We start from the raw sequence: 109,636 nt of genomic DNA, 5'->3' as shown, positions 1-109,636 counted from the left end.
CCCTGGCGGGTGACGCTGGTCGATACGGGACCGGACTCCATGACCGGCGGCCGCTTGAAGCGTGTCGCCGGCTATCTCGGCGAGACCTTCTGCCTGACCTATGGCGACGGCGTCGCCGATGTCGATATCCGCGCGCTCACCGAATTCCATTTGCGTCACGGCCGCGAAGCGACGGTGACGAGCGTCGTGCCGCCGGGGCGCTATGGTGCGCTCGCCACCGAAGCCGGGCAGGTCATGAGCTTTACCGAGAAACCGGCTGGCGACAACGGCCGTATCAATGGCGGCTTTTTCGTTCTCAATCGCTCCGTGCTCGACCGCATCGCGGGAGATCACGTCCCCTTCGAAAGCGCGCCGCTCGAGGGCCTGGCGCGCGACGGGCAGCTGATGGCTTTCCCGCATGAAGGTTTCTGGCGCCCGATGGACACGCTGCGCGACAAGACCCAGCTCGAAGAGCTCTGGCAGCAGAACCGCGCGCCCTGGAAAGTCTGGGCATGAGCCGTCTCCCTGATCCGGGATTCTGGGCGGGAAAGCGCGTCCTGCTGACCGGCCATACGGGCTTCAAGGGAAGCTGGGCGGGTGTGTGGCTCCAGGAGATGGGCGCGCATGTGACCGGCTATGCACTTCCGCCCGCCTCTCGGCCGTCGCTCCACGACCTGTTGCATCCGAACGGAGCACCGGGCGGTCAATTCGGCGACATTCGCGACGGTGAAGCGCTCGCGACGATCGCACGCAAGAGCGAGCCGGAGATCGTCCTGCACATGGCGGCGCAGCCGCTGGTCCGCGAAAGCTATGCGGAGCCTGCTGAGACTTTCGACGTCAATGTCATGGGCACGGTCCGGCTGCTCGAAGCGGTCCGTGCGGCGCCTTCCGTGAAGGCCGTCCTCGTCGTGACGACCGACAAGGTCTATCGCAACGACGAGAGCGGGCGGCATTTCCGGGAGAGCGATACGCTTGGCGGGCATGACCCCTATTCGGGCTCCAAGGCAGCCTGCGAGCTTGCCGTCGCAACCTGGCGCAGCGCCTACCTTAAGGAGCGCCGCATTCGTGTCGCCACGGCACGAGGCGGCAATGTGATCGGCGGCGGCGACTTTTCCGACGACCGGCTCGTGCCGGACGTCGTGCGCGCCGCCCTTTCCGGCTCGCGGCTCAATATTCGCAGCCCGCTCGCGACGCGTCCCTGGCAGCACGTGCTTGATTGTCTCAACGGCTATTTTCTCTTTGCCGAGGCACTCTACAAGGGCGAAAGCGATGTCGATGCGCTGAATTTCGGCCCCTCGCCATCCGAGCCGGCGATCCCCGTGCGCGACGTGGCGAACGCCGTGCAGGCCGCGATGGGGCTCGACCCCGAATGGGACGACGTCTCGGCGCTCGAGCAACCGCGCGAGATGCAGACGCTCGGCCTCGATCCGGCCCTCGCCGGCGAGAGCCTCGCATGGCGCCCGCGCCTCGCCCAGAAGCAGGCGATCGAGTGGACCGCGCGCTGGTACGACGGCTGGCGCCGCGGCGAAGCTGCGCGTCAACTCACGCTCGACCAGATAGAAGCATTCACGAAAGGCCTTTGATCCACGATGTCCCACTCCTGCCGCTTCTGCTCGACCCCGCTCGAAACCGTCGTGGCCGACCTCGGGGCGACACCCTGGTCCAACTCGTTTCTCGAGCCTACCGAGGAGGCGATCGCCCGGGAGAAGGCTTTTCCGCTGAAGGTGATGGTCTGTTCCGAATGCCTGCTCGTCCAGACGACCGAGACGGTCCCGGCCGACGAAATCTTCAACGCCGACTACCACTATCTCTCGTCATTCTCGACGAGCTGGCTCGACCATGCGCGCCGTTATTCAGAGGCGATGACCGAACGCTTCGCTCTCGACGGCAGCTCGCAGGTGGTGGAAGTCGCGTCGAACGACGGCTACCTGCTGCAATATTTCGCGGCCAAGCAAATTCCCGTGCTCGGCGTCGAGCCGGCGGCCAATGCTGCGAGGATCGCCGAAGGCCGCAACGTGCCGACCCTTGTCGCCTTCTTCGGCCGCGACACGGCCAACGCGCTCGTCGCCCGCGGCATCCGCGCCGATCTCACCGCCGCCAACAATGTTCTCGCCCATGTGCCGGATATCGCGGATTTCGTCAGCGGCTTTGCGATCCTCCTGAAGCCGGACGGCGTCGCTACCTTCGAGTTTCCGCACCTCCTGCGGTTGATCGAAGGCATCCAATTCGACACGATCTATCACGAGCACTATTCCTACCTCTCGCTCGCGGCCGTCGAACGTATCTTCGCCGCTTGCGGGCTGAAGGTCTTCGATGTCGAGGAACTGCCGACCCATGGAGGCTCGCTGCGCGTCTACGCCCAGGCGGTGTCCGGAAACAGACCGGCGACCGCGAAGCTCGCCGAAGTGCGGGCCGAGGAGGAAAGCGCCGGACTCACGCAGATGCCCACCTACGCCGCCTTGGGGAGGCGCATCGCCGCGGTCTGCGATGGATTCCGCGCGTTTCTCGCGCAGGCCAGAAGCGAAAACAAGCGCGTAGCGGCCTACGGCGCTGCAGCAAAGGGCAACACCTTCCTGAACGTCTGCGGGGTCACCGCGTCGGATATCGACTTCATCGTCGACCGCAACGATCTGAAGCAGGGCAAGCTCTCGCCCGGCAGCCACATTCCGATCTACGATCCCGCCAGGATCGAGGCCGAAAAACCCGACTATATCGTCATCCTGCCCTGGAACCTGACCGACGAGATCGTCGCCGCCCACGCCTATATCCGCTCCTGGGGCGGCCGCTTCGTCGTCGCCATTCCGGAAGTGCGGGTGATCTAGTCTAAAGCCTGTCGAGATTCATTTTGAGTTTATGACGGCTGCCGCGAGATGGATAGTGGCGTTGATGCTCTGGTCGGTTTTGTCGGCGCGCATGGCGATGCGCTTGAATTCATTGAGTACCGATCGTGCGCCACTGCATGTGTCCATTGATCGTAGCCGATCAATGGACACATGCAGCAGCTCAAAGTGCTACAGCGACCTTTGCGCGTCTCATAAGACGCGCGGCGCTGTAGGAAACGTATCGGAGGACTGCAACCTCTCCTCCCCTCATCCCTGTGCTCGTCACAGGGATGAGAGCAGCGCCGCGTCTGCGCGCGGGAAGCGTTCTTTCAGCCCAAGGACTTGGTCTGGCTGGATTCCTGTGACGAGCACAGGAATGAGGAAATCAAACAAACCGCCGCGGGTATTCGATCTCAACGGACTTAGGAAAGTGAGTGCGGTTTTCCGCCCGCATCCCGCTCTAACCTCTTGAATCGATCACGATGACTTAGGTCGATCCTAGATCAGAAGCGGACCTGTCAAAGCCTCTTCAGGAAGCCATCCGGCGCAACGGTCACCATCAACTTGTTCTGAACCGACCGGTCGATCTCGAACTCAGGATGCGATTTCAGATACTCATGCACTGCGGTCTTCGGATTGTCGCCCACGTCCCAGGGGCGGTCGTCGAAGAATCCCGCGGGCATGTCTTCGACCAGAGTGTCGAAGACCACGCAATAGCAGCCGGCCGTCACCATCGGCGCATAGGCTTCGAGTTCGGCGAGCACATGCGCATGGGTATGCATGGAATCGAGGCATACCATGACGCGGCTGTAGCCGACCGACGCCTGACGCACCTGCGCGACGATGTCCGGATCGATGGACGATCCCTCGAACATCTGGATGCGGCTCGCCATCGGATGGCTCTCGATCGCCGCGCGGTTGTGGGCGCGAATGTCGATGTCGATGCCGATGACCTTGCGCTTGGACCGGCCGGGGTCGAATGAAACGCCCGCCTCGATCGCATCGCACATGTCGAGCATGGCGAGCAGCGAGGCGCTCATGATCACCGAGCCTCCATGCGCGATCCCGGTCTCGATCACCAGATCGGGCCGCGTCGCCCAGATCAGTTCCTGCATGGCCAGGATATCCTGCGGATACTGAATGATCGGGCGCCCCAGCCAATCGAAATTATAGACGTAACGCTTCGCCATAGAAGCTTCGCGCCACTGGTTCGACAGCGCCTGGAAATCGCCGTCACGGCCGTAGCCGTCGATCGCGGCCGCCCGCTCGGTGCGGAATTGTTCGATAGGGTCCATGTCAGATCCTGCTTCTTCTGAAGGGCCGCGGGTGGCAACCGGTATCCGGCTCTCCCTCGCCCAGGATTTCTGCGATGCGCTCTAGCACAGGTGCTGCAGCAAAAGCGAACTCGTCCTTCGACCTGTCGACGGAGATCGATGCGAATGAACCTGTCGGCGCACCGTCGTCCACAGCTACGGAGCATTTCGTCCGGGATTGGATGGCTGCGCACCACTCGGCGTGGCTCGTCTGACGGCCGCTTGCGACGTTGTAGACGGAATTGCGGCCCTCCTGCGCGATCCGCAAGAGGAGGCCCACGGCATCATCGATCCAGATATAGTCCTTGCTCGAATCGAGCGCGGTTTGGAGCTGGATATGGCCGCTGCCCGCCTCGCGGCACAGCGCGCCGAGGAACGTGTCCGACTTCGCCTCGTCAGGCCCGACGACGTTCGACAAGCGCGCGATCCGCACCTTCTCGCGGCCGGAGGCGAGGCAGATCGCTTCCCCCGTCAACTTGGAGAGATTGTAGAGATCCGAAGGATCGAGAGGCGAGACCGACAGCCGAGCTTCCTCGCGCGTATCCTCGCTGCCGGCATAGACTCGAGTGGACGAGAGATAGAGAAATGACGAAAACGCATTCTCACGCAGGAGCTTCGCTGCGAGCGAGACATGCGCTTCGATCGTGTCGAATGGCCGAGTGCGGAAATCGGCCGTAAGGCCGATGGCATAGATGACATGGCCGAGGTCCTCGCCGGAGGCCGGCATGTCGGCGCGGGAGGAAACACGCACCTCGGCACCCCGTTCGCGCAATCGGCGGACGAGATTGCGCCCAATGAAACCGGAACCGCCGAAAACCGTGAACATCACGATCGCACCCCCAGGCGCCTCAGCGGATTGCCGCCGCAGACGGTGTAGGCTTCGACCTCGCCGCGCACGATGGATCCGGCGGCGATGACACAGCCTTTGCGCAACAGGGCGCCGTCGAGGATCACCGAATTCGCCCCTATCCAGACATCCTCCTCGACGACGATGCCGCCGCGGCTCGGCAGGAAGCCCTGTTCCCGGATCAGGCGATCCCGGTCGCCATAGGCGTGATTGACCGGAGCGAAGGTACAATTGGCCGCGATCAAGACATTGTCGGCGATGCTTATGCCGTTGCCGGTATAGAAGACGCAGCCGCTGTTGACATAACAGAAGCGGCCGATCGTGAGGTCGCCGGTGCCGCCCGCCGGTTTGATCTTGACGAAGCTGTCGATGACCGATGCTTCTCCGACGACGATCCGTGTGCCCCGCACGGAACCCTCGATATCGCAGAGGGGGCTGATCTTAGCCGAGGGATGCACCTCGATCATGATGACTCCGATATTTCGAGAGCGGGATGAGGAAAGTGTGTGCGGTTTTCCGCCCGCATCCCGCTCCAGCCTTTGCGCATCTGATGAGACGCTCGGCGCGATAGAGGGCTGTCTCGGTTTCCTCTTTTCCAGTTAGCGCTTGCCGCGTCAACGCCGGATCGTGCAAGAAGCAACGGTCGGGAACGCTGTATCGAGGAATTCATGTCGCGCTTCAATCGTCTCTCCACGTCTCTCGCCGGCCTCACGGTCTTCGAGCGCAAGCAAACCGGCGACGAACGCGGCTTTTTCTCACGCTTCTTCTGCCGGGACGAATTGCGCGATTTCGGCGCTGACGGAACGATCGCGCAGATCAACCACACCCTGACGCGAGCGAAGGGCACGATCCGTGGCATGCACTTCCAGCGGCAGCCCCATGACGAGGCGAAGTTCGTCTCGTGCCTGGCCGGCACCGTATTCGATGTCGCCGTCGACATCAGGCCGGATTCGCCCACTTATCTGCAATGGCACGGTGAAAACCTGAGCGCGGAGAATGCCCGCTCGATGATGATCCCCGGCGGGTTTGCCCATGGCTTTCAGACGCTGAGCGAGAATTGCGAACTCGTCTACCTGCATGACAAGCCCTATGCGCCCGAAGCGGAAGGCGGGCTCAATCCGCTCGACCCGCACCTCGCCATTTCCTGGCCGCTCGAAGTGGCGCAGATGTCGGAGCGCGACCGTGCCTTTGCCTTCATCTCCGCTTGAGGCGGCACTTCACCCGAAGGCGAGGGAGTCGTCGACGATGATGACCGGCCGCCCGCGAGAACAGGCTTCGACGCGCGCCTCGACGCGATAGACCGTTTTCAGCATGTCGGCGGTGACGACGGCATGGGTCGGGCCGCTGGCCACGACCGATCCCCCGCTGATCACGATCGTATCCTCGCAATAGCGCAGCGCGTGGTTCAGGTCGTGCAGGGCGATCAGCACCGCCATGCCGGATTGAGCGGCGAGCTGCTTCATGAAGCCGAGCACCTCGATCTGGCGGAAGAGATCGAGCGCCGAGGTCGGTTCGTCCATCAGCAGGACCTCGGGCTTGCGCACCAGCGCCTGCGCGATGGAGACGAGCTGGCGCTGTCCTCCGGAAAGTTCACCAAGGCCGCGAAAGGCGAGATCCTCGATCTTGAGCGCCGCAAGCACGCGGTCGATTTCCGCCAGTTCGCCGTCCTTGACCTTCCAGCCCGAACCCTGTTTGGCGGAAAGCAGCACCGACTCGTAGACCGTCAGGACGGCATTGGCGCCGGTATCCTGCGGCATGTAGCAGATTGCTTCCGCGCCATTGGCCGTATCGGAAAGATGGACGAGGCCCGGACCGGCGGCAAGGCCGGCGATCCGCTTGAACAGCGTCGACTTCCCGGCCGCGTTCGGACCGATGACGGCGGTGAGTTGCCCGCCCCTCAATGTGCCTGTGTTGATGTCGGAAAGGACCACACGCCGGCCATAGGTGGCGCCGACATCCTTGAGGGCGAGGCTTACCATGCGCGCTTCCTGTTGGTGAAAATCAGCACGAAGAAGAAGGGTACGCCGACGAGCGCGGTGATGATGCCGATCGGCAGCACCGCTCCGGGAATGATCATCTTGCTGACCACCGACGTTACGGAGAGCAGCAGCGCGCCGCAAAGGACGGAGGCCGGCAGGAAGAACCGCTGGTCTTCGCCGACGAGCATGCGGGCGATATGCGGTCCGACGAGACCGACGAAACCGATCGTTCCGACGAAGGACACCGGGATGGCCGCGAGCAGGCTGACCGTCAGCATCGTTTCGAGCCTGAGGCGGCGGACATTGATGCCGAAGCTCGCCGCCTTGTCGTCGCCGAGCCGGAGCGCCGTCAGCGCCCAGGCGCGGCGTGCGAAGACCGGCACCGCGACGAGCAGTACGGCGGCCGTGACCCAGACCTTCGGCCATGTCGCTTTGGTGAGACTGCCCATCGTCCAGAACACGACCGCCGCAAGCGCCTGTTCTGAAGCAAGATATTCGAGCAGCGACAGCGCCGCGTTGAAGGTGAAGACGAGTGCGATGCCCAGAAGGACGATCGTTTCGACGGTGACCCCGCGCATGGTGGAGGCGAAATGGATGAAGAGCGCCGCTATCATAGCCATCAGGAAGGCATTGAGCGGCACCATGTACTGAACGGCGACCGGGAAGACGGCAACGCCCGCGACGAGGCCGAGCGCCGCGCCAAAGCCGGCCGCGGCCGAGATGCCCAGCGTGAACGGACTTGCCAGCGGATTGGCCAGGATCGTCTGCATCTGCGCGCCGGCGAGAGAGAGCGAGGCGCCGACCGTCACGGCCATCAGCGCGATGGGCATGCGTATGTCCCAGATCACGACGCGAAGCTGATCGGTTACCGTTTCGGCATGAAACAGGGCCGTCAGAACGTCCGAAAGGGAATAATTGGCCGGCCCGAGCGCCATGTCGACGGCGACGGAGATGAACAGGGCGGCGACGAGTCCCGACAGCATGAAGAGCCGGCGAAAGACGAGAGCGCGGTACCGACCACGCCCTTCGATGCCTGCGGTCTCCTCGGCGATAGCGGCCATCATTTCTCTCCGTCGGTGAGCGACACGAAATAGCCCGGCCGATAGGCAACCGGAAGGAATTTCTCGTGGAATTCGCGGAAGGTCCGGTCCGGATCGATATCCGCAAAAAGGTCCGGATGGAACCATTTGGCGAATTGCTGGATCGGCACGAACTCATAGGGCGCGCCATAGAACTGGTGCCAGGCGGCATAGACCCTGCCAACCCTCACCGCTTCGAGGTTCGCAAAAGCCGGCCGCTGCATCAGGCCCTTCAGCCGCTCCCGTGCCGCCGCTGGATCGGCGCCGCGTCCGACGCTCACGAACTGGTTCAGGTCCGACTCGGCCGACCAGTTGCTGCCGGTGACGATCACATGCTCGGGATTCGCGACGACGAGCTGCTCGGGATTGAGATCGCCGAACGTGGTCGTGAATACGTCGGATCCGATATTGTGACCGCCGGCCTTTTCGACCATCTCGCCGAAATTCGCCGGGCCGAAGGTCCGACAGCATGCCGTCTCGCCCGTTATTCCGGGCGAGCGCTCGATGAAGACCGTGGGGCGGTCGACCGCTCCGGCTTTGGCCAGCCGCTCGCTCACGACAGCGATCTGGGCGCGCCGGTACTCGATGAACTCGTCCGCCCGTGTCTCCGCGCCGAAGAGCTGGCCAAGAATCCGGATGGATTTCTCACTGTTCTTCGACGGGTCCACCCGGAAGTCGAGATAGACCACGGCTATGCCCGCGGCTGCCGCCTTTTCGATGAAGCCCGACTCTTCGACTGCTTCTTCGGCTTCGAGATTGAGCGTCAGCACATCGGGCTTCAGCGCGATTGCCGCCTCCAGGCTGAAATCACCGCTCGGGATGTAACCGAAACGCGGCAGCTTTTCGATCTCCGGAAAGCGCTCGAGGTAACCCGCATACGAGTCCGGATCCTTCTTGATCAGGTCGTCGCGCCAGCCGACGATCGTATCGAAGACGGATTCGCGCTTCAGTGGCGCCGCGATGTGAATCTGGCGCGCCTCTCCCAGCAATATCCGTTTTGCCGGGAGATCGAGTTCGATCTTTCGTCCGGTAACGTCGGTGATTTCCGCCGCGGTCACCGGCGCCGCGGCAATTGCGACGGCGGCAAGCGCAAGAAGAGCCTTCCTCAGTATCGGCATCGGAACCTCGCGAACGGGAAATCGGAAGGCTGACGTCTTCCGAACTTGGAGCCTTACTTCAGGGAGACGAAGTAGCCGCTCTTGTAGGGCAATGGCAGGAAGCGCTCGTGCAGTTCCTTGAACGTCGCCTCCGGATCGAGATCCTTGAACAGATCCGGATGCAGCCACTTCGCTATCTGCTGTATGGCCACGAACTGGTAGGGGTTGTTGTAGAACTGATGCCAGATGGCATGGACATTGCCGTCCTTGACCGCCTTCACACCGGTGAAGGCAGGACGCGTGGTGAGGGCTTCGAGCTTGCGCTGCGCCTCCTTCTCGTCAGCGCCGTAGCCGACACCGACCCAGGCACCGCCAGGAACGTAACCCTCCCAGTTGCCGCCCGTGATGATGATCTGGTCGGGGTTGGACGCGATGACCTGCTCCGGATTGACGGTGCCGAAGGTGCCGGGAATGATGTCCTTCGCCATGTTCACGCCGCCTGCGAGCTCGACCATCTTGCCGAAGTTCTCGTTGCCGAACGACATGCAGCAGTCATCCGAATAGCCCCCGGCGCGCTCCATGAACACGAGCGGCTTCTTCGGATCGGCCTTTGCGAGGGTATCGGTCACCTTGGCGATGCTGTCGGCACGGAATTTGATGAATTCCTCGGCCTTTGCCTCCTCGCCGAACAGCTTGCCGATAAGGCGCATGCTCGGTTCGGTGTTCTCCATCGGCTTTTCGCGGAAATCGACATAGACGAGCGGAATGCCGACTTTTTGGAGCTTCTCGATGTAGCCCGCTTCCTCCGTCGCCGTCTTGGCATCGATATTCATCAGCATGACGTCCGGCTTCAGCGCCACCGCCTGCTCAACGTCGAAGGTGCCGTCCTTCATGCCGCCGAAGGTCGGCAGCTTGGCAATCTCGGGATACTTCTCGAGAAAGGCGGCGTATGTCTCGGGGTCCGCCTTGGTGAGGTCGTCGCGCCAGCCGACGACCCGCTTGAACGGCTCGTCCTTGTCGAGAGCGCCGACAAAGTAGATCTGGCGCCCCTCTCCGAGGATCACATGCTCGACCGGCACATTGACTTCGACCTCGCGACCGGTGACATCGGTTACCTTGATGGCGTCGGCGAACGCGGCGCTCGAAACAAGCGTGCAGAAACCCGCGGCGGCAGCGGCCACCATGTTGAAAACCTTCATCGTTCCCTGCTCCTTCGAAATTCGGTGCCTTCTAATATTTCATGACTTTACCAGTCAACATATATCTTTTAGAACGCTTCCAAACAGACGACACCGGGACTGAAAATGAGCGACGTTGCAACGCGGCCCAATTATGATCTTCGCGATGAAATCAAAGCCTATTGGTCGCAACGTGCGGCCACTTTCGATCTCTCTCCCGGCCACGAGATTTTTTCCGAGGAGGAACGCGCCGCCTGGCATCGGCTCGTCCTGCGCCATCTCGGCGAGGGAGCCGGTCGCTCGGCGCTCGATCTTGCGAGCGGGACCGGAGTGGTCTCGCACCTTCTCGACGATCTCGGCTTCCGGGTGGCGGGTATAGACTGGGCCGAGCCGATGCTGGAACGCGCGCGGCAAAAAGCGAAGAGCCGCGGTCGCGATATTTCCTTCCGCATTGGCGACGCGGAAAATACCATGGAGCCGGACGACCACTATGACGTCGTCGTGAACCGGCATCTCGTTTGGACGCTGGTGGACCCGGCCGCAGCCTTCAGGGAATGGCTTCGCGTCCTCAAGCCCGGCGGCAGGCTTCTCGTCGTCGACGGCGATTTCGTCAACTCGACCCGGCTCGAGCGGTTCTTTTCGTCGCTGAACGCCTGGGGGCAGCGTGTCGGCCTACTCGGGCCCGAGGCTCCATCACAGCCGCGCGAGATGCTGGAAACGCATCGAAGCATTCTTGCCCGCGTCCACTTCTCGCAAGGAGCGCGCGCCGAGGCCGTCGTCGAATTGTTGCGGGCGGCCGGTTTCGCCGACATCACGGTCGATACCGATCTCGGAGAGATACACCGGATGCAGGCAAAGAACTGGAATCTGTTCAAGGGCCTTGCGCGCAGAAGCCAGCATCGCTTTGCGATCCGCGCAAGCAAACCCCTGGCCTGATGCCGGCCTACTGAAAGGCTGCGCGCGGCGGCGGGCCAATTCAGCACTCTTGAGCTTCGACGTGTCGGTGCTCTATCTCTCCGGGAAGCTGCACTGCCATCGTGGTTCAGCAGCTGGTGCCGACCCCACGTGAGTGGAGTTGCAATTGGATAGGCCCGTACGATGTCGACAGATCTCAATCTCAATCTCCTGCGATCGTTTTTCATGATCGCCGAAGAGCGAAGCCTCACGCGGGCAGCGGCCCGGCTGAACATGAGCCAGCCATCGGTCAGTCAGGCGCTGCAACGACTGGAGGAGCAGTTGGCCTGTCAGCTCGTCCTCCGCGGCAGTCGGAAGTTCGAGCTGACGGCCCGAGGGCAGAAAATCTACGAGGAATGCGGTGAGATCTTCCGTGCCGTCGAGCGGATTGGCCAGCTCACGCAGGAAAGAACCGCCGAGGAGTTCGGCGAGGTGCGCATCCAGATCATCTCGAACCTCGAGTCCCCGCTCATAAACGAAGCGTTGCGTCTCTACCATCAGCGCTATCCCTCCGTAACCTGGGTGATGGAGGTCCAGAACAGCCAGGACACGGTCAAGCGGATCCAGATGGAGAAATGCGGAATAGGATTATGTCTCCTGTCGCGCCCCGTCTTCAGCCTGAATTGTCAGTTGCTGTTTCGCGAAGAATTCAGCGTCTATTGCGGCGCTGAGCATCCCCTCTTCGGCCGTAAGGAGGTGGAGAAGAGGGAATTGCGGCAGGAATCCTTTGTTTCCTTTACCTGCGCCACCGAAGGCATGGGTCTCGAGCCGATGGCGGTCCTCAGCCAAAGCCTCGGTCTCGGCGAACGGATCAGCGGGCAAAGCCCAAATCTCGAGGAGGTGAGACGCATGATCGTCGCCGGCCTCGGGATCGGAATTCTCCCGTTGACGGCCGTTCACGACGAAGTCGCGAGCGGACTTCTCTGGCCGCTCGAAATCAAGGGTTATCCGCTCGGCGCGGACGTGTTTTTGGTGACGCACCCGGAAGGTGACTATTCCCGCGCCGAGCAACATTTCATCGACCTGATGCAGGAGCTACGTTCGCTCTACCCGGAAATGCACTGAGAACGTCCCGGCGGAAAGCCGGTACGCAATCTTCCTGGAAGTGCTCCGATCGATCAGCGGTCGGCGCGCGCCACGACGGCGTGCAACAGGACATTGAGGCCCGGCGCAAGATCGTCGCGGTCGCAGTCTTCCTCGTTGTTGTGGGTGATGCCGCCCTTGCAGGGCGTGAAGATCATTGCCGTCGGGCAATGTCGCGCGAGGAAATAGGCATCGTGGCCGGCCTGGGACTGGATGTCACGCCAGTCGTAGCCCATCCGGACCGCTTCCGCCCGGATACCATCCACCATCGCGTGATCGAAGATGTCCCCGCCCCAAAACCACTCGTCCTCTATCACCGCGTCGCAGCCGGCGCGGGCGGCGCTTTCGAAGACGGCACGGCGCATCTTTTCACCCATGACGCGCGCGGTCGCCGCATCGGGATGGCGAACGTCGCAGATCGCTTGGGCCGTGTCGGAGAGGATGCCCGGTTTGTTCGGCCACGCCGCCAGCCGGGCGCCTGTCGCCTTGCCGTCGCCGACGGCAAAGTCCCAGCCGATGTCGTCCACGGCAGTGAGCCAGCGTGCGCCCGCGATCAGCGCATTGCGGCGCAGGTCCATCGGAGTCGGGCCGGTATGCGCCGTCTTTCCCGTAAAGCGCACCCTCATCCCGTAGCTCGGATATCCGCCCGTCACCACTCCGATATCGCGTTGCTCGAGGTCGAGGATCGGCCCCTGCTCGATATGCAACTCGTAATAGGCATCGATCTCACCGGCACGACAGGGCTTGTTTCCGTTGTAACCGATGCGCTCGAGCTCGGCGCCAAAACGCGCTCCGTCGTCGGAGACGAGCTCTTTGACCCAGTCCCCGTCATAGGCCCCGACGAAGCAGCCGGATGCGACCATGGGCGGCGAGAAGCGCGCTCCCTCCTCATTCGTCCAGTTGACGATGACGATCGGACGGCGGGTGACGTGACCGACGTCGTTCAGCGTACGGATCACCTCTAGTCCGGAAAGAACGCCGGCAATCCCATCGAAGCGACCACCGTTGATCTGGGTATCGAGATGGCTGCCGATCAGCACCGGCGGCAGCGACGGGTCGCTTCCTTCGCGCCGCCCGAAGATGTTGCCGAGTTCATCGATCTCGACGCTCAGCCCCGCATCACGACACCAGTTGACGAACAGGTCGCGCATTCTGCGATCATCGTCCGTCAGCGTGAGGCGGGCGAGACCGCCCGGCCGCCCCTGGCCGATTTCGGCGGAAGTCTCGATGGTCGACCAGAAGCGATCGATGTTGGCACGGGTGTTCGATGCGAACGACATGGTTCACCTTTCAAATGCAATTGCGGACGAAGCGGCTCACATTCCGAGCGACATCAGTGTCATCAGCCCCGGGAAGAGAATGAGGAGGAACATGATGAGCGCCATGACGCCGATGAACGGCAGCAGGTAGCGGAAGGACGCCGACATCGGAATGCCACCGGTGCGGCACGCGGCCATCAGGTCGATGCCGAGTGGCGGTGTGTTGGCGCCGATCGCCAGGTTGATGGTCAGCAGTACGCCGAAATAGACCGGGTCGATCTCGAAGACCCGCAGCACCGGCAGGAAAACGGGCGCAAGGATGAGAATGATGGCGATCGATTCCATGAAAGTGCCAAGGACCAGGACCGCGACCATCATCAGTATGAGAGCGACCGTGGCGCTCTCGGTCGCGCCGGTGATGGCATTGACGACGAGCTGCGGAACCTGCTCGACCGTCAGGATCCAGCCGAAGACTGAGGCGGCCGCGATGACGATGAGGATGGAACCGGTCATTTCCGTCGTGTCGCGCAAGAGGCCGAAGACCTTGGCGAACGTCAGCTGGCGATAGACGAAAGCCCCGACGAGCAGCGCATAGGCGACGCCGATGCCCGCTGCCTCCGTCGGCGTGAAGATGCCGAAGCGGATGCCGCCGACGATGATGACCGGCGCGAGCAGGGCAAGCACGGATTCGCGCAGAGCGGTGCCCAGCCGAGTCCAGCTGAACGGTTCCCCGCCCTTCCAACCGTTTTTGCGGGAAATCCACCACGCGACGACCATCAGCCCGAGACCGAGCAGAATACCTGGACCGATCGAGTGGATGAAAAGTTGCCCGATCGACGTTCCGGTCGCCGTTCCGTAGACGATCAGGACAATAGACGGCGGAATGACCGTGCCAAGCGAACCGGCGCAGCCGAGACCTGCGGCGGAGAAGCCCGGATCGTAGCCGCGCTCCTTCATGGCCGGCAGCAGCATGGAACCGATCGCCACCACGTCAGCGACACCCGATCCCGAGAGCGAGCCGAACATCATGCAGGCGGCAATCATCACGATGGCGAGACCACCCGTCCGCTGTCCCACGACAGCCGCGCAGAGATTGACGATCCTCGGGGCGAGCCCCCCATGCACCATCAGCAAACCGGCGAGCAGGAAAAGCGGGATTGCAAGCAGCGTGAAGCTGTCGATCCCCGCGACCATGCGTTGCGCGACCACCATCAGCGGCAAGACATCGCCGACCAGCAGATAAGCGACCGAGGAAAGCGCAAGCGCAATCGCGATCGGTGCATCGATCAGGAGCAAAAGAATGAAGACCGCAAAGAGGACGAGAAGGGCAAGGCTCATTTGCGCAGTTCCGCGGCAACGAGGGCAACGAAGGCGATGGCGCCGGTGACCGGCAGCGCGAGATAGACGAGCCCGGCGGGCCAGCTCAGGACCGTGGTTTCATGCGACCATGTCAGCACCGTTATCTTCCATCCGGACCAGATGACGACGACCAGGAACAGGAGGGATGCCAGACGCGCGAGTACGGCCAGGAAGGAACGGAACCGGCCGGGCGCAACGAGCAGATCCGTCAGGCCGGCGCAAAGATGCGTGTTGCGGACGAAGGCGGAAACCGCACCGATGAACGTCACCCAAACCAAGAGAAGACGCGGGATCTCCTCCGACCAGCGTGGTGTGAAGGAAAGGGCATAACGGCAAATGACGACGTAGACGATGATGGCGGTGAAGGTGGCGATGGCCAGGCCGCCCGCCGCGCGGGCTACGTTGTCTATGGCATTGGAAATCCGCGGGCGCGGTGTCGATGCGTCTTGCATGGAAGCCTCGCTGGTGTGGACGGACGGACATGGCCCGGCGATGGGAAACGTCCTGCCCGCAACCGGCGGTCAGGACGACCGCATCACTTGCGGTAGCTGTCCATGACTTCAAGCAGCTCGGGACCGAAGACGTCCTTCTCGCTCTCCCAGATCGGCTTCAGGGCGTCGACGAAGGCAGCCTTGTTCACCTCGTTGAACTGCATGCCTTTCGATTTCAGCTTCTCGATCAGCGCGACCTCGTTATCGGCAACCATCTGGCGCTGAGCGTTGCCCCACTTGACGGCCGCTTCCTTCACGATGGCCTGATCCTCCGGGGAAACCTGCGCCCAGGTCATGCTCGACACCGTCAGGCATGCGGCGCCCCAGATGTGGCCGGTCATCGAAACGTATTTCTGTACTTCGTAGAACGACGAGGCATCGATGATCGAGAGCGGATTTTCCTGGGCGTCGAACACGCCCTGCTGCAGGGCCGAGTATAGCTCGCCGAAGGCCAGCGGCGCCGGCTGCGCGCCGAGACGTTCGAACGTCGCCAGCCGAACCTTGTCCGGGGTTACGCGGATCTTGATGCCGGCGAGATCGGCCGGCTTGACGATCGGATGCTTGTTGTTGGTGATGTTGCGGAAGCCGTTTTCCCACCAGGCGAGAACCTCGATGCCTTTCGGCCGAAGCAGATCGGCAAGCGCTGTGCCGAGCTTGCCGTCGAGCGCGGCAAAAGCCTGTTCGCGACTGGTCCAGGCATAGGGCATTTCGATGATGCCGAACTTCGGTTCGACGAACTGGAAGGAGCCGCTGCCGATCAGGCCGCCCTGGATGGTGCCGATCTGCATGCCCTCGATGACTTCCTTCTCCGTGCCGAGTTGGCCGGAGGGGAAGATCTCGATCTTGACGCGGCCTTCCGTCTTCTCCGAGACCTCCTTGGCGAAGTCCGTCGAGGCCTTGTGCCAGCTATGGGTGTCGGCAAGCACGTGGCCGAGACGGATCGTTGTTTCGGCCATGGCAGCCGTATGAGCGGAAAGTCCGACGATGCCAGCGATCACGGTGGCGGCAAGACCGCGGGAAATTTTCGAAATGCCCAGTTTCATAGCGCCCTCATTTGTTGCGTTTATTCTGGGCATATTAGGCGGGCATGATGCCCGCAACGCAAATAGCCGGACTCAATGACAAACATTGAGTCCGCTTATGGGAGTGGCTGCGATTTCCTGTGAGAAAAGATCGCATCACTCCACGGTGGCGATACATTCGATCTCGATATCGAAATGCGTCCAAGGCTTGATCGCCACACAACTGCGGGCCGGAAAGCCGCCGGGAAAATACGCGCGATAGACCGCATTCATCTCCGCCGCCAAATCGTTATCGGTGATAAAGACGAGCGATTTGAAGACATTGTCGAGCGAGGAGCCAGCATGGCGGAGGGTGAACGAGAGCGCGTCCATGCAGGCGCGCGTCTGGATGGTCATGTCTCCCCTGACGATCTCGCCTGTGTTCAGGTCGATCGGCGGCATCCCGCACGTATAGAGAAGACCGCCGACGCGGGTCAACGCGGAGGTCGGCGCGCCCAGTCTTCGGATTGCTTCGGAAATCACAGGGATTTCAATGATTTCGTGCTTCATATCGCCTGACCCTTTTATCGGCGCAGATCGTACCGGTTGTGTGGGAGATACCGTTTGCGCCACGTTTCGAGCAATGTATAGCCGTAGCGTATATTGCGTTCCAAGCCCCTGCATCTTGTTCCGCATGCCCCGGAGGGAGCCACAAAGCTGCCGCCTAATGGTCAGCAAATTGCCCCGTCGTCGCCGCACCGAGCACTTCCGGGGCGTACATGCTCCACGAGTCGCTTGCGTCGTTTCGACGGCGGAGCGAACGATCAAGGCGGTATTGCTGCCGATCAAGTCATGCACGTCATGGAGGACAGAACATGATTACTCGCTATACACTCGTTGCATCGCTGACCGTTGCAGCCTCCAGCTTAATGCTTCTCAGCCCGGCTTCGGCGCTGGAAATCGCGCAGGCGCAACAGGCGCAGCCGACACAGACCCAACCCGACGCCGGCGGCACAGGCGCCCCGATCAGCGATCAGAAGATCGAGGCCTTTGCAGTGGCCTATCTTCAGGTCGACAAGGTAAGGCAGGAGTACTCCACGAAAATCGGGGCTACCAGCGACGAGGCCGCGAAGGCGAAGCTGCAGAACGAAGCCAGTCAGGAAATGGTCAAAGCCGTAGAGACCGCGCCGAACATGTCGGTGGAGGAATATACGACGATCCTCAAGGCTGCGCAGAGTGATCCAGCGCTTGCCCAGAAGGTTCAGGAAAAGCTCCAGACGTCCACGCCGCAGCAGCCGCAGCAGCAGTAAGCACGGCTTCGACACTTTGAGCAGCTCCGAGAAGATCGCGTGGCGATTTTCTGTCCGGAGTTGCGCATTTCAAAGACTTAGATCGTTTCACCATGCGTGAAACGATCCGAGCTCTTCAGCTGACGAGCCAGAACAGTGCCGCGGCTATCAGAACGAACAGTCCAACAGCGGCTAGGAAACGCAGCGTGCCGGCGTTCGTATTGTCGCCGAGCACCCGATTCCAGTATTCGCCGCCAGTGGCGTCGTTCGCTTCGGCGCCCGCTTCGGTCGGCGTATTCGTAAGCGTCATCGCGACCTTTCCGTCGCCTCCACTAAGATTGCGCGGATGCGGCTGTGGCGGGTCGGGGCGCGCCCGATCCACCTCGCCGAGATACGGCGCACCGCTTCCTGCATCGCCGGCATCGGCGACGTGATCGTCGGGCTCCGCGGCACCGCCGGGAGCGAGACCAGTCCGGATCGGCATGCTTTCCTGTTTCCCTGCCATAGTTGGCCTCCCTTGTGTAAAATGAGAAAGGGGGCGCCATCGCGCCCCCATCCGTGCCCAACCGCCGGATCGTTCAGCCGCTTCGGTTGGACTGGTTGTGGGATCCACCGGGTTCGGTCACGCCCTTCAGGCCGGTGCCGGCCATTTGCGGCTGTTCACGGGCCGCGTCGGCAAGCGAAACGATCCCGACCAGCTGCTTGTCATGGTTCACCACGGGCAGCCGTCGAACCTGGATGTCGCCCATGTTGCGCGCGACATCGTCCACCTCATCGTCGTCGAAGCAGTATTTCACGTCCGTGGTCATGATGTCGGCCACCCGTGCCTGCGGGTCCATACCATCGGCAACGCCGCGCACGACGATGTCTCTGTCCGTTATCATGCCGATCAGGCGGTCATCGTCTCCGACCGGCATGAAGCCGATATCGTTTTCCGCCATCTGCCGCGCAACAGCCGTTATGGTGTCGTTAGGGCTTGCGAGATGAACGTCTCTTGTCATGATCTCCGATACACGCATTTGTTTTCTCCTTCACGTTTCATCGGCACGGTTTCATCGGCAGCCCGGGAAGGCTCGAGCCGCCGTTACGGCCGCTCAGCGCCCGCCGTCAGGGCGGGCCGCCGGATTTCCTTCGGGCGAAGCGGGCGCCCCAGCCCCCGCCGCGGTCTGCTTTTCGCGCCGCCTGCTGCCGTTGGCCTGGCCCCCGCTCTCCGGCGCGGGGCCGTCTCTCTGCGTTTCCGGTCCCTGAGTTTCCGGTCCCTGCGTTTCCGGTCCCTGCGTTTCAGATCCCTGCATTTCTCTGGCGGCCTGCTCCCAGTGGCGCTGATGCTGCCCGTCCGGCCGGCCCTCCTGCTCCCAGATCGCATAGGCTCTGCGCCTGATGAGCTCTTCGCGTTCGCTGTCCGTGTCCCTTCGCTCGTCCATGTCCCTTACCTCGCCGCTGGACTTCGTTGATGGCGAGTTTCAAACGGCGCGACCGTCCATTTGTTCCGCCCGCGGCGCCATCCGCGCGGGACCTTCAAATGTGCTTTGGCGGCTCCGGATTTTCGTCCGGATTAGGGACCGGAATTTCATCCGGAAGGCGGTCCGGATCGGGCTCCTCGATCGGCGGCTCGGGATACCAGGGCGGCAAGTCCGGCGGCGGCGGCTCCGGTACTGGCTCCGGCTGACGCGGGTTCGGCATTTTCGTCTCCCTTGGGCATGCGGGGGCGACACCCCTCTTTCGGGGACAATCCCGACCGTGCGCGATTGTTCCGCCGGCGGCGCAGCGAACGGGGGCGAAGCGCGGAACCCTTTGGGGCGATCGTGGGTTTGACCCAACATCAGCAAGAGCAAAAGCCAGGAGAGAGCCCATGCCCAGACATCCGGACTATGGCAGATACGATCCCTACGGCCGTCGCGATTGGGCCCGCCGCGACTGGGAGAACGAGCGCCAGCGCGACCCTTACAACTATGGATCCGAGCGCCGCGGTCGGGCGCGCAGCCGCTTTGACGAAGATGTCGAGCCGCGTGGCGCCGACTACGAGAACTCGATGAACTGGCCGACCGGGAGCTACCGCGGCGGCGAACGCGAACGCTGGAGCGACGACGACTACGATCGTAGGGGCCGCGAGCGCTATTTCAGGGATTATCACGGCCCCGGTTATGGCTATCGCGGCGAGGGCCGTTACCGCGGCTACGGAGGTTACGGCGAAACGCGCGATTATCGCCACGACCGCGATTTTCTCGACCGCGCCAGCGACGAGGTCGCTTCCTGGTTCGGTGATGAAGATGCCGAACGCAGGCGGGAGATGGACCGGCACCGCGGCAAGGGCCCGAAAGGCTACAGGCGCACCGACGGCCGCATCCAGGAAGATGTCAGCGACCGCCTGAGTGACGACGGCGCTCTCGACGCCTCCAACATCGAAGTGAGCGTGTCGAACGGCGAAGTACAGCTCAATGGTTCGGTGAGCTCCAAATGGGCGAAGCGCCGCGCCGAGGACTGTGCAGAGAATGTATCTGGAGTCACGAATGTGCAAAACAACCTGCGCATCGAGACGGCGGATACCGGCACTATTCAGCAGAACCCGAACCTCACTGATCTTAGTTGAGGCGATTGCGGGCGTGCGAGCTGTTTGATCGCCTCGTCCCTGTGCTCGTCACAGGGATGAGGCGGAGAGATTTCAGTCCTCGGAAAAGTTTCCTGCAGCGCCGCGCGTTTATGAGACGCGCAAAAGTCCCAGTATCACTTTGAGCTGCTGCATGTTTTTGTTGTTCGGCTACGATCAATAGCGCACGGTCGGCACCAAGAATCTCAACAGCCCTTAGTTGGAAGCGCGTCGCTGCTCCGCGGCAGATCTTGCCTGCCGCGCCCTCGAGTGCGCCGAGCGCCGAAGAAAACTCAGCAAGCGTTGTTCCTCCACACGCAGTTCGCTGTCCGAGCGCCCGCGCGCCTGAAGCTGTCGCGCGGAGATCGAGGCCGACTTGTCGGCGAGAGCGAGCACATCCGGATGAATGTAGCTGCTCCGGCTGATGGCGGGCGTGTTGTGAAGAACGGACGCAGCCGCTTCGCTCATCTGTTTGATCGTCGGCCACTCGCCCTGTTCGATCGAGGTGCGAGCGGCCGTGAAAGCCGCGAGAGTGCCGCCCCAGGTCCGGAATGTTTTTGCCGAAACCGCTGTTCCGGCCACCTCTGAAAGGTACCGGTTGAGCCGGCCGGAATCGACCGGCCGCAGGGCGTCGTTTTCATCCTTCCAGACGAAAAGCTGCCTGCCCGGCAGATCCGCGATCTCCTCGAGCAACCGCTGCAATTTGGGGCGGCGCAGCAGCCGCTGGACGCGCTTGCCGCCCTTGCCGATGAATTTCAGCTCTATGAAGCCGTCGCCCAGCCTGAGATGCCGCTTCAAAAGCGTCGTGGCACCATAGCTCCCATTGGCCTGCACGTAAGCCTGGTTGCCGGTGCGCAGATGGGCTTCGTCCAGCAGGGCGACCAGCGCGGCGAGCACGGTTTGCATGTTTTCCACGTCACCCTGCATGTGGCGCCGTATCGTGCGGCGTATCCTGGGCAACGCCTTGCCGAATTCCACCAGTTGCGCGAATTTGTCGGCGCTCCTGAGAGCCTGCCACGCGCTGTGATAGCGGTACTGTTTTCGTCCGCGTGCATCGTAGCCCGTGGCCTGCAGATGCCCCCGTTCTTCGAGGCAGATCCAGACGTCTTCATAGGCAGGCGGCAGGCCCAGCGCCGCTATGCGGCTTTTTATCGACGGATCGGTAACGATCGAGCCGTCCGGCATTCGGTAGACAAACCCCTTGCCACGCCTTTGCCGCCGGATGCCCGGCTCGCTGTCGCTGACATAGACGAGCCCGGTTTCCTCGGGCACGAGACCGGCCGCCGCCACGTTCCGCGGACCATTCGCGATCACGCAAGGCGGAGGTTCGAGCACGTCGACCATCGTTGCTCTAACCATTGCCTCCCTCCTGCGGGACGAAGGCGACAACGCTCTGCGCCGGGATAGTGTCGCGATCCGCGCTGGCGCACGTGCCGAACGGTTCTTCGGCTGCCGTGTCGAGCACGCGTAGCCAGCGCCTGCTTCCGTTTCCGCGGGGAAGGGCTATCTCGCAATCACCGCCTGCATTGAGCACGAGGACGATCTCGCCGGCCGGCGAAGCTTCGCCCTGCCCGACGCGGCATATATAGGCGCAAATCAGGCGGAGCTCGGCGTCGTGCCAGGCGCCCTCGTCCATGGGACTGCCATCCGCCTTGTACCAGGCGATTTCGACCCGTCCATTCTCGTCGGGCTCTCCATCGAGGAATCGCTCCTGCCGCAAGACAGGATGGTCCTTGCGGAAGGCGAGGAGCTTGCGGCAGAAATCCACGAAGCCATCCTCCGCTCCGCTCCAATCGAGCCAGCCGATCTCGTTATCCTGGCAATAGGCGTTGTTGTTGCCCTGCTGGCTGTTTCCCAACTCGTCGCCGCCGAGCACCATCGGCACGCCCTGGCTGATCATCAGGGTGGCGAGCATGGCCGCCCGCCGCCGTTTGCGCGCCTTGATGATCTCCCCGTTGTCGGTCGGGCCCTCGGCGCCCATGTTGTCGGAATGATTGTCGGAGTGACCGTCCCGGTTCTCCTCGCCGTTCGCCTCGTTGTGCTTTTCGCCGTAGGAGACCGTGTCCATCAGGGTGAAGCCGTCATGGGCACTCACCAGGTTGATCGACGAGGTCGCTGCACGGTCCGAGTGCCTGAACTGCACGGGCGAACCGAGAATGCGCTCGGCAAGCACCGGAACCATGCCGCCGTCTCCCTTCCAGAAGCGCCGGACGTCGTCGCGGAACCGGTCGTTCCATTCGCGGAACGGCGGTGGGAAGCCGCCGAGCTGATAGCCGCCCTCGCCGACGTCCCAGGGTTCGGCGATCAGCTTCACACCCGCCAGGATAGGATCCTGCCGGATCGCGTCGAAGAAGCCGCCCTCGCGATCGAACTCCATGTATTCGCGGCCGAGCGTGCTTGCGAGATCGAAGCGGAAGCCGTCGATATGCATCACTCCCACCCAGTAACGCAGGCTGTCGAGGACCATGCGCAGCACCAGGGGATGGGCAACGTTGAGCGTGTTGCCGGTACCGGTCGTGTCGTAGGTGTGGCGCGGCTCGTCCGGCGACTGACGGTAATAGCTGAAATTGTCGAGCCCGCGGAAGCTCAAGGTCGGGCCGCGTTCCGAGCCCTCGGCCGTATGGTTGTAGACGACATCCATCAGAACCTCGATGCCGACGGAATGAAACCGCTTCACCATCGTCTTGAATTCTGTAAAGCGGTCGCCCTTGAGATAGCGCTCGTGCGGAGCGAAGAATCCGAGCGTCTGATATCCCCAATAGTTTCTGAGATTCCGCTCCACCAGGTAACGGTCGTCGAGGAAATATTGCACCGGCATCAATTCGATCGCCGAAACGCCGAGCTTCGTCAGGTGCTCGATGATCGGATCGCTCGCCATGCCCAGGAACGTGCCACGCAGCTCGTCCGGCACGCCGGGATGCGTCATGGTCATGCCGCGGACATGCGTCTCGTAGATGATCGTTTCCGTCCAGGGACGGCGGATCGCTTCTTCGCCCGCCCAGTCGAAAGTCGGGTCCTGAACGACGCCCTTCACCATGAAGGGGGCGCTGTCGCGCTCGTCGAAGGAAAGATCGCCCTCGGGGCTGCCGATCGTGTATCCGAAGAGCGCATCGTCCCAGATGAGCTCACCCGCGACCAGCTTGGCGTAGGGATCGAGCAGCAGCTTGTTCGGATTGAAGCGGTGACCATTGTGCGGATCGTAAGGTCCGTGGGCGCGGTAGCCGTAGAGGGTGCCGGGACCGATACCCTCGATGTAACCGGACCAGATGTCGCCCTCGCGCTTCGGCAGCGGCATGCGCGCCGTTTCCTCGCGCCCGTCCGGGGAAAACAGGCAGAGCTCGATCTTCTCCGCATGCGCCGAGAAAACCGCAAAATGGGTCCCTTGCCCGGTGTATTCTGCACCGAGTTCAGGTTTTATGAAATCGAGTTCGGAAAAAGTCAGGTTCATTCAGTCGCGCCCTCTACCGCCTTGCCCGGCAGCTTTGATGCAACGCAACGGGCAGGCATTTGTTCCTGTTCCCGGACGAGTGCCGGGGGAACTTTCCCCGCCCTTGGCCAGTTCCTCGCCTTTCATCTCGAGGGACATATCGATGCCGGCGAGTTCGACACGTGCACATTTCAGAAACAGCTGGGGCGCGAATTTCATCGACGGCGACACATGCCGGTTTCGTTTGTGGGCACCCGACGAGCGGGACGTCGATCTGGTTCTCGGCGGGGCCGCGCATAAGATGCAGTCACTCGATGGCGGCTGGTTCGAAATCACGCTGGAGGCGAAGGCGGGGGAGCGCTATTGCTTCCGCCTTGCCGACGGCACCGAGGTCGCCGATCCCGCCTCCTCGGCACAGGAGCGGGAAGCTTCCGGTAGGTCGATCGTCGTCGATCACGCCGCCTATGAATGGCAGGCTTCCTCCTGGCGCGGCAGGCCCTGGGAGGAGACGGTCATTTCGGAGTTGCATGTCGGCTGCTTCACGCCGGAGGGCACCTTCCGCGCTGCAATCGAGCGCTTGCCGCATCTGGCCGGGGCCGGAATCACCGCGATCGAGATCATGCCCGTCGCGCAATTCCCCGGTGTGCGGGGCTGGGGTTACGACGGCGTGCTGCACTATGCTCCGCATAATGCCTACGGCAAGCCGGATGACCTGAAGGCGCTCGTGGATGCGGCCCATTCGCTCGGTCTGACGGTCCTGCTCGATGTCGTTTACAACCACTTCGGGCCGGAGGGAAATTACCTTTCCCGCTATGCGAGCCGCTTCTTCAATAAGGATCGCCCGACACCGTGGGGAGCGTCGATCGCCTTCGAGGAGGAAGCGGTCCGGCGCTACTTCATCGAGAACGCGCTCTACTGGCTCGGCGAATTCCGTTTCGACGGATTGCGTCTCGATGCGACCGAACAGATCCGCGATACGACCCGGCCGCATTTTCTCCTCGCGCTGGAGCACGAGGTTCGGGAAACGTTCGCCGAGCGCCAGATCCACCTGGTGCTGGAAGACGCTCACCGCCGAAGAAGCCTTCTGCAGCGCGACGCGAGCGGCACGCGCATGCTCTTCGATGCGGGATGGAACGACGATCTTCACAATGCTCTCCACGTCGTGGCGACCGGCGAAACCAAGGGCCACTATCGCCCCTTCGCCGACGAGCCCTGGGGCAAGATCCGCAGCGCGTTGGCCGATGGCTTCGCCGTGCCGGCAAAGGATGACAATTTCTCTCCTGAGGGGAGCCGAGCCCGCGTGCCGCCGCAAGGCCGCGTAAATTTCCTGCAGAACCACGACCAGATCGGCAACCGCGCCTTCGGCGAACGTCTCGCCTCGCTCCTCCAGGAGGACAGGCTGCGCGTTTTGGCGGCGATGCACATGCTGACGCCGCAAATCCCTCTCCTGTTCATGGGTGAAGAATACGGCGAGACGCAGCCCTTCTGTTTCTTCGCCGACTACCAGGGGGAAATAGCCGAGGCTATCCGGCTGGGACGCCGGGACGAAGCCGAAAATTTCGGCGGCCTTCCAGAGGGCAAGACGATGGATGATCTGCCCGATCCGCTTGACCCGGCCGTCTTTGCCGGCTCAAAGCTGCGTTGGAGCCGCGCGACAAGCCCTGCCGGCGAGCGATATCTTGCCTATATGCGCGACCTCGCCGGGATAAGGCAGCGGCACATCGTGCCGCTGATCGCCGGCACCGCCGTACCGGATTGCCGTGCATACGAGACCAAGGACGGCATCATCGCCGTCGACTGGCAGTTCGGGGAGGCTTGCCTGGAACTGCGCGTCAATCTTTTGCAGGAGACACAGGCCGTTCCCGCAATACGCGGTCAGCCGATCTTCACGAGCGACACGTCCGGGGGCGAGACCGTCGACGGCAGCGAGTTGGCCGGTCCAGGCATCGCCGTCGCCATTGCGCGGTGACACGCCATCGGCAGACAGGGGAACATGCCTTGAGCCTCACGGTTAGACGCCGCGGCGAGTATAAAGGGGAGCGCCTCGAGGAACGATGCCGAAACAGCCTGCGAAGCTTGGACCGGCCCTTGCCGGCGAACACGCCGAGGCAAAGACGATTGCCTCTCTGCGGCGGCAGGCGGAGGGTTGCGAGCGCTGCGACCTCTACAAGAACGCCACCCAACTGGTCTTCGGCGAGGGCCCGGTCGACGCCCGTGTCGTGCTCGTCGGCGAACAGCCCGGCGACCGCGAGGACCTTGCCGGGCGCCCCTTCGTCGGACCCGCCGGGCGCGTCCTGGACGAATGCCTGCACGAAGCCGGCATCGATCGGTCGGAGTGCTATCTCACCAATGCCGTCAAACACTTCAAATTCGAACAGCGCGGCAAGCGCCGGCTGCATTCGCGGCCGAATGCCGGTGAGATTCAGGCCTGCGCCTGGTGGCTCGGCGCCGAACTCGATGAGCTCCGCCCCGAAATCGTCGTCGCGCTCGGGGCCACGGCGCTGATGTCCCTGCTCGGGCGAAGCGTGGGTGTCACCAGAAACCGCGGCGAGCTTCTGACGGCGCCCGGGGGCTTCTCCGTTCTCGTGACCATCCACCCCTCTTATCTTCTGAGAATCCGAGGCAGATCCGACCCCGAAGCGGAACGCGCCCGGTTTGTCGACGATCTCGCCAAGGTCAAGGCTCGCACCGGTTGACGGTCAGGACTGCCGGTCGAGTTCCGGATAGTGGCGGAAGACGCCGGATTCGTTGAAGGCGAGCCGCCGCTCCGAGGCCAGATAGCTCAGAATTCTCGGGCGTGCACGAACGGCATCATGCAAGGCGACCAGTCCGGGAATGTTTGCCTCATAGGCATCCATCGCCTTGGGAAAGGCATAGCGGAGGCCTTCGATCACCTGGAAAAGCGAAAGATCGACGTAGCTCAACCGGTCCGAGACCATATGGCTCGGCCCCTTGGGGTTCTGTGTGAGCACGCGTTCGAAATAGCCGAGATACTTCGGCAGGCGCTCGGAGAGGAAATCGGCCGACCGCCTTAGCGCTTCGGGCTTTTGGTCCTCGAAATAGAGAGACAGGGCGATCGGATGATGCGTGTCGTGAATCTCCGCGACGAAGTCGGTGATCGTCAGCTGCAGACCATTGGTGAGGGTTCGAAGTCCCTCGTCCTCGGCAACAAGCCCGAGCCTCGGCCCGAGATAAAAAAGGATGTTGGCGACGTGGCTTATGACGAGGTCGCCATCGACGAGGAACGGGGGAGCGAAGGGAGCGGCGGCCTCACCGGGCTCCTTCATAAGCTTCAGCATTTCATTCGTGCCGTCCGGCTGGCGGGCAATGTCGACGTAATCCGCGCCGGCCTCCTCCAGCGCGAGGCGCACGAATTCACCGCGGCCGGGAATGCCGTCCCAGTAATAGAGCTTGTATGGCATGAAAGGTCCCCTTCTTTGCCAGCATTCATCTTTGTTCGCGGCCGGAGTCTTTTCTGAGCACGATTGAAGGAAACATACAGCCGCGCCATTCGTTCCGGTTCGGCAGGGAACGGAACATCCCTGCGCCGAGGAGAAAACCAATGAAAATCGAAGAGCTCATGTTCGCCGAAAGCGGCGGCGTACCGAACAACCCGCGCCTGCCGGTCCTGGTCTATCGTCAAGCGGTCGACGTTACCGAAAATGGAGCCGCACGGATAGAGGAACGCTTCCGGGCCAATGGTTGGCGCGGCCTGTGGCGCAACGGCGTCTTTGCCCATCACCATTACCATTGCGGTGCGCACGAGGTTCTCGGAATCGCGGAAGGCCGGGCACGGCTGCTGATCGGAGGGCCGGAGGGACAGGAGGTCGAGGTCGCAGCCGGCGACGTCATCCTCCTCCCGGCGGGTACGGGCCACCGCCGGAACGAGGCTAGCGTGGATTTCCTGGTCGTCGGCGGCTATCCGCCCGGTCAGGATGCCGAGATCCAGAGCGGCGCCGCGACCGCGGATGACCGCAAGGCAATCGCCTCGGTGCCGCTGCCGAGCCTGGACCCCATTCTCGGCGCAGAAGGACCTGCGGTCACCGTGTGGCAGTCCGCCATGAATGCGGGGCGCGGTCTCGGCGAAGCACAGGGCCACTGATCACTCGCCGCAGTCGTCAGCGCAGCCAGACCGGGAGATCGGCGGCGGTGCGGCAGCCCGCTGCCCGCTCTTTCAATCCCAGTTTTTCCCAGGCGAATTTCTGGGCAGCGATCTGTGCCATTTCCTTGGTCTCGTAGATGTCCGGCAGGACGTATGCCTTACGGCCACACGACAGGAGCGCCCTGTGGCTCAGCAGATCGTAGTGAAGCTCGAGGTATTCTTCGGAATGCATGGAACCCTCCCAGGTGGCGATAAGGAAAACGGCAGCCGTCGCGGGAAGTTCCATGCTGCCCGCCGATTGCTGCGACGGTCTGCGCCGCCGACGGAACATAGACGTCGCTTTCGAGTTGATGACGCTTACGGGAGTTCAGTCATGAGCACGAACAAACATGGAGAACCGCGCCCGGGGGCTGATGCGCGCCCGCTCGACCCACCGAGCGTCGACGAGCCGATCGACGCATGGGGGCGAGATCGGAAGAGCGCGCCGGGGGTCGGGAACCAACTCGACGAACTACGCGAGCGCATCGCCCGGCTACAATCCGAAATCGACGCCATCGCGACCGAGACCCACACGGCCGTAGGCACGGTGCCCGGAGGCGACAGGCTCGAAACAGCAAAAGACGTGGTTGCCGAAAAGCGCGACGAGATCAAGCGACTGACCGCGCGTCTCGAAGAGATCGAGCAGACACTTGGCGGTAACGCCTAGTTTGCCGGACCTAAAACACGGTCATCCATACGCCGCGCCAGAAGAGCGAATCCGGGTCATCAAGGCGCTCGCATTCGTCGGTCGAAGGCTTCCGGATTTTTGCAGGCGCCAGCTCGATGCCGGTAAGAGGAGGCACAGGGCGCCCTTCGCGCTCTGTCGCGGGTTCCGGTTTCTTGATCGTAAGCATCGCGAGATCCTTTCCGCCGTAAAGGCATTCCGGCCTCAAGTGCTCCTTCCGCTTCCTCTTCCGAGGTCCGACTTCGGCTCAGTCCCGGTTAATGAATTTACAGAAGCGGCTGGGTTGTCCGTCGTCAGTCATGTCCTGATGGAGGAAGGCCAGATTCTCGTCGTCGAAGATCTTGAAGAATTCGTCCCAGGAAATCTTCTCCAGCGTGTCTTCCGGTTTGCCGAAATCAACGCGAAGCAGACCACCACCGCCTTCGGTCGCGCCCTTCACGCGCGCCGGCTGCCCCTTGCGGGCTTCTATCCAATTGCGGATCGTGTCGTGGTCGATCGTAGTCATCGCAGCGGTCATCGGAAACTCCATCAACTGGCATGCCGGCGGCGCCTCCGTATCCGAAGCGCCATCCTCAGCGGCAGCGAAAGCGGTGTGCGCTCAACGCGCCCCAGCTGTGTAAATCGATCGCTGCGCTTATTGTTCCGCCTCAGCGCCGTGCGCGGTCGCTTGGCTCCGCGGCGGTTGCCTCGTCGTCGTGCGGTTCCCAGCCGAATATGCTGCGCCCGCCGAAACGCGCGGAGTCCCTGAATTCGCCCGCGACGATCTCCTTGAGGTCGGGACCGGTGACGTAGCGCTCCAGCCGGCGCGATTGCTCGTCGAGCCGCTTCAGAGCCGCAAGCTCTTCTTCGCGCCCGAGGCGGCCCTTGCTGACCGCGGACTTCATGATCCTGATCGTCTCGTCGTAGACTTTCAACGGCACGGGGAACGGATGGCGGTCCTTGCCGCCATGGGCGAGCGAAAAGCGGGCAGGGTCCGAGAACCTGCAAGGCGTCCCGTGGACCACCTCCGCGACCATCGCCAGCGCCTTGACCGTCCGCGCGCCCACGCCCGGCACCAGCAGCAGGTCCTTGAAATCCGCCGGACCACGGTCGGCGGCGGCGGCGAAGTTGCCGTGAAGGCGCCGGAGATTGACATCGCTTTCGCGTACATCGTGATGGGCAGGCATGAAGAGATGCGGCAGCATCGGCTGTGCCGGCGAGGCCACAGGAACCCCAGGAGACTCGATCCGGGCGACCTCGCGCAAGAGCCCGTCGGGCCCGAATGACTGGAGGAGATCGAGCTGCGCAGTCCTCGATGCGGCGGCGCGGCGGTCGGCCAGATTGACGATCTCGCCCTGTTCTCTGCCTTCGATCGCGCTATGCGGCGCGTCGACGAAGCTTGTCAGGCCCTCCGAGAGCCAGTGATAGCGCCTCGCCTGCCGGCGGTCGCCGTTCATGCCCTGCTGGACGACCACCCACCTGGCATCGTCCGTGACGACGAAACCGTGCAGGTAGAGATCGAAGCCGTCCTGAACGGCCGCACTGTCGACCTTGGCGACGAGGCGGCTCGCTTCTGCCAATGCGCCGCCATCGAAACCGACACGATCGCCGATCGATATGAGTTCGCCCGGCGTCTTGCGGGAGTGCTGGCCGCGGCCGCCGCAGACATGGATGCCCAACTCGCCGGCAAGCGGGGTAAGACCGCGTTTCAACGCACCGATGACGCTCGTGGTGATACCGGAGGAATGCCAGTCCATGCCCATGACGGCACCGAAGGACTGGAACCAGAACGGATGCGCAAGCCGCCTAAGAAACTCGTCGCGTCCATAGTGATGAACCACCGCTTCGGTGACCAGCGCGCCGAGGCGCGTCATACGGTCGCCGAGCCATCGCGGCACGCGGCCGCCATGCAGCGGGAGATCCGCATTGCCTGCTCTTTGAGCCATAGTGTTTCCGTTCTGCGTCCCGACCGACAGGGCGCGTCGCCATCAGGCGCCGCGCCGATCCACTTAACATAGTGGAAATTGGAGCACGAAGCGAAAAACGCAGGCACGAGGACGCGCCGCGCACGATGACAACCTTGAGAACGAGTGCGAACCCAAGCCGTCGGAGGACGACGCCGCGGATCGAAGGCAATCCGCCAGCCGGAGGCGATGGGAGCACCGCAGTGCGAGCGGTTAAGCCTTCGCACTGCGGCCCGCCTCCTCCGGCGGCCGCCTTCGATCACGACCCTCGATATGCCGTCGCCTGCCCTAGCCGACAAACATCTGGCGCAACCGAGCAAACAGGCCTGGCTGTTTCTCGACAAGCATTGCGCGGATGTGGCGGGCGGCCGTCGATGCGCTGACCGTCGCGCCGAAATGGCAATAGCAGATGACCTTATGTAATTGCTCGTCGCTCAGCTCGAAAAACCGCCTGGCTTCGCCGTAGCTGTCGTTCTCCATCCCGGCGGTCCGGAAGACCGGATCCTCGAAGGCGACGGAGATCGGCGAACCGTCGCCGCGCATGGCCGCGCGGACTCTCGCCGGCTGATACTCTGTCTCGTGCAGCGTCGAAAGGCGTCTGTGAGGATCACGTTCCAGGAGTTCCGCCCAACGCTCAAGGCGCTCCTTGCGCGATAACGTCCGTCGCGGCAGGTCCTGCTTGACCTCGGCGACGCCCTGTAACTGCTCGATTGCTTGGTGCTTCATTGCGACCTCCTACTCTTACGATAGTTGGTCCCCCAATTTCCACCTCGTAGGCCTTATCAGCGTGACTCCAACCGGTCGGGAAGTCCAATCACGAAAATAGATCATGCCAAATTTGGCGCATGGCGTCGCACGCGGCGGCGCTCGTCACCCCTTGACGGCGCCGGACGTCAGCCCCGCGACGATCTTGCGCTGGAAGATCAGGACGAGAACGAGCAGCGGCAGCGTCACCGTGACCGACGCGGCCATGATCTGGCCGAACGGATATTCATAGCGGCTGCTACCCGTCAGAAGGCCGATCGCGACCGGAACCGTCCGGTTCTCGTCGGTCAGGATGAAGGTGAGCGCGAAGAGGAATTCGTTCCATGCGAGGATGAACGACAGCAGACCGGTGCTGGCAATCGCAGGCCCCATCAGAGGCAGCAGCACATGGGTGAGAATGCGCAGGCGCGAACAGCCGTCGATGAGCGCCGCCTCCTCCAATTCGTTCGGCAGGTCTCGGATGAAGCTCGTCAGGATCCATGTCGTAAAGGGCAAAGTGAGAATGAGATAGGAAACGATCAGGGCCGACGGCCGGTTGTAGAGCCCGAGCCATCCGATCACCTCGAACATTCCCGAAAGCACCACCACTTGCGGGAAGACCGAGATCATGAGAACGGCGATCAGAACGATGCGGCCCGGAGGAAAATGCAGGCGGCCGAGCGCGTAAGCTGCAAGAATGCCGATGACGAGGGAGATCGCCGTGCTGACAAGCGCGACCACGCCGGAATTGACGAGCGCGCCCATGAATACCGGATTGTCGAACAATTGCCTGTAGTTGCTGAAATCGAGCGCCGGCAGCAGAGTGAACTGGTAAAGCGCCTGCCCCGTCTTGGTCGAGGAGACGATCGCCCAGTAGTAGGGAAACAGCATGTAGACGAGGACGGCCGCCACGCCGGCATAGAGTCCGGCCGTCTTGACGCGGCGCAAGGTCCGGTACGTCGCGTTCGAATAGCGTCTCGTCGTGGCTGCGCTCACCGTCATCGATACCCCCTCAGCCCGTCGCCCGATCGAGGCGCAAAAGCCCGACGATGACGATGGCGATCAGCCCGATGATCATGAACACCCAGGTGGAAGCAGCGGCTCCAAGGCCGAGGTCCTGAAAGCTGATGAGCTGGTCGCGCGCATAGATCGACATCGTCATCGTGTTCTCGTTGTTGGCCGCAAGCACGTAGCTCAGATCGAACATGCGGAGCGCGTCGAGCGCGCGGAAGAGTATCGCGACGCCGATCGCCGGCGTCGCGAGCGGCAAGGTTATGGACCAGAAGCGTTTCCAGTGCGGCACGCCGGAAACGTCCGCTGCCTCGTAGATTTCCTCGGGGATCAGTTGCAGGCCGGCGAGAATGAGGAGCACCATGAAGGGCGTCGTCACCCAGACGTCGATGAAGATCACCGTCCCGAGGATCAGCGAAGGATCGGCTGTCCAGGCGACGCCCTTTTCGACGAGTCCCAACGCGACCAGGAACTTGTTGATCAGGCCGAACTGATCGTTGAGCATCCATTCCCAGATCCGGGCCGAGACGACCATCGGCATCGCCCAGGGAATGAGGATCGCCGCCCGCACGATGCCGCGGCCGGGAAAAGCGCGGTGAAGGAGCAAGGCGATCGCAAGTCCGAGAAGCGTCTCCGACCCGACGGATACCAGCGTGAAGACGAGCGTGTTCCTGACCGCGCCCCAGAACACCGGGTCTTCTGCAACTTCCACGAAATTCTCGAAACCCACGAATCCGTAATCCGAAGGGGCATCGAGATAAGCGTCGGTGAAGGAGAAAAAAATGCTGCGGGCGAGCGGCCATATCGCCACCGCCACCAGCGTCAGCAGCAACGGGAGCAGGAATATCCATGCGGTGCGGCGTTGCTGCCGCTCCATCCGGCGGGCGGCGTTCACGACGAGGCTCCAAGGGCCAATGGAACGCTCGCGCGGTGATCGATGCGCCGGCCATCCTCTCCGAAGAGATAGAGACTTTCCGGTTGCCAGCTCAGTCCGACGGGGTCGCCGGGGGCGACTTGCGGTGGACTTCCCGTCGAACGAACCGTCCAGACCAGCGTCTCGGTGAGCCGCACATAGCAGACATATTCATAGCCGAGGTCCTCGATCCGCTCGAAGGTTCCGCGGATCGCGCCTTTCGTGTCGGCACCGACAAGCTTCAAAGCCTCCGGCCGCAAGCCGATTTCCGCAGGCCTTCCTTCGGCCGCGAGATATTCCGCGGCGTAGGCGAAGCCGCCTGCCCCCCTCAGAACCGTAGCGGCGGGGCCGGTCGCTTCGAGCGGGGCGAAATTCATTCTCGGGCTGCCGAGGAAGCCGGCAACGAAGCGATTTTCCGGCCGGTCGTAAAGCTCGCGCGGCCGCCCCACCTGCTCGATCTGCCCGTGGTTTAGAATGACGATCCGGTCGGCGAGCGTCATCGCTTCCGTCTGGTCGTGGGTGACATAGATCATCGTCGTCTTGACGTCGGCGTGCAGCTTGGCGATCTCGAAGCGCATTTCCATGCGCAGGTCCGCGTCGAGATTGGAAAGCGGCTCGTCGAAGAGGAAGACTTCCGGTTGGCCGACCAGCGCCCGGCCGATCGCCACGCGTTGCCGCTGACCGCCGGAAAGCTGGCGCGGCCGACGCTCGAGCAGGTGACCGATCTTCAGCATGTCCGCGACCCTGGCGACACGGCGACGGATTTCATCCTTGCCGAGCCGCGCCGTTTCCAACGCAAAGCCGATGTTTCGCGCCACATTCATATGCGGGTAGAGCGCGTATGATTGGAAGACGAAGGCCAGTCCACGTTTGGACGCCGGCACGTCCGTCACTTGGTCGCCGCCGATAAACACGTCGCCGCCGGAAACCGGCACGAGCCCGGCGATCAGTCGCAGAAGCGTCGACTTCCCGCAACCGGATGGGCCGACGAAGACGACGAACTCCCCGTCCTCGATCTCGAGATCGATGGAGCGGATCACGTCATAGGTGCCGAAGGTCTTGCTGACGTTCTTCAGGGAGACCGAAGCCATTCCATTTCCCTTCCAGGCCTTTCGCGGCAGCGCGTGGAACGCAGCCGGTTTCGATGAGGCGCCCCCGGCCGGGCCGAGGGCGAGCTCTCGTCATTTCGCCTTCACGTCGCGCTCGAGGCGGCGCTCGAGGTCGGCGAGTTCCTTGGCGACATCGTCCTTGCCGGAGATGATGTCGTGTACGGCCCGGTAGAAGGTGCGGGAAACGCGGTTATAGTTCTTGCCTGTCGCAGCCGACGGACGTGCGACCGATTCCTCGAAGGCGGTCTTTGCCATGCCCAGGAAGGGGATCTTAGCCAGCACATCGGCGTCCTCGTAGAGCGCCTCGACGGTCGGATTGTAGCCGCCTTCGATCGCACGCATCTTCTGGTCTTCCGCGCCGACCATATAGCGCAGCAGCTCCGCGGCAAGCTCCGGCTTCTTGGAATATTTGGAGACGCCGAGATAGGCCGTGCCGAGCGCGCCGCTCGACTTCTGCCCTTCCGCACCGACGGGAAGCGCGCTCACTCCGACCTTGCCGACGAGCTTGCCACCCTCGGCCTGCGACGTTCCCCAAACATAGGGCCAGTTGCGGTGGAAGACGGCATTACCGCTCTCGAAGAGGGCACGTGAGTTTTCCTCGTCATAGTTCAAGACCCCCTCGGGCGAGATCGTACCGATCCAGCCGCGGGCACGGGTGAGCGCAGCCTCCGTCTGCGGATTGTTGATCGTCACCTCGCCGTCGTCGGAAAGAATGGTGCCGCCGCCGGCGGAAGCGATCCACTCCAGAGCATCGCATGTCAGGCCCTCATAGCTCCTGCCCTGCCAGGAATAGCCCCAGATGTCCGGGCTGCCGGCCTTGCGCTCCGCGTCCTGGATCTCCTTGGCTGTCGCCGTCAGCTCATCCCAGGTCTTCGGCGGCTGCTTGCCGTATTTCTCCAGAAGGTCCTTGCGGTAGAACATGAGGCCCGTATCGATATAGAAGGGCATCGACAGGAGCTTGCCGTCGAGGCGCGCCGCATCCGCGGCAGAGGCGAAATGCGCCTTCACCTCGTTCTCGGGTACGAGAGAGGTCAGATCGAGGAGATGATCCTTGAACATGCCGAGCCAGATGACGTCGATATAGAGGACGTCCATGTCGGACGACTGGGCCGCGAACAATTGCTGATAGATCGGAATGGCGTCGTCGAGATTCTGCGGCATCCGGTTGAGCTTCACCTCGTGCCCGGTGTCTTTCGTCCATTTCTGGACGGCCTTCTCGCAAAGTTCGTAATCGGTCGCCGAACAGAACATCGACACGGTGTCCGCCTTTGCCGGAAAGGCCGATGCGACGGCAAAAACGGTCATGCCTGCGAGTGTTTTCAACATATGCTTCATGTTCGTTCCCTCATTTGTTCGCTTGTGAACGCAAGCTATATCGCGGCCTCCCGCCGCCGATATTTCGTCAGATCCTCTTTGAAAGGCAGGTTGCGGCCGCCATATCCCGTCACGGCCAGCGAGCCGCAGATCACGCCGAGCTCGATCGCGCCGCCGATGTCGGGCTCGGTCAGGAGCCCGTGAACGAAGCCGGCGTTGAAACTGTCGCCTGCGCCCGTCGTATCGAAAACCTCGACGGCAAGCGCCGGCACGCGGGTCGTCCGGCCCTTGGAGGAAGCGATCGCTCCGTCCGCTCCGCACTTGATCACGACGGTCGGGCAGAAGCGGGCGATCGACGACAGCGCACGCTGCACGTCCTCCTCGCCCGTCAGCGCCTTCGCTTCCGATGCGTTCGGCAGAAAGACGTCGATCAGTCCCAGCATGTCCTCCATTCCGGGCGTCGAGAGCCGATAGTCGACATGCTGGCAGTCCGAACAGACGGTGATCCCGAGTTCGCGCGCGGCCTCGATCAGCCGCCGTCTTTCATTGTCGAGCGAAAACCCCTGCAGAAGCAGTATGCGCGGCCTGATCCGCGCCAGATCCTCCGGCGTCGGCAACGGGTCCGGCTCTTCGGCATAGCTGATGAAGCCGCGGTCATGCGCGAAAGAAAAGGCTGCACTCACGCGGCGCAGCGGCCTGTCGATATGGATGAAGAGGTGATCGTCGATATTCTCGCGGCGTGCTTCCTCGAGGATCATGCGGCTGAAGATATCGTTGCCGAACTGGCACCACCACCCGGCACTCGTTCCAAGCCGCGCGAATGCCAGCGCCGTCGAATAGGCGGCACCCGGCACCCACTCGAATTCCTCCGCCCAGAGATCGGCGCTGATCTTCGGCACCTCCGGGAGGCCACGGAAGATCAGGTCGAAGTAGTATTCTCCGACCACCATGACGTCATTGCGCGAACCGGGGCCGGCGCCGATCACGACCATTCCCCTGCGAACTCGGCGTGTGCCGCCAGATACTCATCGACGAGAGGCACGGCGCGCGAATAGGAAAGCACAAGGGGGTGAGCCATGAGCGCCTGGACCGCAAGATCGCGGCTGCGTTCCCTGATTGCCCGCACGGCCAGCCGTTCGTAGCGCTTCACATTGTGGACGAGCTGTGACTGCGCTTCCGGCATCGCACCGATCTTCAGCGGCCGGATACCTTCCCCGTCGACCACGCAGCTCACCTCGACGACATCGTCGTCCCGCAAGCCTTCGATGGCGCCTTCGTTGCGCACGTTGAGGCCGGTATAGCAGGGTTTGCCGGTCTCAAGCGCATCGACCAGATTGAGCGCGACGCCGGCATAGCCCTCGCCCTCCTCTCCCGTCTCCGCGGCGGCAAGGCCTTCGACCAGCCGGTCGGCCTCTTCCATGCTGGGGGCGTCCGTCAGCGCATAATGCATATAGGTGGCGTTGCGGCGCCGCTCGTAAGCGTAATAGGCGGCGAGCGCCGCATCGGCGCCGGTATTCAGATCCATCGCGCTAAGCCGCGTGATCAGCGCTGCGTTCAGGTCCTTGACCTCCTCGCCGCGCGTGCGTGCATCGGCCTTGAGCGCCTCGACCGCCTTCTCCGCATAATAGTAGTAGTAGAGATATTCGTTGATCCAGTTGCGCTGGCTTCTGATGAGACTCGCATCGAACATGCGCTGCGAGGTGGAGCGAAGAAAGCCGTCGTCATCGAGCAGCGGCTGAAGGACTTCCTTGCCGTCAATCGTCGCGCGCCTGGTAAAGGACAGATGGTTGAGCCCATAGACCTCGCAGCGCACGTCGTTCTGCTGCACCTTGTGCCAGTGCGCCAGCGCCTCCTGCGCACCGTTCGCCCCGTCACAGATGCCGACGGTACGATGATAGCCCTCGTTCTGCAGCGCCTGAGTCACGAGCCCCGCCGGATTGGTGAAGTTGAACAGCCACGCATCGGGACTGACCTTCTTCAGGATCTCGGCATATTTCAGAATGACCGGAATGCTGCGGAGGGCCATGGCGAACCCGCCGGGACCGGTGGTTTCCTGACCAAGCACCCCGTGGGCCAGGGCGATGCGCTCGTCCTTGATACGCCCATCCTCGTTGCCGGGGCGAACCGTCGTCACCACATAGGCCGCGCCGTCGAGCGCGCGTTCTGCGTCGGCCGCCATGGTGATCCGGACCGGGGACTGCATACGCCGCGCCAGTTCCTGGCTTATACGCCCGAAAAGCTCGAGTTTGCGCTCGTTGATATCCTGCAGGCAGATCTCGGTCAGGCCGCTTCTCTCCGCGCGCCTCAGCGCCGAACCGACAAAAAGGGGTGCCCGGACTCCGCCGCCGCCGATCAAGGTCAGTTTCATTCTTTACTCCGCCGTTCCGATCGTGGTATCGCTACTGGATATAACCAGTTATGTCAATTCGGACGGAAGCCGTTTTCCCGGTTTCCACTGCCGATCGCCGGACTAGTCAGCGGCGCCTGCCGGCGATCCGAAAAGGCGCTTGGTACTTGTCTTCGGTCCGGACAGGTGCAATGCAAAAGAACATCCGGAAACCGGCGGCTGAAACAAGAGAGCATGGCACGACAAGCGAACCTACCGGACGAAAGCCCCATCGATCGCAACCATCCGGATGCGCTTTACGCGCAGCTTCGAAATCTTCTGAAAGGCATGATCGAGCGGCGCGAGCTGTCGGTGAACGATAAGCTCCCTTCCGAGCGGGAGCTGGTGGCCGCCTACGGCGTCAGCCGCATCACCGTGCGCCAGGCGATCAAGGAACTCGAAAATCTCGGCTACCTGCAGACGCGGCCCGGAAAGGGCATCTACGTCACAGCGCCCGCGCCGTTTTACGAACTGGAAGTCGTTCGCAGCTTCACCCAGACGGCCCATGCAAACAATCGCAAGCCCGGCATGCGGCTCCTCAGGGCAGAGATCGTCGGGGCCGATCCGGAGGTCGCAAGACCGCTTTCGCTGCCGACCGGCGCCGAAGTGGTCTTTCTCGAGAGGCTGCGCCTTCTCGACGATTTACCGGTGGTCGTGCAGCGGGACTGGTTCTCCGCCTCGCTCGCGCCCGGCATTCTCGACATCGACTGGACGGTCGAGAACAGGTCGCTTTACGGCGAATTCGAGAACCGCTACGGCATCGTCCCGACGCGCGGACAATCGACCTTGAGCGCGCGGCTTGCATCCGACCTGGAGGCGTCCCTGCTCCAACTCGAGCGGCCGGCGGCCGTCCTGACGCTCGATCAGATCGCCTATGACAATCACAACCGTACCGTCAATATCAGCGCGGCAGCCTATCATCCGACGCGCTATCCGCTTTCGCTGAGGCAGTCGCACCGGCGCTTCTAGCCAGAGCACTTCCGGGAAACGTCCAATACCGCCCGGCGCCGGTCTCAATCTTCCCGGAAGGCATGCCGCATCTGGTCGGTAAGGGGCTTGGTCAGATAGGAGATCACCGTCCGGTCGGCGATCTTGATGAACACCTCGGCCGGCATGCCCGGATAGAGCGAAAGGCCCTTCAGCTTGGCGAGGCTCTCCGCTTTCGGCCGGATGCGCAGCGGGTAGTAGCTGGCGCCGGTGCGCTCGTCCGTGACAAGATCAGGAGCGACGGTCACGACTTCGGCTTCGACCTCCGGCGTAGTGCGCTGGTTGAAGGCGCTGAAGCGGATTTCAACCGGCTGGCCGACACGGATCTGGTCGATGTCGTGGGTCGCTACCTTCGCCTCGACCGTCAGGTCCTCGGCCTCGGGCACGACAAGCATCAGCGTTTCGCCCGGATTGACGACGCCGTTGACGGTATGGATCGCCAGTTGGTAAATGCGCCCGGGAAGCGGCGCGGTGATATCGAGGCGGCGCAGCTGGTCGGTCGCGGCGGTGCGGCGCTCCTCATATTCGGCGATCTTCGCCTCGACGTCCGTCAGTTCCTTCGATATCTCGCTGCGCCGGTCCTCGTCCAGCTGCAGGATCTGCAGGTCGATCTCGCTCGACTTGCCGCGGGCCTGGGCCCGGGCGGCAATATGCCTGCCGCGCCCACCCTCCAGCTCCGCCCGCTGGCGCTTCAGCGTCGTTACCCGCTGCATAGGCACGAGCCCCTGGCCGAAAAGCGAATCGACTCCGGTCAGCTCCTCCGCAATCAGCTTCAGCGCCTCCTCGATCGCGTTCAGCTGCACAGTGAGCCCCTCGACCTCATCGGCGAGCTGCGCCTTTCGCGATTCGAGCTGTCCCTTCATGCCGGAAAGCGCCGACCGGCGGCTGTCAAAGAGCCGCTGTTCGCCCTCTATGAGCTTCGCCGCCGCCGTGCCGGGGATGAACTCGGCAAGATCCTCCTCGATTTCGAAGGATGCGGCGCCGATCCGCTCCGCCTGCAGCCGGGCGCGTCGGGCGTAGAACTGCGCCAGGGTGCTCTCGATGATCGCCAGATTGGCACGCACGGTGGTACCGTCCAGGCGGATCAGCACCTGGCCCGCTTCGACCCGATCGCCTTCCTTGACCAGGAGTTCGCCGACGATGCCACCGGTCAGATGCTGGACTTTCTTGACGTTATCGTCGACGATCACGACGCCGCCGGCAACGATGGCGCTCGAAAGCTCCGTCGTCGCGGCCCAGCCGCCGACACCGGCAACGAGCGCAAGCGCAAGGACCGAGACGCCGATCAAATGGCGGGAGAGCGACCGGCGTGCAGTCGGCCTCTGCTGCTGGATCCAGCCCTTCATTGCTTCGCCTCCTGCCCTTCTGTAACGACTTTCAGGGCATTCTGTCGCTCCACCTGTTGCGGGCGAAGCACCTGGCCGAGAACCTGCTCCTTCGGCCCGAAGGCCTGCATGCGACCCTCGTTCATCATCAGCACGAGATCGACACTTGCAAGCGCGCTCGGCCGATGGGCGACGACGATGACGATGCCGCCGCGGCTGCGCACGCTCATGATCGCTTCGCTGAGCGCCTGCTCGCCCTCCGCATCGAGGTTGGAATTCGGCTCGTCGAGAACGACGAGGAAGGGATCGCCGTAAAGGGCCCTCGCCAGAGCCACCCGTTGACGCTGGCCGGCCGAAAGCGTCATGCCGCCATCGCCGATCTCGGTGTCATAGCCGTTCGGCAGGCGCAGGATCAGATCGTTGACACGCGCCGCCTTCGCGGCGGCGACGATCGCCTCCGATGTCGCGTCTTCCGCAAAGCGGCAGATGTTCTGCGCGATCGTCCCGGCGAACAGTTCCACGTCCTGCGGCAGGTATCCGACATGTTTGCCGAGCGCGTCGCTGTCCCACTGGTCGAGCGCCGCGCCGTCGAGCCGAACGGAACCGCGATAGGCGGGCCAGATTCCGAGGATGGCGCGCGCCAAAGACGATTTTCCCGAGGCGCTCGGGCCGATCACGCCGACGGCGCCGCCGGCACGGACGGTGAAGTTCACATCCGAGACGATGAGGCGCTGTGCCGCGGGCGGACCGCTTGCCAGCCCCTCGACCGTGAGGCGTTCGCGCGGGTCCGGAAGCTGGAGCGGCGCGTCGGCCTCCGGCAGGGCTTTGAGCAATTCCTTGAGACGCTGCCAGCTCTGACGTGCCGCGACAAGACCGCGCCAGTTGCCGATCGCAAGTTCCACGGGCGCAAGAGCCCGGGCCGTCAGGATCGAGCCGGCGATAATGATGCCGGGCGAAGCTTCGCCGCGGATCACCAGAACGGCGCCGGCCGCCAGAACGCCGGATTGCAGCGCCATGCGGAAGACCTTCGACAACGCGCCATAGCCGTTGCCGATGTCGGACGTACGCCGGTTCTCGTCGCGGAATTCCGTATTGCGGCGCTCCCACAGCCCGGTGAGCCGCGCGGACATGCCCATGGCATGCACCACTTCGGCATTGCGCTGGGAGGCCTGAGCGAAGGCGTTGCGCAGCCCTCCGGCTTCGGACGCTTTCTTGGCAGGCGCCTGCGTGCCGCGGTTGGTGAGATAGGTGAGCAACGTCAGGATCAACCCGCCGATGATCGCGATCAACCCGATGACCGGGTGAAAAAGAAAGCAAATCGCGATGTAGAAAGGCAGCCAGGGCAGGTCGAAGAGCGCGGCCGGACCGACGCCCGACAGGAAAGACCGGACCTGATCGAAGTCGCGCAGCGCCTGGAGGCCGTCTCCCTGCATTCTGAGCTTCAACGGCGCCTTCACGATTGCGCGGTAAATGCGTCCATTCAGGCTCTCGTCGAGGGCGCCGGCGATGCGCACCAGCATCCGCCCGCGGATGAGCTCGAAGGCTCCCTGAAAGGCATAAAGCAACAGCGCGAGGAGAGAGAGGGCAATCAACGACGGAATGCTGCGGCTCGGCAGGATCCGGTCGTAGACTTCGAGCATGAAGAACGAACCGGTGAGATAGAGAAGATTGACGAGCGCGCTGGCGATGCCGACGCCGATAAAGGCCGCCCGGCAATCGCGAAGTGCCGCGGCTGGATCGGCATTCCTGCCCTTGGATGTAGCCATGAACTCAGGCACCGGCTGATATCTCGCTATCGGGTTTCAGGTGCATGCGGCTCCTTTTCTCTTCATCCGCCGCCGAACACCGGAGACCGGCCATCCGCATCGACGCTTTTTTGTCCCGTTGTCTGGATCGTGCCGGCTCATACTTCCAAAGCTCGCAAGGAAGAGTTGTTCCCGAAAATATAATGATGTACGCCAAACTTGCTTAATTGACTACCGGTCACTGCGAATGCGCTTGCCGCCGGCATTCGCGCCATCACTCCATCGAAGCTGCGGCCTCGGCCAGAGGGGCGGACACGGTCGGAGGGATAGGCTCGGCCGTCGCTGCCAGAGAGCTTCCCTCGATGCTGCCGCCCCTTCCCCATGTCGCGGCAAGGCTCATCAGTTCCTCCATTTCCCGCCGGAGGCGATGCCATGCGAGAATCTCGTCCGCGTGCGTCTCATTGGTGCGCGGATCATAGAAGCGGCCTATCTCGTCGCCGGCGCTCCTGCGGGCGGCCTCGAGCCGCCCCTTCAAGGCGCCCGCCTCCTCCTTCAGCGAAAAATACCGGCGCATTACCGCAATCAGGGCAAGATCGTTCGGACTGGCGTTCACAAGCATTCCTCCGCGCAATTTCTTCAGCCCGACGGCGCGCAGGGACTCGCGGCCGGCAGGGCCGGCCCCAATTGCCCAAGACTTTGGCACTTTTCCGGCAAGGCAGGAGAAAATGCGGCGCACGAAAAAGAACGACCCGGCGGAATATCCGCCGGGTCGTTCCTCATCCTGATGAGACCTTTCGGCCGGATGGAATCCAATGACCCGCGCTTGGCTCAGGCCTCGAGGCGTCTGCGCCCGCGCGTGTCGCCCTCGACCTGCTCCATTTCCCGCCTGTTGTGCCGGATCGAAGACCAGAGCGAAAGACCGATGAGGCCCGCCCCGCCGAGGCCGGTAATGACTTCGGGAATGTGGATCAGCGTCTGGAAGTACATGACCACGGAAAGGATCAGGATAGCGTAGAAGGCGCCGTGCTCCAGGTAACGGTATTCACTGAGCGTGCCCTTCTCGACCAGCATGATCGTCATGGAGCGGACATACATCGCCCCGATGCCGAGCCCGATGGCGATGATGAAAAGGTTCTGGGTCAAAGCGAAAGCGCCGATCACTCCGTCGAAGGAGAAGCTGGCGTCGAGCACTTCCAGATAAAGGAAAGCCCCGAAGCCCCCCTTCGCCGCAGCGCTCATCGTCTGCTGCGAGGCGTCGAGCAGACCGCCGACCACCTCGACGGCCAGGAAGGTGAGGAGGCCGTAAACGCAGGCATGAACGAAGACCACGGCTTCTTCCGCTTCGAGCAGCCTCGAAAAGCCGAGTATGAGCGCCAGCACGAAGGCAATTTCGACGCCTTTGATGGTCGCAAAGCGTGCCATCCGGCTCTCCAGCCATGCAATCCAGTGAACGTCCTTCTCATGATCGAAGAAATAGGTGAGACCGACCATCATCAGGAACGTACCGCCGAATGCGGCGATCGGCAGATGCGCCTCGTGCATGATCCGGGAATATTCCTCGGGCCGGGCCGCTGCGAGAATTACGGCATCGATCGGACCGATACCCGCGGCGATGACCACGATCAGCAGCGGAAAGACGATGCGCATCCCGAAAACGGCGATGAGGATGCCCCAGGTCAGGAAGCGTTGCTGCCAGACGGGGGTCATGTCCTTGAGCTTGTTGGCATTGACGATGGCGTTGTCGAAGGACAACGAGATTTCCAGGACGGCGAGCACGGTGCAGATAAAGAACACCGTCATCATTCCGCCGATGGTGCCGGTCGACTGCCAGCCGAGCCATCCGCCAAGCAGAAGCCCGGCAGCCGTAACGATGAACGCCCATTTGAAATAACCGAGGGCGGTTGTCTGTGTGCTGGATCCGGTCATGGGCGAACCTCCCCTCCACGCGCTGTGGAAGCGTGGGCGAAAGGGAGATTTCCAGAGACAAAAAAACGCACAGCCGTATGGGCACATGCGTGAGGCATGAGATCAGTTTTCATGGTAGCTATATCCGCCGGCGTGACTTGCTGGCGGTACCGACATCACGAGAGCGCCGTAAACTCTCGCCAGAGGGGCCCGGCACCAATGTTCATCCCGCATTCCGATGTCCAAGAGCGGGACGTCTCTTACTTAGCAATGCCGCGCCTTGCGTCAAGGGGCAGGCGCGTGCTCGCAGCGGAACCAAAAGCCCGTTTCCCAAGTTTCATTTCCAACCGGCAACAACCCCGCGAGGCTAGCGTCATGCATTGTTTCTGGTGGGATAAGAGTGTCGAATTGGAACTCGGAACCGAGGGCAAATATCGCGACGTGAAAAGCACGCGCGAGGCCGTAGAATGCCTGTTGCAGCGATGGCCGCGTCGGGATGGACCGGCGCTGGCCGCAGCCAAGCGCGTATGCCTCCAGGCTCTGGATGGCAAGGTAAAGACCGAAAGGGCCCGCAGGGCCTTTATAAAGGCAGCGGAAGAGGCACATATTTCGATCCGCAGCCATTAGACCAGGACAATTTAGATTCCAACGCGTCGAAAGACGCGGTCGATCGAGTTTCGGAGTGGGACGCGGGAGGCGCCGTGCTGGCGGCCTTCGGATTGGGCGAGGAAGAACGATGTACGAGATTCCATGGAGCAAGCCCGTCAATATCAACATGCTCGACGGCAGGTGCCGCACGGTTGTCGGCCCGCTCGACGCGATGCACTGCCTGCAAAGCGAATGGCCGGTGCGGGACGGCGCCTATTATGGCTGCGCCATCCGTGCATGCAATGCGGCGCTCAAGCGCAGAAAGAGACCGGAAGATGCGCGGGCTGCCTTCATCGCCGCTTTGCGGGAGGCCTTTCTGACGGTCGTGCCGCTGCAGGAGGAAGGTCATGGACCCCGGCCCTTGGAATGAATGCGTCCCCGTGCGGATGCCCGATGATCCGCAGATCCACATGGTGTCGAACACCCGACAGGCGGTCGAATTGCTGACGAAGCAGTGGCCGGTCAGCCACGGCCAGGCTTACCAGGCGGCAATCGACATCTGCATGGCGGTGCTCGAACGCGAATCCCCCGCTTATGTCGCGCGGGCGGCCTTCGTCGCCGCCGCGAAAGAGGCGCAGGTCAATATCGTAAGCTGACCGATACATGCGCGGGAGGACACCGCATGCGGCTTCCCGCGCGCACCCCCGATTCCACGTGCCTACGAAGCGTTGCGCGCCTGACGGAGCTTGGCGTCGGGTGGGAACTCTTCGCCTGCTCGCGTGTTGATCAGCGGATCAACAAACGTGGGATATCCGATGCCAAAGGCCAATGGTTTCAGCAGGTTTGCAAGTGCGGTGGCGGAGTATTCCGGGCGCCCCGCCGTCTTTGTCCTCGCCCTTGTATTGATAGCCGTATGGGCCCTCACAGGCCCGATCTTCGGTTTTTCCCAGACGTGGCAACTCGTCGTCAATACCGGCACGACGATTGTCACCTTCCTGATGGTCTTCGTCCTTCAGAACACGCAGAACCGGGACGGCCGGGCGCTTCAGACGAAGCTCGACGAGCTCATTCTGACCAGCTCGGCTGAGAACAGTTACGTAGGCATTGAGAGGCTCGACGAGAAAGAGCTGAAACGCCTGGGCGAGATACTCCAGCAGCACGCTCACGACGAAGACGATCATACGCTTCGGGAAAAGGTCGCGAATGTTCTCAGCCGGCGGCCGCCGGCCCGGAGCTAGGCGTCGGAACCAAAACACACCGCATCCGTTTGCCTGACGAATGGCGGGCGACCGCAAAACCCAATGCGGCATGGAAGCGCCGCAGCGAACGAGGAGGTGCCGTATGCATCTTGTAGGTACACAAGTGATCCCCGAACAGGGCGGGAAAGCCGGCTTCACGGTCGAATTCGTCGGCGACGGCGGTGAGATCGTTTCGGTCTCGATGCGCAACGACGCGGCCGCAAACCTCAACCGGCTCAACGCCATCGAAAAGGCGCAAGCCGTCATGCGTGAGCTCGCGTCCGCCGATTGCAGCGCGATCGAGGAGTCCCAGGAAACCTCGAAAATCCACCGTAGCGCACGTGGCGCGAAAGACACGGATGAAATGGAAAGGCAGCTCGACGAGGGCCTTGAGGACACATTCCCCGCCAGCGATCCGGTATCCGTTACGGTTTCCACGATCCCGACCGACCGCGCGAAGAACGGCCAGCCATGAACCAATCCTCGCCCGTCGCCTTGATCACCGGTGCCGGGTCCGGCATCGGCCGAGCCACCGCGTTTGCGCTTGCCGCAGACGGCGTGAAGGTCGGAGCGCTGGGACGCACACGCATGGAGGTGGAGGAAGTCGCCGATGAGATCGTCGGTTCCGGCGGCCAGGCGATCGCGCTGGAGGCGGATATCTCCGACGAGCTGCAGATGCGCAACGCAGTCAGAGATCTTGTGCTCAAGTTCGGTCATCTGGACATCGTCGTCGCCAATGCCGGCATCAACGGCGTCTGGGCGCCGATCGATGACCTGAAGCCTTTCGAATGGGACGAGACGATCGCCGTCAACCTGCGCGGCACGTTCCTCACCCTGCATTTGACGGTTCCCTACCTGAAACAGCGCGGGGGCGGCGCCATCGTGGTCGTTTCGTCGATCAATGGCACCCGGACCTTCACGACACCGGGTGCCACGGCCTACACCGCCACGAAGGCGGCGCAGGTCGCGATCGTTCAGCAATTGGCGCTGGAGCTCGGCAAGCACCGCATCCGGGTCAACGCGGTTTGCCCCGGCGAGATCGAGACGAACATCAACGACAACACCAAGCTGCGCCACGAAGCGGAAACGGCAATTCCCGTCGAATGGCCGGAGGGGCAGGTGCCTATCACCGACGGGCAACCGGGGCGCAGCGAAGACGTGGCGGAGCTTATCCGTTTCCTCGTCTCCGAGCGTGCGCGCCACGTGACCGGAAGCCCCGTCTGGATCGACGGCGGCCAGGGCCTGCTGCGATAGTCCCTCCCCTCATCACAGATCATGATCGACAAGAATGCGTTCCGCGCTCGATCGCCGGCAGTCTTTCCTGGTCTTGCCTGAGATACGTTCCCCTCGCGACACTTCGACACGCAAAGCCGCACAGGAAAGGGCCCCGCCCGGGGCGGCGGGGCCCACTATTTTGTTCGTTATTATTGAGGAGCGCGTGGATCCGTAGGGGCTTTGCGGAGAGGGAACTTGATTCCACGCGGTCCGACTATCAAACCGTGCAGCGATGCGTTTGTTCCCTTCGCACCGGATAATGTTGTCGCTTCCGGGTTTTCCCGGACGATACCGCCAGAGGGCAAGCGATGGCGGGCGAATGAATCGTTAACCATCTAGCCGATAGACGTGGCTGGTGATGAACGTAGGGTGATTCGATGGCAGCTGAGTTTGGTGAACGAGCCATGGTCCGGGGCGGCGAAGTGGTCGCGTTTCCTTTGGCGGCACGCGCAGGCGATGTCGACCGCTGCGCACGCGAACTCGACCGGATACACGGGCCCGCTGCCGTCGACTACTGGAAGAGCGAGTGCCGAAAGCTCGCCGAGCAGCTTTCGGCACTCGGTCTACGCGAGGACGATATCCGAAACGAGGTCCTCGCGTTCCAGGCGGAAGTCCAGATCGCTATCGCCGAACGCTATCAGGAGCCTGCGGCCCGGAACCGCTCCGACAGCCGCCCATGATGCCTCGATCTTTGTAACGCCGGATAAATCACCCGGTCCAGCTATGTACGCTGAACTGCGCTTCCTCGGCGGCCTTTATGAAGGCGGCACGTGCGACATCGGGCTCGTCATCGCCGTCGATCACGCGCTCGCATGCTGCGAAGGCCTCGCGCTTTGCGTCTCCGTCGGCAACCGGCCAGTGATTTTTGAGGCAAAGAAAAGCGTCGCGGGTGCTCTGTACCCGTAGGACGCGGTTCTCACCGGCCTCCAGAATCACCGCCTCGCTCCAGAGGCGATCCTGCGTCAGCATGTCGACATTCCTTCAAGTTGGTTATCGACGGGCGCGGGCCGGTTGATTCCCTCGAGAACGAGACCGCCGAGTTCCGGATTGACCCGGCTGATGTCCGCAAGAGCCACGATGCCGGCCGCGTGTCGCTTCCCATTGACGACGACGAGGCGCCGGATGCGCAGGTCGTGCATCTTCTGGGCGGCAAGCAGGAGGCTGTCGTCCTCCTCGCAGGATTCGGCAGCGACTGTCATGAACTCGAACACGGCCGTCGAACTGGACAGCCCCTGCGCGACGACGGAGGTGACGATATCTCGATCGGTGACGATCCCGAGGATCGTTCCGACACCCGGCGTTTCCACCGGCACCGCGCCAACCCCTGTCTCGGCCATGAGCCGGGCGACGGACTGCGCCGTATCGGTGGGAGAAACGGTGAAAACCTGCCGAGACATTACGTCCCGAACACGGACCATCTTGTCCTCATGGCCGGCCATCGATGAGACTCCTCCCATTGATCGAGGCCGGAATTGCCACTTCATCTGCCGTCGACTTCTTTGGAGTGAGGTCGACACGGTAAGGGCCAATGACCTGAGGTTGCCAGGTATTCCGCCCCGATTTCTTCGGATTTGGATTTTCAGGCGGCCGGGCAAAGTTCGGACGCTTCTGTTTCAGTCGAACGCGCACGATACGCTCCCTTCTCTTGCGTGGACATGCGGGGGGCTGAAAACGCAGCCTTTTGATTAACGCACGAAGGTAGAAGGGGTTCCGGTCTAATTGCCCCGGCAGGCGTGTCAAGGCGGCTCAGGGTCCAGATCCGTCCGGTCCCTCGCATCCTGCAGCATGGAAGCGATTTCCGTCGTCATCGCGTTCTGCCTGGCAAAGGCTTCCGAGGGTACGACGCCGGGATCTTCCTCATGATCCTGAACGATCGGGACCTCTTCCAGGGCGCGGTTGACTTCCGCCCAGACGTCCTTGTGGCGGTAAAGCGCGGATAGGACGGCAACAAGGATTTCTCTGTGCGCCGCCAGGCGAAACTCGATGCTTTGATTTTCCATGTATTGCCCTCAGGGGCTTGCGTGGCGGCGCATGCCGCCACGCTCGTAATTCAGGGACAGGAGCCGCACCAAGCAGACTTGCGCATGCATGCTGCGCACATCCAGCGCCGCGTCTCCGTCAGACGCGCAATGCTACTCCAAGACTTCCACGACCGTGTGCGTCTTCGGATTTACCACGACGCGCTTTTCGTTGACGATCGCATAGGCAAAATCGGGCTGGTCCGGGATCGTGTGGATCTCCACCGTTTCCGGAATCGGTTGCCCGACGACAATCTCGCCTTCATAGGTGATAGAAGGCGTCTTCTGCTCCATCACATAGGTTCTTACTTCGCCGGGCAGGACGACTGTCGTCTGCGCGACGGCCGATGAACCGATCAAAAGCAGTGCAGCAGTCATAGATGCAAATCTCTTCATGGCGTTCTCCTTCCACTCAACTGGATGTCCCTAGACCACTCAAACTGGTGATGTCGCTTTTGGTTCCCGTGTCGAGCGGCGGAGATCTCTCCCGGTGTAGGCCGCGCGATCAGATGCCGCATTGAGCCCGTCCGGGAAATATCCCCCGGCTCTCAGGAACCAAAGGGCCGGAAAGGCATTTCCCAACGTCACCTAGAGAAATCTTCATAGGCAGAAGGGCAATATTCGACATGCCTGCTATCGGCGGTCACGCATCGCAACAATCACCGCTGCTTGAGGAGCAAGTCGTCGATCTGATTCCCGCTCTGCGGGCGTTCGCTCGAACGTTCACGTCAGCGTCGTTCGAGGCCGACGACCTCGTTCAGGAGACATTGTTCCGGGCGTTGAGAAGCATCGAGCAGTTCGAGCCCGGTACGAGCCTCAAGTCCTGGCTGTTTACGATCATGCGAAATGCATTTCGTACGCAGTACAAGATCCGCACGCGGGAAAGCCCGGGGAGCACCAATTGCGCCGAATTGCCGATTCCAACCGCGCCGTCGCAGGAGTGGTCCGTGCTCAACGGCGAGCTGCGTAGCGCGCTTGGGGCTCTTTCACCCGAGCACCGCGAAGTCCTCGTGCTCGTTGCCGGGTTCGGAATGAGCTATAAGGAAGCCGCTGACATATGCGACTGCGCGATCGGTACGATCAAGAGCCGGCTCAGCCGGGCACGTGACGAACTGACGGCGCAAATGCACGGCAATCCGCTGAACTGACTGAGCGGACGAGCGGCTCCACGAGAGCAAACCGGCTTTCGGTCAGCGCTTGCGCTCGTCAAGGGCTTTTTGCAACTCCCGCGCCAGTTCGAGAAGTCGCTCCGGGACTGCTTCCTTGCGCATCTTCTGGACGAGCGACGCAATCCGCTCATCAACGGCTTTTTCCGCGTCCGCATCCGCGGAAACCCTGCTATCGTCCATTCGCCCGTCCTTAACCACGACCCGGATCCTGCTACAGAATATTGTTCCCGCTTGGCGCTGTACATCATCAAAACGGCGGGCGTGAAAGGGCTACAGCCATGGTGAGCTGAAACATTCTTCCGACCGTGAGGGCAAACCGGGACTTTTATACCTCGGCCCGAATACCGTTTACCGGCGCGTTCCGCAAGCGCAATGCGCTTTCAGCATGCGCGGTTACTTGTCCGAGACGTGTTCCTTCTTTCCCTTGCGCTTGGTCGAGGCCATTTCCTCGAGTTCCTTCTCGGTCATGGACTCTTCCATGCCCCTGGAGGCGCCCTTGAGTTCGCTCTTCTTCTTTTCGCCTCGTTTGGCGGCAAGGGCCGCGCCGGCAGCCTTCTGCTGCGCCTTCGACTTTGCAGGCATGGCTCCTTTCTCCTTTCGGTGCATGGCACTCATCGCAATGCACGGAGTTCGCTCCCGCACCGCGTCGCTGCCGGAACCGGCGAGACTCGATTATGTTCCCCCGCTCGAGCCAGCTTTACGGTTCTGATCGGCAAGCCGAAACAATGACGGAAGCTCGGGGGCGCATGGCGGGACGGAAACGAAGGGGCTTTCCGAGCCTCTCGCCTTCGCTCTATTCGTTGTCGATCTCGAGCTTCTTGCTGAAGACCAGCGCGAGGACCGTGCAAAGAGCGCCGGAGAGAAGATAGTAGCCCGCGAAGGCGAGCCCGAAGCGGCTGGTCAGCCCCAGCGCCACCAGCGGCGCAAAGCCTGCGCCGATCAGCCAGGACAGGTCCGAGGTGAGCGCCGCCCCCGTATAGCGGTACGCCTTGCCGAAGCGCGACGCGACGGCTCCGGCGGCCTGGCCGAAGGAGAGGCCGAGGATCGTGAAACCGACGATCACGAAGACGTCGCGACCGGTGGCGCCAGCCTGGAGCAGCATCGGGGCGACGAAGCTGAAAATGGCGATCAGGACCGCGCAAATTCCGAGGTGATTGCGCCGGCCGATGCGATCGGCAATCAGCCCGGAAGCGACGATGGCCAGGATGCCGCAGACCGCGCCGAGGAACTGCACCATCAGGAACGAACTTGCGCCGTGATCCGTGTAGATTTCCACCCAGCTGAGCGGAAACACGGTCACCAGATGGAAGAGGGCGAAGCTTGCAAGCGGGACGAAGGCGCCGATGAGGACGTTGCCTCCATTTACCCTGAGCACTTCCGTGACCCGGGCCGCCTGAAGCTCGTGCATGTCGAGCAGCGTTCCGAATTCCTTCGTCATGACGAGCCGCAGGCGCGTGAACAGCGCGACGACGTTGATCGCAAAGGCTACGAAGAACGGGTAGCGCCAACCCCAGGCGAGAAAGTCCGCCTCGGAAATCGAAACGAGAAAATAGGCGAAGAGGGCGCTGGCGAGCATGAAACCAAGGGGCGCGCCGAGCTGCGGAATCATCGCGTACCAGCCGCGATGGTGCTGCGGCGCGTTCAGAGCGAGAAGCGAGGCGAGCCCGTCCCAGGCGCCGCCAAGCGCAAATCCCTGACCGAGGCGAAAGACGGCAAGCAGCGCGATGGACCAGGCGCCGAGCGTCTCATAGCCCGGCAAGAAGGCGATCGAGGCCGTCGAGCCGCCGAGGAGGAAAAGCGCGATCGTCAGCTTGACGCCTCGGCCGTAAGTGCGGTCGATGGCCATGAAGACCAGCGAACCGACCGGCCGTGCAACGAAGGCAAGTGAAAAAATCGCGAAGGAGTAGAGCGTCGCCGTCAACCGATCCGGAGCGAAAGGAAAGAAGAGCTGGGGAAAGACGACCACGGAGGCAATGCCATAGACGAAGAAGTCGAAGAATTCCGCTGCCCGGCCGATAACGACGCCGATGGCGATATTGCCGGCAGATACGGAGGTGTCGTCGTGAATGCGCCGCGCGTCGCGCTCCATCGAAGAGGACGACGGTCCCAGGGACTGTTGCATTGCACTGCTCATCAAACGCCTCCCGCGCTCGCACGGGGGCTAGGAACATGCGGTGTTCCGACGCACCCGCTCGTACTCTCAAGGTGAGAGCGCAAGGCCCCCTTGGAGGGATCTTGACCAATCAACCGCTCATATCAAGGGGAGAAACGCGAAATAATGCGTTTCACGTCCTCGCTACCTGCAAGCGGCGGAAGATGCTGCGTCGCAAAACGACTGCGGCGGATTGCTGCAGTGCGACCATCGACCTCATACCTTTCCCGCCCACTCTACTTTAGTCGCAAAGCCGTCGAAACAAATAGAGCTTCGAGCCGTGCCAGAACTGTTGAAGTTTTCCTGCCGCCTCGCCGTTTTGCCGCTGTTCTTCGTGATGGCGGGATGCGACATGGTGGTGATGTCGCCGTCCGGCGATATCGCTGCGCAGCAACGCGATCTGATCGTCATATCGACGATCCTCATGCTGCTGATCATCGTCCCGGTCGTTTTCCTGACGCTTTTCTTCGCCTGGCGGTATCGGCGGTCCAACACGAACGCCACCTACGATCCGGAGTGGCACCACTCGACGGCGCTCGAGGTGGTGATCTGGTCGGCACCGCTTGCGATCATCATCGCGCTCGGGGCGGTCACCTGGATCAGCACGCACAAGCTCGACCCCTATCGGCCGCTCGACCGGCTGGATGCGGAAAGGGCGATACCCGCGGACGTCAGACCGCTGAACGTCGAGGTCGTGGCGCTCGACTGGAAATGGCTGTTTTTCTATCCCGACCTCGGAGTCGCGACCGTCAACGAGCTCGCAGCGCCCGTCGACGTTCCGATCCGCTTCAAGATCACCGCCTCCTCGGTGATGAACTCCTTCTATATTCCGGCGCTTGCCGGCCAGATCTATGCGATGCCGGGCATGGAAACGAAGCTCCACGCGGTGATCAACAAGCCGGGCGAATATGAAGGCTTCTCGGCCAATTACAGTGGCGACGGCTTCTCCCACATGCGTTTCAAGTTCCACGGGCTCGACCGGCAGGGCTTCGACGACTGGGTGGCGCGGGTGAAGGCGCAGGGGACCGCGCTCAACCGCGACGCCTATCTGAAGCTCGAAAAGCCGAGCGAAAGGGAGCCGGTCCGCTATTACGCCGCGGTCGAGGACGGCTTGTATCGGGCAATCCTCAACCTATGCGTCGCACCCGGCAAGATGTGCATGGAGGAGATGATGCACATCGACATGATGGGGGGCGCCGGCAAGGAGAGCGCCGAGAACCGGGAAAAGCTGGAATACGACAACAGGCATTCCCTTGCGGAAGGAGCGCCGGCCGCAACGCACCCGGCGACGGGCACACCCGCGCGCAGCCAGCACGAGCCGCAGGGCACCGGCGCAGAGGAGCCGATGCAGCACGATATGCCCATGGGGGGACACGAGGGACACTCGATGCCGGGCATGAACCATGAGAGCGATCCGGCACCGCCGCAGCTCAACCATTGAACACGGCGCGTTGCGCCAACGATTGAACAGGTTTCCCATGTTCTCCGATCCAGATTTTCTGAAGCTCATCTTCGGCCGGCTTACCCTCGACGCGATCCCTTATCACGAGCCGATCCTCGTCGTGACCTTTCTCGCCGTCGCGCTCGGCGGCATCGCGCTGATTGGGCTCATCACCTATTACCGCTTCTGGGGGACGCTCTGGCGCGACTGGCTGACGAGCGTCGACCACAAGAAGATCGGCATAATGTACATCATCCTCGCGCTGGTGATGCTGCTGCGCGGATTTTCCGACGCGATCATGATGCGGCTGCAGCAGGCGATGGCCTTCGGCGGCTCGGAAGGCTACTTGCCGCCGCATCATTATGACCAGGTCTTCACCGCACACGGCGTCATCATGATCTTCTTCATGGCGATGCCCTTCGTGACGGGGCTGATGAACTTCGTCGTGCCGCTGCAGATCGGCGCGCGCGACGTCTCCTTCCCCTTCCTCAACAATTTCAGCTTCTGGATGACGACGGCCGGCGCGATCATCATCATGCTCTCGCTCTTCGTCGGCGAGTTCGCGCGGACCGGATGGCTTGCCTATCCGCCGCTGTCGGGCGCGGACTACAGCCCCGGCGTCGGGGTCGACTATTACATCTGGGGCCTGCAGATCGCCGGCATCGGAACGACGCTGTCGGGGATAAACCTCATCGCCACCATCGTGAAGATGCGCGCCCCCGGGATGACGATGATGAAGATGCCGGTCTTCACCTGGACCTCGCTCTGCACCAACGTGCTGATCGTCGCCACCTTCCCGGTGCTGACCGCGACGCTGGCGCTTCTTACGCTCGATCGGTACGCCGGCACGAACTTCTTCACCAACGATCTCGGCGGCAATCCGATGATGTATGTCAACCTCATCTGGATCTGGGGCCATCCGGAGGTCTACATCCTCATCCTGCCGGCCTTCGGCATTTTCTCGGAAGTCGTCGCGACCTTCTGCGGCAAGCGGCTCTTCGGCTATGCCTCGATGGTCTATGCGACGGTCGTCATCACCATCCTCTCCTACATCGTCTGGCTGCACCACTTCTTCACCATGGGCTCGGGTGCGAGCGTCAACGCGTTCTTCGGAATCACGACGATGATCATCTCGATCCCGACCGGAGCGAAGATGTTCAACTGGCTCTTCACCATGTATCGCGGCCGCATCCGCTACGAGGTGCCGATGCTCTGGACCATCGGTTTCATGGTGACCTTCGTGCTCGGCGGCATGACCGGCGTTCTGCTTGCGGTTCCGCCTGCCGATTTCGTGCTGCACAATTCGCTGTTCCTCATCGCCCACTTTCACAATGTCATCATAGGCGGCGTCGTCTTCGGGCTGATGGCAGGCGTCGTCTACTGGTTCCCGAAGGCTTTCGGATTCAGGCTCGATCCGTTCTGGGGCAAGATGTCCTTCTGGTTCTGGCTGACCGGCTTCTACTTCGCCTTCATGCCGCTCTACGTGCTCGGGCTCATGGGGGTCACGCGCCGCGTCAGCCAGTTCGAGGATCCCTCTCTGCAGATCTGGTTCGTCATCGCGGCCTTCGGCGCCTTCCTGATCGCGCTCGGTATCCTGTCGATGCTGATCCAGCTCGTCGTCAGTTTCGTGCGGCGCGAAGAACTGCGCGACACGACCGGCGACCCCTGGGACGGGCGCACGCTCGAATGGTCGACCGCCTCGCCACCGCCGGATTACAACTTCGCCTTCACTCCGCTCGTCCACGATCAGGACTCCTGGTGGGACATGAAAAAGCGCGGCCACAGCCGGCCGCTTGCAGGCTTCAAGCCGATCCACATGCCGAAGAACACCGGCACAGGCGTCATCCTCGGGGCGATCAGCGTCGTCTTCGCCTTCGCCATGGTCTGGTACATGTGGTGGCTGGTGATCCTCTCCTTCGTCGCCATGGTGGTGATCGCCGTCGGTCACACCTTCAACTATGACCGCGACTTCCACATTCCCGCAAACGTCGTCGCCGACACAGAGGGCAAGCGCACAGAAGTGCTTGCCGCCGAGGTGCAAGCATGACCGAGTTCCGTACCGAAAGCGCGCTTGATGCGGACCAGGCGCCGACCTTCTACCTGACGGAGGAGCACCACCCCGAAGGAAGCACGATGCTCGGCTTCTGGCTCTATCTGATGAGCGACTGCCTGATCTTCGCGGTTCTCTTCGCCACCCATGCGGTTCTCGGCCGAAACTATGCCGCAGGCCCCTCGCCCGCCGATCTCTTCGACCTGCCGCTCGTCGCGGTGAACACGTCGATGCTGCTTTTTTCCTCGATCACCTACGGCTTCGCCATGCTGGCGATGGAACGTTACGAGAAAAAAGCGACGCTCGCCTGGATGGCAGTCACCGCGCTCTTCGGCATCGCCTTCGTCGGGCTCGAGCTCTACGAATTCGCGCATCTGATCCATGAGGGCGCCGGACCGCAGCGCAGCGCCTTCCTGTCCTCCTTCTTCACGCTCGTCGGCACGCACGGCCTGCACGTGACCGCCGGCATCGTCTGGATGTTCGTGCTCATCGCGCAAGTCGCAAAACGCGGGCTGATCCCGGAAAACAAGCGCCGCCTCATGTGCCTTTCGATGTTCTGGCACTTCCTCGACGTCGTCTGGATCGGCGTCTTTTCCTTCGTCTATCTGATGGGAGTTCTCGGATGAGTACGCACGCACCTTCGCACGAGGACGCTTTCGAGGCCCATCATGGCCACAGCCATGGTCACGACGCGGGACACGGAACGCTGAAGAGTTACGTGACCGGCTTCGTCCTCTCCGTCGTCCTGACCGCGATCCCCTTCTGGCTGGTGATGGCCGACGTTCTCGACAGCGCCGTCCTCACCGCCGCGATCATCATGGCTCTCGGCGCCGTCCAGATCGTCGTCCACATGATCTTCTTCCTGCACATGAACACCCGCTCTGAAGGCGGCTGGACGATGATGGCGCTGATCTTCACGATCCTTCTCGTCGCCATCGCGCTTTCCGGCTCGCTCTGGGTCATGCATCACCTGAACACGAACATGATGCCGATGAGCCCGGAAATGATGAAAAACATGCCGTGAGTCGGAGCTTCGCCCCTCACCGGACCTTCTCCCCGCCTGCGGGGAGAAGGCGCCGGGAGGCGGATGAGGGGCGCCAGCAGATCGAATTCAAAGACAAGCTTGCAATGGTAAACGTCGAAGCCGCATCAAGACAGCACTCCCGGCTCTCGCTTGCGATCCTCAGCATCCTCGGCCTCCTGCTCATCGCGGCTTTTTCTGCGCTCGGCACGTGGCAGCTCAAGCGCCTCTCCTGGAAGCTCGACCTGATCGCCCGGGTCGAGGAGCGCGTCCGGGCGGCACCCGTGCCTGTGCCGCCCCGCAGCGACTGGCCAAACGTCACCGCCGCGCGAGACGAATACCGGCACGTCACTCTCCAGGGCCGCTTCCTCCATGAGAAGGAAACGCTGGTCTATGCCGCAACCGAGCGCGGTGCCGGCTATTGGGTCGTAACGCCGCTTGCGGCGGCCGATGGGACGACCGTGCTCGTAAACCGCGGCTTCGTTCCGACGGAGAGGCGTGAGGCATCGACGCGGCGGGAAGGCCAGATCGAGGGCGAGGCGAAGGTCATCGGCCTCATGCGCATGGACGAGCCGAACGGTTCACTCCTTCAGTCGAACAAGGCCGGGGAAAACCGTTGGTATTCGCGCGACGTGGGTGCGATCGCTGCGGCGCGCGGCCTCTCCGAGGTCGCGCCCTACTTCGTCGACGCGGATGGTGTCCCCAATCGCGGCGGGCTTCCCGTCGGAGGCCTGACGCGCGTCGTCTTCCCGAACAATCACCTCGTTTATGCCGTCACATGGTACGGTCTCGCGGCCATGACGGCAGGCATGCTGGTGATTTTGTGGAGGACGGCGAGGAGATCGGCCCCGGCGCGGCGTAACGGCCGCGCCGGCCAAGACATCAATTCGCGGAGTTGAGGGTCATCGATGTGCCCGCGGCCGCGACATTGAGACCGAGCTGGCCGGTGACGCTGACCGTCTGGAGGTGGATAGAGCCGGAGGTGCCGCCGACGAGGACGTTGGCGCCCACACCCGCACCGAGCGTCGCCTCGGCGCTCGCGCCCTTATAGATACCGCTCAAAGAACCATGGTGGTAGCCTGCCGTCGGCGCGAACACGGCCCAGATCAACCGGCTGCGCATCGTGAAACCCACGTCGATCCCGAGTTTGCGAATTTCTCCCGTGTAGCGATCCTCGATCACGTCGCCGCCCAGCGACCGGAAAGCGCACTCGACCTCTTTGGACGAACCGAGCACGTAGCCGGCGCCGCCGCCGATGTCGCATTCCAGATAGCCTATCTTCACACCGCCGCGCGCGTCCTGCACCGCCGGCGGCGGCGCCGGCTCCTGATAGGTCAGATCGGCGGCATTGGCGCCCGCGGCGGCAGACGCGATCGTGACCGTGAAAAACGCCTTGGCGAGAGTCTTTTTCATGCATCTTCTCCTTTTCGGCTCATGATCGGCAGAAACCCCGGCCGATCGTCCGAAACAAATTCAGTAATGTCAGCCGCACGGAAAGCTATCGTGCCGCTATGCCTGCCACTCAGGCGGGCTCACGTTTTCGTTGCATTGAGACGATTCGGAGGCAGGCTCGACAACAACTTACTTTTGCGCAGAAGTGTTGCCTTTCGGCCAAAGCCTGAAGCGCGACGCCTCGAATGGATTTGCCACGCGCATCAGCCGCCGTTGACGAGATTGAGGATGAGCTGGTGAACATTGCCGCCGTCGCTGAGCTCGGCCCTGTCGAAGTCGCGGCTCTTCTGTCTTTGCGTGCGGGAGATTTCGCCGAGCCGCTTCGTCATTTCGGATTTGATCTTGCGGCATTGGGGATCGTCGGCAACGGTGAGGCCCACGGTGGCGGCCTCGATGGCGCTCACCATCTCCTTGATGAAGTCGCCATGGACCAGCTCATGCTTTCTCACGCCGGCGATGAAGGTCTGCCAGTGGGCCTCAATATTGGCCGGCAGCTTTCCGGCAAGTTTCGGCAGCGTATAGGTGATGGTGAGCTTCGGCAGCGCCGACGCCAGCACGCAGGCCCCGTCTCGCTCCTCATATTTCCGCCTCCAGGTGAGCTTGAAGCTCGTATGGGCGATCGCGCGCCCGAGGCCGCCCACCTGCGGTCCTCGTTCGCCGATGGAAGCATAGAGCTCCGGCCCGGACTGACCGGTGATCGCGTAAGTCTCTGTCTTTTCGACCGCCCGCCATTCCCCCCGGGCGGCCGCCGGCATCAGCAGAAGACAGGCCAACAGAAAACAAGTTCGACGGCCCGCCAAGCCAACCCCCACGAAAACCTTCATTGAATGCGGGGCGCAACCTAACGGGGATGGGTCCGGCTTTCAATCGTCCCGATCTGCCCCTGCGCGGCAGCTGCCGGTCAGACGCTGCTCAACAGGAGACTGGTCTCGCTGTTGGCCACGCCGTCGATCATTCGCACCTCGCGCAGGATCCGGTCGAATTCGGAGAGATTAGCTGCCCGTATGTTGGCGACCAGATCCCAGTTGCCGTTGGTGGTGTGCAGCGTATAAATCTCGGGCATGCCACGCAGTTTGCGAACAACCTGCGTCGTCGACTTCCCCACAACCTCGATCATCATCACCGCATGAACCGTGTTGAGGTCGTAGTCTTCCCTGACGCGCACCGTGAACCCGAGAAGCGTCCCGGTCTCCAGCAGGCGATCCAGGCGATTTTGCACGGTGCCACGCGCCACGCCCAGCGCGTCGGAAAGTTTGGAAAGAGATGCCCGGCCGTCGGCGCGCAGATGCGCAATGATCCGGCGGTCCAGATCATCCGGGGTGTATTTTGCAACGACTGAATCGCCAACCGCTGTTCTGCTCATATTGCACAATCCGACTGGAAAAATCGCTCAATTCGGTGCCGAAATTAGCACATGTTTGCGCTTTCGACCAGCGCACGCAATCGCTACCCTGTCCTGGAGTACAGCAAGCCGCCAAGAGGAATCCCCATGTTCTCCCCGCTTCCTTCAGCCAAGGCCATGGTGCCCTTCGTCAGCGTCGACAACATGATGCGCCTCGTGCATCACCTCGGTGTGGAAACGGTTCTGGCGGAACTCACGGACGCCATCGAGGCGGACTTCCGCCGCTGGGAAAGTTTCGACAAGACGCCGCGCGTCGCCAGCCACTCGCGCGACGGCGTGATCGAGCTGATGCCGACCTCGGACGGCAGGATCTACAGTTTCAAATATGTCAACGGTCACCCGAAGAACACCACCGAGGGGCTGCAGACGGTGACCGCATTCGGGCTGCTCGCCGAGGTTTCGACGGGCTATCCGGCACTGCTGACCGAGATGACGATACTGACGGCGCTCAGAACTGCCGCAACCTCGGCAATGGCTGCTCGACACCTGGCGCCGAAGAATGCACGCACCATGGCTATGATCGGCAACGGCGCGCAGGCCGAGTTCCAGGCCCTGGCGATGAAGGCCGTCTGCGGCATCGACACCATCCGCCTTTACGATATTGACCCGCGAGCAACGGAAAAGGCCGCCCGCAACCTCGACGGTTCCGGGCTGAAGATCGTGTCCTGCAGGTCCGCCCAGGAAGCGATCGAAGGCGCCGAGATCGTCACCACCTGTACGGCTGATAAGCAGTTCGCCACGATTCTCACCGACAACATGGTCGGCGCCGGCGTCCACATCAACGCAATCGGCGGCGATTGCCCCGGCAAGACGGAATTGCATCGCGATATCCTGAAGCGCTCGGACGTCTTCGTCGAATATCCGCCGCAGACCCGGATCGAGGGCGAAATCCAGCAGATGGCACCCGATTTTCCCGTGACCGAATTCTGGAAGGTCGTCACGGGCGAGGCGCAGGGCCGGCGCGACGCCCGCCAGATCACCCTCTTCGACAGTGTCGGCTTCGCGATCGAGGATTTCTCTGCGCTCCGCTACGTCCGCGATCGCCTCCCCGGAACCGACTTCTATCAGAACCTCGACATGATCGCCGACCCGGATGACCCGCGCGACCTGTTCGGTATGCTGCTGCGGGCAAAAGAGAGCGAAGAAGCCGTCTAAGCCCTGTCAAGGTTCGGGCCACCCGCCGCCGCTTTTTTTGATTTCCTCATCCTTGTGCTCGATGTTTAGCCCGGACACAGGAATGAGGGTAGAGAGGGTGCGGTCCCTCGGCGCGCTTTCATAAACCGTGAAGATAGCGAGGCGGCGCGGACGGTCCCGGGTCACGCCCGTATGCAGCGTCCCGTTTCGCTTCGATGTAGTAGCCGCACATCCCCGGTCCCTCATTCCTGTGCTTGTCACAGGAATCCAGCCAGACCAAGTCCTTGGGCTGAAAGAACGCTTCCCGCGCCGCAGACGCGGCGCTGCTCTCATCCCTGTGACGGGCACAGGGATGAGGACGGAGGGGGTGCGGCCCCTCGGCGCGATTCATTGCGTCACAGGTTGACCTTCCCCGCCCGGGCGGCACCGCTTCACCGCGCCTGCAGACGCAACATCGCCTTTCGAGCATCCTCGACGAGCGCATGGCCGGGATGACGGCGGATGAAGCGCTCGTAGGCCTCCACCGTATTTTCCGCCCGTGCGGCCTCGAACTCCGATCGCACGGCCCGCTCGTAGTCGGGTGGCTTCTGCATCTCCGCTCCGCTTGGCTTCATCGCGCCCTGCGCCATGGCCGGAGACATTGCCGTCAATCCCAGCACAAGCAACTGCGCAATTTTGCGAAATGTCACGAACCGCTCCTTTTACGGCATCCCTACGATAATAGTAGCCAATGTCGCTGATAATTGCTAATCAGAACATACAACAATAGCGGGAATTTCGCATGAGCGGCGCCGGAAAGTCTCTTAAGTTCATCAAAGCAACCGGAAACAGCGTCGTTGATTCGTTGCTGACAGGAGACGCATGGATCGGTACGATAACCTATGCATTCCCGACATAGCGCGGAAGCTACGGCTACGGGTTCGAAAAATACTACGGGTTTACTTCGATATCGGCGGCACAGGCGAAAACAGCGCTTTTCGCCATGGAGCAATCCTACGGTTCGGCGGCCAATGATGGCTTTTCGGTCGAAGGATTCACCAATGCCAGCTTCAAGGCGGGAAGCGCCAGCACCGCGACGATCCGGTTCGCGCAATCGTGGCTGCCGGACACCGCCTATGCTTACCTGCCGGCGCTCGATGCCTCCGGCGGCGACATCTGGTTCGGCACGGCCTATGCCGGCACGGCGGACGACTACCGCAAGCCGGTCGCGGGCAATTATGCGTGGCACACGCTCCTGCACGAGCTCGGCCACGCACTCGGCCTGAAGCACGGCGATGAAGGTGACGTCTACGGCGCCTCGCCCGCACGATACGACTCGATCGAATATTCGATCATGACCTATCGCGGCTATATCGGCGCCGACGAGGGCTACTATTACGAGCAGTTCGGCGCGCCGCAGACCTTCATGATGGCCGACATCGCCGCGCTTCAGGAAATGTACGGCGCCGATTTCACGACCAATGCCGGCAATACGGTGTATAAGTGGACGCCGGGCGGCGGCACCACTTTCGTGAACGGCGGGGCCCGGATTTCGCCCGGCGCGAACCGCATCTTCGCAACCATCTGGGACGGCGGCGGCAACGACACCTACGATTTGAGCGCCTATACCAACGCCCTCAAGATCGATCTCAGGCCGGGCAGCGCTTCGACCTTCAGCATCGACCAGCTGGCCTGGCTCGGCGGCGGCCCGAATGGCGGCTTTGCCGCCGGCAACATTTTCAATGCGCTGCTTTACCATGGCGATGCGCGCTCACTGATCGAAAACGTCAAGGGAGGTTCGTCCGGCGACTCGATCATGGGCAACCAGGCAGCCAATGTGCTGTGGGGTTACGGGGGCAATGACAGGCTGAACGGAGACACGGGCAACGACACGCTCTATGGCGGCTCCGGTTCCGACAGAATCTACGGCGGAAAAGGCAACGACAAGCTCTACGGGGAATCCGGCAACGACCTGCTCTATGCCGCCGCGGGCGCGGATCGTCTGAACGGGGGCAGCGGTAGCGACAGCTTCACTTTCAAGGCGCTCTCGGATTCGACGGTGGCAAAGTCCGGGCGCGACACCATTTTCGATTTTACGGCAAAGTCCGACAGGATCGATCTCTCTGCGATCGATGCCAATACGTCCTCCGCCGGCGACCAGGCGTTTGGCTTCGTGGGAAGCGCCGCCTTCGGCGGCAAGAAGGGTGAGCTACGCTACGTCCGCGATGTCTCCGACACCTATATCTACGGCGACGTGAACGGCGACAGGAAGGCGGATTTCTTGATACACCTGGACGATGCCGTCACCCTCCAGAAGGGCTATTTCGTCCTCTAGACCGCCTGAACCGGCTGGACACACACAGGACGCACCCACCCCTTGCAGCATCGCATATTACAATCGAAAGCAAATGACTGCGCAGCCGCAGGGGCGCGCGGCACGGCAGGACGTTCGACGCGACGCCTGCGGCCGGCGTCGACAGGCCTCGGCGTATCCCACCGGCCTGATTTGCAGTGACAAACCCGCTTCCCTATTTGCCGCAGCCCCGCTAGCATGAGAAAGAGAAGCAATTTCAAGTTGCGCCGCTCGAAGTGTAGGGGTGGCTTGAGCCGAGATAGATGGTGTGATCCACGCGACGCGTGCGGGGTCCGCTTGAGGGGAGCATTGCATGCGTGTTTCGAGAATTCTGGCTGCCGGTCTGACTTGCGGACTGCTCGCCGTCAGCGTCATGGCGGGAAATGCGCAGGCGCAACAGCCGCCTCCCTCGGTTACCGTCGCGCCGGCCGCGGTCATGGACCTGCGCGAAAGCGTCGGCCTGACCGGCAAGGTCGTCGCTGTTCAAAAGGTGGACATCCGCGCCCGCGTGTCCGGATTCCTCGAGAAGGTCAATTTCGAGGATGGGCAGAAGGTCTCGGCGGGAACAGTCCTTTACCAGGTGGAAGACGGTGCCTATCGCGCCGCGCTGCAGGAGATCGACGGTTCGATCGCGGCAGCGGAGGCTCAACGGGACCTCGCCGTTCTCGAACGTGACCGTGCCCAGCGGTTGATCTCCACCAATACCGTCGCGCAGGCGACGCTCGACACTGCGAATGCGCAACTGAAAAAGGCCGAGGCCGATATACTGCGCCTCAAGGGCAGTAAGCAGAATGCCGAGCTCAATCTTTCCTACACGAAGATCCTCGCGCCGTTCGATGGCGTCGTCGGCCTGACCAGCGTCGATGTCGGCGCCCTCGTCACGCCGGACAGCGGAGCGCTCGTGACGCTGACGCGTCTCGACCCGATCTATGTCGAGTTTCCCATCGCGACATCCCTTTATTTCTCCTACCGCGAGCGCGTCGAAAAGGGTGAGATGTCCGGCGGCGCCAATGTCAGCATCACGCTTCCGAACGGTACCGATTACCCGGAGAAAGGCACAATAAACTTCGTCGCGAGCACGGTCTCGCAAGGGACCGACACCGTTACGGTTCGCGCCGAGTTTCCCAATCCCCGTGGGACGCTTCTCGACGGGACGCTCGTTAGGGTCGTTCTCGAGCAGTCCGATCGGCAGGACGTGCTGGCCGTACCGCAACAGGCGGTCCAGCGCGACCAGCAGGGCGCCTTTGTCATGGTGGTCGACGCCAACTCCAAGGTCGAGCTTCGCCGCGTCGACGTCAGCCGCTCCAGCCGCGGCCAGGCCGTCGTCGCCAAGGGACTGAAGGAGGGAGAAAACGTCATAACCGAGGGTGTGGGCAAGGTCCGGCCGGGCATCGTGGTGGACGCGGTCGCCGCAACCACGACGGGTGGCTGAGCCATGATCTCCGGGATCTTCATCGATCGTCCGCGCTTTGCCGCGGTCATTTCCATCGTGCTCACGCTCGCGGGGCTGATCGCCCTGACGAGGCTGCCGATTGCACAGTTCCCCGATATCGTCCCGCCGCAGGTCAGCGTGACCGCGAGCTATCCCGGCGCAGGCGCCGACGTGGTCGAGGCCACCGTCGCTCAGCCGTTGGAAAGCAAGGTCGTCGGCGTCGACAACATGCTCTACATGAAATCGACGAGCGGCGCCGACGGGACCTACTCGCTAACGGTGACCTTTGCCGTCGGCACCGATCCGGATATCGCCACCGTCAACGTGCAGAACCGCGTCGCGCTTGCCGAGCCGGTGCTGCCGGCCGAAGTCAAGCAGAGCGGGGTCAGCGTCAAGAAGCAGTCATCCTCGCTCATGCAGGTGATCGCCATCCACGGCGAGAATGACGAGTTCGACAATCTGTTCCTCTCGAACTACGCCACGATCAACGTGCTCGACACGATCAAGCGCGTGCCGGGGGTCGGTGACGCGACGCTCTTCGGTGCCCAGGACTATTCGATGCGGATCGTCCTCGACATCGATCGGCTGACCAATCTGGGGCTGACGCCGACGGATGTGGTCAACGCCCTGAAGACCCAGAACGTCCAGGCGGCGATCGGCCGCATCGGCGCGCAGCCGATGACCGACGATCCGCTGTTCCAGCTGAACATACAGACGCAGGGCCGGCTCACCGATCCCGCCCAGTTCGAGGACGTCGTGCTTCGGGCAGAGGCGGACGGGTCCTTCGTGCGCATCCGCGACGTCGCGCGCGTCGAACTTGGTTCTGTGACCTCCGACTCAACCGCCCGCATCAACGGCAAGCCCGTGGCGATGATCGGCACCTATCAGGCGCCGGGCGCCAATGCGCTCGCCGCCACGGAGGGCGTGCAGCAGGCGATGGAGCGCCTGGCCCAGGCCTTCCCGGAGGGGCTCACCTATACGGTCTCCTACGACACGTCCGATTTCGTCGAGGCGAGCGTGGAGAATGTCGAGCACACCCTGTTCGAAGCCTTCGCACTCGTCATCGTCGTCGTCTTCCTCTTTCTCGGCAATTGGCGCGCAACACTGATTCCGCTCATCGCCGTCCCGGTGGCGCTCGTCGGCACCTTCGCCGTGATCCTGGCGATGGGCTTTTCGCTCAACACGGTTTCGCTTCTGGCGCTGGTGCTCGCCATCGGCATCGTCGTCGACGATGCGATCGTGGTGGTGGAAAACGTCGAGCGCGTCATGGAGGAAAACCCCGGCATGAGCGCGGCACACGCCGCGCGCCTCGCCATGGGGGAAATCACCGGGGCGATCGTCGCCATCACGCTCGTGCTGCTTTCGGTGTTCGTACCGGTGGCATTCATTCCTGGCCTGAGCGGGCAGCTCTTCCAGCAGTTCGCCGTCGCCGTCTCGGTGTCGATGGTCATTTCCGCGATTAACGCACTGACCCTCAGCCCGGCCCTCTGCGCGATCCTCCTGAAGCCCCATCACGGGCCGAAGCGCGGCGTCCTCGGATGGATTTCGCGGGGTATCGACCGTACCCGCAACGGCTATGCGCATGTCGCAGGCGGCATTGCGCGCAGGGCCGTCATCGGCTTGGTCCTCCTTGCCGTTGCGATCGGCGCCAGCGGCTGGCTGTTCCGGGTCGTGCCGACCGGGTTCCTCCCCAGCGAGGATCAAGGCGCCTTCTTTGCCGAAATCCGCCTTCCGGAAGGTGCCTCCTTCAACAGGACCGACGCCGTGGTGCGCGAGGTCGAGACAATGCTCGGCGAAATCGAGGGCGTGGCGAACGTCACGACCGTCACCGGCTACAGCTTCCTCGACGGAATCGCCAAATCCAGCAGCGCGTTCGCGATCGTGACCATGAAGCCCTTCGCCGAACGCCAGAGCGAAAGCGCATCTGTCAATGCCGCGATCGGCACGGTGATGGCCAAGGGTGCGGCAATCCGCAATGCCCAGGTTTTCGCCTTCAACCTGCCGCCCATTATCGGTCTCGGCACCGGCTCCGGCTTCGAGTATCAGCTGCTTGACCTCCAGGGCCGATCGCCGGCCGAGCTTGCCGCGACGGCAGGCGGATTGATGGTGGCCGCCAACCAGAACCCGCAGCTCGGACCTACATTCAGCACCTATTCGGCGAGCTCGCCGCAGGTTTATCTGGATCTCGACCGCGATCGCCTGCAGGCGCTCGGGGTCTCTGTGAGCGATCTTTTCGCGACGCTGCAGGGCACGCTCGGATCCTATTACGTCAACGACTTCAATCTTTTCGGCCGGAGCTGGAAAGTCACCATGCAGGCGGCCGAAGCGGATCGCGATGCGGTCGACGACATCTCCCGGCTGCATGTACGCAATGCCGCGGGCGATATGGTCCCGGTGGCCTCGGTCGCGCGCGTGGACTACATCGTCGGGCCGCAATCGATCGTGCGGTACAACAATTACCGCTCCATCACGCTCAACGGCCAGCCGGCCCCGGGCGTCTCCTCGGGTGAGGCGCTGGCCGCAATGGAACAGGTCTCCGCCGCCACGCTGCCGCCGGGCTACAGCTTCGAGTGGACGGGGACGGCACTGCAGGAACTCGAAGCCGCGGGCCAGACGACGGTGATCCTCGCACTGGCCCTGTTCTTCGCCTATCTCTTCCTCGTGGCTCTTTACGAAAGCTGGACGATCCCCATACCGGTTCTGCTTTCGGTCTCCGTCGGCGTAGCAGGCGCTCTCGTCGCCGTGCTGCTGGCAGGGCTCTCCTTCGACATCTATGCCCAGATCGGCCTCGTCGTGCTGATCGCGCTCGCGTCCAAGAACGCGATCCTGATCGTCGAATTCGCCAAGTTCCAGCGGGAGAAGGGGGTGCCGATCGTCGATGCCGCCGTGGAGGGCGCGCGCACCCGTTTCCGTGCGGTGATGATGACCAGCTTTGCCTTCATCATGGGGCTGATCCCGCTCGTCACGGCCGAAGGCGCCGGCATGCTCAGCCGCCGTGCCGTCGGCACGGGGGTTGCCGGGGGCATGCTCGCCGCATCGCTCCTCGGAATTTTCATCATTCCCGCGCTCTATGTCGTATTCCAGTGGCTGCGCGAGAGGGGGCACAAGCTCGCCGGCCTGTCGTCACACACGGCAGGCGATGCGGCAGAAGATGCCAGGAACCGAGAGGGAGCCGAACCGGCTCAGCCCGCCGGACACGACCGGGGCGCTGCCGGCTGAGCCTACATCTCCACCAGAAAATAGGGAGTGGGCCCATAGGGCGTGTCGTTCGAGAGGCGGAAGGCGACGCGCCCGCTGCCGCTGTCGACGGGCGGATAGACGGTGCCGTCCAGGCCTACCGGTGACACGCTCCATCTGGCAGCGGTTCGTGCCAGTTCGAGATCGACATAGCCCTTCCGGATTCTCGCCGGCAGCGCGCCGAAATCCTCGATCACCTTCTCTTCGCTGTCGCGAAAGACCATGCCGGTGTTCTGCGCATCGGTTGCAAAGATCAAAAGCAGGCGCCGGCTTTCGGAAAGCGTGCCTTGAGCGTCGATAGCCGAAAGCGCCACGAGACCGTTGCCGTCCGCCTGTCCGATGCGCATGAGACCGAGATCGATCGGTTCACGCAGAGAGGAGAAGGCTGCCGCTTCCGTAGCGGGCGTAGAAACACGGAGCTGCCCTGCCCGGCGGTCGAGCAGGACCTGACCTGTATCGCTTTCGTAAAATCCGCTTGTGGTATCGGTGCGATTTTCAGTCGCGAGAATGTGTTCGTCGCGGAGTGCGGCAAGGATTGTTCCGGCGTCCCGGTCGCGTGGTTGCGTGACACCGCTTTCTCCACCGGACGGGTCTGCCCGCAGCAGGCCGATGCGCCCGACCAGCGCCAGATCGGTCAATCGCTCCGGCTCGCGGACCTGCATGTCCTCGCCGAGATCCTCCTCGCCGCGAACTGAGAAGGGGATCGTGATGGCGGAGGTCGTCACGTCGCCGCGACGAAAGACGAGTGCGCTGAGCGTCTCGCCGGCGCGCGCCACGGGATCGAGCGCAATCGCATAGGGAAGCATCGCCTTTTTGTGCGGAAAGGGTTCGCCATAGGCGAGCGCGATCGGCCCGTGGCCGTGACGGCAAATCACGTCCCAGCCCTGGAGTGCAGCATAGGCCGGCATTGTCAGGCCCGCCTCGTAGCGATAGCGGTTCCAGAAGAGATGGTCGTATTCGCTAACGATGAACGGCTTTCCGAGCCACCGCGCCGCGGCAATCATGCGCATGTAGCTGGCGCCGTCTGCAAGCGAACTTGCCTGCGTCAAAGCGCTTCCCGCAGAATAACCCCCAACCCAATCGTGATAGGTGTTCATGGTCACGGCGTCGAGATCGCGCCGGCTGAGCGCCGTCTGCACCGTCGGCCAATTGTTGTAGGTGCTGATCAGGCCGCGATAGCCCAAATCGCGCAGGACCTGGCTCATGCGTGCGGCGGAGGCGCGCTCGGTCTCGACGAAGAAGGTCTGAAGATCGCGCATCCGCGGACCGTCTGCGTAGCGATTGGCGGGAAGCCTCACCGATGCCGTTTCGACCCGCTCGTCGGCACCGAGATCTCCCCAGGCGCTCGCGAGCGCTTCCGTCGTGCCGTAGCGTCCCGAAAGCCAGCGGTTGAATGGCTCCGCCAGCGCCTCGTCATAGGCGGGCTTTTCGGGCCGCTCACGCACGACGCTGTCAAACTCCATGCCGTTTTCATTGGCAAGGATCACCAATGCGAGCGCGTCGTCGCGGATGGTCGCCGTTCCCGTATAGGGATTGACGCTCGCGAGAAACGTCTCCTGCAGCTTGCTCCAGTGCGCAACGGCCTCTTCGTCGAGGTGCAGCCGAAGCTTGAGATCGCCGTTTGCATCCCATCGGTCGTCGTGGCCGCCGTAGGCGCCGCGCGGAGACGAAAGTCCATCGATGATCCAGTAGATGCCGTTGCGCTTCAGCGCCGCCAGCAGGTAATGGACACGATCCAGCGTCTCCGGATCGAAATCGAAATCCTTCTGCCTGCCGAACATAAGGCTGGCATCGACGAAATGGAGCCGGGCGATGTTGTATCCGTGCATCGCAAGCTGGCGGGCGTAGCGCTCGGCGCCGTCATGGTCCGGAAAGCCGCCGGATGCCGGACTCCAGGCGAGCGACGCGCATAGCATTCTGACCGGTTGTTCCGGCGCCTTGGCAAAGGCCAGCCGGCCATCCGGACCTGCAACGAGGCGGCTGTCCGCGTCGATCGAAGCGTTCGGCAGCAAGGACGAGAAATCGAGCGGACTGCCGGCGCGGACTTCGAGCGAGACCTCGCGAACCGGCACCCATTCAGAGGCACTGGCGGCCGGGGAAAGCCACGTGCAAAGCAGCGCCGCCGCGAGGGATGGCCTCCTCATGCCATCTTTCCGAGAACCGGTTCACCGGGAGTGGGCTCCCCGGGAGGGGCCTTTGCGAGGATCGTGCTTTCGATCGGTTCGGCAGGCAGCCGCCGGCTTCGCAGGAAGCCGACAGGAAGGGCTGCCGCATGGAAGAACCAGGCGACGACCGTATAGAGGCCCATGCTGAGGCCGCCCTTTCGGAAGCTGACGGCGAGAACGGCGGCCGCGAAACTCGCGCAGACGGCGGCGAGGGCCATGAGCGTATCGGGCAGCAGCAGGATCAGGCCGAGGCAGGCGAGCCACCAGAGATAGACGAGAGCCCAGAGTTTCAGCTCCGGCAGTTCCCGCAACAGCTGAAAGAGATAGGGCTTGCCGAGAGAAGCGCGCAGAAGCTCGCCTATCCCGTAGAGATATTTGGTCTTCCAGCGTCGAACGAGCAGCCGGTAGGAATTGACCGTGTGGCCGAAGTGCTGGACGAAACGGCGGTCGAGCCGGTAAAGCCTCCAGCCGGCACTTCTGAGGCGGATGCCGAGATCGAATTCCTCGTAGCCGTGCAGGTTGCGGTCCGAGAGGTAGCCGACGTCGTCGACTGCACTGCGCCTGTAGAGCCCGCCGCCGTTCATGCGATCGATCGGACCCGTCCGGTTCTCGGGCGCATTGCGGCTGACGCGGCGCGCGAATTCGAGGTTCGAGATGTGCATTTCCTCCACATGTCCGGTAACGCCTGCCATGGCCGGATTGTCGGCCAGGAAGCGGACGGCGTCTTTGAGGAAGGCAGCGTCGAGCAGCATGTCGCCGTCGATGAGACAGACGTAATCATGGCGGGAATGCTGGAAGCCGAGCTGCGGACCGATGCCGCAGCTCGGTCGCGCGGGCGGGGCGATCTGGGCGATGATGACGGGATATTGCGAGGCGATTTCGACCGTGCGGTCGCAGGAGCCGCTGTCGGCGATGATGACCTCGCCGCCCACGTCGCGAAGCGCTGCGAGCGCGCTCTCGACGGTTGCGGCAATCCGCTTCTCTTCATTCAATGTCTTGATGATGATGGATATGGTCAAGAGAGCCCCCAAAATCGCGCGGCGAAGATCTATCCGCGGTGGTTTGCGCTTTGGTTCATGCCCGGCTGAAACCGGTGCCAAAGGCGGACGAGCAGCCAGCCGGCGCCGACACCGCAGCCCGCCCCCGCCATTTTGACCGAAAGGTCGATCAACCGTGCATGGCGGTCGGCGGCGAGCATCTGCGTGAGTTCCAGCCCGATTGCCGCCGCGAGCATAGCCGCCAGAACGGCAAGCACGTGCCGGGGATAGGCGATCGCGAACATGAGACCCGTCAGCCCGAATGCTCCGAACCGTTCAAGCTGCACCGAGCTGCCCATGTGCGGGCGCAGGTCGAGCGGAGAAAGGGTCGAATAGGCAATGACGCCAAGAAGCAGCCACGCAAGTACCGATGCGATGCGCCTCACATTCATTTCGTCACCGCCCGGTAGACGTCGAGCGTCTTCAGTGCCACGCTCGACCAGCTATAGACGGTTTCGACGCGCTCGGTCTGCGCGAGCACCTCTTGTTCGTCGGGGGGATTGGCGATCTTTTTGGCCATGGCAGACGAAAGCGCGTCGACGTTCCCCAGCGGAAAATAATCGTCGGCGGGCAGGCCGAGTTGCCGGTTGGCAACGATGTCGCTTGCCAGAACCGGGAGACCATGGGCCATCGCCTCCAGAAGCGCGATCGGCATGCCTTCATGGCTCGACGGCAGCACGAAGAGCGCCGCATTGGCGAAGAGTTCCGCCAGGCGATCGCCAGTCTGGAACCCCGTCAGGACGACGCCCGGCACGCGGCTGGCCAGCGCCCGTACTTCCTCTTCGTACGCGCCCGCGAATTCCGCACCGCCCGCAAGCACGAGATCGAATCCGCTATTTTCAAGTTTTGCATATGCCTGGATGAGATCGATCTGCCGCTTCTCCGGAACAAGCCGCGCCGCAAGCAGGATATAGCGCCGTCGCAACAGACGGAATTCGCCGAGAATGCCGGTTTCCCCGCTGGGGCGCGAAACGGTGACGCCATTCGGCACCAAAGACACCGGTACGCGATAGCGTTCGCCCATCGTGTCGGCGATATCCCTGGAGATTGCGATGCGGCCTTGCGCGAGCCGCATTCCCATGCGTTCACCCGCTCGCAACATCCTCCTGGCGAAAGCCCCCCATTTCTGTCGGTCGTAGTCGTAGCCGTGGTGGGTCACGACGACGTTCAGGCGCATCAGCCGGGCGAGCGGTACCAGGAGCGCCGGGCCGACGGCGTGGATGTGCAGGATATCCGGGCGCCGCAGCGCCGCATAGCATACACCGAGGAAGGTATGGACGATGGCCTCGAGCGCCATCATACGTGGAGACCAGAGGGGAGTGACGCGAATTCCGTTCCAGGAATGCGGCGCGGGGCCCGGAAGATAGCGCCGGCGTCCGACGACCTCGACATCCCAACCATGCGCGACCAGCCTGCCTGCGAGCATCTCCACGTGCTTTTCGACGCCGCCCTGAACGTTCGGAATTCCACGAAGCCCGAGCATCATCACGCGGCGGCGCTCTATCGGCAGTGCACGATAAGCGCTTGCAGGCATGCTCGCGGTCGCCCCGCCCGGCATTGCCGACGCATCCGGCCCTGCCGAAGGTCGATCTCGGGAAACCCCCGATCTTCTGCTCATGGTTGTTGCGCCCCAGCGATAACCCAATTCGCATCTTTTACGAGCAGAAGACTTACCATCCCGGTAAGACGGTCATTAGATTCGTAGAGGTCTGACCGAAAATCAGACGGTGATGGGCGAGCGTTGCGAATGTGCTCGTCACAGGAATGAGGATCGGAGGAGAAGCCTCAGGCCACGCCGATCGCCCCATAAAGCTCGAGCGTCCTCTCGCGGTAGGCAGCGGCGGAGAATTCGCTCGCGACCCAGGACCGGGCGGCCGCCCCCATGCGGGCGCGTTCCGTCGGCGAAAGTGCCGCCATTTCGCACAGGGCTCTGGCGAGGTCCCCGGCGTCCCCCGGAGCCGCAAGCAGACCGGTCTCGCCTTCCCTGACCATTTCCGGAATGCCGCCGATCGCCGCGCCGATCACCGGGCGCCGAAGCGCGTAGGTTTCGAGCACGCTGATCGGCGCGTTTTCGTACCATTCCGACGGCAGCACGAGCGCGCGGGACTCGCCGATCAACTTGTGCAGCTTCTCGCCCGAGAGATAGCCGGCGAAAGTCACGTCCGCCTTGAGCTCGGCCGCGAGGCGGCGAAGTGTTTGCTCCTCCGGACCGGTGCCGGCGATGACCAGCCGCTGGTTCGACAAAGCCGCCGCTTTGATCAGGGTCGTGAGGCCCTTTTCCGGCGCCAACCGGCCGGCAAAGGCGAAATAATCGCCCTCCTGCCAAGCACCGGAAAGAGCCGTGACATCGACGAAATTGGCGATATGAACCATCTTCTCGCGCGGCCAGCCCCATTCGGCGAGCTTTTCCAGATAGAAGCGGCTTGGCACGACCAGCCGGTCCACCTTGTCTCGGTAGAGCCCGAGCAAGCGGTGCAGCACCGTTTCCGCGAGCACCACCGCGCTCAGAGGGGCCGAACCCTTCACGCAGCGATGACGCAGGACATTGTAGACCCTGCCGCCGCGACAGTCCTCGCATACCCTGCCGTCCCGCAGCATCTTGTAGGAGGGGCAGGCGAGCTTCAGGTCGTGGACCGTCATCACCACCGGAATGCCGGCGGCTTTCAGGGTCGAGAAGATCGCCGGCGACAGGTGATGATAGACATTGTGCGCGTGGGCGACCGAAGGGCGGGCGCGTTCTATGAGCCGGCCGAGATTGCGCTGCGCCTCGAGCGAATAGATGACGCTCGCCGCCTGGACGGCCTTCCGCAGGAGACCGCTTCGGCGGCCGTATTCTATCTCCGAGACGAAATAATCCGACCAGGGCGAGGATTCGTTGAGATCATGCTGCATGGCGAAGGGAACGATGTCCCAGCCGATTTCGCCGAACATGCTCATATGGTCGAAGAAGACCGCCTCCGCTCCGCCGCGGCGGTAGAAATAGTTGTTGATCGCAAGAAGGCGCTTCCCGGTCACCAGGGCCTCCTTACCAGCCGATCCGGTCAGCGGCGCTGTCGACGGGAAGGATGCAGCATCCCTTTTCGGCGGCGTAGCGGACCAGATGGTCGAAGGTGTCGGGGGTGCAGCCGTAGTTCGTGGGCTGCGCGGCAATGTCGTGAGTGAAGAAGATCAGCCAGCCGGGACGCTCGGCGACATCGTCTATCCAGCGCGTCAGCGCGCGCGCCCCATCCTCCGGCTGGCGTATCTCGACGCCCTTGAGCATCATCGGGTCGACGACACCGCGGTTGATGTCCTCGCCCCCTGCCCGGCACGTTCGGTAGCGGCGGCGGAGCTCGGCCCGTGCCAACGGCCAGGCAGCGTTGTAGGGGAAAGCAAAATTCGAGGCAGCCGGAGAAACGCCGACCTGCTTCAGATACTCGGCATTGCGGTCGAGATCGGTGCCAAGGCCGGCAATGTCACGCAATCTTCGGTGAGCGAAGGTGTGGCAGCCGATCTCGTGTCCGCGGGCGAGCAACTCGCTGCACCCTTCGGGCGTGATCAGCCTTCGATCCGGCTCCACCTGCCCGGCAAGCCCGCCCGCTATATAGAAGGTGCCGCGGGCTCCATACTTCTCGAGGATGGCTGCGCCCGCGGCAAGTGCGCTGTCGGGAACATCGTCGAAGGTGAAGGAGACGAGCGGGACCTCCGTCTCCAACCGGCGCCGGGCTCCCGCCAGCTTCCAGATCGCCCGGTTCGCCAGCCTGTCGACGAGCGGACCGAGCCCGCTCAGCTTCTCAAGCATGCGCTACCCTCCCCTGACGAACGCGTGCAGGAGCAGCCGCCAGTTCCGCGTTCGACTGCAACGACAGTCCATAGAGCGCGACCATGAATGTGAACCACAGAAGGCTCCCGCCCTCGAAGAAGAGACTTTCGAGACCGGCGTTGAAGATCGTGTAGAGCCATATGCGGACGAACAGCCTCGTCAGATGCGAATGCTCGCGCTCCGGAGCGATGCGGGCGATCTTTCTAAGCGGCAGGAAAAGGATCCAGATCAGGGTCAGGGCGAGGCCCGGGAAGCCCGTCATCAGGGCAATGTCGAGATAGGAATTGTGACCGTTGGCGGCAGCGACGGCCCAGGTCTCGACCGAGCCGCCGCTATAGACCAGTTCTTCCGTCTGCCAGAAGGCCTTGAAGCCATAGCCCGTGAGAGGCTGTTCGGCGAGCGCACCGAAGGCGAAACGCCAGATATCGGCGCGATTGGTAAAGGTCGCATCGATGCCGAGCCCGCTGATGAATTCGCCGAGCGGGGAGAAGACGGCGGAGCCCACCGCGAAGAGATTGAAAAGACCGACGCCGCCGACGGCAATCGGGAGGCGGAGAAAGCGCACCTTCTCGAACATGAGCGCGAGCAGCAGAATGGCCGGCAGCATCGCGGTCGACGTCTTACCCCCGGTATTGACGAGGAAGACGAAGGACAGCGCGACGATGACGATCCCGGCAAACCTCGACCAGACGTTCATGACGTAAAGGCCGATGAAGGCTGCGATCACCATGGCAGCCGCGGCGCTGTTCTTGTGGGGAAAGTGGCCGCGCCACAGGCCGGCATTCATCGGCTCGCGCAGTTCTGACGCCTGATGGATCGCGAGCAACGGCTTGAAGACGATGCCGTAGTAGGCGACCGCGAGCACGATGAGGATGCCGATGCCGAGCATCTTGGCGAAGTGGCGTTCCGAAGCGGGCAACAACAGGTAGACGCTGGCATTGACGGTAACCATCAACGCGAGGATCGCACCCTTGATGCCGAGCATCGGATGCGCCGACAACAGCGAAACAAAGATGAACCAGGAAAGGAGAATCGCCAGCAGCGCGCGCGGCTGCAGTATCGTTTGCCGCAAAGGGTGCACCAGGCCGTAGCCCAGCATTCCGGTAAAAAGCAGGAGCGAGATGATCTGGTTCAGCCGGTTGGAATTGCCGGCGGAAGGGTCCAGCACCGCCTCGCCCGTCAGATCCACGAATGGATTGATGGAGATCCAGAAGAACAGGAAGATCGCCATGAACAGCACGGTACCGACACGCGCCTTTACCGCATTGGTCGGCTCGACCTCTCCGTAGCCCGCGCGATCCATCTCCCGGGCTCCTCAGGCAGCCACGTGGGTCTTGCCGCGAAGGAATTTCCAGAGGCCGAGGGCAAGTGCCGCGGCGATGCCGATTGCGAGACCCAGAACGGCGCCGCCGATCAGCAGGATCAAGGTACGCGGGGGCCAGCTTCGCGCGTTTGGCGGCAGGGCCCGCGAGATGACGCGAATATTCGTGGTGTCGATCTGCTGGCGTTCGGTGATCTGCTGCGCGCGTGCCAGATGGGTTTCGTAGATCGCCGCCTTGCTGCGCGCGTCGCGTTCGAGATCACGAAGCTGCACCTGGGCCTGGTTATCGGTGAAGACGTTCGACTTTTCGTCATCCGCCTTGCCGCGGAGCGCATCGAGCGCCTTTTGCTCCCGGTCGAAGTCGGCCTTCGCGCGCTCCAGAATGCGGCGGGCTTCATCCTTCATCGCCGCTTCCAGCGCCGTGCGCTCCGAGCGCGCGGCAACGAGCCGCGGATGCCGCTCGCCATAAGTGAGCTGCATGGAGCCGATCTGCTGCTGCAAGGCATTATACTGCTGGCGCAGATTGGTCATGTTTGCCGACTCGAACACCGAGGCGCTGGCGGTCTGGCCCTCGGCAACGGCCGCACTCATCTGCCTGTAACGCGTTTCCGCCTGGATGAAACGCTGCTGACCGTCGAGAACCTGGGTGTTGAGCTCACTCGAAAGCTGGTTGCTGACGAGCTCGCCATTGGTGGATTGCAGGCCGTTCTCACGCCGGAAATCCTCGACCCTCTTCTCCGCTTCGGTGACGTTGCGTCGCAGCTCATCGAGTCGCTCGTTCAGGTTCTGCGCCACCCGGCCGGCGCTCTCGGCGGCCGACTGAAAGAGTTCAGCCTCGAATGCCTCGACGATCGCGTCCGAAAGGGCGATTGCCTTGGCCGGTTCTTCGCTCCACACCTTCAGGATCACGACGAAGGAACGTTCCTCCCGGCGCGCCTCGACCCTCTCGGACAGAGCGCGCATGGCCGCCAGCTCCTTGTCCGCCTTGGCGTCCCGCGGCGCAATGAGCGTCTTCATCCAGTCGAGGATTGTCGGCCTGACGAATTCGGGATCGTCCGCAAGCCGCAACTCGTCGATGACGCGTTGGAGGACGTTGCGCGAGGTCAGGATCCGGAGCTTGCTCTCGACCTCCAGCAACTGCGCGTCGCGCTGAGGATTGGTCGTAAAGACGTCGTCGCTGACGACGTTGAGATTGGAAGGGTCCACCACGAGATCGGTATAGACCGTGTATCGCGGGGTCGCCGCCACGGCATAGGCAAAGGCGGCGGCAACCGAGAGGACGAGCGCGAGCACGATCCAGCGGGCGCCGTTGCGCAGCCACGCGATGAGGTCATTAACCCCGATGCTGCCCAGGAGGTGGAGTTGCGGGAAGAAATCCGCGACGGAGGAAGGCTGCTCCTCAAGAGCGCGCGCCTGATGGGCGGGGACGGGAATATCCACCACACGGGCGGAGGTGCTATCCTCTGCCTCCGCGGGGGCCTCTTCGCGAGCGGCCTCTTCCGTTACCGCGGGCACGAGGTCGAGCAACGACCCTCCGCCCGCGCGAAGGCGCTGATGTGGCCTTTCCAGGCGTAATCCCAGTCCCTCGGGCTCGCTGCGCCGATACATCCGTTTTCCCCATCCCTCGGAGCCACCAAGGTGCTTATTGCCGTATAAGCAATTCCCCATGCGGATTTAGGGCCTGCAGGGTGAATATTCGGTTAAGCGGAACTGTTCGGACGGTAACCTTTTGGGCAGGCCAATGCTCCTCTACGGGCACTGGTTCGTTTCCGCTGGGGAACTTCGACCTGCTTCCACAGTTTCTGTAGAATGCCCGACCTGACCAGCTATGCCGCGTTTCTGGGCGCCGTGCTTGCCTATCAATTGTCCGGAGTCGGCCCGGACATGATGCTTGTCATCAGCCGCGGCATCGGCCAGGGCCGACGGGCCGCGCTTGCAACCGCTATCGGATGCGTCGCGGCGGGCTTCGTCCAGATACCCTTGCTTGCCATGGGCCTTGCCACGGTCGTGGCGTCCTGGCCGCTCCTCTACAAGGCCATGCAATTTATCGGAGCGGCCTATCTGATTTATGTCGGGGTGCGGTTCTTGACGGCCAGCAGTAAGACCTTCCTGCGCGAAGCGCCGGGCCGCGCCACGTCTCCATCGCTTCTCGCCCCGTTCAGGCAGGGTGTGATCTGCAATCTGACGAATCCGACGTCGCTTTCCTTTATGCTCGCGATCCTTCCGCAATTCGTGGCACCGTCCGCCGGATCGCCGGCCCTGCAATTCTTCATCCTCGGAGTTACGATGAAAGCCACCGGGCTGCTGGTCCTTGGTGCGGTGGCCCTCACCTCAGGCACATTCAGCAATTGGTTGTCGCACAGCAGTGCCTTTGTGGCGTGGCAGCAGCGCATTGCGGGCAGCATCATGATCGCGCTTGGCATACGGTTGCTGCTTTCTCCAGTCGCGCCCGCCCTTCCCCGATGATCAGGACCGGCTGGAGCACTTCCGGGTAAAGCGTAATTCCTCAAGAGCACTCTTAAAAGTCGATCAGTTTCTGAACAGCTTCCTCTACCCGTACATTGTCACAAGGTCCAAGCGGCAAAATCGGCCGCGGGGGCAATGCCTGGAACAGTCCGAGGATGCTCCCGATAGCGTACATCACGCGGAAACTGCCGAACTCCTTGAACAGTGCCCATAAGGGTTGAAATGCGGTGTCGATCCGATGCGCTTCCGCGCGATCGCCCCCTTTCGCCGCCCGAGTGAGTTTCGTTGCAGCCACGGGCAAAAGCCCGCCCGCGACACTGAACCACGCATCAGCACCGGACAGGAGCGCACCTGCTGCGCCCCAATCGCCGCTATAGCCGATAGCAAAAGCTGCAGACGTGTTCGCACGCAGTCGAGCGATCTCACCCGCGAAATCTCCGTCGGCAGGCAACGGCATCTTCACTGCGGCAATATTCGGCACCTGCGAGAGCCGTATGATCAGTTCCTCGCTGAAAACGAACCTGGTCGTGCCCGGATTATTGTAGATGCAGAGCGGCAAGTCGGAAACGCCGGCAACGGCAACGAAATGCTGATAAACTTCCTCCTCAGTCAGAGGCGTGTAGGATACGGGAGCCAGGAGAAGTCCATCTGCCCCGGCTTCCTTCGCGTCGCGCGCGAGCGCCTGAGCCTCGTCGGTCCTGAGTGCGCCGACGCCGACGATGAGGGGAACTCTGCCTCCCACGCATTCGACAGCAATCTCCACTGCCCGTCGCCGTTCACCGCGCGAGAGAAATGCGTAAGCCCCTGTGCTGCCGAGCAATCCAATCGAGTCCGCGCGTGCTAGTCGGATACGCTCGAGCAGTCGCGACAGCGCCTCTTCCGAAACTTTGCCGCCCACATCGGCGGGTGTGGGCGGGAACGCTGACAGGCCATCAAAAAAAGCCGCAGGTGCCATCGTCATTTCCCATCGACTGCGTCAGAACAGGCCTCGCTCATATAACCGCGAATGATCGCCGGCAAGACATGCAAGCAAAAATCCGTCGGCAGCCGGCTCCGGGTCACTCGTAGGCGTGTTGCCGCCCGCCGCAGTCAACGATAAATTGCCATCAATGAAGAAAGGAAGCCGCATGGCGAACGTGACGATCCGCAACCTCGATGACGGGCTCAAGAAGCGCCTGCGCATTCGCGCCGCCGAGCATGGGCGTTCGATGGAGGACGAAGCGCGGGACATCCTTCGCGCCGCGCTTTCGACTACCGAATACCGACCGGCCAATCTCGCTGCAGTAATCCGCATCCGAATGGCGCCGCTCGCAGGCGTCATGCTTGACCTTCCGCAGCGCGAGCCCATCCGCTACGCACCGGATTTCTCCGAGTGATTATCTCGATACCAATGTGCCGTCGGAGCTGTTGACACCCACCCTCTCCGTCGCGGTAGAGCCTGGCTCGCCTCCGTGGCAACCCGTAATGTCGCGGATCTCGCTGACACCGGTGTAACTATCATCAATCCCTGGGATCATCGGCCCTGAAAATACCAACGCTAAAAATCCGTCAGCAGCCGGCTCCAGGTCTCCGAGGCGAGGCCGCCGATATAGATGTCGTTGCGCTCTGCCGCTTCCTTGAGGTCCGCATGGCGGGTCATTATGCAGAAATAGCCGCGGTGCCGGAATGACAGCCATCGCTGGCGCGAGATAGCGTTCATCAGGAACGGCTGAGCCATGCCGACCGCCACGGCATAGCCTTCCGCATCGAGCTGCGCGAACATCGCCGCGGCGACGTCGCGTTCACGCCCCTCCTCGCAGACGAGATTGAGCACCGTGGCCGCGGCATCTTGCTTGCCGAAGTAAAGAAAGGCGCCGATCGTGCGACCGTCCGGCAGAACGACTTTCCTGCACTGGAGCGTCCCGAGGTTGCGGTTCATCGAAGCGACGCGCACGAGCCAGTCGAATTCGGCTGGCGACCAGGCCGGGCGGATCGCAAAGCGTTCCAGCATCGGGCTCGCGCATTGGAGGAACTCCTCGACGCCCGCTGCCTCGCTCCTGCATTCGCCCTCGGCCTTCGGGCGCATGGAGGGCCGCAACCGGCGCAGTGCACGGTCAATCGGCCTGAGGACGCCGACGAGAACACGCGAGCGCGCGATTGGGAAGTGGCGGCCCGCAAGGATCGCCGCCGCGGTCAACGGCAGAAACGAGCGCTGCCATTCGAGGCTCTGGATCGGCAGGACGATGCCGCCTCCCGCAACCCAATGGTCTGCGCTGACCGGCGACGCATTGTCGGAGAAGCACATGTCCTGGCGAGCCGCCCGCATGGTGCGCGCAAGACGCGCCGCTCCAACGGCCCCGGCTTTGCCATCCGCCATGAAGGCACAGAGAAGGCGGGCCATGGTCGGGCGGCCATTGACCATGAACGCCATCGGCACCGAGAGTATGGCGCTGTCTATGCCAGTAGCACCGCTCTCGTGCACGACGCTGCCGAGTTCCGGAGAATAGTGAGGGCTGCCGAAGAAGACGGTCTGGAGATACCGTCCGAGGTCATCGTCGGATGCCTGATCGTGCCTTCGGAAAATCCTGTTGAAAAGCCGTCCGACCGCCGCAACGTCGTCGGGCGCCATGGGCCGCGTACCGCGGCGCTGCCCTGCATCGACCGGCACGCTCTCGGATACGCGTAGTTCATTCGCCTCCATCGTCATATGGCGCCCGCTCCAAGAGTGAGCGCAGCCTGGCGGCGGTCGCGCCGCACGAAGTGCAGGAACACGCTCCAGGAGGCGACGACCATCGCGATTTCGATTGCGTAGAAGGACAGGAAAGTTCCCATCGGCGGGGCGTACCAGCTTGCCCATGCGGCAAGGCCGGCACCGGCGATGCTGCCGAGCCCCATGACGGTCGCGCGGGCGGCGTGTGCGCCGGAGGCACCGAGTGCCTCGACCGCGACGGACCACATAGCGAGCGGCACCACGACCCAGCAGAGGCTTCTGACGAAGCCGACCAGCGAGAGATAGTCCTTGCCGAAGAGGTAGGGCAGGACCGGCGCCAGAACGAAGACGGTGACGGCCGCAGCCAGGCTGATGACGATTGCGGCAGCGAGCACCCGGCGCACCCGATGGAGGGCGTGGTGAAGCCCCGCCGCCGTCGCCCTCGCCGAACCCGGGTAGATAAGCCGGTTGAGCGCTTCCACCGAAAGATAGCTGCTCTCCAGCATGCGGCGAGCGACACTGTAGCTTGCGACGACCTCGGCGGTGGTGACGAGGCTCAGGACAAGCAGGTCGGCATTCTGGCGCAGCGCACGCAGGATGAAGGGAATGCTGAAGTAAAGGCCTTGCGGGAGTTCCTCCCGCACAATGCGGTAGCGCGGCGCACCGAGTCCCCGGATCGCACGCATACACATGAGCGCCACGAGGACATGGCAGAGGAACTGCCACACCGCCCAGGATGCGACGCTGGTGACTCCGAAGGCGATGCAGGCAAGTGCCGCCGCAACCGTGCGCGCCGCCGCAAAACCGACGACGACCTTGTTGGCGGAGGCAAAATCCGTGTGAGCGATAAAGATCTGCTCGGTGAGTACGATGACCCGGACCAGCAGGATATTGGTGACGAGCATCAGCGTGATCACGGCGACGTTCGTCACGGGGTCCGGCGAAAGGGTGAAGAAGAACGGCAGGACCACCGCTCCCAACAGGACCAGGGCTGCCCCGCTCGCCACCGTCAGGATGACATTGTGCCCGAGCATCTGCGGGTAGATCGCGCGGTCGCGCGCGACCCGGCGCACCAGGCATTCCATCGCCCCGAGCCCGCAGAGATGGACGGCTATATTGGCGACCGCAGTAATTGCGACGAACACGCTGAACTCGTGGACGCCGAGCCAGCGGGCAAGGATGGCAAAGGTAAGGAGTTGCGCCGCAGAACCGAGAACCAGACTGCCGCCGGAGGCGAGATAGGACATGACCATCGGCAGGAATGGTCTGTCACCGCGCTGTTCCGTTACACCTTCCGAGACCATCCGTTCTGCCTTGACAAATCGACTTAAAGGCCGGCACCGGGCTGCGAAACGCACCCCTCGCCGATTGAGGCGCACACTAGCGAGGATAAGTGATTGGCCGGTTAACATAAGCATTGTGGCGCCATGTGTTGTCGGACGCCCTGCATTTCAGCTTCCGTTTACCTGCACGCGCTAGTGTGCGCCGGACCGACATCCCATCCGATAACCGAAGGAGCCTTCGTGCTGCAGGGCGACAATCATCTTGACGGCCGGACCGAGGGTCGCGCGCCACGGCTCGTACGATTCATGGGCGTCGACCTCGAACTGGCGCCGGACGTGCTTGTGCCGAGGGAGGAGACGGAACTCCTCGGGCGGAACGCCGCAGCGATCCTGACCGAGCGCGCCGGACCGGCGACCGTGATCGACATGTGCTGCGGATCCGGAAATCTCGCTCTGGGGATCGCTGCGGAGGTGCCGCTCGCGCGTGTCTGGGCTGCAGACCTAACCGACAGCACGGTCGCGCTTGCGCGGCGCAATGTCGAGCGACTCTCGCTTGGAGAGCGCGTCGTCATCCGCCAGGGCGACCTGTTCGCGGCCCTCGCGGGAGAGGACCTCGCGGGCGCCGTCGACATGATCGTCTGCAACCCCCCCTATATCTCGACATCCCGCCTGGAGGGCGACAGCGCGCATCTTCTCGCAAGCGAGCCGCGGGAGGCGTTCGACGGCGGGCCCTACGGCATATCCATCCATCAGCGGCTGATCCGCGAAGCCGCCGCCTTCCTCAAGCCGGGCGGCTGGCTTCTCTTCGAGTTCGGAGAGGGACAGGATCGCCAGGCCACGGCGCTTCTCGCCCGAACAAAGGCCTATGAGGCAGTGACATTCGCCGAGGACTCGGCCGGAAAGCCGCGAGTCGCACTGGCGCGCAGGCTGGGCGGTGCAGCGGCAGCCGCCGCGGCTGACGGGGCGGACAGATGAGCGACATCCGTTCGCTCGCAGCCGAGGATATTCCGGCTGTCGCGCGGCTTTTCCAGAAGGTCTTCCGCAACAGCGCGGAGGAGCCGCCGCCTGCGTTCATCGAATATCTTCGGCAACTCTATATCGATGCCCCGGGCAACGACCCGGACATCCGCCCGCTCGTGTATAGCAACGATGGCGGCCGGATTTCCGGCTTCGTCGGAGCGAACACTCTGGCCATGACGTATCGCGGCAGGGCATTGCGCGCCGCCATCTGCGGCTCGCTGATGGTCGAAGGCCGCGAAAGCGATCCGATGGCCGGCGCGCGGCTGCTGAAAGCGTTCCTTGCAGGACCGCAGGACCTTTCCTTCAGCGAAACGGCGAGCGAAGTTTCGACGCAGATGTGGACGAAGCTGCGGGGAGTCGTGCTGCCGCAATACAGCCTCGACTGGATACGCGTCATCCGGCCGGCATCGTTCGGCGTCGATCTCGTCGCGAGCCGCTTCGGACCCGCCCGCGCACTCCGGCCGCTGGCTCATGCATTCGACCGCCGCCATCGCGGCAAGTTGCGACGCGGCGAGCTGCGCTGGTCGGGCGTGCCCGAGGCCGCTACCCAAGGACCGCTGCAGGTCGCCGACATCGACCGGCATGGCTTCGCCGAGCTCTTCGCCCCCTTGACCAGGCAGTTTGCCGTGCAGCCGGCCTGGACCGAGGGCCAGCTAAACCATATCCTCGAAGACGCGGAGAAGAAGCCGGAATTCGGCGAGCCGGTGCTTGCGGCCGTCAGGACGCGAAGTGGTGCGCCCGTCGGAGCGTTTTTCTACCACCTGCAGCCCGGCGGAACTGCCAGGGTTCTCCAGGTCCTCGCCCAGCAGGGACAGGCCGGGCCGATCCTCGACTGCCTGATAGAGCACGCGGCCGCGCGCGGAGCCGCTGCGGTTCGCGGTCGAACCCAGCCGGCGCTGCTTGAGGCCATGATGGGCCGCCGTATCGGCTTCGTCCATGCCGCCTCGACCGTCGTCCACTCCCGCGAGGAGGAACTCGTCGACGCTTTCCGTCACGCACGAGGGTTCATCAACGGCCTGGCGGGGGAACACTGGAGCCGGCTGATCGGCGGGACGTTCAACCGGATCTAAAGCACTTCCAAGAAGGCGCAGAGTGGTCTTGCGTCCGGGAATGCGCCGTTCGAAGTGCTCTAAATCACGATGATTTCAGGCCGGGTCGGCCTAAATCATCAAACAACCGCGGCGGGTATGCCGGATCTGAACAGCCCTAGACCTGAAGCTGCTCGGCGAGAGGCTTTTGATAGACGACGATCGGGGCGTGATAGGGTACACGCTTGTAAAGATCGATGACGTCCTGGTTCACCAGCCGAACGCACCCTGACGAAACTGCCTTGCCGATCGATTTCCATTCCGGCGTGCCGTGCAGACGGTACAGCGTGTCCTGCCCGTTCTGGAAGATGTAGAGCGCACGGGCACCCAAGGGATTGTCTATGCCGGGGGCCATGCCGCCATTTTCGACGGAGTATTTTTCGAGTTCCGGCCGGCGGGCGATCATATCGGCCGGAGGCTTCCACCGGGGCCAGGGCTGGCGCCAGTGTATGATCCCTTCGCCCTGCCAGGCGAAGCCCTCGCGCCCAATTCCGACGCCGTAGCGCATCGCCGTTCCGCCGGGCTCGATGAGGTAGAGGAACCGCCCGGGCGTGTCTACGACGACCGTCCCCGCCGGTTCGCCGGTGGGGTCCGACACCCGCTGGCGCAAATATTTCGGATCCATCTCCCTATGGGGAACTGCCGGAATGAAATGCCCGCCGTCTTCGACGGCAGCATATCTGGCTTCCAGTTCGGCATCGCTCGCCAGCCCGATCGGGCGGCTCACCAGACGCGGCACGGGGGCGCGCTGCGCTTGCGGCGCAGAGGTCGAGCACCCCGCGACGGCTGCCGTTGCGGAAATCGCTCCCAGAAGAAGCGTGCGTCGTCGTAATTGAATTTTGCTAAACATCTCAAGCAGGTACGAAGAGAGAAAAGGGGTCGCGTGTAGACGTGTAGCCGACTCGCCTGGATTGCCAAACTCACGGCCAATCACATGTTCGATATCTGCAGCATCGCGCGGAGGGTCGTCGGAGGTTTAGAAGTGGCGAAGTCGGCAGCCCGCCAGCCGGAGGGGTGAGGTGTGTGCGGTTTTGCGCCCGCATGCCGCTCTATTCCTGGATTTGATCACGTTTATGCTTTTAGTCGACCCGACCTGAAAGCATCGTGCCTAGGAATGCAGCTGCCGCGATCCCGCAGATCTGCGTATGGCGGCCGGCAGCGGCGCCGGCTGGCCGCAGTAGACGGGGTAAAGCGTCGGCTCGGACAGAAGGAAGCCCTGCACATGCGTTGCGCCGGCCTTTTTGACGGCTTCGAGCTGTCCGTAGGTCTCGATGCCGTCGACGACCACCGTCGGCGCAACGCAGGAAGCGAGCCCCACCAAATGATGGAGGAACCCCTTGCCCCCGCCCTGGCCGCGGCCGATGAAGAATGCGTCCAGTTTGACGATGTCGACGGGAACGGATAACAGCGATTCCGGCGTCGAGTGACCCGTTCCGAAACTGTCCAGGGCGATTCTGTAGCCCAGTTCGCGCGCGCCTTCGATGAACTCCGCCGCCATCGGCAGGGTGGCCAGCGGCAGGCACTCCGTTATCTCGAGAACCAGGCGCGAGGCCATTTCCCGATTTCGCGAAAGCAGATCGTAGAGTTCCGACCAAGTGTTCTCGTCGAGAATGTTCCCGGCCGAGATATCGCAACCCAACACGCCTGACGGATTGCAGTCGAGCCACTCGAATGCGAGACCGAGCATGTATCGATCGAATGACGCAACGCGTCCCGACGCTTCGAGAAAAGCCGTGAATTCCTCGCTCGTCCTGACCGCTCCGTCACGTTCTACGAGTCTGCCTAGGCATTCCGAATAGAGCACCTCGCCCGTATCGCCGACCGCATTGACCTGTTGCAGCGAGAAGCCTATCCGTCCCTCCCGCATCGCTTGGGTCACGGCGCCGACGACACGGTCGAATCTTCTCAGATGTTCCATCCGGCGACGCGCCTCGCTCGGTCAGTCTTCGATCACGACGTCCTCATCGGGCGTCGTGTCGAGAAGGTGCTCACGAATATCGTCTATCTTCCCAACGGACGATCCGACGCCAAGCGTTTCCTTGACGTCCTCAAGTGTCGCATCCGTCACTTCGGCGCCATTCGTGAAGCTTGCAATCGCCTCGCGCAGCGCTTCATCGCTGAGAGCCGGATCGGTCGGGATGACGTCCGAGCCGAACTCCGCCTCGAACTCTGCATAGGCGATCGCATAGGCGGAGATTGCCGCCATTCGCGGATCGTTCGAGTTCAGGTAGGCGTGATAGTTCCGGCCGAGCGAGCTCAGCTTTGCCGTTTCGGCCTGCGGATTCTTGGGCTTCGGCGTCGGGACAGCCGTTTCCGTCACCCTGGCCTTTACTACCTTACCGGACTTCCCGGACTTGCCGTGCGCCGCTTTTCCGGTCTTCCTGCCGTGCTTGAACAGGTCCTGGAGGAAGCGCGGCGTGCCCGCGCGCTCGCCGCCCGATCTGCCCGAATCGGATCGGGCCTTCGCGTGGCTTCCGCTATTGCCGTGGCTTCCGCTCTTGCCGTGGCCGCCGCCATTGCCGTGGCCCCCGCCATTGCCGCCGCCATTGCCGTTGCCGCCGCCACCATTGCCGCCACCGTTGCCATTGCCGCCCTTGGCGAATGCGATGTCCGACATGCCGGGTGCAAGGCCCGCCAGGGGAGCGCCTGCGAGCGCCAGCGCAATAAGACCTCGTCCGACGAATTTGGAAATAGGCATGAGGGCCTCCTATCGAAAGTCGCGGCCGTTGTTGCTGCGGCCGATTTTCTGCTTCAATTGATTAAGCGATAGCGTGCAACTGGTGCGGGTTCCACCGCCGCCGGACCAATGCGCCGGTTGATTGGACTTAGGTCCGTGGGCTCGGTCGTCAAAAGTCCCAAGATGCGCTATGACCAAGGGGTAAGGGATGGCGCGCGTTGACCGGCCGGCACGAAATGCTAATTTGGCGGTTGCAAAGAACGCAGCAGTGCCGGCGACGAATTGAGCGGGCCATCGTGAGATCTCTCGTGCACGTCGACGCCCTCATCAGACGGTGGAACTCTCAGCCGCTGGCGAAGCAGTTCCTCATTATCGGTGGCTCTGTAGCCGCCGCGGCGATGCTCGTCGTCGGCGCCTTCGTGACGAGCCTTATAGAGGACGCCGTGACGCGCAACTCCGCGGCCACCACGGCGCTCTATGTCGACAGCGTGATTGCGCCGCTCCTGCCCGACATGCAAACGACGCAGGTGCTCGACGATTCGGTGGCACGTGCGCTTGACGAAACGCTTGGGCAGGGCGCTTTGGGTGATCGGCTTGCTTCATTTCGCCTCTGGCGTGCCGACGGCACGGTTCTCTATTCGAGCGACAAGGCCATGGTCGGTCAGAAGTATGAGCTGGGTCCGGAGCTGACGGCAGCATTCGACGGCGGCATGGTCGCTCGTTTCATGCCTCTCGACGAGGCCGACGGCGAGACGGAGCGCCTTTCGAGCAGTCCTCTCCTGGAGATCTACAATCCCCTTCTCCAACCCTGGTCCGGCGAGGTGGTCGCCGTCTCGGAATTCCACGAGATTGCCGACGAATTCGAGCAGAGCCTCAATCGGGCGAGGCTTCACACGTGGCTCGCCGTTGCCGGCTTCACGCTCGCCTTCTTCATCGCCCTTTCGGCCATCGTCCTGCGCGGCAGCAGAACGATAGAGAAGCAGCGCCATGCGCTTGCGCAGCGCGTCGACGAGCTTTCGGCGCTGCTTGCGCAGAACGAGACACTGCGCGGGCGCCTGCGCCAGGCCTCCCAGCGAGCGACCGCGCTGAACGAGACCCTGTTGCGGCGGATCGGCGCCGATCTGCATGACGGGCCGGCGCAACTCGTGGCCTATGCTTCGCTGCGACTGGACAGCAACAAGCTTGTCAGCCCCAAGACGCCCGCCGAACTGCGCGAGCGTGAGATCGCCGCCATCAAGGGCAGCCTCGACGAGGCGATGAACGAGATCAGAACGCTGTGCAGCGGGCTGGTCCTGCCGCAGATAGAGACCGCCGGCCTGAGGAAAATTCTGGAGCGCTGCGTCCACGCCCATGAACAACGAACGGGAACCACCGTGGAGTTGTCGATGACCGACCCGCCCGAGCGCCTTTCGGCATCGGCGAAGATCTGCATATACCGTTTCGTGCAGGAAGCGCTTAACAATGCCTACCGTCACGGCGGCGGCATCGCGCAGCGCGTGACGCAGAGCACGAAGGGTGACAAGGTTACCGTCGAGGTTGCAGACGGCGGGCCGGGCTTCGACCCCAAAGACGTACGGCCGACGAGCCTCGGCCTCGCGGGCCTTGAAGGCCGGGTCGAGAGCCTCGGCGGAACATTCGAGATCAACCCCAACGCACCCGGCACGATTGTCCGGATGTCGATCGGTTTTGAGGAAACGGAGCAGGCATGATGACGGGAATTCGAGTAGCCGTGGTCGATGACCACCCCTTGTTCAGGGAGGGTGTGACACGGAGCCTGTCGGAGATCGACGGGTTCGAGGTCGTCGCCGAAGGCGGGTCGCGGGACGAGGCGATCGCGATTGCGCAAAATTTCAACCCTGATGTGATGCTGCTCGACATCTCCATGCCGGGCGGCGGGCTGAACGCCATTCCGGCGATCCTGAGCGTCGCGCCCTCACAAAAGATCGTCATGCTGACCGTTTCCGAGGCGAATGACGACGTCGCTGCAGCTCTCAAGGAAGGCGCGAAAGGTTACCTTCTCAAGGGGATCGGTGCGAGGGCGCTGGCGGACGTCATTCGCACTGTCGCCTCAGGCGAGAGCTATGTCGCCCCCACCCTTTCCGCCAAGCTGCTGACGGGCCAGCTGGCCAATCCCGCACCGGCCAAATCCAACCTCGTTGCCGAGCTGACGCGGCGCGAACAGGAGGTCCTGCACCTCGTCGCCTCGGGAATGAGCAACAAGCAGATTGCCCGAAAGCTCGATCTGCACGAGAAAACGGTGAAACATCACATGACGCAGATCATGGCGAAGCTTGACGTCGCCAACCGGACGGAGGCCGCCATGGTACTGCGCGACGCGCTCGACTGGCGTCCTGTCAGTCAATGAAGGACAGAAGCCGTTTCCGGTCGGCCGACGTTGCACGCCGGTTGACAATAGTGCGCCCGCGCGAATCCTTCATGATATAACGGGCGCCTTCGATCACCTCGCTGATGCCGTCCCGGTGACGTACGCGCAAGACGGAGCCGCCCCCTTCCACGGACGTCGTTGCTTTTCCGCTTGCCCGGCCGGAATTCGAATTGCCGCCGCCCTTACCGTTTCCGCCGCCGCCCCCGTTTCCACCGCCGTTGCCACCGCCTCGTCCGCCGCCATTGCCACCGCCTCGTCCGCCGCCGCCACCGCGCCCGCCGCCGCTACCACCGCCCTTGGCGAGAGCGGATTGCGGTTCCAGTTCGATGCCTGAGCCCGACAGCGCGATTTTGTAAGGCGATACGGCGATGGGAAGGCCGACCGAAACCCAGCACAGTGCTGCAAGAAAGTTTCGACGCGTGACCATCACGCTCCTCCTGAAGAGTTTTTACCGGGATGCGCCTGATCGCGGTCTCGCGAATGCCTTGACGCTATCACCGATCGTCGGCGTCGCCGCCGACCCGACAACAGTCCACCGGGAAAGCCCGACACTCGCTTTCGCCGGCTGTTGCGCCATCTTTGGTCACGGCCTGACCGGTGCGTCAACTGCAATCGGGGTGTCTCAGACGTTTCGCTTTCGCCGGTCGGACGATCGTCCGATGTGATTCGGACGAAAGTCCGACGACGGGGCGCGGTGGCCAGGCGAAAGCCGTACTGCAGCCTCCCGAACGAGAGGCTGCAGGAAGGGATATCCATCCGGTTGCCATTCGCGCAACCTGGCCGGACCATGGTGCCGCTGCGGCCGGCTCAGGCCGCCCGCACGCCCGCCTTCATCGGTATCTCGATGTCGACTTCGAGCGTGGTGACGTGCTCGCCGCGTTCCATCGTGACGTTAACCTTGTCGCGGTCGACCTGGACATGCTTGGCGATGACCGCGAGAATTTCTTCCCGGAGCACCGCAACGAGGTCCGACTGGCCGACCGACGCCCGCTCATGCGCCAGCAGCACCTGCAGGCGCTCGCGCGCCGTCGGCGCCGAGGTCTGCTTGCTGAAGAAACGGAAAATGCTCATGCTGCCCTCCGTCCGAATATCTTGCCCAGGAAGCCGCGCTTCTCGCCGGGAATGGTCATCGGCACCGTTTCCCCCGCAAGGCGGCGCGCGGCATCCAGATAGGCGCGCGCCGGAGCGCTGCTGCTGTCGGCGAGCGTCACCGGGGCACCGAGGTTGGAAGCCTTGAGAACGTCCATGCTTTCGGGAACGATTCCGATGAGCGGGATCGACAGGATCTCGAGAACGTCATCGACCTTGAGCATGTCGCCGCGCTCGGCGCGGACGGCGTCGTAGCGCGTCAGCAGCAGGTGCTTCTCGACCCGCTCTCCGCGCTCTGCCCTTTCGGTCTTGGCATCGAGCAGGCCGATGATGCGATCGGAGTCGCGGACCGATGAGACTTCCGGATTGGTGACGATGACGGCGAGGTCGGCGTGGCGCATCGCGAGCGTCGCGCCGCGCTCAATCCCGGCCGGGCTGTCGCAAATGATCCAGTCGAAGTGTTTCTTGAGCTCTTCCATCACCCGCTCGACGCCCTCGGGGGTCAGGCTGTCCTTGTCGCGGGTCTGCGATGCCGGCAGCAGGAAGAGGGTGTCGAGCCGTTTGTCGCGGATCAGCGCCTGCGGCAGCTTCGCGTCGCCCTGGATCACGTTGACGAGGTCGTAGACGACCCGGCGCTCGGCGCCCATGACGAGGTCGAGATTGCGCAGCCCGACGTCAAAATCGACGACGACCGTTTTCTCGTTGCGCTGCGCCAGCGCCGCACCCAGTGCGGCGGTTGACGTCGTCTTGCCGACGCCGCCCTTTCCAGATGTAACTACAACTACTTTCGCCATCTTCCCGCTCCTGTTGTCAGAGCGGGAGGAAAACTGTGAGCGGTTTCCGCCCGCATCCCCGCTCTAATTCTATAAATCAGCCGGCGACCGGCTCAGTTCAGTCTTTCTGCCATGATCGAATCGCCTTCCAGCCACAGCTGGACCGACTGCCCGCGCAGATTGGGGGCCATGTCCTCGGCCGTCTTGTAGACGCCGTCGATTGCCAGCAGTTCCGCTTCGAGCCGGCGGCAGAAGATGCGCGCAGACGCGTTTCCGACCGAGCCTGCCAGCGCCCGCCCTCGGAGCGTCCCGTAGATATGGACCGAACCTCCTGCGACGATCTCCGCGCCGGATGCGACGGAGCCAATCACCGTCACGTCGCCTTCCGGGAAGATGACCGACTGTCCGGACCGAACCGGTTCCCGGACGATGATCGATGCCGTCGCCCGAACCGGCTGAACGTCCTCCGACGTAATCGGCGCAGCGGCCTTTCCCTTGCCGGCCTTCGGCGGATCGGCCGGATCGGCCTCGGGTACTTCGAAATCGGGAGCCGGCCGGCCGCCCTTCATGGCAGGCGGCATCCCCGGCTCGAAAAGCGAGGGACGCCCGCCTTCGATCCCCATGACCCTGACATTGCGCTGGCCGAGCTCGTCGAGCAGGCTCTTCAACTGTTTCCGGTCGATCTCGAGATCTGCCACATCGAGCACCACCGGGCGCCCCAGGAAGAAGCCCGCCGAACGCGAAGCGAGGTCATCGAGCCGGCCAAGCCACCAGTCGAGCGGCAGTTCCGGGGAAAGCACCAGCGCCAGGAAGGAGCGGCCCTTGATGCGGATCGAGCGAGCGTCTGTTAGCACTTTGGTCATCTTCGTTAATTTTTGGTTGCCAAGATGTAGGCGAGCCATGGTTAACAAACAGTTAACCGGGCCTCCTTCTTTGCCGATCTTCGGTCCGTTTCGCCCCTGCACGACGGGAAGTTTCCGTCACGCGCGAGCCCGTCTGTCCAAGATGAGACTCGACGGAACCGGCGACCAGTTCTAGGCAGCATGGTGACGAGGGGAGCTTGCACAGGGCTGACGAAGGCGGGATGCCCATGCGGGAAGAATTGACCGCTGCCCCGTAATCGGGGGGAGAGCTGCGAACCTCTCCCCCCGCACTTCTCAGGGTTTGCCTCCAGGTCAATCCGGACGCCTTGCCCTGGCCTGGATGAAGGCGTCTATGTCCCAGATGGGAAATTCCTCCTCCGCCTCCGGAAGGCCGATATCGCGGCGCATCCGATTCGACAGGTGAGAGATCTGGTTTTGCGCCTGATGGCGCCTCCATGCGGCCGACATCAGTGCCCGTGCGGTCTTCCAGACGCCGAATTTACGGTAAAGCTCATCGGCCGCCGCCGCGAGGGGTTCGACAACTATTGCTTGTGGTTCACGCATGACTGTCCGTCCCGGCGCGGTGATGCAGCCAGGTCCTTTCGAGGATCAAAAGACGTGCGGATGCGGAACGCAACAATGCGAACAATTGTCCCGTCAGCCGGTCACGTCAGTTAAAAGGGAAGCGCCAAATGGCGGAGATGCGGGCTTGTGAGCCTCAGATCAGTAGCGGCTGAAGCCAGATGCGCGTCGCATCGAAGGCACGATAGCCGTTCCGCCACAGAGGCGCACAAACACGAGATTGGAATTCATCTTACGCCTCCTCTGATTTGAATTGCGGATGAGGTGATCCTCGCACGAGACAGGCCGATCGGCAAGCACTCAATTTCGAATTGCAATCGGCGCTTCATCCCTGTTGCGGGAATACAACAGTCTTCGCATGAGAAGGCGCATCCGTGCGGCAAGGCACGTCGTTCAACTGCATCTATTATTGCTTGGCGAGACTCATGTTACGCTAACGGCGCATCTCCGGTTGAACGCATGGCGGCCGATTCTCTACTCGCCGTCGTGCAGTCGATCGAAGATGATCGTCAGCAGCGGAGAAAACACCATGAACCGCAACGTTATCATTGGCATTATCGTGCTCGCGATTATCATTCTCGCGGTCATATTCTTCATGCCAGGGACGGCTGAAACGCCCCCGGCGACTGAAACGACTCCCCCGGCGACGACGGAGCCCGCGCCCACAGAACCGGCACCGGCACCGACGACACCTGCACCCTCTCAATAAAGCCGGCCGATCGCACGCCCCGTTTAAGGACGGGGCGTGCGATCGGATTCTTACTCGATCTCCTCGACCGGCTGCACCAGCTGCGGCCCGAGATGCAGGTAGCGCGTGGCCTTGCGCTTGGCGGCAATATCCGCCCAGACGCGCTCGACCTGAGCCGCGCCTAGATTTGCCGCGCGTCCGACCTCGTCGGCGCTGATCCCGTTGTTGAGGCCGAAGAGGCACAGATCCATTCGGTCATAAGGCAGCGAGAAATAGAACTCTTCCTGCGTCTGCTCGAGCGAATAGGTGTCGGTGGTCGGCGGCCGGCGCCGGATTTCCTCGGGAACGCCGAGATAACCGGCAAGCGCATAGACCTGCGACTTGTAAAGATGGGCGATCGGCTTGACGTCCGCCGCGCCATCGCCGTTCTTGACGAAGAAGCCCTGATCGTATTCCAGCCTGTTCGGCGTGCCGAGCACGGCAAAGTTCAGCCGGTCGGCATGGTAGTATTCGATCTGCTTGCGGGTGCGCTGCTTCATGTTCGTCGCGGCGACGATGCCGAGATAGACGGAAGGCGGCATCCGCAGCTTCGTCTGCTTCCCCGCGGGGTCCTGCACCACGAGCGAGGAAATGTTGTAGCCGTCGCCTTCGAGCGCATTGGCGATGACGATCTTCGACGCCCAGCCCGGCCCGTAATCGGGGACGAGTTCGCGAATGAAGGCGTCACGCCGCTGATAGCAGCCCATGGCGTCGAGCGTCGGTCCGATGTCCTCGACCACCGCCTCTACACCGAACGTCTCGGCGACCAGCCGTCCGAGGTGCAGGCTTTCCGGATCGGAATCGTTTTCCGGCATGAAGAGGCAGAAGACGTTCTTCGCACCGACGGCGCGCACGGCCAGCGCGACCGAGACGCTCGAATCGATGCCGCCGGAAAGGCCGAGGACGAGGCCGCGTTTGCGCAGGCTGCGCAGCTGGGCCCGCAATCCGGCCACTATACGGTCGACCTCCGCAGCTTCGTCGATTTTCAGCGTGTCGGCCGAGAAGACGAGCCTGTTCTGGTCCGGTCGGATATTCATTCTGCGGGCTCCAATGTTTCGGCCGCAAGGCGGCGGCTGACTTTTCCTGTATCCGTCTTCGGCAATTCGGTGCGGAATTCGACGATTTTCGGCACCATGAAATCCTCGAGATGGCGGCTGCAATGACGGATGATGTCCTTCTCCGTCAGCGTCGGGTCCGACAACACGACGAGAGCGCCGATCGCGGCCCCAAGCACCGGATCGGGAACACCGATGACCAGGGCCTCGGCAATTCCGGGATGCGCATGCAGCACGGTCTCGACCTCCTTGGGCGCCACCTTTTCGCCGCGCGTCTTGATGATGTCGTCCTTGCGGCCGACGAAATAGAGGAAACCCTCCTCGTCGGTACGGAACAGGTCACCGGTGTGAAGCACCTTTTCCCATGGATTAGGGCCGGGGCGGAGCATGCGCTCGGTCGCGGCGTCATTGCGCCAGTAGCCCTGCATCACATGCGGGCCGCGAATGACCAGTTCGCCGGCTACACCGGGCGGTACCCGGTTCCCCTCGTCATCGACCACGAAGGCTTCGGTGTTCGGTATCGCGATCCCGACGGAACCCGGCCGCCGGTCTAGCTCTTCCGGCGGCAGATAGGTGCAGCGCTTGCATTCCGTCAGTCCGTACATGGAATAGAGCCGGGCGCCCGGGAAAAGCTCTCTCAGGCGGGCGATATGCGCCGGCGGCAGTGCCGCCGCGGTATTGGAGAGAAAACGAAGGCTCGGGAGAAAGCCGGGTTCGAGGTCACGCATCTGCAGGATCATTGCCGCCATGGTCGGCACCAGCGGGAAGCCGGTAACCCCTTCGGTCCGGATACGGTCGAAGATCGCCTGCGGGAAGGCGAATGACTTTTCGAGTACGAGCGTCGCGCCGAGCCGGATCGCCATCAGCAGTTGATAGAGCCCGTAGTCGAAGGCGAGCGGCAGCACGTTCAGGATGATGTCGTCAGGCGTGTTCTGGAGATAGGAGGTGATCGACTCCGAAGCCGCATCGATATTGCGATGCGTCATCATCACGCCCTTGGGACGGCCCGTCGAGCCCGAGGTATAGATCAGCATGCCGAGGTCGACGTCGATGCCGCCGTGGCGGACGGGCGCAGGCGCAACCGTCAGGCATTCCTCAAAGGAAACGGCACCGTCCGGGATGCGGCCCCCCGGACCCGCGGTCGAAGCGACGAATGGCGCATGGCCCCGAGCAAGCGCCAGCGCCTCGGCAACGACCGGCATCAGCTTGGCCTGCGCCAGGATAGCCGCCGCCTCGCAATCGGCGACGATATAGGCAAGTTTGTCCGCCTTGGTCGAAGCATTGATAGGGCTGAAGGTCGCACCGGCCTTGAGGATCGCGAAGATCGCGACGGCCGCCTCCCAGCAATTGTCCATGAAGACAAGAACCCGGTCGTTCCGCTGCACGCCGCTTTCGGCAAGAGCGGCGGCGAGGCGGCTCGAAAGATCGTCGAGTTCGGCATAGCCTAGCCGCCGGCGATCGGTGACCAGCGCCGTCTTTGCCCCGTTTGCCGCGGCGTTCCTGATGAGGAATTGCTCGAACCGCATGATGGTGGTGCCCCCCGCCCTTCGCCGCTTACGCCGAGACCGGCACGGCGGCTTTCGCTTCGATGAACGCCGAAATCCGCGCGAGCGAGTCGAGATTTTGCGGGACGATGTCGGCATCGGCCATCACGATCCCGAAATCGTCTTCGATGAAGGCCACCAGTTCCAGAACGCCGGTCGAATCGATGATGTCGTTCTCGATCAGCGAAGCGTCGTCGGCGAGTTCGTATGCGCTGTCGCCGAAGAGAAAGTTCTCGATGACGAATGCCTTGACCTTGTCCTTAATCGCTTGGGTCATTCCACTATCCTTTTCTCCAAGGGTTTTTACGCGGCCTCAGCCTTGCGAAGGCTGGTGCCGGTGAATGTCTGCAGCCAGAGTTGCGTCGAGAGGACGCCGACGAAGGCCGCATTGTCGCGGAAACCGGAGGCCGGGCGCGACTGGCATTTCTCGTAGAGTTTCGTTACCGCTTTGGCGTTGAAGAGCCCACCGGCGGCGACCGCGTCCTCGCACATGGCCGACCGCACATAATCGAGTTCGCCCGCGCCGCTGAAGGAGTGGCTGTCCGGAGCGCGATAGGGCTGCTTCGTCCGCCGGCCGATCGCCGGCGGCAGCAGATCTTTCGTCGCTTCGCGCAGGATATGCTTCTCGACGAGCCCTTTGAGCTTCATGTCCGGCGGCAGCTTTGCGGCGAATTCGACGAGGCGGTGGTCGAGGAACGGGAAACGGCCCTCGATCCCATGCGCCATCGCCATGCGGTCGCCCTGGCTCGAGAGAATATATCCGGGCAGCAGGAAGCGGCTTTCGAGATATTGGGCCTGATGCAGCGGATGCCAGCGGCCAAAGGCGGCGGGGAGCCGACTGACCAACTCTTCCGCCGCATCATAACCCTTGAGTTCGGCGCGCAGGTCCGAAGAGAAGAACATCTTGGTTGCCGCCGTGCCCTTGAGGCGTGGCCGATGCGAAAAGAGCGGGTCGTCGAGGGCCACGTCGCCGGCGCCGAAAAAGGCGGCGAGATACTCGGCCGATTGCTGCTGCAAACCGGGCAGATAGGGGTAGAGCTTGCGGAAGAGGTGCGGCCTGAGGCGCGAGCCGGGTTGCCGGCCGCAGAAGCGGCGAACGCGCGCTTCCTTGAAGATGTCATAACCGGCGAACACCTCGTCGGCGCCCTCGCCCGTCAGCACCACTTTCAGACCCGCTTCCCGCACCAGGCCGGACAATTTGTAGAGCGGTGCGGGCGCAGTGCGGATGATCGGCTTCTCCGTAAAGCGGATGACATCGGGAAAGTCCCTGGCGATGTCGCCGGCGCGGCATGCGACAGCCCTGTGCTCGGTTCCGAGTGCCGCTGCCATCTCCTCCTGGAAGGCGCTTTCGTCATGCTCCGCGCTGTCGAAGGTGACGGAGAAGGTGCGCAAGCCTTGGGACGTCATCCCGGCCGCCAACGCCGAGATTATGGACGAATCGAGGCCGCCGGAAAGATAGGCGCCGACGGGCACATCGGCCCGCATGCGGATCCGCGTCGCGTCCGTCAGGAGCGCGCGCAGTTCCTCCGCAGCGCGGCTTTCCTGCGCGTAGGCTGAGCGCTCGTCGCGGTCCGGATAATCGAGCTGCCAATAGGGCCGTGTCGTGATGCCTTTCTGATCGGCGATCATCAGATGCCCGGGCTCGAGCTCGTGGATGTCACGGAAGGGTGTGCGCGGCGCGATCGGCGCCCATAGGGTGAATATCTGGTCGAGCGCGATCGGGTCGATCTCCGCGGAGACCCCCGGAACTTCGAGGAGCGCCTTGACCTCGGATGCGAAATAGAGCGTGCCGCCTTTCAACGTGTGGAAGAGTGGACGCACACCCATGCGGTCGCGCGCGAGCACCATCCGGCGGCGACGTGCGTCCCAGATCGCAAAGGCGAAGTCGCCGTTGAGGACGGAAAGACAATCCGCGCCCATCTCTTCGTAAAGATGGAGGATCACCTCCGTATCGCTGGAGGTGCGGAAACGGCGGCCCCTGGCGCGCAGGTCGTCGCGCAACTCCACATAGTTGAAGATTTCGCCATTGAAGGCGATCGTCAGCTCGCCGCTCGGGTCGGACATCGGCTGCTGGCCGTCCCCAAGCCCCACAATCGACAGCCGGACATGACCGAGGCCGGCACCCGGCACGGTGAAGATCCCACGCTCGTCCGGCCCGCGGTGGCCGATCGCGGCCGTCATCCTCTCGAGAAGGGGCTTACCGTCCCGTATTGAACCAAGATACCCGCCGAATCCGCACATGCCTATTCGCTCTCACGCCCGCAATGACACCCTAAATATAGACTGAATACCGGCGAGAATAGTTAATCAGCCGGGCTTTTTTCAATAATGGTAAATTGTCTTCTTGGCCTCGATAATAATCGCTGCATCCTTGCCCGCATAATATTCACATTTACTTTGATACATTTTTATGCTTATTTTACTAAAATGGGATGCATCAACAAATCATCCAATCTTAACGGATGGATAACGGGACCGCGCGCCGCCCAGGTTCTTTCACATTGCAGGCCTCGAGGCGTGGAACGCGCAGTTTCCATTTTGTTAAGAAAAAGCGTCCAATCTTAACGTTTGAGCTGCACATCTCGGAGCACATGATGAGCTACGATTGGACCGGCGAGCGGACACGTCGGATGAAGATGATGAGATATGCGATCGCCATTGCCCTCGCCCTTGGGCTTATCGCCGGCGCGGCATCCTGGACGCTGCAGACCATCTAGGCCCGAGCGAGCGCCACTGCATGTTTCTATTGATCGTAGCCGATCAAAGGACAAAAACATGCAGTACCTCAAAGTGCTACAGCGACTTTTCGGCAATCTCTCCTCCGTTCTCATCCCTGTGCTTGTCACAGGGATGAGAACAGGCCGCGTCTGCTGCGCGGGAAGAGTTGTTTCAGCCCAAGGACTTGGTCTGGCTGGATTCCTGTGACAAGCACAGGAATGAGGGACCGGGGATGTGCGACTGCTACAGCTTTCACTTGCGAATATGCGGGGGATGATCAACCTGTGACGCAATGAAACCCGCCGAGGGGTTGCACCCTCTCTACCCTCATCCCTGTGCTCGTCACAGGGATCCAGCAGCGCCGCGTCCGCGGCGCGGGAAGCGTTCTTTCAGACCAAGGACCTGGTCTGGGTGCATTCCTGTGACAAGCACAGGAATGAGGCGATCAAACAAACCGCGGCGGGTGGACCGAATCTCAACAGGACTTAGGCCGTCGCGCATTCGGCTTGCCCGGCAGGCAAAGGCGCCCGACACATCTTTTCTAACTCGAATTGAGTAAACGCTAAACCTTGACGCGAGCGCGCCCCGGGAGTGAAATCCGGGTTGAGGCGTATGCCTTGAGGCCGCCCGCCGAATGCTATTGAGGAGGCGGCCTCACCAGTTTCGAGGGGACGATAGGTGGACCCCGCCGCATAACCGATCAGCAGCAGCGCGGGTTCACCTATCGGGTCAGGCCAGTTCGAGGCATACCAGGACGCTATATTTTCACGATTTGCATAATGGCGCGGGAACAAAGCAGTTCCTTGCGTGTTCTTCGACGCAGCCGCGTGGAGGGTCGAATGCAGAGAAAATTCATGCCGACGGACGTATTCCTGCGCCTCGAGAAGGAATGGCAGCACATGCGCCATGCAAAGCACAATCTCGAGATCGAGGCCGTTCCTGCGAACGACCAGCGCATCGACGGTATCAATGAACTGGAGCCCTCCGCGATTCCGCGGAACGCCCATAGGAGCTAGTCCGCTTAGTCCCCCCAGATTACCAATCATCGCGTTCCACTATCGACGATCCGGAATTCCGCCATATCGGGCAGCACCACCGCGCCCGCCGAAACATCCAGCAGTCCGCCGGGCAGCGTCACGGCGATCGAATTCAGGCTCGGCGACCGGAATTTCACGGCGCTCGGAGCCGGTCCTCTCGATACTTTGCCGGTCTTTAACGGCACCGCGCTCACGACTTCGTGGCTGCAGAGTAGCGCCGCAGGGGTTATTATCCCGCCCCATGAGCCACAGGCTCGATTGTTTCGGGCCGAAGGGAGCGAGCGATGACCTTCACGCGGCGTGCAGTCGTTCAGGGGCTAGGCATCGGTATGTCGCTGCCGCTCATGCCGCGGGCGCGGGGCCAGGCTGCCGACCTCACGACGCGCGTCATACCGAAGAGCGAAGAAGCGCTGCCGCTGGTCGGCCTCGGCACCTGGATCACTTTCAACGTCGGAGACGACCCCGTCCTGATGGACGAATGCGCCGCCGTGATCGCTGCCTTCTTCGAAGGCGGCGGTCGGATGATCGATTCCTCGCCGATGTACGGATCGTCCCAGCCGACCATCGGCTACGGCCTCCGTAAGCTCGGACATCCGAAGCAGCTCTTCTCGGCGGAAAAGGTCTGGATGTCGGACCCCGGCGAAGGCGCGGCCCAGATCGAGGCTTCGAAGGGCTATTGGGGCGTCGAGAAATTCGATCTCATGCAGGTTCACAATCTCGTCTCCTGGGAAGCGCACCTGCCCGCGCTCTTCGAGATGAAGGCGGCAGGCCGGCTGCGCTATGTCGGCATCACCACCTCGGAGGGGCGCAGGCACCGCGAGATCGAGCAGGTCATGGCGACCCGGCCGATCGATTTCGTCCAGGTCACCTACAATATCCTCGACCGCGAGGCGGAGGAGCGCATCTTGCCGCTGGCGCAGGAGAAGGGCATTGCCGTGATCGTCAACCGGCCGTTCCGACAGGGCGATCTGATCCGGCAGGTCGAAGACGAACCGTTGCCGTCTTGGATTGCCGAGACCGGCGCCCGCAGCTGGGCGCAGTTTCTCCTGAAGTTCATCATTTCGCATCCGGCGGTCACCTGCGCAATCCCCGCGACTACGCGCGTCGACCATGTAGGGGAGAACCTGGAGGCTGCGAGAGGCATCCTGCCCGACGAGAAGCTGCGCCGCCGCATGGCCGCCTATGTGGAGGCGCTGTGAAGCACGATCCTGTCGCACGTGATATGGATTTGACGTGATGTCGGACTGGGGGACCTACACGCTCGCGGATTTCCTGATGTTTTCGCCGCGCGTCTATTTCCGCCTTGTCGAACGCTACAATCAGGGACTCTGGCCGCTTCAGCCGGTCTTCGTCGCGGGCGCGCTTGCCATCCTTTTCGCCACTGCGACGGACGGACGGCGCGCCCGCGCCGCGGCCATGGCGACGCTCGCCCTGGCCTGGCTCTTCTGCGCGTGGCAATTTCTCTGGCTGCGTTACTCCACCATAAACTGGGCGATGTCCTATGCGACGGCGGCCTTCATGCTGCAGGCCGGTCTGCTGCTTCTCGCGGTCCGGTGGACGCAAGGCGGCGTATTGCCCGCGAACAGCCTGCGCCGCCGTGGCGGCATCGGCCTGATGGTCTTCGGCTCGCTCGGCTATCCTTTCGGCCCGCTGCTTGCCGGCCGCGCGCCCGCCTCGGCCGAAACCTTCGGGGCAATGCCGGACCCGACCGTTGCCGTGACCCTCGGCGCCCTTCTGGCGCTCATGCCGCAGAAGCTGTGGCTGCTTCTGCCCATTCCGGTCCTCTGGTGCGTCTTCAGCGCGCTCACCCTTCTGGCCATGGAGGATGCAGGCGCCTGGGTGCCATTCGCGGTGATCGTCGCGACATTTGTCCTCCTCGTCGTCAGACGTTGACGGGAGCTCACTCCTTCACCGCTCCCGTCATCGACGAGACGTAATAATCGACGAAGAAGGAATAGAGAATGACCACGGGCAGCGAACCGAAGAGTGCGCCCGCCATCAGTGCGCCCCATTCGAAGACGTCGCCGCGCACCAGTTCCGTCAGCACGCCGACCGGTACTGTCTTGTTTTCCGAAGACTGGATGAATGTCAGCGCGTAGATGAACTCGTTCCACGAGAGCGTGAAGGCGAAGATGCCGGCCGATATCAGGCCCGGCACGGCGAGCGGCAGGATGATCTTGACCAGAATCTGCCAGCGCGTGGCTCCGTCCACCAGCGCGCTTTCTTCCAGTTCGAAGGGGATCGAGCGGAAATAGCCCATCAGGAGCCATGTGCAGAACGGTATGAGGAACGTCGGATAGGTGAAGATCAGCGCCAGCTTGGAATCGTAGATGCCGAATTTGAAGACGATGAAGGCGAGCGGAATGAACAGGATCGACGGCGGCACCAGATAGGCGAGGAAGATCAGCAGCCCGACGGGCCGCGCGCCGGTGAAGCGCACCCGCTCGATCGCATAGGCCGCGAAAACCGATGCGGCCAGCGACAGGATGGTCGAGCCTACGGCCACCAGCATCGTGTTCCAGAGCCAGCCCGGATAGGAGGTTTCGAAGAGCAGATACTTGATGTGGTCGAGCGTCGGACGGACCACCCAGAACGGGCTGTAATTGTTGTAGTCGGTCAGCTGCGCATTCGGCTTCACCGCCGTGATCGCCATCCAGTAGAAGGGGAAGAGCAATACGAAGACGAAGACCGCCATCGGCAGGTAAAGCACGACGATCCGCCGCGGCAGGCGGTTCAGATAGCTCATGCCCTCGGCCGTGTCGGTGAGGACCTCGTCGTCGGTTCGTGTGGTCGTGTTCATTTTGTCCTCCCGCTCAATCCTGGCCGCCCTGCTGCCATTTGCGGCGTTGCAGACCGAAGAAGCTGAACATGATGGCGGCAAGCAGGAAGGGGATCATGGCGACGGCGATCGCCGCCCCCTCCCCGAGCTGCCCGCCCGGAATGCCGCGCTGGAACGAGAGCGTCGCCATCAAGTGGGTTGCATTGACCGGCCCGCCCTTGGTCAGCACGTAGATCAGCTGGAAATCGGTGAAGGTGAAGAGCACCGAGAAGGTCATGACGACCGCGATGATCGGGGTCAGCATCGGCAGGGTTACATAGCGGAAACGCTGCCAGCTGGTGGCGCCGTCGAGCGAGGCTGCCTCCTGCAGCGAAGCCGGGATCGTCTGCAGGCCGGCCAGAAGCGAGATCGCCACGAAGGGAATGCCGCGCCAGACATTGGCGGCGATGACGGAAGCGCGCGCGTTGTTCGGGTCGCCCAGGAAGTTGATCGGCCCGTCGATGATGCCGAGCTGCATCAGCGACCAGGAGATGATGGAAAACTGCGAATCGTAGATCCACCAGAAGGCGAGCGCCGAAAGCACCGTCGGCACGACCCAGGGCAGGAGCACGATCGCGCGGAAGAAGGATTTGAAAGGCAGGTTTTCGTTCAGCAGCAGCGCCAGCCAGAGCCCGAGCACGAATTTCAGGATCGACGCCACGAAGGTGTAGAGCAGCGTGTTGTAGACCGAGAGCCAGAAGACCGAATCCCGGGCCAGGAACTCGTAATTCTCGATCCCGATGAAGACGCCGTCGCGGCCTATGCGTGTGTCGGTGAAGCCGAGCCAGACGCCCAGCCCGAGCGGATAGGTCAGAAAGCAGATCAGAAAGACGGCTGCCGGCAGCATGAAAAGGAAGCCGAGCACATTGTTGTTCTGCATCAGCGAAGCCGTGGTGGACGGCTTTCCGGACGGCGTTATGGAGGACATCGGGCTTCTCCGGCTGGAGGAACGGATCTCGAGGCATTTGCCGGCAGCGTTTGCTGCCGGCTCTGAGGCGGCCCGTCGGCCGCGGGGGGTCAGACGCGATAATAGCGGTTCGCCCGCCGTTCGGCCTCGATGATGGCGTCTTCCGGCGTTGCCTGGCCCGTGACCGCACTGGCGAACATGTCGACCAGGACGTAGTCGGCCATTACGCCTGCCGAGGCATAGCCGAGCGGTCCGGCGTAGCCGTTCGGCCGCAGCGTCTCCGAGGCGCGCGCATAGGGCGCGTGGATCGGGTCCGAGGTCCAGACCGGGTTGTCGGCAAAGGCCTTTAGCGGCTGGCAGCAATAGGCGCTCGATCCCTCGATCCAGGCGTTCATCTGGTCGGCTTCCATCATGAACTTGAGATAGGCCTTGGCGGCCTCGGGATACTTGCTGTGCTTGAAGAGCAGGATCGAGCTCGTCTGGTGGAGTTCGACGCTCTGGCCGACCGGACCGACGGGGAAGTTGGTCGTGCGGATGTCGGCCGCAAGCTCCGCAAGCGCCGCGTCCTTCTTGGCCGCATAGTAGAGCGAGACGCCGTTTGCCGTCAGCGATACCTGGCCCGCAAGGAAGGCGCGGTTGTTGTTGATGTCGAGCCAGCTTTCGGTGCCCGGGATGAAGGTCTCGTATAGCGACTTTGCGTAATTGACCGCTGCGAGCGTCTCCGGGCTGTTGATCGTGACCTTGCCGCTCTCGTCGACCATCTTTCCGCCATGGCTCCACAGCAGCCAATGGGCGTAGTTGTTGCCGTCGCCAACCGCTTTGCCGTGGGGGAAACCGGCCGGGGTTCCCTTGGCCTTGAGGGCCTTGCAGAGTTCGAGAAAGCCGGCGGTGTCCTTCGGGAATTCACTGAAGCCGGCCGCCTTCATGTGGCTCTCGCGGTAGCAGACGGCGTTGCCGATCGCGGCCAGAGGCATGGCGATGAACTGGCCGTCGCGGCTGGCATACCCCTTCAGGCCGTCGTACCATCCTCCATATTTGTTGCCGAGATAGTCGGCGAGCTCCGTCAGGTCGACGAGCTTGTCGGGGTATTGATGTGCGTCGTCGAACCAGCACATCACCATATCCGGACCGGAGCCGACATTGGCGGCAACCGCCGCCTTCGGCCGGATGTCCTCCCAGCTTTCCTTGTCGATGCGGACTTCGACGCCCGTGGCTTCCGTGAACTTCTTGGTATTGGCGATCCAGGCGTCTTCATCGCCCTTGACGAAGGGCGTCCATCTGAGAAGCCTGAGGCTTGCCCCCTCCTCCGGCTTGTAGCTCGGCTCGGCCTGCGCGAAGGACGGGCGGATGCCCAGACCCGCAACGCCGGCGAGTGCGGCGGAGGTTGCGAGAAAATCACGTCTCTTTATCGGCATGCTACTCCTCCTCAAAATGCGGGAGCGTCTTCCTCCGGCATTCACCGTCCCGCTTGGCGAATGCGGCTTGAGCGATGCCGGCGATTGCCTGGCATCTTTATGGGCCACGAAGGCTCCTCCCTTCGTCAGCGACGTCAGCCGACCAGCCGCCGTCCCGTTCCGGCGTCGAACAAGTGCACATGCGCGGCATCGATCGCGAGATGGATCGTTTCGCCGGGCTTGGCATTCACCCTCTCGCGGAAAACACAGGTCACATCGTGCCCACCGAGCCTTGCGATCAGCTGCGTCTCATAGCCGGTCGGCTCGATCACCGCGATTTCGGCCGGCAGCCCGTTCGGGTCGAGCGCCATGTATTCGGGCCTGAGACCGTAGACGAGATCGCGCCCTTGGGCCGCTGCCGCCGGCTGCGCCACGGGCAGAGCCGTTCCGTCGGCGGTGAGGAAGGCATTCGGATTGTCCGGATCGAGGCGGCCCTTGAGCATGTTCATCGCAGGCGAGCCGATGAAACCGGCCACGAAGAGATTGGCGGGGTTGTCGTAGAGCTCGAGCGGTGCGCCGATCTGCTCGACGATGCCGTCATGCATGACGACGATCTTGTCGGCCATGGTCATCGCCTCGATCTGGTCGTGCGTCACGTAGACGGTCGTGGTTTTCAGCCGCTGATGCAATTCCTTGATCTCGGCGCGCATGGCGACGCGCAGCTTCGCGTCAAGGTTGGAAAGCGGTTCGTCGAAGAGAAATACCTGCGGGTCGCGCACGATCGCCCGCCCCATGGCGACACGCTGTCGCTGACCGCCGGAAAGCTGACGCGGATAACGGTCCAGCAGCTTCGAAAGGCCGAGGATTTCGGCCGCCACGCCGACGCGCTTGTCGATCTCGGATTTGGGTCTGCTTGCCAGCATCAGGGAGAAGGCCATGTTGTCGGCGACCGTCATATGCGGATAGAGCGCGTAGTTCTGGAACACCATGGCGATGTCGCGGTCCTTCGGCGGCAATCGGTTGACCACCTGATTGCCGATGCGAATTTCGCCCGCGGTGATGTTTTCGAGACCCGCCAGCATCCGCAGCAAGGTGGATTTGCCGCAACCGGAAGGGCCGACGAGAATGACGAACTCGCCATCCTCGATCTCGATGTTCACGCCCTTGATGACAGGGAAAGCACCGAAGGACTTCCGAACATCGACAAAATCCACGCCTGCCATTTGCGTTCCTCCCAGAACTGATCTTTACCCTTGCGCCCGCCAAATTCATCGTTTGCGCGATCGCGCCAGGCTGAAAACCTCTTTTTATCCGCGGCCGACCAGCGGCATCCTGGTCGCCATCACGGTCATCGTTAGAACATTGGCCGAGAGCGGCAGGCTCGCCATGTAGACGACCGCCTCGGCGATGTGCTCGATCGGTATCGTCGGCTCCGCCGCAACCTCGCCATTGGCCTGCAGCACGCCGGTGCTCATCCGCGCCGTCATGTCGGTCGCAGCATTGCCTATGTCGATCTGACCGCAGGCGATGTCGTGCATCCGGCCATCGAGCGCCGTCGATTTCGTGAGGCCGGTAATGGCGTGCTTGGTCGCGGTATAGGGCGCCGAATTAGGCCGCGGCGTCTGCGCGGAAATCGAGCCGTTGTTGATGATCCGGCCGCCCCGCGGCGTTTGCGCCTTCATCAGCCGGAAGGCATGTTGCGTACACAGAAAGGCGCCCGTCAGGTTCGCCGCGACGATACCGTTCCACTGTTCGAAGGTCACCTCTTCGAGTGGCACGGGCGGCACGTTCGAGCCGGCATTGTTGACGAGGAGGTCCAGCCGGCCGAATTCCGCCCGGACGGCGGCGAAGAGAGCCGCGACCTGATCCGGATCGCCGACGTCGCAGACGACCGCGCGGACGATATCGCCGGTCCGCCCGCCGATTTCGCCGGCCGCAGCCTCGAGTACATCCGGACGGCGGCCGGTGATGACGACGCTGTAGCCTTCCGCACTCAAGGCCTGGGCTATGCCCCGGCCGACACCGGTCCCGCCGCCCGTGACCAGCGCGATCCTGCCCTCGCCCGATCCCTTCGCCTGCGCCATCTCAGATCCTTCCTCCGAGTTCGTCTTCGATATGGATGCGGATGATCTCGTCGAAATTGCTTTCGGCCGTAAAGCCGAGTTCTCGGGCACGGCGGGCATCGAAGTCGGTCGCCCAGCCGGAGACGATCGTGCGGATCACCGGGTCCGGTTCGCGGCGGATGAGGCCCACGGCCTTCCGGCCGGCAATGCGGCCGAGCGCCTCTATCTCCTCGCCGACCAGCGCCGAAAGCCCCGGCATGGTGAGGTTTCGCCGCGGTCCGATGATATCGGTATCCATTCGCGCCGCATGGATGAAGAAGCCCACGGCCGAGCGCGGGCTCGCGAACCAATGCCGGACATTCTCGTCCACCGGCAGGATAGCCTCCTGGCCGACGAGCGGCTCGCGCAGGATGTTGGAAAAGAAGCCGGATGCGGCCTTGTTCGGCTTTCCGGGCCGTATGCAGATGGTCGGTAGCCGAATGCCGATACCGTCGAAGAAGCCGCGGCGGGTATAATCGGCGAGCAGCAGCTCGCAGATCGCCTTTTGCGTCCCGTAACTGGTGAGCGGCGTCGTGAAGAACTCGTCGCCGATCTTTTCCGGGAACGGCTGGCCGAAGACGGCGATAGAGGAGGCGAAGAGGACGCGCGGGAGGTAGCGCTCGCGCTGTCCCTCGCGGCGGATCGCCTCGAAGAGCGCACGCGTGCCGTCGAGATTGACCAGGTAGCCTTTGTCGAAGTCGGCCTCCGCCTCTCCCGAGACGATCGCCGCGAGGTGGAAGATCACGTCGGGCCGCGACGAGATCAGGCGCTCTGCGCTGCCCTCGGTGGACAGGTCGATGGCAAGCGTCGTCGCAAGCGACGAAAGCGCCGGAGGCACGGGCGGCTCAGCCACGTCCGCCAACGTCAGGCTGGCGATCTCGCGTCCCAGAGATTCGGGCTCCGCGGCCAGCCTTTCGACCAGCTTCCGGCCGATCATGCCGGCGGCACCTATGACCATTACATGCATTTTCGGCGAACCTCCTCCTGTTCAGCCACCCGGTCGGTCCTGCTCAGCTTGACTTTCTGTTCGTTCCGTCTGCCTCCTCGTCCGCCAGCAGAGCCTTCGTCGTCTCATAGATCCGGATCAGATGATGGTGAAAGGCGGCAACGACGGCCGCCCGGTCATGCCGCCTCAAGGCGGCGACGATGTCGCTGTGATCCTTGTAGCTCGCTTCGATTGCTCCCGGCCGTGACATGGCGCTGCGCCGGTAGTCCATCATATAGGTGTAAAGGTCGGTGACAAAATCGGAGAGCAGCGGATTGCCGCAGGCCCGGTAGATCGCCACGTGGAACTCGCGGTCGCAGATCAGAAAGCGCATCGCGTCGTCACCGCAGATCTTCTGCGCATCGAGAAGGCTGTCAAGCTTGCGCAGCGCCTCTTCGTCGATGTTTTCGGCCGCGTCGCCCACCACCTTCAACTCGATATGGAGCCTTGCGGCGTGAACGTCCTCGAGATCGTAGCTGTCGATCGCGTTCGGAGAAGCGATCGTCACTGTGACATGGCTGAGATCGACATTCCCGACGCGGGTTCGGCTTCCTTGCGACACCTCGACCACACCGCGCGCCGCCAGCGTCTGGATAGCGCCGCGCACGGTCTCGCGGCTCACATGGAGCACGCTCGCAAGTTCGCGTTCGCCCGGCAGCACGTCGCCGGGCCTCAGCATGTTGGTCGCAACCAGCACCATAAGCTTGTCGGCAATGAGGTCGCGCGCGGTACGGCGCTCGAGGCTCTTCCCGACTTTCGGCATATGCGTGAGGATTGGACTTCCGTTCACCGCGGCCTCCCAACTGATCCACTGGTTGGTCCAGCAGGTCAGTATGACGAATAGAGGGCTTATCGGAAGGTGCGGTCAAGACAGGTTCGTTGCGGCAGCGCACCAATAATGCACGGCGCCGTTGTGCGGCGCCGTGGGACCGGACACGCTCGGCCTGCCCCTCATCCGCCTGCCGGCACCTTCTCCCCGCAAGCGGGGCGAAGGGACTAGCCGGCCAGCTTAGTGGCCCCAAGCATTTTTCAGGGCAGGTCCCCTCTCCCCGCCAGCGGGGAGAGGGCTAGGGTGAGGGGCAAAATGCGGGTTCAGACCGGGTAGATTGTCGACAGATTAGACCGGGATGATTGTCGACAGGTTAGATTGGCATCTGAGGGGGACCTTTTGATGCCGTTTAACGAGACTTGTCGGATGGAAGAGCGGGTTCGGAT

115 protein-coding genes and 1 pseudogene (1 of these 116 cut by a window edge) are annotated in these 109,636 nt (G+C 62.7%); 41 read left to right on the top strand and 75 right to left on the bottom strand.

Annotated features, from left to right (window positions below):
* The 3 genes in view from rfbF to ACFHWW_RS15885 are tightly spaced (at most 6 nt apart) and all read left to right on the top strand, a layout consistent with a single transcriptional unit that may run on beyond the window.
* Window positions 1-495, top strand: partial view of a glucose-1-phosphate cytidylyltransferase gene (rfbF, locus tag ACFHWW_RS15895; RefSeq protein WP_100671623.1) — the 3' portion only. 273 nt of this gene lie to the left of the window's left edge; only the last 495 of its 768 coding nucleotides appear in the window; the start codon falls outside the window, past its left edge; its stop codon occupies window positions 493-495.
* Window positions 492-1,562, top strand: a complete 1,071-nt coding sequence (rfbG, locus tag ACFHWW_RS15890) for a CDP-glucose 4,6-dehydratase (protein WP_275599299.1) — start codon at window positions 492-494, stop codon at window positions 1,560-1,562. The genes rfbF and rfbG overlap by 4 nt, the downstream gene beginning before the upstream one ends.
* Window positions 1,563-1,568: 6 nt before the next feature.
* On the top strand, window positions 1,569-2,801 hold the full coding sequence (locus ACFHWW_RS15885) for a class I SAM-dependent methyltransferase (protein ID WP_338281630.1): 1,233 nt from the start codon (window positions 1,569-1,571) through the stop codon (window positions 2,799-2,801).
* A 518-nt stretch (window positions 2,802-3,319) separates the two neighbouring features.
* Here the strand turns inward: ACFHWW_RS15885 and ACFHWW_RS15880 are convergent.
* Genes ACFHWW_RS15880 through ACFHWW_RS15870 form a run of 3 tightly spaced genes read right to left on the bottom strand, consistent with a single transcriptional unit; the run spans window position 3,320 to window position 5,428 of the window.
* A complete protein-coding gene (locus ACFHWW_RS15880; protein ID WP_379939174.1) occupies window positions 3,320-4,096 on the bottom strand; it encodes a cephalosporin hydroxylase family protein in 777 nt (258 codons plus the stop codon).
* A gap of 1 nt (window position 4,097) precedes the next feature.
* Window positions 4,098-4,940 carry an SDR family oxidoreductase gene (locus tag ACFHWW_RS15875; protein ID WP_338281633.1) on the bottom strand — a complete coding sequence of 281 codons (843 nt, stop codon included), beginning with the start codon at window positions 4,938-4,940 and terminating at the stop codon, window positions 4,098-4,100.
* Window positions 4,940-5,428 carry an acyltransferase gene (locus ACFHWW_RS15870; protein WP_338281635.1) on the bottom strand — a complete coding sequence of 163 codons (489 nt, stop codon included), beginning with the start codon at window positions 5,426-5,428 and terminating at the stop codon, window positions 4,940-4,942. Before ACFHWW_RS15870 ends, ACFHWW_RS15875 begins: the two co-directional genes overlap by 1 nt.
* 201 nt (window positions 5,429-5,629) lie before the next feature.
* Between ACFHWW_RS15870 and rfbC the strand changes: the two genes are divergently transcribed.
* Complete coding sequence (rfbC, locus tag ACFHWW_RS15865) at window positions 5,630-6,169, top strand: dTDP-4-dehydrorhamnose 3,5-epimerase (RefSeq protein ID WP_379939171.1); 540 nt, start codon at window positions 5,630-5,632, stop codon at window positions 6,167-6,169.
* A 9-nt stretch (window positions 6,170-6,178) separates the two neighbouring features.
* Here the strand turns inward: rfbC and ACFHWW_RS15860 are convergent, their stop codons facing one another.
* From ACFHWW_RS15860 to ACFHWW_RS15845, 4 genes are read right to left on the bottom strand one after another with little or no spacing between them, the layout of a single operon-like run.
* On the bottom strand, window positions 6,179-6,940 hold the full coding sequence (locus ACFHWW_RS15860; protein WP_338281638.1) for an ABC transporter ATP-binding protein: 762 nt from the start codon (window positions 6,938-6,940) through the stop codon (window positions 6,179-6,181).
* Window positions 6,934-8,004, bottom strand: a complete 1,071-nt coding sequence (locus ACFHWW_RS15855; protein WP_033047834.1) for an iron ABC transporter permease — start codon at window positions 8,002-8,004, stop codon at window positions 6,934-6,936. Before ACFHWW_RS15855 ends, ACFHWW_RS15860 begins: the two co-directional genes overlap by 7 nt.
* The gene (locus ACFHWW_RS15850) at window positions 8,001-9,137 is read right to left on the bottom strand and encodes an ABC transporter substrate-binding protein (RefSeq protein WP_379939168.1); all 1,137 of its coding nucleotides are present in this window, start codon (window positions 9,135-9,137) and stop codon (window positions 8,001-8,003) included. Before ACFHWW_RS15850 ends, ACFHWW_RS15855 begins: the two co-directional genes overlap by 4 nt.
* Before the next feature lie 53 nt (window positions 9,138-9,190).
* Entirely contained in the window at window positions 9,191-10,315 is a 1,125-nt protein-coding gene (locus ACFHWW_RS15845) for an ABC transporter substrate-binding protein (protein ID WP_338281643.1), read from the bottom strand.
* Between the two features lie 105 nt (window positions 10,316-10,420).
* On the opposite strand from ACFHWW_RS15845, the gene ACFHWW_RS15840 reads away from it, so the two are divergent.
* The gene (locus ACFHWW_RS15840; protein WP_379939166.1) at window positions 10,421-11,230 is read left to right on the top strand and encodes a class I SAM-dependent methyltransferase; all 810 of its coding nucleotides are present in this window, start codon (window positions 10,421-10,423) and stop codon (window positions 11,228-11,230) included.
* A gap of 162 nt (window positions 11,231-11,392) precedes the next feature.
* Window positions 11,393-12,313: a LysR family transcriptional regulator gene (locus ACFHWW_RS15835; RefSeq protein WP_338281647.1), complete on the top strand. Its 921-nt coding sequence runs from the start codon at window positions 11,393-11,395 to the stop codon at window positions 12,311-12,313.
* 53 nt (window positions 12,314-12,366) lie between these two features.
* Here the strand turns inward: ACFHWW_RS15835 and ACFHWW_RS15830 are convergent, their stop codons facing one another.
* The 5 genes from ACFHWW_RS15830 to ACFHWW_RS15810 form a co-directional block, all read right to left on the bottom strand.
* Window positions 12,367-13,611, bottom strand: coding sequence for a Zn-dependent hydrolase (locus ACFHWW_RS15830; RefSeq protein WP_338281649.1), 1,245 nt, complete (start codon window positions 13,609-13,611; stop codon window positions 12,367-12,369).
* Between the two features lie 36 nt (window positions 13,612-13,647).
* The gene (locus ACFHWW_RS15825) at window positions 13,648-14,928 is read right to left on the bottom strand and encodes a TRAP transporter large permease (RefSeq protein ID WP_100671551.1); all 1,281 of its coding nucleotides are present in this window, start codon (window positions 14,926-14,928) and stop codon (window positions 13,648-13,650) included.
* The gene (locus tag ACFHWW_RS15820; protein ID WP_379939163.1) at window positions 14,925-15,401 is read right to left on the bottom strand and encodes a TRAP transporter small permease; all 477 of its coding nucleotides are present in this window, start codon (window positions 15,399-15,401) and stop codon (window positions 14,925-14,927) included. Before ACFHWW_RS15820 ends, ACFHWW_RS15825 begins: the two co-directional genes overlap by 4 nt.
* Before the next feature lie 83 nt (window positions 15,402-15,484).
* Window positions 15,485-16,483: a DctP family TRAP transporter solute-binding subunit gene (locus ACFHWW_RS15815; RefSeq protein WP_379939161.1), complete on the bottom strand. Its 999-nt coding sequence runs from the start codon at window positions 16,481-16,483 to the stop codon at window positions 15,485-15,487.
* 135 nt (window positions 16,484-16,618) lie between these two features.
* Entirely contained in the window at window positions 16,619-17,011 is a 393-nt protein-coding gene (locus tag ACFHWW_RS15810; RefSeq protein ID WP_018098999.1) for a RidA family protein, read from the bottom strand.
* Between the two features lie 305 nt (window positions 17,012-17,316).
* On the opposite strand from ACFHWW_RS15810, the gene ACFHWW_RS15805 reads away from it, so the two are divergent.
* Entirely contained in the window at window positions 17,317-17,751 is a 435-nt protein-coding gene (locus tag ACFHWW_RS15805; RefSeq protein ID WP_379939159.1) for a DUF4168 domain-containing protein, read from the top strand.
* A gap of 115 nt (window positions 17,752-17,866) precedes the next feature.
* Here the strand turns inward: ACFHWW_RS15805 and ACFHWW_RS15800 are convergent, their stop codons facing one another.
* From ACFHWW_RS15800 to ACFHWW_RS15785, 4 genes are all read right to left on the bottom strand, one after another.
* The gene (locus tag ACFHWW_RS15800; protein WP_275599311.1) at window positions 17,867-18,235 is read right to left on the bottom strand and encodes a hypothetical protein; all 369 of its coding nucleotides are present in this window, start codon (window positions 18,233-18,235) and stop codon (window positions 17,867-17,869) included.
* 73 nt (window positions 18,236-18,308) lie between these two features.
* The gene (locus ACFHWW_RS15795) at window positions 18,309-18,749 is read right to left on the bottom strand and encodes a CBS domain-containing protein (protein ID WP_010976090.1); all 441 of its coding nucleotides are present in this window, start codon (window positions 18,747-18,749) and stop codon (window positions 18,309-18,311) included.
* A gap of 75 nt (window positions 18,750-18,824) precedes the next feature.
* Entirely contained in the window at window positions 18,825-19,154 is a 330-nt protein-coding gene (locus ACFHWW_RS15790) for a DUF2934 domain-containing protein (RefSeq protein WP_018099002.1), read from the bottom strand.
* Window positions 19,155-19,248: 94 nt separating this feature from the next.
* A complete protein-coding gene (locus tag ACFHWW_RS15785; protein WP_018099003.1) occupies window positions 19,249-19,413 on the bottom strand; it encodes a hypothetical protein in 165 nt (54 codons plus the stop codon).
* 169 nt (window positions 19,414-19,582) lie between these two features.
* Here ACFHWW_RS15785 and ACFHWW_RS15780 point away from each other — a divergent pair, with 169 nt between their 5' ends.
* Window positions 19,583-20,320, top strand: a complete 738-nt coding sequence (locus ACFHWW_RS15780) for a BON domain-containing protein (protein ID WP_100671539.1) — start codon at window positions 19,583-19,585, stop codon at window positions 20,318-20,320.
* Window positions 20,321-20,533: 213 nt separating this feature from the next.
* On the opposite strand, the gene ACFHWW_RS15775 is transcribed toward ACFHWW_RS15780, so the two are convergent.
* Together ACFHWW_RS15775 and glgX are read right to left on the bottom strand one after the other, a co-directional pair.
* Window positions 20,534-21,676 carry a DNA topoisomerase IB gene (locus ACFHWW_RS15775; RefSeq protein ID WP_379939155.1) on the bottom strand — a complete coding sequence of 381 codons (1,143 nt, stop codon included), beginning with the start codon at window positions 21,674-21,676 and terminating at the stop codon, window positions 20,534-20,536.
* Window positions 21,669-23,765, bottom strand: coding sequence for a glycogen debranching protein GlgX (gene glgX, locus ACFHWW_RS15770; RefSeq protein ID WP_379939153.1), 2,097 nt, complete (start codon window positions 23,763-23,765; stop codon window positions 21,669-21,671). Before glgX ends, ACFHWW_RS15775 begins: the two co-directional genes overlap by 8 nt.
* A 142-nt stretch (window positions 23,766-23,907) precedes the next feature.
* On the opposite strand from glgX, the gene treZ reads away from it, so the two are divergent.
* Both treZ and ACFHWW_RS15760 read left to right on the top strand, forming a co-directional pair.
* Complete coding sequence (treZ, locus tag ACFHWW_RS15765) at window positions 23,908-25,713, top strand: malto-oligosyltrehalose trehalohydrolase (RefSeq protein ID WP_379939151.1); 1,806 nt, start codon at window positions 23,908-23,910, stop codon at window positions 25,711-25,713.
* 85 nt (window positions 25,714-25,798) lie between these two features.
* Window positions 25,799-26,440, top strand: a complete 642-nt coding sequence (locus ACFHWW_RS15760) for a UdgX family uracil-DNA binding protein (RefSeq protein ID WP_275599317.1) — start codon at window positions 25,799-25,801, stop codon at window positions 26,438-26,440.
* A 3-nt stretch (window positions 26,441-26,443) separates the two neighbouring features.
* On the opposite strand, the gene ACFHWW_RS15755 is transcribed toward ACFHWW_RS15760, so the two are convergent.
* Window positions 26,444-27,166, bottom strand: a complete 723-nt coding sequence (locus tag ACFHWW_RS15755) for a glutathione S-transferase (protein ID WP_379939149.1) — start codon at window positions 27,164-27,166, stop codon at window positions 26,444-26,446.
* 140 nt (window positions 27,167-27,306) lie between these two features.
* Here ACFHWW_RS15755 and ACFHWW_RS15750 point away from each other — a divergent pair, with 140 nt between their 5' ends.
* Window positions 27,307-27,846, top strand: a complete 540-nt coding sequence (locus ACFHWW_RS15750; RefSeq protein ID WP_275599319.1) for a cupin domain-containing protein — start codon at window positions 27,307-27,309, stop codon at window positions 27,844-27,846.
* 16 nt (window positions 27,847-27,862) lie between these two features.
* Here the strand turns inward: ACFHWW_RS15750 and ACFHWW_RS15745 are convergent, their stop codons facing one another.
* Window positions 27,863-28,078, bottom strand: a complete 216-nt coding sequence (locus ACFHWW_RS15745) for a hypothetical protein (RefSeq protein WP_026169042.1) — start codon at window positions 28,076-28,078, stop codon at window positions 27,863-27,865.
* Between the two features lie 141 nt (window positions 28,079-28,219).
* On the opposite strand from ACFHWW_RS15745, the gene ACFHWW_RS15740 reads away from it, so the two are divergent.
* Window positions 28,220-28,552, top strand: a complete 333-nt coding sequence (locus ACFHWW_RS15740) for a hypothetical protein (protein WP_379939147.1) — start codon at window positions 28,220-28,222, stop codon at window positions 28,550-28,552.
* 265 nt (window positions 28,553-28,817) lie between these two features.
* Here the strand turns inward: ACFHWW_RS15740 and ACFHWW_RS15735 are convergent, their stop codons facing one another.
* From ACFHWW_RS15735 to ACFHWW_RS15695, 9 genes are all read right to left on the bottom strand, one after another.
* Complete coding sequence (locus ACFHWW_RS15735) at window positions 28,818-29,087, bottom strand: hypothetical protein (protein ID WP_086017526.1); 270 nt, start codon at window positions 29,085-29,087, stop codon at window positions 28,818-28,820.
* A 130-nt stretch (window positions 29,088-29,217) separates the two neighbouring features.
* Entirely contained in the window at window positions 29,218-30,495 is a 1,278-nt protein-coding gene (locus ACFHWW_RS15730; protein ID WP_275599321.1) for a DUF763 domain-containing protein, read from the bottom strand.
* Window positions 30,496-30,801: 306 nt separating this feature from the next.
* Window positions 30,802-31,239, bottom strand: a complete 438-nt coding sequence (locus ACFHWW_RS15725; protein ID WP_018099016.1) for a hypothetical protein — start codon at window positions 31,237-31,239, stop codon at window positions 30,802-30,804.
* A 144-nt stretch (window positions 31,240-31,383) separates the two neighbouring features.
* The gene (locus ACFHWW_RS15720; RefSeq protein WP_275599322.1) at window positions 31,384-32,259 is read right to left on the bottom strand and encodes a carbohydrate ABC transporter permease; all 876 of its coding nucleotides are present in this window, start codon (window positions 32,257-32,259) and stop codon (window positions 31,384-31,386) included.
* Window positions 32,260-32,269: 10 nt separating this feature from the next.
* Entirely contained in the window at window positions 32,270-33,163 is an 894-nt protein-coding gene (locus tag ACFHWW_RS15715) for a carbohydrate ABC transporter permease (protein ID WP_275599323.1), read from the bottom strand.
* Window positions 33,160-34,272 (bottom strand): ABC transporter ATP-binding protein, encoded by a 1,113-nt coding sequence (locus ACFHWW_RS15710; RefSeq protein ID WP_379939144.1) that lies wholly within the window; start codon window positions 34,270-34,272, stop codon window positions 33,160-33,162. The genes ACFHWW_RS15715 and ACFHWW_RS15710 overlap by 4 nt, the downstream gene beginning before the upstream one ends.
* Before the next feature lie 90 nt (window positions 34,273-34,362).
* Entirely contained in the window at window positions 34,363-35,625 is a 1,263-nt protein-coding gene (locus ACFHWW_RS15705) for an ABC transporter substrate-binding protein (RefSeq protein ID WP_275599324.1), read from the bottom strand.
* Between the two features lie 35 nt (window positions 35,626-35,660).
* Window positions 35,661-36,596 (bottom strand): carbohydrate kinase family protein, encoded by a 936-nt coding sequence (locus ACFHWW_RS15700; RefSeq protein ID WP_100671513.1) that lies wholly within the window; start codon window positions 36,594-36,596, stop codon window positions 35,661-35,663.
* Complete coding sequence (locus ACFHWW_RS15695; RefSeq protein WP_275599326.1) at window positions 36,587-37,972, bottom strand: 6-phospho-beta-glucosidase; 1,386 nt, start codon at window positions 37,970-37,972, stop codon at window positions 36,587-36,589. The genes ACFHWW_RS15700 and ACFHWW_RS15695 overlap by 10 nt, the downstream gene beginning before the upstream one ends.
* Before the next feature lie 213 nt (window positions 37,973-38,185).
* Here ACFHWW_RS15695 and ACFHWW_RS15690 point away from each other — a divergent pair, with 213 nt between their 5' ends.
* Window positions 38,186-38,959 carry a GntR family transcriptional regulator gene (locus tag ACFHWW_RS15690; RefSeq protein ID WP_275599327.1) on the top strand — a complete coding sequence of 258 codons (774 nt, stop codon included), beginning with the start codon at window positions 38,186-38,188 and terminating at the stop codon, window positions 38,957-38,959.
* A gap of 44 nt (window positions 38,960-39,003) precedes the next feature.
* Here the strand turns inward: ACFHWW_RS15690 and ACFHWW_RS15685 are convergent, their stop codons facing one another.
* The 4 genes from ACFHWW_RS15685 to ACFHWW_RS15670 all read right to left on the bottom strand — a co-directional run bounded on the left by ACFHWW_RS15685 (window position 39,004) and on the right by ACFHWW_RS15670 (window position 43,973).
* Window positions 39,004-40,323 carry an HlyD family type I secretion periplasmic adaptor subunit gene (locus ACFHWW_RS15685; RefSeq protein WP_100671507.1) on the bottom strand — a complete coding sequence of 440 codons (1,320 nt, stop codon included), beginning with the start codon at window positions 40,321-40,323 and terminating at the stop codon, window positions 39,004-39,006.
* The gene (locus ACFHWW_RS15680; RefSeq protein WP_275599329.1) at window positions 40,320-42,068 is read right to left on the bottom strand and encodes a type I secretion system permease/ATPase; all 1,749 of its coding nucleotides are present in this window, start codon (window positions 42,066-42,068) and stop codon (window positions 40,320-40,322) included. Before ACFHWW_RS15680 ends, ACFHWW_RS15685 begins: the two co-directional genes overlap by 4 nt.
* A gap of 253 nt (window positions 42,069-42,321) precedes the next feature.
* The gene (locus ACFHWW_RS15675) at window positions 42,322-42,666 is read right to left on the bottom strand and encodes a hypothetical protein (protein ID WP_275599330.1); all 345 of its coding nucleotides are present in this window, start codon (window positions 42,664-42,666) and stop codon (window positions 42,322-42,324) included.
* Between the two features lie 209 nt (window positions 42,667-42,875).
* A complete protein-coding gene (locus ACFHWW_RS15670; protein WP_275599331.1) occupies window positions 42,876-43,973 on the bottom strand; it encodes a DUF475 domain-containing protein in 1,098 nt (365 codons plus the stop codon).
* A gap of 354 nt (window positions 43,974-44,327) precedes the next feature.
* Between ACFHWW_RS15670 and ACFHWW_RS15665 the strand changes: the two genes are divergently transcribed.
* The 7 genes from ACFHWW_RS15665 to ACFHWW_RS15635 all read left to right on the top strand — a co-directional run bounded on the left by ACFHWW_RS15665 (window position 44,328) and on the right by ACFHWW_RS15635 (window position 47,733).
* A complete protein-coding gene (locus ACFHWW_RS15665) occupies window positions 44,328-44,579 on the top strand; it encodes a DUF982 domain-containing protein (RefSeq protein ID WP_013850417.1) in 252 nt (83 codons plus the stop codon).
* A 109-nt stretch (window positions 44,580-44,688) separates the two neighbouring features.
* Complete coding sequence (locus ACFHWW_RS15660) at window positions 44,689-44,970, top strand: DUF982 domain-containing protein (protein WP_003526277.1); 282 nt, start codon at window positions 44,689-44,691, stop codon at window positions 44,968-44,970.
* Window positions 44,948-45,196 (top strand): DUF982 domain-containing protein, encoded by a 249-nt coding sequence (locus tag ACFHWW_RS15655; protein ID WP_379939138.1) that lies wholly within the window; start codon window positions 44,948-44,950, stop codon window positions 45,194-45,196. Before ACFHWW_RS15660 ends, ACFHWW_RS15655 begins: the two co-directional genes overlap by 23 nt.
* Window positions 45,197-45,355: 159 nt before the next feature.
* On the top strand, window positions 45,356-45,778 hold the full coding sequence (locus ACFHWW_RS15650) for a low affinity iron permease family protein (protein ID WP_379939136.1): 423 nt from the start codon (window positions 45,356-45,358) through the stop codon (window positions 45,776-45,778).
* Window positions 45,779-45,881: 103 nt separating this feature from the next.
* Window positions 45,882-46,253, top strand: coding sequence for a hypothetical protein (locus tag ACFHWW_RS15645; RefSeq protein WP_198516676.1), 372 nt, complete (start codon window positions 45,882-45,884; stop codon window positions 46,251-46,253).
* Complete coding sequence (locus ACFHWW_RS15640) at window positions 46,250-47,032, top strand: SDR family NAD(P)-dependent oxidoreductase (RefSeq protein ID WP_100671497.1); 783 nt, start codon at window positions 46,250-46,252, stop codon at window positions 47,030-47,032. The genes ACFHWW_RS15645 and ACFHWW_RS15640 overlap by 4 nt, the downstream gene beginning before the upstream one ends.
* A 398-nt stretch (window positions 47,033-47,430) precedes the next feature.
* Window positions 47,431-47,733: a DUF6074 family protein gene (locus tag ACFHWW_RS15635; RefSeq protein WP_100671495.1), complete on the top strand. Its 303-nt coding sequence runs from the start codon at window positions 47,431-47,433 to the stop codon at window positions 47,731-47,733.
* A gap of 28 nt (window positions 47,734-47,761) precedes the next feature.
* On the opposite strand, the gene ACFHWW_RS15630 is transcribed toward ACFHWW_RS15635, so the two are convergent.
* From ACFHWW_RS15630 to ACFHWW_RS15615, 4 genes are all read right to left on the bottom strand, one after another.
* A complete protein-coding gene (locus ACFHWW_RS15630; protein WP_018099031.1) occupies window positions 47,762-48,022 on the bottom strand; it encodes a DUF982 domain-containing protein in 261 nt (86 codons plus the stop codon).
* Window positions 48,016-48,492, bottom strand: coding sequence for a CBS domain-containing protein (locus ACFHWW_RS15625; protein WP_018099032.1), 477 nt, complete (start codon window positions 48,490-48,492; stop codon window positions 48,016-48,018). The genes ACFHWW_RS15630 and ACFHWW_RS15625 overlap by 7 nt, the downstream gene beginning before the upstream one ends.
* A 297-nt stretch (window positions 48,493-48,789) precedes the next feature.
* Window positions 48,790-49,053: a hypothetical protein gene (locus ACFHWW_RS15620; RefSeq protein ID WP_379939132.1), complete on the bottom strand. Its 264-nt coding sequence runs from the start codon at window positions 49,051-49,053 to the stop codon at window positions 48,790-48,792.
* 132 nt (window positions 49,054-49,185) lie between these two features.
* The gene (locus ACFHWW_RS15615) at window positions 49,186-49,467 is read right to left on the bottom strand and encodes a DUF1236 domain-containing protein (protein WP_100671487.1); all 282 of its coding nucleotides are present in this window, start codon (window positions 49,465-49,467) and stop codon (window positions 49,186-49,188) included.
* Between the two features lie 230 nt (window positions 49,468-49,697).
* On the opposite strand from ACFHWW_RS15615, the gene ACFHWW_RS15610 reads away from it, so the two are divergent.
* A complete protein-coding gene (locus ACFHWW_RS15610) occupies window positions 49,698-50,219 on the top strand; it encodes a sigma-70 family RNA polymerase sigma factor (protein WP_018099035.1) in 522 nt (173 codons plus the stop codon).
* A 42-nt stretch (window positions 50,220-50,261) separates the two neighbouring features.
* On the opposite strand, the gene ACFHWW_RS15605 is transcribed toward ACFHWW_RS15610, so the two are convergent.
* From ACFHWW_RS15605 to ACFHWW_RS15595, 3 genes are all read right to left on the bottom strand, one after another.
* Entirely contained in the window at window positions 50,262-50,420 is a 159-nt protein-coding gene (locus tag ACFHWW_RS15605) for a hypothetical protein (RefSeq protein ID WP_018099036.1), read from the bottom strand.
* A 213-nt stretch (window positions 50,421-50,633) separates the two neighbouring features.
* A complete protein-coding gene (locus ACFHWW_RS15600) occupies window positions 50,634-50,822 on the bottom strand; it encodes a DUF3008 family protein (RefSeq protein WP_003526298.1) in 189 nt (62 codons plus the stop codon).
* Window positions 50,823-51,033: 211 nt separating this feature from the next.
* Window positions 51,034-52,374, bottom strand: coding sequence for an MFS transporter (locus tag ACFHWW_RS15595; protein ID WP_275599334.1), 1,341 nt, complete (start codon window positions 52,372-52,374; stop codon window positions 51,034-51,036).
* 298 nt (window positions 52,375-52,672) lie between these two features.
* Between ACFHWW_RS15595 and cyoA the strand changes: the two genes are divergently transcribed.
* The 5 genes from cyoA (at window position 52,673) to ACFHWW_RS15570 (ending at window position 57,803) form a co-directional block, all read left to right on the top strand.
* Complete coding sequence (gene cyoA / locus ACFHWW_RS15590) at window positions 52,673-53,833, top strand: ubiquinol oxidase subunit II (RefSeq protein ID WP_379939128.1); 1,161 nt, start codon at window positions 52,673-52,675, stop codon at window positions 53,831-53,833.
* Between the two features lie 37 nt (window positions 53,834-53,870).
* Complete coding sequence (gene cyoB, locus ACFHWW_RS15585; protein WP_324763497.1) at window positions 53,871-55,880, top strand: cytochrome o ubiquinol oxidase subunit I; 2,010 nt, start codon at window positions 53,871-53,873, stop codon at window positions 55,878-55,880.
* On the top strand, window positions 55,877-56,509 hold the full coding sequence (cyoC, locus tag ACFHWW_RS15580; RefSeq protein WP_379939125.1) for a cytochrome o ubiquinol oxidase subunit III: 633 nt from the start codon (window positions 55,877-55,879) through the stop codon (window positions 56,507-56,509). Before cyoB ends, cyoC begins: the two co-directional genes overlap by 4 nt.
* Complete coding sequence (gene cyoD / locus ACFHWW_RS15575; protein WP_100671475.1) at window positions 56,506-56,907, top strand: cytochrome o ubiquinol oxidase subunit IV; 402 nt, start codon at window positions 56,506-56,508, stop codon at window positions 56,905-56,907. The genes cyoC and cyoD overlap by 4 nt, the downstream gene beginning before the upstream one ends.
* 104 nt (window positions 56,908-57,011) lie before the next feature.
* Window positions 57,012-57,803 (top strand): SURF1 family protein, encoded by a 792-nt coding sequence (locus tag ACFHWW_RS15570; protein ID WP_379939123.1) that lies wholly within the window; start codon window positions 57,012-57,014, stop codon window positions 57,801-57,803.
* Here ACFHWW_RS15570 and ACFHWW_RS15565 read toward each other — a convergent pair.
* From ACFHWW_RS15565 to ACFHWW_RS15555, 3 genes are all read right to left on the bottom strand, one after another.
* A complete protein-coding gene (locus ACFHWW_RS15565; protein ID WP_379939121.1) occupies window positions 57,787-58,317 on the bottom strand; it encodes a DUF992 domain-containing protein in 531 nt (176 codons plus the stop codon). The two genes, ACFHWW_RS15570 and ACFHWW_RS15565, sit on opposite strands and share 17 nt — an antisense overlap.
* Window positions 58,318-58,559: 242 nt before the next feature.
* On the bottom strand, window positions 58,560-59,180 hold the full coding sequence (locus ACFHWW_RS15560) for a DUF922 domain-containing Zn-dependent protease (protein WP_198516674.1): 621 nt from the start codon (window positions 59,178-59,180) through the stop codon (window positions 58,560-58,562).
* A gap of 77 nt (window positions 59,181-59,257) precedes the next feature.
* Entirely contained in the window at window positions 59,258-59,719 is a 462-nt protein-coding gene (locus ACFHWW_RS15555) for an Lrp/AsnC family transcriptional regulator (RefSeq protein ID WP_018099044.1), read from the bottom strand.
* 126 nt (window positions 59,720-59,845) lie between these two features.
* Between ACFHWW_RS15555 and ACFHWW_RS15550 the strand changes: the two genes are divergently transcribed.
* Window positions 59,846-60,913, top strand: coding sequence for an ornithine cyclodeaminase (locus ACFHWW_RS15550; protein ID WP_379939118.1), 1,068 nt, complete (start codon window positions 59,846-59,848; stop codon window positions 60,911-60,913).
* Between the two features lie 410 nt (window positions 60,914-61,323).
* Here ACFHWW_RS15550 and ACFHWW_RS15545 read toward each other — a convergent pair whose 3' ends face one another.
* Complete coding sequence (locus ACFHWW_RS15545) at window positions 61,324-61,581, bottom strand: hypothetical protein (RefSeq protein ID WP_324763493.1); 258 nt, start codon at window positions 61,579-61,581, stop codon at window positions 61,324-61,326.
* Between the two features lie 92 nt (window positions 61,582-61,673).
* Between ACFHWW_RS15545 and ACFHWW_RS15540 the strand changes: the two are divergent.
* The 3 genes and pseudogenes from ACFHWW_RS15540 to ACFHWW_RS15530 all read left to right on the top strand — a co-directional run bounded on the left by ACFHWW_RS15540 (window position 61,674) and on the right by ACFHWW_RS15530 (window position 67,875).
* Window positions 61,674-63,206, top strand: a pseudogene (locus tag ACFHWW_RS15540) (M10 family metallopeptidase).
* A gap of 331 nt (window positions 63,207-63,537) precedes the next feature.
* Complete coding sequence (locus ACFHWW_RS15535) at window positions 63,538-64,656, top strand: efflux RND transporter periplasmic adaptor subunit (protein WP_379939116.1); 1,119 nt, start codon at window positions 63,538-63,540, stop codon at window positions 64,654-64,656.
* A gap of 3 nt (window positions 64,657-64,659) precedes the next feature.
* Window positions 64,660-67,875, top strand: a complete 3,216-nt coding sequence (locus ACFHWW_RS15530; RefSeq protein ID WP_379939114.1) for an efflux RND transporter permease subunit — start codon at window positions 64,660-64,662, stop codon at window positions 67,873-67,875.
* Between the two features lie 2 nt (window positions 67,876-67,877).
* Here ACFHWW_RS15530 and ACFHWW_RS15525 read toward each other — a convergent pair whose 3' ends face one another.
* The 8 genes from ACFHWW_RS15525 to ACFHWW_RS15490 form a co-directional block, all read right to left on the bottom strand.
* A complete protein-coding gene (locus ACFHWW_RS15525) occupies window positions 67,878-70,037 on the bottom strand; it encodes a glycoside hydrolase (RefSeq protein WP_379939112.1) in 2,160 nt (719 codons plus the stop codon).
* The gene (locus ACFHWW_RS15520) at window positions 70,034-71,077 is read right to left on the bottom strand and encodes a glycosyltransferase family 2 protein (protein ID WP_379939110.1); all 1,044 of its coding nucleotides are present in this window, start codon (window positions 71,075-71,077) and stop codon (window positions 70,034-70,036) included. Before ACFHWW_RS15520 ends, ACFHWW_RS15525 begins: the two co-directional genes overlap by 4 nt.
* 29 nt (window positions 71,078-71,106) lie before the next feature.
* Window positions 71,107-71,487 (bottom strand): VanZ family protein, encoded by a 381-nt coding sequence (locus tag ACFHWW_RS15515; protein WP_379939108.1) that lies wholly within the window; start codon window positions 71,485-71,487, stop codon window positions 71,107-71,109.
* The gene (locus ACFHWW_RS15510) at window positions 71,484-72,653 is read right to left on the bottom strand and encodes a glycosyltransferase family 4 protein (protein WP_379939106.1); all 1,170 of its coding nucleotides are present in this window, start codon (window positions 72,651-72,653) and stop codon (window positions 71,484-71,486) included. The genes ACFHWW_RS15515 and ACFHWW_RS15510 overlap by 4 nt, the downstream gene beginning before the upstream one ends.
* Window positions 72,654-72,880: 227 nt before the next feature.
* On the bottom strand, window positions 72,881-74,110 hold the full coding sequence (locus ACFHWW_RS15505; protein WP_379939104.1) for a glycosyltransferase family 4 protein: 1,230 nt from the start codon (window positions 74,108-74,110) through the stop codon (window positions 72,881-72,883).
* A 10-nt stretch (window positions 74,111-74,120) separates the two neighbouring features.
* Window positions 74,121-74,876: a polysaccharide deacetylase family protein gene (locus ACFHWW_RS15500; RefSeq protein WP_379939102.1), complete on the bottom strand. Its 756-nt coding sequence runs from the start codon at window positions 74,874-74,876 to the stop codon at window positions 74,121-74,123.
* Complete coding sequence (locus ACFHWW_RS15495; protein WP_379939100.1) at window positions 74,869-76,200, bottom strand: O-antigen ligase family protein; 1,332 nt, start codon at window positions 76,198-76,200, stop codon at window positions 74,869-74,871. Before ACFHWW_RS15495 ends, ACFHWW_RS15500 begins: the two co-directional genes overlap by 8 nt.
* A 12-nt stretch (window positions 76,201-76,212) precedes the next feature.
* On the bottom strand, window positions 76,213-77,826 hold the full coding sequence (locus tag ACFHWW_RS15490) for a GumC family protein (protein ID WP_379939098.1): 1,614 nt from the start codon (window positions 77,824-77,826) through the stop codon (window positions 76,213-76,215).
* 201 nt (window positions 77,827-78,027) lie between these two features.
* Between ACFHWW_RS15490 and ACFHWW_RS15485 the strand changes: the two genes are divergently transcribed.
* Window positions 78,028-78,684 carry a LysE family translocator gene (locus tag ACFHWW_RS15485; protein WP_379939096.1) on the top strand — a complete coding sequence of 219 codons (657 nt, stop codon included), beginning with the start codon at window positions 78,028-78,030 and terminating at the stop codon, window positions 78,682-78,684.
* Between the two features lie 52 nt (window positions 78,685-78,736).
* On the opposite strand, the gene ACFHWW_RS15480 is transcribed toward ACFHWW_RS15485, so the two are convergent.
* On the bottom strand, window positions 78,737-79,639 hold the full coding sequence (locus ACFHWW_RS15480) for a dihydrodipicolinate synthase family protein (RefSeq protein WP_379939094.1): 903 nt from the start codon (window positions 79,637-79,639) through the stop codon (window positions 78,737-78,739).
* A gap of 172 nt (window positions 79,640-79,811) precedes the next feature.
* On the opposite strand from ACFHWW_RS15480, the gene ACFHWW_RS15475 reads away from it, so the two are divergent.
* On the top strand, window positions 79,812-80,060 hold the full coding sequence (locus tag ACFHWW_RS15475) for a FitA-like ribbon-helix-helix domain-containing protein (protein WP_379939092.1): 249 nt from the start codon (window positions 79,812-79,814) through the stop codon (window positions 80,058-80,060).
* Window positions 80,061-80,221: 161 nt separating this feature from the next.
* On the opposite strand, the gene ACFHWW_RS15470 is transcribed toward ACFHWW_RS15475, so the two are convergent.
* The gene (locus tag ACFHWW_RS15470; protein ID WP_379939090.1) at window positions 80,222-81,370 is read right to left on the bottom strand and encodes a GNAT family N-acetyltransferase; all 1,149 of its coding nucleotides are present in this window, start codon (window positions 81,368-81,370) and stop codon (window positions 80,222-80,224) included.
* Entirely contained in the window at window positions 81,367-82,677 is a 1,311-nt protein-coding gene (locus tag ACFHWW_RS15465) for a lipopolysaccharide biosynthesis protein (RefSeq protein WP_379939088.1), read from the bottom strand. The genes ACFHWW_RS15470 and ACFHWW_RS15465 overlap by 4 nt, the downstream gene beginning before the upstream one ends.
* Before the next feature lie 219 nt (window positions 82,678-82,896).
* Here ACFHWW_RS15465 and ACFHWW_RS15460 point away from each other — a divergent pair, with 219 nt between their 5' ends.
* Both ACFHWW_RS15460 and ACFHWW_RS15455 read left to right on the top strand, forming a co-directional pair.
* Window positions 82,897-83,631 carry a N5-glutamine methyltransferase family protein gene (locus ACFHWW_RS15460; RefSeq protein ID WP_379939086.1) on the top strand — a complete coding sequence of 245 codons (735 nt, stop codon included), beginning with the start codon at window positions 82,897-82,899 and terminating at the stop codon, window positions 83,629-83,631.
* Window positions 83,628-84,746 (top strand): hypothetical protein, encoded by a 1,119-nt coding sequence (locus ACFHWW_RS15455; protein WP_379939084.1) that lies wholly within the window; start codon window positions 83,628-83,630, stop codon window positions 84,744-84,746. The genes ACFHWW_RS15460 and ACFHWW_RS15455 overlap by 4 nt, the downstream gene beginning before the upstream one ends.
* 136 nt (window positions 84,747-84,882) lie before the next feature.
* Here the strand turns inward: ACFHWW_RS15455 and ACFHWW_RS15450 are convergent, their stop codons facing one another.
* The 3 genes from ACFHWW_RS15450 to ACFHWW_RS15440 form a co-directional block, all read right to left on the bottom strand.
* Entirely contained in the window at window positions 84,883-85,614 is a 732-nt protein-coding gene (locus tag ACFHWW_RS15450; RefSeq protein WP_379939082.1) for a L,D-transpeptidase family protein, read from the bottom strand.
* A gap of 258 nt (window positions 85,615-85,872) precedes the next feature.
* A complete protein-coding gene (locus tag ACFHWW_RS15445) occupies window positions 85,873-86,682 on the bottom strand; it encodes an EAL domain-containing protein (protein ID WP_379939080.1) in 810 nt (269 codons plus the stop codon).
* A 21-nt stretch (window positions 86,683-86,703) separates the two neighbouring features.
* Window positions 86,704-87,462: a hypothetical protein gene (locus tag ACFHWW_RS15440; RefSeq protein ID WP_379939078.1), complete on the bottom strand. Its 759-nt coding sequence runs from the start codon at window positions 87,460-87,462 to the stop codon at window positions 86,704-86,706.
* A 275-nt stretch (window positions 87,463-87,737) separates the two neighbouring features.
* Between ACFHWW_RS15440 and ACFHWW_RS15435 the strand changes: the two genes are divergently transcribed.
* Window positions 87,738-89,150: a sensor histidine kinase gene (locus ACFHWW_RS15435; RefSeq protein WP_379939076.1), complete on the top strand. Its 1,413-nt coding sequence runs from the start codon at window positions 87,738-87,740 to the stop codon at window positions 89,148-89,150.
* Window positions 89,147-89,806 carry a response regulator transcription factor gene (locus tag ACFHWW_RS15430; protein WP_102764556.1) on the top strand — a complete coding sequence of 220 codons (660 nt, stop codon included), beginning with the start codon at window positions 89,147-89,149 and terminating at the stop codon, window positions 89,804-89,806. Before ACFHWW_RS15435 ends, ACFHWW_RS15430 begins: the two co-directional genes overlap by 4 nt.
* Here the strand turns inward: ACFHWW_RS15430 and ACFHWW_RS15425 are convergent.
* Window positions 89,796-90,254, bottom strand: coding sequence for a hypothetical protein (locus tag ACFHWW_RS15425; protein WP_379939074.1), 459 nt, complete (start codon window positions 90,252-90,254; stop codon window positions 89,796-89,798). The two genes, ACFHWW_RS15430 and ACFHWW_RS15425, sit on opposite strands and share 11 nt — an antisense overlap.
* Here ACFHWW_RS15425 and ACFHWW_RS15420 point away from each other — a divergent pair.
* Window positions 90,247-90,492: a hypothetical protein gene (locus ACFHWW_RS15420; protein WP_379939072.1), complete on the top strand. Its 246-nt coding sequence runs from the start codon at window positions 90,247-90,249 to the stop codon at window positions 90,490-90,492. The two genes, ACFHWW_RS15425 and ACFHWW_RS15420, sit on opposite strands and share 8 nt — an antisense overlap.
* Before the next feature lie 142 nt (window positions 90,493-90,634).
* Here the strand turns inward: ACFHWW_RS15420 and minE are convergent, their stop codons facing one another.
* The 8 genes from minE to asnB all read right to left on the bottom strand — a co-directional run bounded on the left by minE (window position 90,635) and on the right by asnB (window position 98,701).
* Window positions 90,635-90,898 carry a cell division topological specificity factor MinE gene (minE, locus tag ACFHWW_RS15415; protein ID WP_003526351.1) on the bottom strand — a complete coding sequence of 88 codons (264 nt, stop codon included), beginning with the start codon at window positions 90,896-90,898 and terminating at the stop codon, window positions 90,635-90,637.
* Window positions 90,895-91,710: a septum site-determining protein MinD gene (minD, locus tag ACFHWW_RS15410; RefSeq protein ID WP_003526353.1), complete on the bottom strand. Its 816-nt coding sequence runs from the start codon at window positions 91,708-91,710 to the stop codon at window positions 90,895-90,897. The genes minE and minD overlap by 4 nt, the downstream gene beginning before the upstream one ends.
* 92 nt (window positions 91,711-91,802) lie before the next feature.
* Window positions 91,803-92,552, bottom strand: coding sequence for a septum site-determining protein MinC (gene minC, locus ACFHWW_RS15405; protein ID WP_379939069.1), 750 nt, complete (start codon window positions 92,550-92,552; stop codon window positions 91,803-91,805).
* Window positions 92,553-92,864: 312 nt separating this feature from the next.
* Entirely contained in the window at window positions 92,865-93,116 is a 252-nt protein-coding gene (locus ACFHWW_RS15400; RefSeq protein ID WP_379939067.1) for a DUF1127 domain-containing protein, read from the bottom strand.
* Between the two features lie 777 nt (window positions 93,117-93,893).
* Window positions 93,894-94,898 carry an NAD(+) synthase gene (gene nadE, locus ACFHWW_RS15395; protein ID WP_379939065.1) on the bottom strand — a complete coding sequence of 335 codons (1,005 nt, stop codon included), beginning with the start codon at window positions 94,896-94,898 and terminating at the stop codon, window positions 93,894-93,896.
* Window positions 94,895-96,442, bottom strand: a complete 1,548-nt coding sequence (locus tag ACFHWW_RS15390) for a class I adenylate-forming enzyme family protein (RefSeq protein ID WP_379939063.1) — start codon at window positions 96,440-96,442, stop codon at window positions 94,895-94,897. Before ACFHWW_RS15390 ends, nadE begins: the two co-directional genes overlap by 4 nt.
* 28 nt (window positions 96,443-96,470) lie before the next feature.
* On the bottom strand, window positions 96,471-96,737 hold the full coding sequence (locus ACFHWW_RS15385) for an acyl carrier protein (protein WP_010976177.1): 267 nt from the start codon (window positions 96,735-96,737) through the stop codon (window positions 96,471-96,473).
* Window positions 96,738-96,763: 26 nt separating this feature from the next.
* The gene (gene asnB, locus ACFHWW_RS15380) at window positions 96,764-98,701 is read right to left on the bottom strand and encodes an asparagine synthase (glutamine-hydrolyzing) (protein ID WP_379939059.1); all 1,938 of its coding nucleotides are present in this window, start codon (window positions 98,699-98,701) and stop codon (window positions 96,764-96,766) included.
* A 353-nt stretch (window positions 98,702-99,054) separates the two neighbouring features.
* On the opposite strand from asnB, the gene ACFHWW_RS15375 reads away from it, so the two are divergent.
* Window positions 99,055-99,177 carry a hypothetical protein gene (locus ACFHWW_RS15375; protein ID WP_013850378.1) on the top strand — a complete coding sequence of 41 codons (123 nt, stop codon included), beginning with the start codon at window positions 99,055-99,057 and terminating at the stop codon, window positions 99,175-99,177.
* Between the two features lie 840 nt (window positions 99,178-100,017).
* Window positions 100,018-100,194 (top strand): hypothetical protein, encoded by a 177-nt coding sequence (locus ACFHWW_RS15370; protein ID WP_018096274.1) that lies wholly within the window; start codon window positions 100,018-100,020, stop codon window positions 100,192-100,194.
* 26 nt (window positions 100,195-100,220) lie between these two features.
* Here the strand turns inward: ACFHWW_RS15370 and ACFHWW_RS15365 are convergent, their stop codons facing one another.
* A complete protein-coding gene (locus ACFHWW_RS15365; protein WP_379939056.1) occupies window positions 100,221-100,409 on the bottom strand; it encodes a hypothetical protein in 189 nt (62 codons plus the stop codon).
* A gap of 90 nt (window positions 100,410-100,499) precedes the next feature.
* Here ACFHWW_RS15365 and ACFHWW_RS15360 point away from each other — a divergent pair, with 90 nt between their 5' ends.
* Window positions 100,500-101,414 carry an aldo/keto reductase gene (locus tag ACFHWW_RS15360; protein WP_100671403.1) on the top strand — a complete coding sequence of 305 codons (915 nt, stop codon included), beginning with the start codon at window positions 100,500-100,502 and terminating at the stop codon, window positions 101,412-101,414.
* Window positions 101,415-101,451: 37 nt separating this feature from the next.
* Window positions 101,452-102,108, top strand: a complete 657-nt coding sequence (locus ACFHWW_RS15355; protein ID WP_379939054.1) for a DUF6064 family protein — start codon at window positions 101,452-101,454, stop codon at window positions 102,106-102,108.
* A gap of 7 nt (window positions 102,109-102,115) precedes the next feature.
* On the opposite strand, the gene ACFHWW_RS15350 is transcribed toward ACFHWW_RS15355, so the two are convergent.
* From ACFHWW_RS15350 to ACFHWW_RS15320, 7 genes are all read right to left on the bottom strand, one after another.
* On the bottom strand, window positions 102,116-103,015 hold the full coding sequence (locus ACFHWW_RS15350) for a carbohydrate ABC transporter permease (protein ID WP_003526374.1): 900 nt from the start codon (window positions 103,013-103,015) through the stop codon (window positions 102,116-102,118).
* Between the two features lie 13 nt (window positions 103,016-103,028).
* On the bottom strand, window positions 103,029-103,961 hold the full coding sequence (locus ACFHWW_RS15345) for a carbohydrate ABC transporter permease (protein WP_010976183.1): 933 nt from the start codon (window positions 103,959-103,961) through the stop codon (window positions 103,029-103,031).
* A gap of 89 nt (window positions 103,962-104,050) precedes the next feature.
* Window positions 104,051-105,355 (bottom strand): ABC transporter substrate-binding protein, encoded by a 1,305-nt coding sequence (locus tag ACFHWW_RS15340; RefSeq protein ID WP_018096271.1) that lies wholly within the window; start codon window positions 105,353-105,355, stop codon window positions 104,051-104,053.
* 134 nt (window positions 105,356-105,489) lie between these two features.
* On the bottom strand, window positions 105,490-106,557 hold the full coding sequence (locus ACFHWW_RS15335) for an ABC transporter ATP-binding protein (protein ID WP_018096270.1): 1,068 nt from the start codon (window positions 106,555-106,557) through the stop codon (window positions 105,490-105,492).
* A gap of 84 nt (window positions 106,558-106,641) precedes the next feature.
* A complete protein-coding gene (locus ACFHWW_RS15330; protein WP_379939049.1) occupies window positions 106,642-107,418 on the bottom strand; it encodes an SDR family oxidoreductase in 777 nt (258 codons plus the stop codon).
* 1 nt (window position 107,419) lies between these two features.
* The gene (gene denD, locus ACFHWW_RS15325) at window positions 107,420-108,403 is read right to left on the bottom strand and encodes a D-erythronate dehydrogenase (protein ID WP_379939047.1); all 984 of its coding nucleotides are present in this window, start codon (window positions 108,401-108,403) and stop codon (window positions 107,420-107,422) included.
* Window positions 108,404-108,446: 43 nt separating this feature from the next.
* Entirely contained in the window at window positions 108,447-109,211 is a 765-nt protein-coding gene (locus tag ACFHWW_RS15320) for a FadR/GntR family transcriptional regulator (RefSeq protein ID WP_018096267.1), read from the bottom strand.
* Window positions 109,212-109,636 lie beyond the last annotated feature (425 nt).

The organism is Sinorhizobium sp. P24N7, from assembly GCF_042436655.1.
Classification (GTDB): Bacteria; Pseudomonadota; Alphaproteobacteria; order Rhizobiales; family Rhizobiaceae; genus Sinorhizobium; species Sinorhizobium meliloti_A.
This window is presented reverse-complemented; position numbering and strand designations above follow the sequence as displayed.

Excerpts from the sequence above, each read along its gene's own strand:
- rfbG (WP_275599299.1), top strand. The coding sequence starts at position 492 with ATGAGCCGTCTCCCTGATCCGGGATTCTGGGCGGGAAAGCGCGTCCTG.
- ACFHWW_RS15885 (WP_338281630.1), top strand. The coding sequence starts at position 1,569 with ATGTCCCACTCCTGCCGCTTCTGCTCGACCCCGCTCGAAACCGTCGTG.
- ACFHWW_RS15880 (WP_379939174.1), bottom strand. The coding sequence starts at position 4,096 with ATGGACCCTATCGAACAATTCCGCACCGAGCGGGCGGCCGCGATCGAC.
- ACFHWW_RS15875 (WP_338281633.1), bottom strand. The coding sequence starts at position 4,940 with ATGTTCACGGTTTTCGGCGGTTCCGGTTTCATTGGGCGCAATCTCGTC.
- ACFHWW_RS15870 (WP_338281635.1), bottom strand. The coding sequence starts at position 5,428 with ATGATCGAGGTGCATCCCTCGGCTAAGATCAGCCCCCTCTGCGATATC.
- rfbC (WP_379939171.1), top strand. The coding sequence starts at position 5,630 with ATGTCGCGCTTCAATCGTCTCTCCACGTCTCTCGCCGGCCTCACGGTC.
- ACFHWW_RS15860 (WP_338281638.1), bottom strand. The coding sequence starts at position 6,940 with ATGGTAAGCCTCGCCCTCAAGGATGTCGGCGCCACCTATGGCCGGCGT.
- ACFHWW_RS15855 (WP_033047834.1), bottom strand. The coding sequence starts at position 8,004 with ATGATGGCCGCTATCGCCGAGGAGACCGCAGGCATCGAAGGGCGTGGT.
- ACFHWW_RS15850 (WP_379939168.1), bottom strand. The coding sequence starts at position 9,137 with ATGCCGATACTGAGGAAGGCTCTTCTTGCGCTTGCCGCCGTCGCAATT.
- ACFHWW_RS15845 (WP_338281643.1), bottom strand. The coding sequence starts at position 10,315 with ATGAAGGTTTTCAACATGGTGGCCGCTGCCGCCGCGGGTTTCTGCACG.
- ACFHWW_RS15840 (WP_379939166.1), top strand. The coding sequence starts at position 10,421 with ATGAGCGACGTTGCAACGCGGCCCAATTATGATCTTCGCGATGAAATC.
- ACFHWW_RS15835 (WP_338281647.1), top strand. The coding sequence starts at position 11,393 with ATGTCGACAGATCTCAATCTCAATCTCCTGCGATCGTTTTTCATGATC.
- ACFHWW_RS15830 (WP_338281649.1), bottom strand. The coding sequence starts at position 13,611 with ATGTCGTTCGCATCGAACACCCGTGCCAACATCGATCGCTTCTGGTCG.
- ACFHWW_RS15825 (WP_100671551.1), bottom strand. The coding sequence starts at position 14,928 with ATGAGCCTTGCCCTTCTCGTCCTCTTTGCGGTCTTCATTCTTTTGCTC.
- ACFHWW_RS15820 (WP_379939163.1), bottom strand. The coding sequence starts at position 15,401 with ATGCAAGACGCATCGACACCGCGCCCGCGGATTTCCAATGCCATAGAC.
- ACFHWW_RS15815 (WP_379939161.1), bottom strand. The coding sequence starts at position 16,483 with ATGAAACTGGGCATTTCGAAAATTTCCCGCGGTCTTGCCGCCACCGTG.
- ACFHWW_RS15810 (WP_018098999.1), bottom strand. The coding sequence starts at position 17,011 with ATGAAGCACGAAATCATTGAAATCCCTGTGATTTCCGAAGCAATCCGA.
- ACFHWW_RS15805 (WP_379939159.1), top strand. The coding sequence starts at position 17,317 with ATGATTACTCGCTATACACTCGTTGCATCGCTGACCGTTGCAGCCTCC.
- ACFHWW_RS15800 (WP_275599311.1), bottom strand. The coding sequence starts at position 18,235 with ATGGCAGGGAAACAGGAAAGCATGCCGATCCGGACTGGTCTCGCTCCC.
- ACFHWW_RS15795 (WP_010976090.1), bottom strand. The coding sequence starts at position 18,749 with ATGCGTGTATCGGAGATCATGACAAGAGACGTTCATCTCGCAAGCCCT.
- ACFHWW_RS15790 (WP_018099002.1), bottom strand. The coding sequence starts at position 19,154 with ATGGACGAGCGAAGGGACACGGACAGCGAACGCGAAGAGCTCATCAGG.
- ACFHWW_RS15785 (WP_018099003.1), bottom strand. The coding sequence starts at position 19,413 with ATGCCGAACCCGCGTCAGCCGGAGCCAGTACCGGAGCCGCCGCCGCCG.
- ACFHWW_RS15780 (WP_100671539.1), top strand. The coding sequence starts at position 19,583 with ATGCCCAGACATCCGGACTATGGCAGATACGATCCCTACGGCCGTCGC.
- ACFHWW_RS15775 (WP_379939155.1), bottom strand. The coding sequence starts at position 21,676 with ATGGTTAGAGCAACGATGGTCGACGTGCTCGAACCTCCGCCTTGCGTG.
- glgX (WP_379939153.1), bottom strand. The coding sequence starts at position 23,765 with ATGAACCTGACTTTTTCCGAACTCGATTTCATAAAACCTGAACTCGGT.
- treZ (WP_379939151.1), top strand. The coding sequence starts at position 23,908 with ATGCCGGCGAGTTCGACACGTGCACATTTCAGAAACAGCTGGGGCGCG.
- ACFHWW_RS15760 (WP_275599317.1), top strand. The coding sequence starts at position 25,799 with ATGCCGAAACAGCCTGCGAAGCTTGGACCGGCCCTTGCCGGCGAACAC.
- ACFHWW_RS15755 (WP_379939149.1), bottom strand. The coding sequence starts at position 27,166 with ATGCCATACAAGCTCTATTACTGGGACGGCATTCCCGGCCGCGGTGAA.
- ACFHWW_RS15750 (WP_275599319.1), top strand. The coding sequence starts at position 27,307 with ATGAAAATCGAAGAGCTCATGTTCGCCGAAAGCGGCGGCGTACCGAAC.
- ACFHWW_RS15745 (WP_026169042.1), bottom strand. The coding sequence starts at position 28,078 with ATGCATTCCGAAGAATACCTCGAGCTTCACTACGATCTGCTGAGCCAC.
- ACFHWW_RS15740 (WP_379939147.1), top strand. The coding sequence starts at position 28,220 with ATGAGCACGAACAAACATGGAGAACCGCGCCCGGGGGCTGATGCGCGC.
- ACFHWW_RS15735 (WP_086017526.1), bottom strand. The coding sequence starts at position 29,087 with ATGACCGCTGCGATGACTACGATCGACCACGACACGATCCGCAATTGG.
- ACFHWW_RS15730 (WP_275599321.1), bottom strand. The coding sequence starts at position 30,495 with ATGGCTCAAAGAGCAGGCAATGCGGATCTCCCGCTGCATGGCGGCCGC.
- ACFHWW_RS15725 (WP_018099016.1), bottom strand. The coding sequence starts at position 31,239 with ATGAAGCACCAAGCAATCGAGCAGTTACAGGGCGTCGCCGAGGTCAAG.
- ACFHWW_RS15720 (WP_275599322.1), bottom strand. The coding sequence starts at position 32,259 with ATGACGGTGAGCGCAGCCACGACGAGACGCTATTCGAACGCGACGTAC.
- ACFHWW_RS15710 (WP_379939144.1), bottom strand. The coding sequence starts at position 34,272 with ATGGCTTCGGTCTCCCTGAAGAACGTCAGCAAGACCTTCGGCACCTAT.
- ACFHWW_RS15705 (WP_275599324.1), bottom strand. The coding sequence starts at position 35,625 with ATGAAGCATATGTTGAAAACACTCGCAGGCATGACCGTTTTTGCCGTC.
- ACFHWW_RS15700 (WP_100671513.1), bottom strand. The coding sequence starts at position 36,596 with ATGGTCGTGATCGGCGCCGGCCCCGGTTCGCGCAATGACGTCATGGTG.
- ACFHWW_RS15695 (WP_275599326.1), bottom strand. The coding sequence starts at position 37,972 with ATGAAACTGACCTTGATCGGCGGCGGCGGAGTCCGGGCACCCCTTTTT.
- ACFHWW_RS15690 (WP_275599327.1), top strand. The coding sequence starts at position 38,186 with ATGGCACGACAAGCGAACCTACCGGACGAAAGCCCCATCGATCGCAAC.
- ACFHWW_RS15685 (WP_100671507.1), bottom strand. The coding sequence starts at position 40,323 with ATGAAGGGCTGGATCCAGCAGCAGAGGCCGACTGCACGCCGGTCGCTC.
- ACFHWW_RS15680 (WP_275599329.1), bottom strand. The coding sequence starts at position 42,068 with ATGGCTACATCCAAGGGCAGGAATGCCGATCCAGCCGCGGCACTTCGC.
- ACFHWW_RS15675 (WP_275599330.1), bottom strand. The coding sequence starts at position 42,666 with ATGCTTGTGAACGCCAGTCCGAACGATCTTGCCCTGATTGCGGTAATG.
- ACFHWW_RS15670 (WP_275599331.1), bottom strand. The coding sequence starts at position 43,973 with ATGACCGGATCCAGCACACAGACAACCGCCCTCGGTTATTTCAAATGG.
- ACFHWW_RS15665 (WP_013850417.1), top strand. The coding sequence starts at position 44,328 with ATGCATTGTTTCTGGTGGGATAAGAGTGTCGAATTGGAACTCGGAACC.
- ACFHWW_RS15660 (WP_003526277.1), top strand. The coding sequence starts at position 44,689 with ATGTACGAGATTCCATGGAGCAAGCCCGTCAATATCAACATGCTCGAC.
- ACFHWW_RS15655 (WP_379939138.1), top strand. The coding sequence starts at position 44,948 with ATGGACCCCGGCCCTTGGAATGAATGCGTCCCCGTGCGGATGCCCGAT.
- ACFHWW_RS15650 (WP_379939136.1), top strand. The coding sequence starts at position 45,356 with ATGCCAAAGGCCAATGGTTTCAGCAGGTTTGCAAGTGCGGTGGCGGAG.
- ACFHWW_RS15645 (WP_198516676.1), top strand. The coding sequence starts at position 45,882 with ATGCATCTTGTAGGTACACAAGTGATCCCCGAACAGGGCGGGAAAGCC.
- ACFHWW_RS15640 (WP_100671497.1), top strand. The coding sequence starts at position 46,250 with ATGAACCAATCCTCGCCCGTCGCCTTGATCACCGGTGCCGGGTCCGGC.
- ACFHWW_RS15635 (WP_100671495.1), top strand. The coding sequence starts at position 47,431 with ATGGCAGCTGAGTTTGGTGAACGAGCCATGGTCCGGGGCGGCGAAGTG.
- ACFHWW_RS15630 (WP_018099031.1), bottom strand. The coding sequence starts at position 48,022 with ATGCTGACGCAGGATCGCCTCTGGAGCGAGGCGGTGATTCTGGAGGCC.
- ACFHWW_RS15625 (WP_018099032.1), bottom strand. The coding sequence starts at position 48,492 with ATGGCCGGCCATGAGGACAAGATGGTCCGTGTTCGGGACGTAATGTCT.
- ACFHWW_RS15620 (WP_379939132.1), bottom strand. The coding sequence starts at position 49,053 with ATGGAAAATCAAAGCATCGAGTTTCGCCTGGCGGCGCACAGAGAAATC.
- ACFHWW_RS15615 (WP_100671487.1), bottom strand. The coding sequence starts at position 49,467 with ATGAAGAGATTTGCATCTATGACTGCTGCACTGCTTTTGATCGGTTCA.
- ACFHWW_RS15610 (WP_018099035.1), top strand. The coding sequence starts at position 49,698 with ATGCCTGCTATCGGCGGTCACGCATCGCAACAATCACCGCTGCTTGAG.
- ACFHWW_RS15605 (WP_018099036.1), bottom strand. The coding sequence starts at position 50,420 with ATGGACGATAGCAGGGTTTCCGCGGATGCGGACGCGGAAAAAGCCGTT.
- ACFHWW_RS15600 (WP_003526298.1), bottom strand. The coding sequence starts at position 50,822 with ATGCCTGCAAAGTCGAAGGCGCAGCAGAAGGCTGCCGGCGCGGCCCTT.
- ACFHWW_RS15595 (WP_275599334.1), bottom strand. The coding sequence starts at position 52,374 with ATGAGCAGTGCAATGCAACAGTCCCTGGGACCGTCGTCCTCTTCGATG.
- cyoB (WP_324763497.1), top strand. The coding sequence starts at position 53,871 with ATGTTCTCCGATCCAGATTTTCTGAAGCTCATCTTCGGCCGGCTTACC.
- cyoC (WP_379939125.1), top strand. The coding sequence starts at position 55,877 with ATGACCGAGTTCCGTACCGAAAGCGCGCTTGATGCGGACCAGGCGCCG.
- cyoD (WP_100671475.1), top strand. The coding sequence starts at position 56,506 with ATGAGTACGCACGCACCTTCGCACGAGGACGCTTTCGAGGCCCATCAT.
- ACFHWW_RS15570 (WP_379939123.1), top strand. The coding sequence starts at position 57,012 with ATGGTAAACGTCGAAGCCGCATCAAGACAGCACTCCCGGCTCTCGCTT.
- ACFHWW_RS15565 (WP_379939121.1), bottom strand. The coding sequence starts at position 58,317 with ATGAAAAAGACTCTCGCCAAGGCGTTTTTCACGGTCACGATCGCGTCT.
- ACFHWW_RS15560 (WP_198516674.1), bottom strand. The coding sequence starts at position 59,180 with ATGAAGGTTTTCGTGGGGGTTGGCTTGGCGGGCCGTCGAACTTGTTTT.
- ACFHWW_RS15555 (WP_018099044.1), bottom strand. The coding sequence starts at position 59,719 with ATGAGCAGAACAGCGGTTGGCGATTCAGTCGTTGCAAAATACACCCCG.
- ACFHWW_RS15550 (WP_379939118.1), top strand. The coding sequence starts at position 59,846 with ATGTTCTCCCCGCTTCCTTCAGCCAAGGCCATGGTGCCCTTCGTCAGC.
- ACFHWW_RS15535 (WP_379939116.1), top strand. The coding sequence starts at position 63,538 with ATGCGTGTTTCGAGAATTCTGGCTGCCGGTCTGACTTGCGGACTGCTC.
- ACFHWW_RS15530 (WP_379939114.1), top strand. The coding sequence starts at position 64,660 with ATGATCTCCGGGATCTTCATCGATCGTCCGCGCTTTGCCGCGGTCATT.
- ACFHWW_RS15525 (WP_379939112.1), bottom strand. The coding sequence starts at position 70,037 with ATGAGGAGGCCATCCCTCGCGGCGGCGCTGCTTTGCACGTGGCTTTCC.
- ACFHWW_RS15515 (WP_379939108.1), bottom strand. The coding sequence starts at position 71,487 with ATGAATGTGAGGCGCATCGCATCGGTACTTGCGTGGCTGCTTCTTGGC.
- ACFHWW_RS15510 (WP_379939106.1), bottom strand. The coding sequence starts at position 72,653 with ATGCCGGGCGGGGCGACCGCGAGCATGCCTGCAAGCGCTTATCGTGCA.
- ACFHWW_RS15500 (WP_379939102.1), bottom strand. The coding sequence starts at position 74,876 with ATGCTTGAGAAGCTGAGCGGGCTCGGTCCGCTCGTCGACAGGCTGGCG.
- ACFHWW_RS15495 (WP_379939100.1), bottom strand. The coding sequence starts at position 76,200 with ATGGATCGCGCGGGCTACGGAGAGGTCGAGCCGACCAATGCGGTAAAG.
- ACFHWW_RS15490 (WP_379939098.1), bottom strand. The coding sequence starts at position 77,826 with ATGTATCGGCGCAGCGAGCCCGAGGGACTGGGATTACGCCTGGAAAGG.
- ACFHWW_RS15485 (WP_379939096.1), top strand. The coding sequence starts at position 78,028 with ATGCCCGACCTGACCAGCTATGCCGCGTTTCTGGGCGCCGTGCTTGCC.
- ACFHWW_RS15480 (WP_379939094.1), bottom strand. The coding sequence starts at position 79,639 with ATGGCACCTGCGGCTTTTTTTGATGGCCTGTCAGCGTTCCCGCCCACA.
- ACFHWW_RS15475 (WP_379939092.1), top strand. The coding sequence starts at position 79,812 with ATGGCGAACGTGACGATCCGCAACCTCGATGACGGGCTCAAGAAGCGC.
- ACFHWW_RS15470 (WP_379939090.1), bottom strand. The coding sequence starts at position 81,370 with ATGACGATGGAGGCGAATGAACTACGCGTATCCGAGAGCGTGCCGGTC.
- ACFHWW_RS15465 (WP_379939088.1), bottom strand. The coding sequence starts at position 82,677 with ATGGTCTCGGAAGGTGTAACGGAACAGCGCGGTGACAGACCATTCCTG.
- ACFHWW_RS15455 (WP_379939084.1), top strand. The coding sequence starts at position 83,628 with ATGAGCGACATCCGTTCGCTCGCAGCCGAGGATATTCCGGCTGTCGCG.
- ACFHWW_RS15450 (WP_379939082.1), bottom strand. The coding sequence starts at position 85,614 with ATGTTTAGCAAAATTCAATTACGACGACGCACGCTTCTTCTGGGAGCG.
- ACFHWW_RS15445 (WP_379939080.1), bottom strand. The coding sequence starts at position 86,682 with ATGGAACATCTGAGAAGATTCGACCGTGTCGTCGGCGCCGTGACCCAA.
- ACFHWW_RS15440 (WP_379939078.1), bottom strand. The coding sequence starts at position 87,462 with ATGCCTATTTCCAAATTCGTCGGACGAGGTCTTATTGCGCTGGCGCTC.
- ACFHWW_RS15430 (WP_102764556.1), top strand. The coding sequence starts at position 89,147 with ATGATGACGGGAATTCGAGTAGCCGTGGTCGATGACCACCCCTTGTTC.
- ACFHWW_RS15425 (WP_379939074.1), bottom strand. The coding sequence starts at position 90,254 with ATGGTCACGCGTCGAAACTTTCTTGCAGCACTGTGCTGGGTTTCGGTC.
- minE (WP_003526351.1), bottom strand. The coding sequence starts at position 90,898 with ATGAGCATTTTCCGTTTCTTCAGCAAGCAGACCTCGGCGCCGACGGCG.
- minD (WP_003526353.1), bottom strand. The coding sequence starts at position 91,710 with ATGGCGAAAGTAGTTGTAGTTACATCTGGAAAGGGCGGCGTCGGCAAG.
- minC (WP_379939069.1), bottom strand. The coding sequence starts at position 92,552 with ATGACCAAAGTGCTAACAGACGCTCGCTCGATCCGCATCAAGGGCCGC.
- ACFHWW_RS15400 (WP_379939067.1), bottom strand. The coding sequence starts at position 93,116 with ATGCGTGAACCACAAGCAATAGTTGTCGAACCCCTCGCGGCGGCGGCC.
- nadE (WP_379939065.1), bottom strand. The coding sequence starts at position 94,898 with ATGAATATCCGACCGGACCAGAACAGGCTCGTCTTCTCGGCCGACACG.
- ACFHWW_RS15390 (WP_379939063.1), bottom strand. The coding sequence starts at position 96,442 with ATGCGGTTCGAGCAATTCCTCATCAGGAACGCCGCGGCAAACGGGGCA.
- ACFHWW_RS15385 (WP_010976177.1), bottom strand. The coding sequence starts at position 96,737 with ATGACCCAAGCGATTAAGGACAAGGTCAAGGCATTCGTCATCGAGAAC.
- asnB (WP_379939059.1), bottom strand. The coding sequence starts at position 98,701 with ATGTGCGGATTCGGCGGGTATCTTGGTTCAATACGGGACGGTAAGCCC.
- ACFHWW_RS15375 (WP_013850378.1), top strand. The coding sequence starts at position 99,055 with ATGAGCTACGATTGGACCGGCGAGCGGACACGTCGGATGAAGATGATG.
- ACFHWW_RS15370 (WP_018096274.1), top strand. The coding sequence starts at position 100,018 with ATGCAGAGAAAATTCATGCCGACGGACGTATTCCTGCGCCTCGAGAAG.
- ACFHWW_RS15360 (WP_100671403.1), top strand. The coding sequence starts at position 100,500 with ATGACCTTCACGCGGCGTGCAGTCGTTCAGGGGCTAGGCATCGGTATG.
- ACFHWW_RS15355 (WP_379939054.1), top strand. The coding sequence starts at position 101,452 with ATGTCGGACTGGGGGACCTACACGCTCGCGGATTTCCTGATGTTTTCG.
- ACFHWW_RS15350 (WP_003526374.1), bottom strand. The coding sequence starts at position 103,015 with ATGAACACGACCACACGAACCGACGACGAGGTCCTCACCGACACGGCC.
- ACFHWW_RS15345 (WP_010976183.1), bottom strand. The coding sequence starts at position 103,961 with ATGTCCTCCATAACGCCGTCCGGAAAGCCGTCCACCACGGCTTCGCTG.
- ACFHWW_RS15340 (WP_018096271.1), bottom strand. The coding sequence starts at position 105,355 with ATGCCGATAAAGAGACGTGATTTTCTCGCAACCTCCGCCGCACTCGCC.
- ACFHWW_RS15335 (WP_018096270.1), bottom strand. The coding sequence starts at position 106,557 with ATGGCAGGCGTGGATTTTGTCGATGTTCGGAAGTCCTTCGGTGCTTTC.
- ACFHWW_RS15330 (WP_379939049.1), bottom strand. The coding sequence starts at position 107,418 with ATGGCGCAGGCGAAGGGATCGGGCGAGGGCAGGATCGCGCTGGTCACG.
- denD (WP_379939047.1), bottom strand. The coding sequence starts at position 108,403 with ATGCATGTAATGGTCATAGGTGCCGCCGGCATGATCGGCCGGAAGCTG.